This window comes from Enterococcus sp. AMC1623 (assembly GCF_058216495.1).
In genome coordinates this window covers 1,226,101-1,341,443 of the sequence record NZ_CM177096.1, presented here as the reverse complement: position 1 = coordinate 1,341,443, position 115,343 = coordinate 1,226,101, and the positions used below count along the sequence as shown (strand labels likewise).

General features: G+C 36.0%; 114 protein-coding genes, 1 tRNA gene and 2 other annotated features (2 of these 117 only partly in view). Of the genes, 96 read left to right on the top strand and 19 right to left on the bottom strand.

Annotation, left to right across the window (positions count from 1 at the left end; all coding sequences use genetic code 11):
• The 20 genes from secA to AC4BC7_RS06515 form a co-directional block, all read left to right on the top strand.
• A protein-coding gene (secA, locus tag AC4BC7_RS06610; RefSeq protein WP_207941083.1) for a preprotein translocase subunit SecA crosses the window boundary here: on the top strand, window positions 1-1,859 show its 3' portion. 658 nt of this gene lie to the left of the window's left edge; only the last 1,859 of its 2,517 coding nucleotides appear in the window; the start codon falls outside the window, past its left edge; its stop codon occupies window positions 1,857-1,859.
• 106 nt (window positions 1,860-1,965) lie between these two features.
• A protein-coding gene (prfB, locus tag AC4BC7_RS06605; RefSeq protein ID WP_490504192.1) for a peptide chain release factor 2 occupies window positions 1,966-3,076 on the top strand; the annotation gives its coding sequence in 2 pieces (ribosomal slippage) (window positions 1,966-2,037 and window positions 2,039-3,076; 1,110 coding nt in all).
• Between the two features lie 102 nt (window positions 3,077-3,178).
• Window positions 3,179-3,865, top strand: a complete 687-nt coding sequence (ftsE, locus tag AC4BC7_RS06600; protein ID WP_207941081.1) for a cell division ATP-binding protein FtsE — start codon at window positions 3,179-3,181, stop codon at window positions 3,863-3,865.
• Entirely contained in the window at window positions 3,858-4,742 is an 885-nt protein-coding gene (ftsX, locus tag AC4BC7_RS06595; RefSeq protein ID WP_207941080.1) for a permease-like cell division protein FtsX, read from the top strand. Before ftsE ends, ftsX begins: the two co-directional genes overlap by 8 nt.
• A 165-nt stretch (window positions 4,743-4,907) precedes the next feature.
• Window positions 4,908-5,762, top strand: coding sequence for a phosphate ABC transporter substrate-binding protein PstS (locus AC4BC7_RS06590; RefSeq protein WP_207941079.1), 855 nt, complete (start codon window positions 4,908-4,910; stop codon window positions 5,760-5,762).
• Between the two features lie 166 nt (window positions 5,763-5,928).
• Complete coding sequence (gene pstC, locus AC4BC7_RS06585) at window positions 5,929-6,801, top strand: phosphate ABC transporter permease subunit PstC (protein ID WP_243430578.1); 873 nt, start codon at window positions 5,929-5,931, stop codon at window positions 6,799-6,801.
• Window positions 6,801-7,685, top strand: a complete 885-nt coding sequence (pstA, locus tag AC4BC7_RS06580; RefSeq protein WP_207941076.1) for a phosphate ABC transporter permease PstA — start codon at window positions 6,801-6,803, stop codon at window positions 7,683-7,685. The genes pstC and pstA overlap by 1 nt, the downstream gene beginning before the upstream one ends.
• Before the next feature lie 11 nt (window positions 7,686-7,696).
• Window positions 7,697-8,500, top strand: coding sequence for a phosphate ABC transporter ATP-binding protein PstB (pstB, locus tag AC4BC7_RS06575; RefSeq protein ID WP_207941075.1), 804 nt, complete (start codon window positions 7,697-7,699; stop codon window positions 8,498-8,500).
• A 20-nt stretch (window positions 8,501-8,520) separates the two neighbouring features.
• Window positions 8,521-9,279 (top strand): phosphate ABC transporter ATP-binding protein PstB, encoded by a 759-nt coding sequence (gene pstB / locus AC4BC7_RS06570; RefSeq protein ID WP_207941074.1) that lies wholly within the window; start codon window positions 8,521-8,523, stop codon window positions 9,277-9,279.
• A gap of 53 nt (window positions 9,280-9,332) precedes the next feature.
• Window positions 9,333-10,010 (top strand): phosphate signaling complex protein PhoU, encoded by a 678-nt coding sequence (phoU, locus tag AC4BC7_RS06565; protein WP_207941073.1) that lies wholly within the window; start codon window positions 9,333-9,335, stop codon window positions 10,008-10,010.
• A gap of 160 nt (window positions 10,011-10,170) precedes the next feature.
• Window positions 10,171-11,742 (top strand): daptomycin-sensing surface protein LiaX, encoded by a 1,572-nt coding sequence (gene liaX, locus AC4BC7_RS06560; protein WP_490504191.1) that lies wholly within the window; start codon window positions 10,171-10,173, stop codon window positions 11,740-11,742.
• Between the two features lie 76 nt (window positions 11,743-11,818).
• On the top strand, window positions 11,819-12,136 hold the full coding sequence (locus AC4BC7_RS06555; protein ID WP_207941071.1) for a PspC domain-containing protein: 318 nt from the start codon (window positions 11,819-11,821) through the stop codon (window positions 12,134-12,136).
• Window positions 12,136-12,498, top strand: a complete 363-nt coding sequence (locus AC4BC7_RS06550) for a phage holin family protein (protein WP_207941070.1) — start codon at window positions 12,136-12,138, stop codon at window positions 12,496-12,498. Before AC4BC7_RS06555 ends, AC4BC7_RS06550 begins: the two co-directional genes overlap by 1 nt.
• A gap of 155 nt (window positions 12,499-12,653) precedes the next feature.
• Window positions 12,654-13,589 (top strand): HPr(Ser) kinase/phosphatase, encoded by a 936-nt coding sequence (gene hprK, locus AC4BC7_RS06545; RefSeq protein ID WP_207941069.1) that lies wholly within the window; start codon window positions 12,654-12,656, stop codon window positions 13,587-13,589.
• A 16-nt stretch (window positions 13,590-13,605) separates the two neighbouring features.
• Window positions 13,606-14,439, top strand: a complete 834-nt coding sequence (gene lgt, locus AC4BC7_RS06540; protein WP_490504190.1) for a prolipoprotein diacylglyceryl transferase — start codon at window positions 13,606-13,608, stop codon at window positions 14,437-14,439.
• A 78-nt stretch (window positions 14,440-14,517) separates the two neighbouring features.
• Window positions 14,518-15,537 carry an NAD(P)H-dependent glycerol-3-phosphate dehydrogenase gene (locus tag AC4BC7_RS06535; protein ID WP_207941067.1) on the top strand — a complete coding sequence of 340 codons (1,020 nt, stop codon included), beginning with the start codon at window positions 14,518-14,520 and terminating at the stop codon, window positions 15,535-15,537.
• Window positions 15,538-15,559: 22 nt separating this feature from the next.
• A complete protein-coding gene (gene galU, locus AC4BC7_RS06530; RefSeq protein WP_207941066.1) occupies window positions 15,560-16,489 on the top strand; it encodes a UTP--glucose-1-phosphate uridylyltransferase GalU in 930 nt (309 codons plus the stop codon).
• A gap of 149 nt (window positions 16,490-16,638) precedes the next feature.
• Window positions 16,639-17,067: a DUF948 domain-containing protein gene (locus AC4BC7_RS06525; protein ID WP_207941065.1), complete on the top strand. Its 429-nt coding sequence runs from the start codon at window positions 16,639-16,641 to the stop codon at window positions 17,065-17,067.
• 14 nt (window positions 17,068-17,081) lie between these two features.
• Window positions 17,082-17,675: a YtxH domain-containing protein gene (locus AC4BC7_RS06520; protein ID WP_207941064.1), complete on the top strand. Its 594-nt coding sequence runs from the start codon at window positions 17,082-17,084 to the stop codon at window positions 17,673-17,675.
• A 167-nt stretch (window positions 17,676-17,842) separates the two neighbouring features.
• Entirely contained in the window at window positions 17,843-18,166 is a 324-nt protein-coding gene (locus AC4BC7_RS06515) for a hypothetical protein (RefSeq protein ID WP_207941063.1), read from the top strand.
• Window positions 18,167-18,226: 60 nt separating this feature from the next.
• Here AC4BC7_RS06515 and AC4BC7_RS06510 read toward each other — a convergent pair whose 3' ends face one another.
• Window positions 18,227-19,330 (bottom strand): M24 family metallopeptidase, encoded by a 1,104-nt coding sequence (locus AC4BC7_RS06510; RefSeq protein WP_207941062.1) that lies wholly within the window; start codon window positions 19,328-19,330, stop codon window positions 18,227-18,229.
• 185 nt (window positions 19,331-19,515) lie between these two features.
• On the opposite strand from AC4BC7_RS06510, the gene ccpA reads away from it, so the two are divergent.
• Entirely contained in the window at window positions 19,516-20,517 is a 1,002-nt protein-coding gene (gene ccpA / locus AC4BC7_RS06505) for a catabolite control protein A (RefSeq protein WP_207941061.1), read from the top strand.
• A gap of 44 nt (window positions 20,518-20,561) precedes the next feature.
• On the opposite strand, the gene AC4BC7_RS06500 is transcribed toward ccpA, so the two are convergent.
• Window positions 20,562-22,892: a transglycosylase domain-containing protein gene (locus AC4BC7_RS06500; RefSeq protein ID WP_422389693.1), complete on the bottom strand. Its 2,331-nt coding sequence runs from the start codon at window positions 22,890-22,892 to the stop codon at window positions 20,562-20,564.
• 208 nt (window positions 22,893-23,100) lie between these two features.
• On the opposite strand from AC4BC7_RS06500, the gene tyrS reads away from it, so the two are divergent.
• The 8 genes from tyrS to AC4BC7_RS06460 all read left to right on the top strand — a co-directional run bounded on the left by tyrS (window position 23,101) and on the right by AC4BC7_RS06460 (window position 33,312).
• Window positions 23,101-24,363, top strand: coding sequence for a tyrosine--tRNA ligase (gene tyrS, locus AC4BC7_RS06495; RefSeq protein ID WP_207941059.1), 1,263 nt, complete (start codon window positions 23,101-23,103; stop codon window positions 24,361-24,363).
• A 61-nt stretch (window positions 24,364-24,424) separates the two neighbouring features.
• The gene (locus AC4BC7_RS06490; RefSeq protein WP_207941058.1) at window positions 24,425-25,339 is read left to right on the top strand and encodes an AEC family transporter; all 915 of its coding nucleotides are present in this window, start codon (window positions 24,425-24,427) and stop codon (window positions 25,337-25,339) included.
• A 68-nt stretch (window positions 25,340-25,407) separates the two neighbouring features.
• Window positions 25,408-26,304 carry a deoxyribonuclease IV gene (locus tag AC4BC7_RS06485; protein WP_490504189.1) on the top strand — a complete coding sequence of 299 codons (897 nt, stop codon included), beginning with the start codon at window positions 25,408-25,410 and terminating at the stop codon, window positions 26,302-26,304.
• 109 nt (window positions 26,305-26,413) lie between these two features.
• The gene (locus tag AC4BC7_RS06480; protein ID WP_207941470.1) at window positions 26,414-26,632 is read left to right on the top strand and encodes a YneF family protein; all 219 of its coding nucleotides are present in this window, start codon (window positions 26,414-26,416) and stop codon (window positions 26,630-26,632) included.
• 106 nt (window positions 26,633-26,738) lie between these two features.
• Complete coding sequence (locus AC4BC7_RS06475; protein ID WP_490504188.1) at window positions 26,739-28,490, top strand: ABC transporter ATP-binding protein; 1,752 nt, start codon at window positions 26,739-26,741, stop codon at window positions 28,488-28,490.
• Complete coding sequence (locus AC4BC7_RS06470) at window positions 28,490-30,271, top strand: ABC transporter ATP-binding protein (protein WP_207941055.1); 1,782 nt, start codon at window positions 28,490-28,492, stop codon at window positions 30,269-30,271. Before AC4BC7_RS06475 ends, AC4BC7_RS06470 begins: the two co-directional genes overlap by 1 nt.
• 269 nt (window positions 30,272-30,540) lie before the next feature.
• Window positions 30,541-31,377: a BglG family transcription antiterminator LicT gene (gene licT, locus AC4BC7_RS06465; RefSeq protein WP_490504187.1), complete on the top strand. Its 837-nt coding sequence runs from the start codon at window positions 30,541-30,543 to the stop codon at window positions 31,375-31,377.
• 12 nt (window positions 31,378-31,389) lie between these two features.
• Window positions 31,390-33,312 (top strand): beta-glucoside-specific PTS transporter subunit IIABC, encoded by a 1,923-nt coding sequence (locus AC4BC7_RS06460; protein WP_490504186.1) that lies wholly within the window; start codon window positions 31,390-31,392, stop codon window positions 33,310-33,312.
• Between the two features lie 43 nt (window positions 33,313-33,355).
• On the opposite strand, the gene AC4BC7_RS06455 is transcribed toward AC4BC7_RS06460, so the two are convergent.
• Both AC4BC7_RS06455 and AC4BC7_RS06450 read right to left on the bottom strand, forming a co-directional pair.
• Window positions 33,356-34,519, bottom strand: coding sequence for a GGDEF domain-containing protein (locus tag AC4BC7_RS06455; protein WP_490504185.1), 1,164 nt, complete (start codon window positions 34,517-34,519; stop codon window positions 33,356-33,358).
• A 145-nt stretch (window positions 34,520-34,664) separates the two neighbouring features.
• Complete coding sequence (locus AC4BC7_RS06450; protein ID WP_207941051.1) at window positions 34,665-35,585, bottom strand: MurR/RpiR family transcriptional regulator; 921 nt, start codon at window positions 35,583-35,585, stop codon at window positions 34,665-34,667.
• 233 nt (window positions 35,586-35,818) lie between these two features.
• Here AC4BC7_RS06450 and AC4BC7_RS06445 point away from each other — a divergent pair, with 233 nt between their 5' ends.
• Window positions 35,819-37,192 (top strand): 6-phospho-beta-glucosidase, encoded by a 1,374-nt coding sequence (locus tag AC4BC7_RS06445; RefSeq protein ID WP_490504184.1) that lies wholly within the window; start codon window positions 35,819-35,821, stop codon window positions 37,190-37,192.
• A gap of 21 nt (window positions 37,193-37,213) precedes the next feature.
• Window positions 37,214-38,647 (top strand): 6-phospho-beta-glucosidase, encoded by a 1,434-nt coding sequence (locus AC4BC7_RS06440; protein WP_490504183.1) that lies wholly within the window; start codon window positions 37,214-37,216, stop codon window positions 38,645-38,647.
• Between the two features lie 40 nt (window positions 38,648-38,687).
• Here the strand turns inward: AC4BC7_RS06440 and AC4BC7_RS06435 are convergent, their stop codons facing one another.
• Complete coding sequence (locus AC4BC7_RS06435) at window positions 38,688-39,161, bottom strand: glutathione peroxidase (protein WP_490504182.1); 474 nt, start codon at window positions 39,159-39,161, stop codon at window positions 38,688-38,690.
• A gap of 131 nt (window positions 39,162-39,292) precedes the next feature.
• The gene (locus AC4BC7_RS06430; protein ID WP_490504181.1) at window positions 39,293-40,675 is read right to left on the bottom strand and encodes an MATE family efflux transporter; all 1,383 of its coding nucleotides are present in this window, start codon (window positions 40,673-40,675) and stop codon (window positions 39,293-39,295) included.
• Window positions 40,676-40,843: 168 nt separating this feature from the next.
• On the opposite strand from AC4BC7_RS06430, the gene trxB reads away from it, so the two are divergent.
• The 7 genes from trxB (at window position 40,844) to AC4BC7_RS06395 (ending at window position 48,894) form a co-directional block, all read left to right on the top strand.
• A complete protein-coding gene (trxB, locus tag AC4BC7_RS06425) occupies window positions 40,844-41,770 on the top strand; it encodes a thioredoxin-disulfide reductase (protein ID WP_490504180.1) in 927 nt (308 codons plus the stop codon).
• Window positions 41,771-41,945: 175 nt separating this feature from the next.
• The gene (locus AC4BC7_RS06420; protein WP_490504179.1) at window positions 41,946-43,673 is read left to right on the top strand and encodes a phospho-sugar mutase; all 1,728 of its coding nucleotides are present in this window, start codon (window positions 41,946-41,948) and stop codon (window positions 43,671-43,673) included.
• 117 nt (window positions 43,674-43,790) lie between these two features.
• A complete protein-coding gene (locus AC4BC7_RS06415; protein ID WP_207941044.1) occupies window positions 43,791-44,084 on the top strand; it encodes an ArsR/SmtB family transcription factor in 294 nt (97 codons plus the stop codon).
• A 120-nt stretch (window positions 44,085-44,204) separates the two neighbouring features.
• A complete protein-coding gene (locus AC4BC7_RS06410) occupies window positions 44,205-45,479 on the top strand; it encodes a homoserine dehydrogenase (protein WP_490504178.1) in 1,275 nt (424 codons plus the stop codon).
• A 2-nt stretch (window positions 45,480-45,481) separates the two neighbouring features.
• Window positions 45,482-46,357, top strand: coding sequence for a homoserine kinase (thrB, locus tag AC4BC7_RS06405; RefSeq protein WP_490504177.1), 876 nt, complete (start codon window positions 45,482-45,484; stop codon window positions 46,355-46,357).
• A 51-nt stretch (window positions 46,358-46,408) separates the two neighbouring features.
• Window positions 46,409-46,638, top strand: a binding site (T-box leader).
• A 54-nt stretch (window positions 46,639-46,692) separates the two neighbouring features.
• Complete coding sequence (locus AC4BC7_RS06400) at window positions 46,693-47,964, top strand: O-acetylhomoserine aminocarboxypropyltransferase/cysteine synthase family protein (RefSeq protein WP_207941041.1); 1,272 nt, start codon at window positions 46,693-46,695, stop codon at window positions 47,962-47,964.
• A gap of 3 nt (window positions 47,965-47,967) precedes the next feature.
• Window positions 47,968-48,894, top strand: a complete 927-nt coding sequence (locus tag AC4BC7_RS06395; RefSeq protein WP_490504176.1) for a homoserine O-succinyltransferase — start codon at window positions 47,968-47,970, stop codon at window positions 48,892-48,894.
• A 46-nt stretch (window positions 48,895-48,940) separates the two neighbouring features.
• On the opposite strand, the gene AC4BC7_RS06390 is transcribed toward AC4BC7_RS06395, so the two are convergent.
• Window positions 48,941-49,792 carry a pyruvate, water dikinase regulatory protein gene (locus AC4BC7_RS06390; RefSeq protein ID WP_207941039.1) on the bottom strand — a complete coding sequence of 284 codons (852 nt, stop codon included), beginning with the start codon at window positions 49,790-49,792 and terminating at the stop codon, window positions 48,941-48,943.
• Between the two features lie 92 nt (window positions 49,793-49,884).
• Between AC4BC7_RS06390 and AC4BC7_RS06385 the strand changes: the two genes are divergently transcribed.
• From AC4BC7_RS06385 to glyS, 19 genes are all read left to right on the top strand, one after another.
• Window positions 49,885-50,322 (top strand): transcriptional repressor, encoded by a 438-nt coding sequence (locus AC4BC7_RS06385; protein ID WP_207941038.1) that lies wholly within the window; start codon window positions 49,885-49,887, stop codon window positions 50,320-50,322.
• Between the two features lie 208 nt (window positions 50,323-50,530).
• On the top strand, window positions 50,531-50,707 hold the full coding sequence (gene rpsU, locus AC4BC7_RS06380) for a 30S ribosomal protein S21 (protein ID WP_002356740.1): 177 nt from the start codon (window positions 50,531-50,533) through the stop codon (window positions 50,705-50,707).
• Window positions 50,708-50,751: 44 nt separating this feature from the next.
• The gene (locus AC4BC7_RS06375) at window positions 50,752-51,201 is read left to right on the top strand and encodes a GatB/YqeY domain-containing protein (RefSeq protein WP_207941037.1); all 450 of its coding nucleotides are present in this window, start codon (window positions 50,752-50,754) and stop codon (window positions 51,199-51,201) included.
• Window positions 51,202-51,353: 152 nt separating this feature from the next.
• The gene (locus AC4BC7_RS06370; protein WP_207941036.1) at window positions 51,354-52,328 is read left to right on the top strand and encodes a PhoH family protein; all 975 of its coding nucleotides are present in this window, start codon (window positions 51,354-51,356) and stop codon (window positions 52,326-52,328) included.
• A 25-nt stretch (window positions 52,329-52,353) separates the two neighbouring features.
• Window positions 52,354-54,552 (top strand): HD family phosphohydrolase, encoded by a 2,199-nt coding sequence (locus AC4BC7_RS06365; protein ID WP_490504175.1) that lies wholly within the window; start codon window positions 52,354-52,356, stop codon window positions 54,550-54,552.
• A gap of 2 nt (window positions 54,553-54,554) precedes the next feature.
• Window positions 54,555-55,040 (top strand): rRNA maturation RNase YbeY, encoded by a 486-nt coding sequence (gene ybeY / locus AC4BC7_RS06360; protein ID WP_207941469.1) that lies wholly within the window; start codon window positions 54,555-54,557, stop codon window positions 55,038-55,040.
• Window positions 55,018-55,425, top strand: coding sequence for a diacylglycerol kinase family protein (locus AC4BC7_RS06355; RefSeq protein ID WP_207941034.1), 408 nt, complete (start codon window positions 55,018-55,020; stop codon window positions 55,423-55,425). Before ybeY ends, AC4BC7_RS06355 begins: the two co-directional genes overlap by 23 nt.
• An 18-nt stretch (window positions 55,426-55,443) precedes the next feature.
• The gene (gene era, locus AC4BC7_RS06350; protein WP_490504174.1) at window positions 55,444-56,343 is read left to right on the top strand and encodes a GTPase Era; all 900 of its coding nucleotides are present in this window, start codon (window positions 55,444-55,446) and stop codon (window positions 56,341-56,343) included.
• A 68-nt stretch (window positions 56,344-56,411) separates the two neighbouring features.
• Window positions 56,412-57,209 carry a DNA repair protein RecO gene (gene recO / locus AC4BC7_RS06345; protein WP_207941032.1) on the top strand — a complete coding sequence of 266 codons (798 nt, stop codon included), beginning with the start codon at window positions 56,412-56,414 and terminating at the stop codon, window positions 57,207-57,209.
• Between the two features lie 148 nt (window positions 57,210-57,357).
• Entirely contained in the window at window positions 57,358-58,917 is a 1,560-nt protein-coding gene (gene hisG, locus AC4BC7_RS06340) for an ATP phosphoribosyltransferase (RefSeq protein WP_490504173.1), read from the top strand.
• Window positions 58,917-60,197, top strand: a complete 1,281-nt coding sequence (hisD, locus tag AC4BC7_RS06335) for a histidinol dehydrogenase (RefSeq protein WP_490504417.1) — start codon at window positions 58,917-58,919, stop codon at window positions 60,195-60,197. The genes hisG and hisD overlap by 1 nt, the downstream gene beginning before the upstream one ends.
• On the top strand, window positions 60,194-61,243 hold the full coding sequence (gene hisC, locus AC4BC7_RS06330; RefSeq protein WP_207941030.1) for a histidinol-phosphate transaminase: 1,050 nt from the start codon (window positions 60,194-60,196) through the stop codon (window positions 61,241-61,243). Before hisD ends, hisC begins: the two co-directional genes overlap by 4 nt.
• On the top strand, window positions 61,240-61,833 hold the full coding sequence (hisB, locus tag AC4BC7_RS06325; RefSeq protein ID WP_207941029.1) for an imidazoleglycerol-phosphate dehydratase HisB: 594 nt from the start codon (window positions 61,240-61,242) through the stop codon (window positions 61,831-61,833). Before hisC ends, hisB begins: the two co-directional genes overlap by 4 nt.
• Window positions 61,834-61,843: 10 nt before the next feature.
• Window positions 61,844-62,467 (top strand): imidazole glycerol phosphate synthase subunit HisH, encoded by a 624-nt coding sequence (hisH, locus tag AC4BC7_RS06320; RefSeq protein WP_207941028.1) that lies wholly within the window; start codon window positions 61,844-61,846, stop codon window positions 62,465-62,467.
• Window positions 62,464-63,180: a 1-(5-phosphoribosyl)-5-[(5-phosphoribosylamino)methylideneamino]imidazole-4-carboxamide isomerase gene (gene hisA / locus AC4BC7_RS06315; protein WP_207941027.1), complete on the top strand. Its 717-nt coding sequence runs from the start codon at window positions 62,464-62,466 to the stop codon at window positions 63,178-63,180. Before hisH ends, hisA begins: the two co-directional genes overlap by 4 nt.
• 1 nt (window position 63,181) lies before the next feature.
• The gene (gene hisF / locus AC4BC7_RS06310) at window positions 63,182-63,937 is read left to right on the top strand and encodes an imidazole glycerol phosphate synthase subunit HisF (RefSeq protein WP_207941026.1); all 756 of its coding nucleotides are present in this window, start codon (window positions 63,182-63,184) and stop codon (window positions 63,935-63,937) included.
• A 12-nt stretch (window positions 63,938-63,949) separates the two neighbouring features.
• Window positions 63,950-64,594: a bifunctional phosphoribosyl-AMP cyclohydrolase/phosphoribosyl-ATP diphosphatase HisIE gene (gene hisIE, locus AC4BC7_RS06305; RefSeq protein ID WP_490504172.1), complete on the top strand. Its 645-nt coding sequence runs from the start codon at window positions 63,950-63,952 to the stop codon at window positions 64,592-64,594.
• 560 nt (window positions 64,595-65,154) lie between these two features.
• Window positions 65,155-66,069: a glycine--tRNA ligase subunit alpha gene (glyQ, locus tag AC4BC7_RS06300; RefSeq protein ID WP_207941024.1), complete on the top strand. Its 915-nt coding sequence runs from the start codon at window positions 65,155-65,157 to the stop codon at window positions 66,067-66,069.
• 1 nt (window position 66,070) lies between these two features.
• On the top strand, window positions 66,071-68,143 hold the full coding sequence (gene glyS / locus AC4BC7_RS06295) for a glycine--tRNA ligase subunit beta (protein ID WP_490504170.1): 2,073 nt from the start codon (window positions 66,071-66,073) through the stop codon (window positions 68,141-68,143).
• Window positions 68,144-68,180: 37 nt separating this feature from the next.
• Here the strand turns inward: glyS and AC4BC7_RS06290 are convergent, their stop codons facing one another.
• The 4 genes from AC4BC7_RS06290 to AC4BC7_RS06275 form a co-directional block, all read right to left on the bottom strand.
• A complete protein-coding gene (locus tag AC4BC7_RS06290) occupies window positions 68,181-68,522 on the bottom strand; it encodes a YrdB family protein (protein WP_490504169.1) in 342 nt (113 codons plus the stop codon).
• 15 nt (window positions 68,523-68,537) lie between these two features.
• Complete coding sequence (locus AC4BC7_RS06285; RefSeq protein WP_207941021.1) at window positions 68,538-69,485, bottom strand: AEC family transporter; 948 nt, start codon at window positions 69,483-69,485, stop codon at window positions 68,538-68,540.
• A gap of 62 nt (window positions 69,486-69,547) precedes the next feature.
• Window positions 69,548-70,483, bottom strand: a complete 936-nt coding sequence (gene yidC, locus AC4BC7_RS06280) for a membrane protein insertase YidC (RefSeq protein ID WP_207941020.1) — start codon at window positions 70,481-70,483, stop codon at window positions 69,548-69,550.
• Between the two features lie 109 nt (window positions 70,484-70,592).
• Window positions 70,593-70,865: an acylphosphatase gene (locus AC4BC7_RS06275; RefSeq protein WP_490504168.1), complete on the bottom strand. Its 273-nt coding sequence runs from the start codon at window positions 70,863-70,865 to the stop codon at window positions 70,593-70,595.
• 96 nt (window positions 70,866-70,961) lie between these two features.
• Here AC4BC7_RS06275 and AC4BC7_RS06270 point away from each other — a divergent pair, with 96 nt between their 5' ends.
• Together AC4BC7_RS06270 and AC4BC7_RS06265 are read left to right on the top strand one after the other, a co-directional pair.
• A complete protein-coding gene (locus tag AC4BC7_RS06270; protein WP_207941018.1) occupies window positions 70,962-71,720 on the top strand; it encodes a TrmH family RNA methyltransferase in 759 nt (252 codons plus the stop codon).
• 142 nt (window positions 71,721-71,862) lie between these two features.
• Complete coding sequence (locus AC4BC7_RS06265; protein WP_490504167.1) at window positions 71,863-72,366, top strand: HD domain-containing protein; 504 nt, start codon at window positions 71,863-71,865, stop codon at window positions 72,364-72,366.
• Window positions 72,367-72,402: 36 nt separating this feature from the next.
• On the opposite strand, the gene AC4BC7_RS06260 is transcribed toward AC4BC7_RS06265, so the two are convergent.
• Window positions 72,403-73,617: a YdcF family protein gene (locus AC4BC7_RS06260; protein ID WP_490504166.1), complete on the bottom strand. Its 1,215-nt coding sequence runs from the start codon at window positions 73,615-73,617 to the stop codon at window positions 72,403-72,405.
• 119 nt (window positions 73,618-73,736) lie between these two features.
• On the opposite strand from AC4BC7_RS06260, the gene AC4BC7_RS06255 reads away from it, so the two are divergent.
• The gene (locus AC4BC7_RS06255) at window positions 73,737-74,222 is read left to right on the top strand and encodes a GyrI-like domain-containing protein (RefSeq protein ID WP_207941015.1); all 486 of its coding nucleotides are present in this window, start codon (window positions 73,737-73,739) and stop codon (window positions 74,220-74,222) included.
• Between the two features lie 43 nt (window positions 74,223-74,265).
• Here AC4BC7_RS06255 and AC4BC7_RS06250 read toward each other — a convergent pair whose 3' ends face one another.
• The 3 genes from AC4BC7_RS06250 to AC4BC7_RS06240 form a co-directional block, all read right to left on the bottom strand.
• A complete protein-coding gene (locus AC4BC7_RS06250; protein WP_490504165.1) occupies window positions 74,266-75,576 on the bottom strand; it encodes a serine hydrolase in 1,311 nt (436 codons plus the stop codon).
• A gap of 75 nt (window positions 75,577-75,651) precedes the next feature.
• Complete coding sequence (locus tag AC4BC7_RS06245) at window positions 75,652-75,807, bottom strand: hypothetical protein (RefSeq protein ID WP_490504164.1); 156 nt, start codon at window positions 75,805-75,807, stop codon at window positions 75,652-75,654.
• Between the two features lie 116 nt (window positions 75,808-75,923).
• Window positions 75,924-76,268 (bottom strand): DUF4828 domain-containing protein, encoded by a 345-nt coding sequence (locus AC4BC7_RS06240; RefSeq protein ID WP_490504163.1) that lies wholly within the window; start codon window positions 76,266-76,268, stop codon window positions 75,924-75,926.
• Window positions 76,269-76,439: 171 nt separating this feature from the next.
• Between AC4BC7_RS06240 and AC4BC7_RS06235 the strand changes: the two genes are divergently transcribed.
• From AC4BC7_RS06235 to AC4BC7_RS06165, 15 genes are all read left to right on the top strand, one after another.
• Window positions 76,440-77,441: a Gfo/Idh/MocA family protein gene (locus AC4BC7_RS06235; RefSeq protein ID WP_490504161.1), complete on the top strand. Its 1,002-nt coding sequence runs from the start codon at window positions 76,440-76,442 to the stop codon at window positions 77,439-77,441.
• A gap of 13 nt (window positions 77,442-77,454) precedes the next feature.
• Complete coding sequence (locus AC4BC7_RS06230; protein WP_490504160.1) at window positions 77,455-78,726, top strand: DEAD/DEAH box helicase; 1,272 nt, start codon at window positions 77,455-77,457, stop codon at window positions 78,724-78,726.
• Window positions 78,727-78,738: 12 nt separating this feature from the next.
• Window positions 78,739-81,459, top strand: coding sequence for a sigma-54-dependent transcriptional regulator (locus AC4BC7_RS06225; protein ID WP_490504159.1), 2,721 nt, complete (start codon window positions 78,739-78,741; stop codon window positions 81,457-81,459).
• A gap of 134 nt (window positions 81,460-81,593) precedes the next feature.
• Window positions 81,594-81,911, top strand: coding sequence for a PTS sugar transporter subunit IIB (locus AC4BC7_RS06220; RefSeq protein ID WP_207941008.1), 318 nt, complete (start codon window positions 81,594-81,596; stop codon window positions 81,909-81,911).
• 321 nt (window positions 81,912-82,232) lie between these two features.
• Window positions 82,233-83,642, top strand: coding sequence for a PTS sugar transporter subunit IIC (locus AC4BC7_RS06215; RefSeq protein ID WP_207941007.1), 1,410 nt, complete (start codon window positions 82,233-82,235; stop codon window positions 83,640-83,642).
• A 64-nt stretch (window positions 83,643-83,706) separates the two neighbouring features.
• Window positions 83,707-83,919, top strand: coding sequence for a hypothetical protein (locus tag AC4BC7_RS06210; protein WP_207941006.1), 213 nt, complete (start codon window positions 83,707-83,709; stop codon window positions 83,917-83,919).
• Window positions 83,920-83,942: 23 nt separating this feature from the next.
• The gene (locus AC4BC7_RS06205) at window positions 83,943-84,140 is read left to right on the top strand and encodes a DUF3188 domain-containing protein (RefSeq protein ID WP_490504158.1); all 198 of its coding nucleotides are present in this window, start codon (window positions 83,943-83,945) and stop codon (window positions 84,138-84,140) included.
• Complete coding sequence (locus AC4BC7_RS06200) at window positions 84,127-84,540, top strand: DUF3284 domain-containing protein (RefSeq protein WP_207941005.1); 414 nt, start codon at window positions 84,127-84,129, stop codon at window positions 84,538-84,540. The genes AC4BC7_RS06205 and AC4BC7_RS06200 overlap by 14 nt, the downstream gene beginning before the upstream one ends.
• A gap of 221 nt (window positions 84,541-84,761) precedes the next feature.
• Window positions 84,762-85,079, top strand: a complete 318-nt coding sequence (locus AC4BC7_RS06195) for a PTS sugar transporter subunit IIB (RefSeq protein WP_207941004.1) — start codon at window positions 84,762-84,764, stop codon at window positions 85,077-85,079.
• Window positions 85,080-85,103: 24 nt separating this feature from the next.
• Entirely contained in the window at window positions 85,104-85,421 is a 318-nt protein-coding gene (locus AC4BC7_RS06190; protein ID WP_207941003.1) for a PTS lactose/cellobiose transporter subunit IIA, read from the top strand.
• Window positions 85,422-85,445: 24 nt separating this feature from the next.
• Window positions 85,446-86,699 (top strand): PTS sugar transporter subunit IIC, encoded by a 1,254-nt coding sequence (locus AC4BC7_RS06185; protein ID WP_207941002.1) that lies wholly within the window; start codon window positions 85,446-85,448, stop codon window positions 86,697-86,699.
• Between the two features lie 64 nt (window positions 86,700-86,763).
• Window positions 86,764-87,915 carry a GNAT family N-acetyltransferase gene (locus AC4BC7_RS06180; RefSeq protein WP_207941001.1) on the top strand — a complete coding sequence of 384 codons (1,152 nt, stop codon included), beginning with the start codon at window positions 86,764-86,766 and terminating at the stop codon, window positions 87,913-87,915.
• A gap of 72 nt (window positions 87,916-87,987) precedes the next feature.
• Window positions 87,988-88,059: transfer RNA gene (locus tag AC4BC7_RS06175), tRNA-Arg, on the top strand.
• A 364-nt stretch (window positions 88,060-88,423) separates the two neighbouring features.
• Window positions 88,424-88,469 (top strand) — a sequence feature (sodium ion sensor (DUF1646 type); this cis-regulatory element may regulate processes involved in with the transportation of sodium ions).
• A 56-nt stretch (window positions 88,470-88,525) separates the two neighbouring features.
• Window positions 88,526-91,282, top strand: coding sequence for a cation-translocating P-type ATPase (locus AC4BC7_RS06170; RefSeq protein ID WP_490504156.1), 2,757 nt, complete (start codon window positions 88,526-88,528; stop codon window positions 91,280-91,282).
• Between the two features lie 48 nt (window positions 91,283-91,330).
• Window positions 91,331-91,699 (top strand): metal-dependent transcriptional regulator, encoded by a 369-nt coding sequence (locus AC4BC7_RS06165; protein ID WP_490504155.1) that lies wholly within the window; start codon window positions 91,331-91,333, stop codon window positions 91,697-91,699.
• 147 nt (window positions 91,700-91,846) lie between these two features.
• On the opposite strand, the gene AC4BC7_RS06160 is transcribed toward AC4BC7_RS06165, so the two are convergent.
• Window positions 91,847-92,335 carry a gamma carbonic anhydrase family protein gene (locus tag AC4BC7_RS06160; protein WP_490504154.1) on the bottom strand — a complete coding sequence of 163 codons (489 nt, stop codon included), beginning with the start codon at window positions 92,333-92,335 and terminating at the stop codon, window positions 91,847-91,849.
• A gap of 175 nt (window positions 92,336-92,510) precedes the next feature.
• On the opposite strand from AC4BC7_RS06160, the gene AC4BC7_RS06155 reads away from it, so the two are divergent.
• Window positions 92,511-93,350: an HAD family hydrolase gene (locus AC4BC7_RS06155; protein WP_207940998.1), complete on the top strand. Its 840-nt coding sequence runs from the start codon at window positions 92,511-92,513 to the stop codon at window positions 93,348-93,350.
• 56 nt (window positions 93,351-93,406) lie between these two features.
• On the opposite strand, the gene AC4BC7_RS06150 is transcribed toward AC4BC7_RS06155, so the two are convergent.
• Window positions 93,407-93,805: a MerR family transcriptional regulator gene (locus tag AC4BC7_RS06150; protein WP_207940997.1), complete on the bottom strand. Its 399-nt coding sequence runs from the start codon at window positions 93,803-93,805 to the stop codon at window positions 93,407-93,409.
• Between the two features lie 104 nt (window positions 93,806-93,909).
• Between AC4BC7_RS06150 and AC4BC7_RS06145 the strand changes: the two genes are divergently transcribed.
• From AC4BC7_RS06145 to AC4BC7_RS06105, 9 genes are all read left to right on the top strand, one after another.
• Window positions 93,910-94,914, top strand: a complete 1,005-nt coding sequence (locus AC4BC7_RS06145; RefSeq protein ID WP_207940996.1) for an aldo/keto reductase — start codon at window positions 93,910-93,912, stop codon at window positions 94,912-94,914.
• Window positions 94,915-95,036: 122 nt separating this feature from the next.
• Window positions 95,037-95,918 carry a LysR family transcriptional regulator gene (locus AC4BC7_RS06140; protein ID WP_207940995.1) on the top strand — a complete coding sequence of 294 codons (882 nt, stop codon included), beginning with the start codon at window positions 95,037-95,039 and terminating at the stop codon, window positions 95,916-95,918.
• A 98-nt stretch (window positions 95,919-96,016) separates the two neighbouring features.
• Window positions 96,017-96,541: a flavodoxin gene (locus tag AC4BC7_RS06135; protein ID WP_207940994.1), complete on the top strand. Its 525-nt coding sequence runs from the start codon at window positions 96,017-96,019 to the stop codon at window positions 96,539-96,541.
• A complete protein-coding gene (locus AC4BC7_RS06130) occupies window positions 96,542-96,955 on the top strand; it encodes a cupin domain-containing protein (protein ID WP_490504153.1) in 414 nt (137 codons plus the stop codon). It begins immediately after the preceding gene.
• Between the two features lie 16 nt (window positions 96,956-96,971).
• Window positions 96,972-97,289 (top strand): carboxymuconolactone decarboxylase family protein, encoded by a 318-nt coding sequence (locus AC4BC7_RS06125; RefSeq protein ID WP_490504152.1) that lies wholly within the window; start codon window positions 96,972-96,974, stop codon window positions 97,287-97,289.
• Window positions 97,279-98,478 carry an MFS transporter gene (locus AC4BC7_RS06120; protein WP_490504151.1) on the top strand — a complete coding sequence of 400 codons (1,200 nt, stop codon included), beginning with the start codon at window positions 97,279-97,281 and terminating at the stop codon, window positions 98,476-98,478. The genes AC4BC7_RS06125 and AC4BC7_RS06120 overlap by 11 nt, the downstream gene beginning before the upstream one ends.
• A 17-nt stretch (window positions 98,479-98,495) precedes the next feature.
• The gene (locus tag AC4BC7_RS06115) at window positions 98,496-99,476 is read left to right on the top strand and encodes an aldo/keto reductase (protein ID WP_490504150.1); all 981 of its coding nucleotides are present in this window, start codon (window positions 98,496-98,498) and stop codon (window positions 99,474-99,476) included.
• A 76-nt stretch (window positions 99,477-99,552) separates the two neighbouring features.
• A complete protein-coding gene (locus tag AC4BC7_RS06110) occupies window positions 99,553-99,951 on the top strand; it encodes a MerR family transcriptional regulator (protein WP_490504149.1) in 399 nt (132 codons plus the stop codon).
• A 1-nt stretch (window position 99,952) separates the two neighbouring features.
• Window positions 99,953-100,843, top strand: coding sequence for a MurR/RpiR family transcriptional regulator (locus AC4BC7_RS06105; protein ID WP_207940988.1), 891 nt, complete (start codon window positions 99,953-99,955; stop codon window positions 100,841-100,843).
• Between the two features lie 81 nt (window positions 100,844-100,924).
• Here AC4BC7_RS06105 and AC4BC7_RS06100 read toward each other — a convergent pair whose 3' ends face one another.
• The gene (locus AC4BC7_RS06100; protein ID WP_490504148.1) at window positions 100,925-101,728 is read right to left on the bottom strand and encodes an MBL fold metallo-hydrolase; all 804 of its coding nucleotides are present in this window, start codon (window positions 101,726-101,728) and stop codon (window positions 100,925-100,927) included.
• A gap of 259 nt (window positions 101,729-101,987) precedes the next feature.
• On the opposite strand from AC4BC7_RS06100, the gene AC4BC7_RS06095 reads away from it, so the two are divergent.
• From AC4BC7_RS06095 to AC4BC7_RS06045, 11 genes are all read left to right on the top strand, one after another.
• Window positions 101,988-103,844 (top strand): beta-glucoside-specific PTS transporter subunit IIABC, encoded by a 1,857-nt coding sequence (locus AC4BC7_RS06095; protein WP_207940986.1) that lies wholly within the window; start codon window positions 101,988-101,990, stop codon window positions 103,842-103,844.
• Window positions 103,845-103,856: 12 nt separating this feature from the next.
• A complete protein-coding gene (locus AC4BC7_RS06090; RefSeq protein ID WP_490504147.1) occupies window positions 103,857-105,281 on the top strand; it encodes a 6-phospho-beta-glucosidase in 1,425 nt (474 codons plus the stop codon).
• Window positions 105,282-105,391: 110 nt separating this feature from the next.
• A complete protein-coding gene (locus tag AC4BC7_RS06085) occupies window positions 105,392-106,375 on the top strand; it encodes an aldo/keto reductase (protein ID WP_490504146.1) in 984 nt (327 codons plus the stop codon).
• A gap of 27 nt (window positions 106,376-106,402) precedes the next feature.
• A complete protein-coding gene (locus AC4BC7_RS06080; RefSeq protein ID WP_490504145.1) occupies window positions 106,403-107,137 on the top strand; it encodes an SDR family oxidoreductase in 735 nt (244 codons plus the stop codon).
• A gap of 292 nt (window positions 107,138-107,429) precedes the next feature.
• A complete protein-coding gene (locus tag AC4BC7_RS06075; protein ID WP_490504144.1) occupies window positions 107,430-109,487 on the top strand; it encodes a metallophosphoesterase family protein in 2,058 nt (685 codons plus the stop codon).
• 165 nt (window positions 109,488-109,652) lie between these two features.
• Window positions 109,653-110,087 (top strand): MarR family winged helix-turn-helix transcriptional regulator, encoded by a 435-nt coding sequence (locus AC4BC7_RS06070; RefSeq protein ID WP_490504142.1) that lies wholly within the window; start codon window positions 109,653-109,655, stop codon window positions 110,085-110,087.
• A 2-nt stretch (window positions 110,088-110,089) separates the two neighbouring features.
• Window positions 110,090-111,055 carry a ring-cleaving dioxygenase gene (locus tag AC4BC7_RS06065; protein ID WP_490504141.1) on the top strand — a complete coding sequence of 322 codons (966 nt, stop codon included), beginning with the start codon at window positions 110,090-110,092 and terminating at the stop codon, window positions 111,053-111,055.
• A gap of 25 nt (window positions 111,056-111,080) precedes the next feature.
• On the top strand, window positions 111,081-111,974 hold the full coding sequence (locus tag AC4BC7_RS06060) for a VOC family protein (protein ID WP_490504140.1): 894 nt from the start codon (window positions 111,081-111,083) through the stop codon (window positions 111,972-111,974).
• Window positions 111,975-111,989: 15 nt separating this feature from the next.
• The gene (locus tag AC4BC7_RS06055; protein WP_490504139.1) at window positions 111,990-112,598 is read left to right on the top strand and encodes a flavin reductase family protein; all 609 of its coding nucleotides are present in this window, start codon (window positions 111,990-111,992) and stop codon (window positions 112,596-112,598) included.
• Window positions 112,599-112,612: 14 nt separating this feature from the next.
• On the top strand, window positions 112,613-113,200 hold the full coding sequence (locus AC4BC7_RS06050) for an alpha/beta hydrolase (protein ID WP_490504138.1): 588 nt from the start codon (window positions 112,613-112,615) through the stop codon (window positions 113,198-113,200).
• 166 nt (window positions 113,201-113,366) lie between these two features.
• Window positions 113,367-114,743: a CapA family protein gene (locus tag AC4BC7_RS06045; RefSeq protein WP_207940976.1), complete on the top strand. Its 1,377-nt coding sequence runs from the start codon at window positions 113,367-113,369 to the stop codon at window positions 114,741-114,743.
• Window positions 114,744-114,799: 56 nt separating this feature from the next.
• Here the strand turns inward: AC4BC7_RS06045 and AC4BC7_RS06040 are convergent, their stop codons facing one another.
• Window positions 114,800-115,343, bottom strand: the final stretch of a protein-coding gene (locus tag AC4BC7_RS06040) for a 6-phospho-beta-glucosidase (protein ID WP_207940975.1). Its footprint extends 893 nt past the window's final position; the window shows 544 of its 1,437 coding nt (coding positions 894-1,437); its start codon lies beyond the right edge, outside the window; it ends in the stop codon at window positions 114,800-114,802.

Here is a 115,343-nt window from a genome sequence, read left to right as displayed (position 1 = left end):
CGTTAATCATTTCTGGACAAGCAGAAAAATCAACAGCATTATATGTACGTGCAGATAATTTTATCAAACGCTTGAAAGAAGAAGAAGACTATAAAATTGATGTTCAATCAAAAACAATTAGTCTGACTGAAACAGGAATTGAAAAAGCAGAAGAAACATTTGGTTTAGATAATTTATATGATATTGAAAATACTGCATTGACACATCATTTAGACCAATCATTACGTGCCAACTATATCATGCTTCGTGACATTGATTATGTTGTACAAGAGAATAAAGTAATGATTGTTGACCAATTTACGGGTCGAATTATGGATGGTCGTCGTTATTCTGACGGGTTACATCAAGCAATCGAAGCCAAAGAAGGCGTAGAGATTGAAGATGAAACAAAAACAATGGCATCGATTACTTTCCAAAACTTTTTCCGTATGTATAAAAAACTAGCTGGGATGACTGGGACTGCTAAGACAGAAGAAGAGGAATTTCGTGAGATATATAATATCCAAGTATTCCAAATTCCAACAAATAAACCAGTTATTCGTGATGACCGTGCTGATTTATTATATCCAACCTTAAATAGTAAATTTAAAGCTGTAGTTCAAGATATTAAAGAACGCTATCGCAAAGGACAACCAGTATTGGTGGGTACAGTTGCTGTAGAGACTTCAGAATTATTATCAACTATGTTAGATAGAGAACGTATCCCACATGAAGTCTTAAATGCGAAAAACCATTTTAAAGAAGCTGAAATTATTCTAAATGCAGGTCAAAAAGGTGCTGTTACAATCGCAACTAACATGGCAGGTCGTGGTACCGATATTAAATTAGGTCTAGGCGTTGCTGAAGTTGGTGGTCTAGCAGTTATTGGTACAGAACGTCATGAATCTCGTCGTATCGATAATCAGTTACGTGGACGTGCCGGACGTCAAGGCGATCCTGGGGTTTCTCAATTTTATTTATCTTTAGAAGATGATTTAATGAGACGTTTTGGCTCAGAACGAATTAAAGCATTTTTAGACCGATTGAATATTGATGAAGAAGACTCTGTAATTCAAAGCAGAATGTTCTCAAAACAAGTTGAATCGGCACAAAAACGTGTGGAAGGAAATAACTATGATACACGTAAAAATGTCTTGCAATACGATGATGTAATGCGTGAACAACGTGAAGTCATTTATCGTCAACGTCAACAAGTAATTATGGAAGAAAGTTCATTGTCTGACGTATTGATGAATATGGTGAAACGCACAATTGAACGTGTGGTTGATGGACACACAGATGTAGAAGCACATCAATTAAACCGCATTGGCATTGTTGATTTCGCCGGTAGTGTATTAGTTCATGAAGATTCAATTTCTGTAGCGGATCTTGAAGGAAAAGACCCTGAACAAGTCAAAGAATACTTAATGCAACGTGCACAAGAAAAATTTGATGAAAAAGTGACCCAATTAAATAGTCCAGAACAATTACTAGAATTCCAAAAAGTAGTTATTTTACGAGTAGTTGATTCAAAATGGACCGATCATATTGATGCTATGGATCAATTACGTCAATCAATTGGTTTACGTGCATATGGTCAAAATAATCCACTTGTTGAATATCAAACAGAAGGATATACCATGTTTGAAAACATGGTTGGCGCAATTGAATATGATGTAACACGCTTGTTTATGAAAGCTGAAATTCGCCAAAATGTCCAACGTGAGCAAGTTGCTCAAACAGAAGTACAACCAACCGAGCAAGCTGATACGAACACGGCTGAAAAACGTCCAGTGAAAGTAACTAAAGTTGGTCGTAATGATCCATGTCCTTGTGGAAGTGGCAAAAAATATAAAAACTGCCATGGTAAAGGCAAGTAGAAAACATATGAAATAAAGAGACAATTTATTTGTACTCTTCGGGAGGGCTGGTCATATAAATTGTCCAGCCCTTTGATTATCTAAATTTATGAAAGAAGGAAATAAAATGGAAATTGCTGAAATTCGCAATCAATTAGAAGAAATGAATGAAAAAATTACAAGCTTTAGGGGGTCTCTTTGACCTCGAACAATTAGAAGAGGATATCGCAGAGGCAGAACATCGCATGGCTGAACCAGGTTTTTGGGACAATTCTGAGTCAGCACAGCAAGTCATTAATGAGAATAATGCCAACAAGGAAACTTATGACCAATTTAATCATTTAGCCAATGGTGTGGAAGAATTGGAAGTAATGGTCGAAATGTTACAAGAAGAGCCTGACCCAGAAATCGAAGCAGAATTAGTTGCTGGTATTAAAAGTTTACGTGAAGAAATGAATACCTATGAGTTGTCGATGTTATTAGATGGACCGTATGATCGTAATAACGCTATTTTAGAATTGCATCCTGGAGCTGGCGGTACGGAATCTCAAGACTGGGGGAGTATGTTGCTACGGATGTATACACGCTGGGCGGAACAACATGGTTATCAAGTAGAAGTTTTAGATTATCAAGCTGGGGATGAAGCTGGTATTAAGAGCGTTACGTTGTTGATTAAGGGTCATAACGTATATGGTTACTTGAAATCTGAAAAGGGTGTTCATCGTTTGGTTCGTATTTCACCGTTTGACTCAGCCAAACGACGCCATACGTCATTTTGTTCAGTAGACGTTATGCCTGAATTAGATGCTACGATTGAAGTCGATATCAATTCAGATGATTTGAAAATTGATACGTACCGTGCAAGTGGTGCCGGTGGACAACACATTAATAAAACAGAATCAGCAGTTCGCATTACGCATATCCCTACTGGAACAGTGGTTGCGAGTCAAGCGCAACGTTCACAATTGAAAAACCGTGAACAAGCGATGAGTATGTTACAAGCGAAATTGTATCAATTAGAAGTAGAAAAACAAGAACAAGAAGCCGCTGCTTTGCGTGGCGAACAATTAGAAATTGGTTGGGGGTCACAAATTCGCTCGTATGTTTTCCATCCGTACTCAATGGTAAAAGATCATCGTACAAATTTTGAAACAGGGAACGTACAAGCAGTTATGGATGGTGACTTAGACGGTTTCATTGACGCATATTTAAAGCTTAAATTAAATCAAAATAACTAAAAGTCATTCAAATGAAATAAAAATGTAACTTACTGAAAGCTCGTTGCAATATAGGCATGCTATAATGAGCCAGTATGAATAATAGTGATTGGAGAGATAGCCATGATTGAAATGCAAGATGTAATGAAAAAGTACTCTAATGGTACAACAGCTATCCGTAATCTTTCGGTTTCGATTAATCAAGGTGAATTTGTTTATGTCGTTGGACCATCCGGCGCAGGGAAATCTACCTTTATCAAATTAATGTATCGAGAAGAAAAACCTACAAAAGGTATGTTGAGTGTTGCAGGCTATGAGTTAACAAAAATAAAACGTCGTGATGTACCACTTCTACGTCGTGAAATTGGTGTAGTCTTTCAAGATTATAAGTTGCTACCAAAGAAAACAGTATATGAAAATGTTGCCTATGCGATGCAAGTAATTGGTCGTAAACCTCGCGAAATAAAAAAACGTGTGATGGAAGTATTAGACCTTGTTGGGTTGAAACATAAAGTCCGTGTTTTCCCAAGTGAACTTTCAGGTGGAGAACAACAACGTGTGTCAATTGCTCGTGCAATTGTAAATACGCCTAAAGTATTGATTGCAGACGAACCAACTGGGAACCTTGATCCTGAGAATTCATGGGAAATCATGAAATTGTTAGAACGAATTAATGGTCAAGGGACGACAATTGTTATGGCGACACATAATAGTACAATTGTAAATACGATTCGTCATCGTGTAATTGCCATTGAAAATGGACGTATTATTCGAGACCAAGTGGAAGGAGAGTACGGCTACGATGATTAGAACTTTTTTTCGACATATTCTAGAAAGTTTAAAGAGTTTACGTCGTAACGGATGGATGACTATTTCTTCCATTAGTGCAGTAACAATTACGCTAACTTTATTAGGTGTGTTCTTAGTTGTTATCATGAATACAGTGAAATTAGCGCAAGATATGGAAGAAAACGTAGATGTGTCTGTCTTTGTTACTTATGGAACAGATGACAAAGGAAAAGAGGAATTAGAGAAACAATTAAACGAAATTCCTCATGTAAAATCAGTAACCTATTCAAGCCAAGATGAAGAACTAGACCGTATTAAAGAATCTTATGGCGATGTTTGGGGATTGTTTGATCAAGATAATCCATTGTTAGACATCTTTGTGGTGAGCGCAACGGAACCTCGTTATGTTAAAGGTATTACAGAAGAAGCTGAAAAAATTACGAAGTATGTGCATAAAGCAAGTTACGGAGAAGATTTGTCTGACCGTATCTTTGGAATTGCCCAAGGAGTTCGTACGTGGGGCTTAATCGGTTCAGCGTTATTATTATTAGTGGCGATGTTCTTAATTTCAAATACGATTCGTATTACGATTTTATCACGTCAACGTGAAATTCAAATTATGCGTTTAGTAGGTGCAAAAAATGGCTATATTCGTTGGCCATTCTTCTTAGAAGGTGGTTGGATTGGACTACTTGGAGCAGCTGTTCCAGTGGCATTGATGTATTTTGGGTATCCCCGATTCTTCAATATTATTAACCCAGTGCTACTACGTTCCAACTATAGTTTATTAGCACCAGGAACATTTACGATTCAAATTTGTGTTTTATTAGCAATCATTGGTATGGTAATTGGTTCACTAGGATCAGTTATCTCAATGAGACGTTTCTTAAAAATTTAATTTTACAAAACTTCAAGTATGACCATTATGGGAAATACTTGAAGTTTTTTTTTGTGAAAAAAAGAATTACCTCATTTTTATCAATAAGTATTTTCCAAGCTTTTCAGATGATGGTAAAATAGAAATGATTGTAATGTATTTTTATGAAAAAATGAGGGATTACAGATGAAAAAAAGAACATTATTGCTCCCGCTTATCGGGCTATCACTTTTAATGACAGGTTGTGCCAAATGGATTGATCGTGGCGAATCTGTGACAGCAGTAGGATCTTCTGCGTTGCAACCATTAGTTGAAACCGTAGCAGAAGCCTACCAAACAGAGAATCCAGGAAAATTTATCAATGTCCAGGGTGGCGGAAGTGGAACTGGTTTAAGTCAGGTTCAATCTGGTGCAGTTGATATTGGTAATTCAGATTTATTTGCTGAAGAGAAAAAAGGGATTGATGCAGAGGCGCTAGTCGATCATAAAGTTGCTGCTGTAGGAATTACGCCAATTGTTAATAAAGGAATAGGCGTTTCAGATATTTCTTTAGAAAATTTGAAAAAAATCTTTTTAGGTGAAATCACTAACTGGAAAGAAGTTGGCGGCAAAGATCAAGAAATTGTTCTTTTAAACCGTGCAGCAGGAAGTGGCACACGTGGTACTTTCGAAAAATGGGTATTAGATGGTGAGACGGCAAAACGTGCACAAGAACAAGATTCAAGTGGAATGGTACGTCAAATTATTGCCGATACGCCGGGAGCTATCAGTTATGTCGCTTTTTCGTATGTTACAGATGATGTGGCAACTTTATCAATTGATGGGATTGAACCGACCGACGAAAATGTTACCACGAATAATTGGATTATTTGGTCTTATGAGCACATGTATACCAAAGGGGAACCAACAGCACTAACGAAAGAATTCCTAGACTACGTTCTTTCAGAAGAAGTACAAATGAATGTAGTAGGAGAATTAGGATATATTCCAGTTTCTAAAATGGAAGTGGAACGTGATTGGGAAGGAAACATTGTTAAGTAGCTTTACACAAAATTTACAAAGTTCTCTTAATCTTTACAAAACGTTAAACTAAAATTGACGTTGGAACGTTACACTGAGTGAGAGCGAAAATCTTAGTTTTTGAGGAGGAACCCTCGTGGAAGAAAATGTAAAAGAATTGTTAACAAAAAAATCAAAACGCGCCAAGATGGAGCAAAGAGGAAAATTTATTAGCTTCTTATGTATCGCTTTAATTGTTTTGGTCGTGGCATCTATCTTTTATTTTGTAGCAAGTAAAGGATTAGCCACTTTCTTTACTGACAAAATAAATGTGTTTGATTTCTTATTTGGAACAAATTGGAATCCGAGCCAAATTGGACCAGATGGCAAGCCAATGGTAGGCGCATTACCAATGATTGTGGGTTCATTTGTCGTAACCTTTTTATCAGCAATTGTTGCCACCCCATTTGCGATTGGTGCAGCCGTGTTTATGGTAGAAATTTCACCTAAACAAGGACAAAAGATCTTACAACCAGTTATCGAGTTATTAGTTGGAATTCCATCAGTTGTGTATGGGTTTATTGGCTTATCTGTCATTGTACCTTTTGTACGTTCTATTTTTGGTGGTACCGGATTTGGTATTTTAGCCGGAACGTTTGTTTTATTCATTATGATTTTGCCAACTGTGACTACTATGACAGTAGATGCATTGAAAGCTGTTCCTCGTCATTATCGTGAAGCTTCTTTAGCCTTAGGAGCGACTCGTTGGCAAACAATTTATAAAGTTGTTTTACGTGCTGCAGTGCCAGGTATTTTAACAGCAGTCGTATTTGGGATGGCACGTGCTTTTGGTGAAGCATTAGCGATTCAAATGGTTATCGGTAATGCGGCTTTGTTACCAACTAGTTTAGTGACACCTGCTTCAACATTGACATCTATTTTAACAATGGGTATCGGAAATACAATTATGGGTACAGTTGAAAATAACGTGTTGTGGTCATTAGCACTCATCTTATTATTAATGTCATTACTATTTAATATCGTGATTCGTATTATTGGGAAGAAAGGGGCGTTGAAATAATGAACGCAAAACGTGCAGATAAAATCGCTACTGGAATTTTATATGGAATTTCGGGAATTATCGTTTTAATTCTAGCGTCATTATTAGCTTATATCCTTATTCGTGGAGTGCCACATATTTCGTGGGAATTTTTAACACAACCTTCTAAAGCTTACCAAGTTGGGGGCGGAATCGGGATCCAATTATTTAACTCCTTTTACTTGTTATTCATTACAATGCTTATCAGCTTCCCAATTTCTCTAGGTGCAGGTATCTATTTATCTGAATACGCGAAAAAGAACTGGGTAACAGATGTGATTCGTACATCGATTGAAATTCTAAGTTCATTACCATCTGTTGTTGTTGGTTTGTTTGGTTTCTTGATTTTTGTTATTCAATTCGAATATGGATTTTCAATCATTTCAGGAGCTTTGGCATTAACTTTCTTTAACTTACCGTTGCTAACGAGAAATGTTGAAGAGTCATTACGAGCAATTCATTATACACAGCGTGAAGCGGGCCTTGCTTTAGGATTGTCTCGTTGGGAAACCGTCTTACGCGTGGTTGTACCAGAAGCAACACCAGGAATTTTAACTGGGGTTATCTTGAGTTCTGGACGTATTTTTGGAGAGGCGGCGGCTTTAATTTATACAGCTGGACAAAGCGCACCAGCCTTAGATTTCAGCAATTGGAATCCATTAAGTGTTTCAAGTCCGATTAGTATTTTCCGTCAAGCGGAAACATTAGCGGTTCATATCTGGAAAATCAATACGGAAGGAACAATGCCAGACGGTGTGGCTGTATCTGCAGGAGCATCTGCCGTATTAATTATCGCTGTTTTAGCTTTCAACTTCGGCGCACGTGCAGTTGGAAAGAGATTGCATAAGAAAATGACGTCAGCATAAGGAGAATTACCATGAAAGAATATAATTTGGACGAACGTAATATTATTACGATGGAAGGCAAAGAAGTTATTGTGCATACAAATGATTTACATGTATTTTATGGCAATAACGAAGCAATTAAAGGTGTTGATTTAGAATTTGAAAAAAATAAAATCACTGCTTTAATTGGCCCTTCAGGATGCGGAAAATCAACGTATTTACGTTCTTTAAACCGTATGAATGATGGCATTGCAAATACTAGAGTAACAGGCGAAATCATGTATAAAGGCGTAAACGTAAATTCTTCAGAAGTAGATGTCTATGAAATGAGAAAACGTATTGGAATGGTATTCCAACGCCCAAATCCATTTAGCAAATCAATTTATGAAAACATCACGTTTGCGTTAAAACGTCATGGTGAAAAAGATAAAAATAAATTAGATGAAATTGTAGAAACTAGCTTGAAACAAGCAGCTTTATGGGACCAGGTAAAAGATTCGTTGCATAAAAGTGCGCATGCGTTATCAGGTGGACAACAACAACGCCTATGTATCGCTCGAGCAATTGCAATGAAACCTGATATTTTGTTATTAGATGAACCAGCAAGTGCGCTAGATCCAATTTCAACAGGTAAAGTAGAAGAAACATTAATCAATTTAAAAGAGGAATATTCAATTGTTATCGTAACCCACAATATGCAACAAGCGGCGCGTATCAGTGACTATACAGCCTTCTTCTATTTAGGGAATGTTATTGAATATGATGTGACATCAAAAATCTTTACACGTCCGAAAATTCAAGCAACAGAAGATTACGTGTCAGGACACTTTGGTTAGTGGGGAACGGAGGTAAAACAATGGGACAAGAAATTATTTCATCCAAAGATTTACATTTATATTATGGTGAAAAAGAGGCATTAAAAGGGATTGATATGACGATTAATCAAGGCGAGATTACAGCAATGATTGGTCCTTCTGGTTGTGGTAAATCAACCTATTTACGTTGTTTAAACCGTATGAATGATTTAATTCCAAGTGTAACAATCACAGGAAGTGTCGTTTACAAAGGAAAAGATATTTATAGCCCAAAAACGGACACAGTAAACTTACGTAAAGAAATTGGGATGGTATTTCAACAACCTAATCCATTTCCATTTTCAATTTATGAAAATATTATTTATGGTTTGAAATTAAAAGGTGAAACAGATAAGCAAGTATTTGATCAAGTGGTCGAGGAAAGCTTGAAAGCTGCTTCTGTTTGGGATGATGTGAAAGACAAATTACATACAAGTGCGTTAGCTTTGTCAGGTGGACAACAACAACGGGTATGTATTGCACGCGTCTTGGCAGTTAATCCAGAAATTATTTTATTGGATGAACCAACAAGTGCATTGGATCCAATTTCTTCAGGGAAAATTGAAAACACATTATTGGAGTTAAAAGAGAAGTATACAATGATTATGGTGACTCATAATATGTCACAAGCTTCTCGTATCTCTGACAAAACAGCCTTTTTCTTGAACGGCGATTTGATTGAATTTAATGATACAAAGAAAATTTTCTTGAATCCAAGTAAAAAAGAGACAGAAGATTATATTTCTGGTAGATTTGGCTAATAAAATTTGTTTTAATGAAATAAATCATGAAAACGTAAAGGAGAGAAAACCAAATGTTGCGTACACAATTTGAAGAAGACTTATTAAATCTGCATAATCAATTTTATGAGATGGGGATGATGGTAAGTAAAGCGATTCATAAATCGGTTAGCTCGTATGTGAAACACGATAAGGCCTTAGCTAAAGAAGTCATTGAATATGATGAACATATTAATAATCTTGAAATTCTATTAGAGAAAAAAAGTTTTGAGATGATTGCATTACAACAGCCTGTAACAACCGACTTACGTAAAATTATTACTGTAATGAAAGCTAGTTCAGACTTAGAACGTATGGGGGATCATGCAGTATCAATTGCGAAATCAACCATCCGTGTTAAAGGACAAGAACGTATTGCGGAAGTAGAAAAAGATATTTCAGAAATGTCTGATTACGTAAAAAAAATGGTGGATAATATTTTGGTTGCGTATGTAAAAACAGACCAAGCAGATGCAAAAATGATTGCTAAAATGGATCAACGTGTGAATGAATATTATGAAAAAATCTACTATGAAACAATTGCAGCAATGAAAGCTAACCCAGAAACAGTTGTAAGTGGAACCGATTATATCAATGTTGCTCAATATTTAGAACGAATTGGTGACTATGTAACCAATATTTGTGAATGGATTGTTTACTTGGCAACAGGAAAAATCAGCGAATTAAGTTCAAATCGTGATGAATCATTATAACGTGTAAAAAAACAAGGTGAATTTACCTTGTTTTTTTTATTGTTCTTAAGATTGAGTAAAAGTTGGTACTTAAGACCTATGCATTTTATTTCAAAAGAAGGCATAATATGTGTGTAAGGAAAACTTGCATACAATAAATTTGCTTAAGGAGGCAATTTCCATGAACGAAAGAGAACGAATTTTGGATTTAGTAAAAAAAGGTGTACTTTCTACGGAAGAAGCCTTGGATTTGCTAGAAGGAATTGCAAAGGCGAAAGACGAATCACAAATTCAACGAGCTGCCGATGAAGTCACAGCAGAAAAACAAGAAGACAGAAGTCAATTGATTGATGATATAGAAGATTTTGATTTAGAAAAAGATTTATCTAATGGTGAAGACGAGTTGCGTCAAAAAGAAATTGAAGACAAAGCACGTTTAGAACAAATTTTAGATGAATTAGCAACTGAAGCAAATGAAGCATCTGTTGAATTAGATGAAGTCAATGCTGAAATCCAAGGTGTAAACGCAGAATTAAAAGAAGCACGTGAACGCTTGATGGAATTAAATACGAAAGAAGAACTAGGCGAGTTAGGTGAAGACGACTTAACAACACGTCAAGAGCTTGAAGCAGAAGTGAAATCTTTAGAAGAATCACTAGAAACATTAAGAGATGAACGTGCAGGTTTGGAAGAACAATTAAAAAATATTCGTCGTAACCAATGGAATCATAAAAAAGAAAAAATTAGCCAAAAAATGGATATCCCAGAAGACTGGAAAGAACAAGCAACAGATACATTAAACCAAGTAGGTGGCAAAGTAGCTGAAGCAAGTACACATTTAGGTCATTTCTTGAAGAAAACATTCCAAGCTGTTTCTGAAACAGTCGGTGATAATGTGGAATGGAAAGATGTTAATCTACGTGTTCCAGGTGTAGCAACACAAAAATTTGAAAAAACGTTTGAGTTTCCAGAAACACAAGCAAGTATTTTAGATATTAAAGTAGCGAACGGAAATGTTCAATTTGAAGCATGGGATGAACCAGGTGTAAAAGTTGAAGCGAAGGTTAAACTTTACGGAAAAATGGATGCTGTCTCACCAGAAGCAGCATTTGAAGAACGTAGCCAAATTAATGTGGATGATGAGCATATGTCTTTCCAAATTCCAAACAAACGTGTACGTGCCGATTTAGTTTTCTATTTACCAAAACGTACGTACGATCATGTTTCAATTAAATTATTGAATGGCAATATCTTAATTAATGAATTGGATGTAAAAGATATTTACGCTAAATCTACTAATGGAAATATCGAGATTGAAAAAATCAATGCTTCAATGTTAGAAATTGAAGGAGTCAACGGTAATATCCAAGTAAATGGTGGCGAAATTTTAGATTCAATCATTGAAACAGTCAATGGTAGTGTCACAATGAGTGCGACACCACAAAATATCGGAATTTCTTTAGTCAATGGCGATGTTCGCTTAACACTAAAAGAAGAGACATTACGTCGCCTAAATGCGAATTCAGTCAACGGAAATGTTAAAGTAGCTTTCCCTGAAACATTAGGTTTAGAAGGAACTGCGAAAACAAGTTTAGGTTCAATCAACAGTCGTTTATCAGAATACGAAATTGTTCGTCAAAAGAAAGAACGCATGAATCAACTCTTACAATTCCGTCGTGTAACTGAAAATGTCGCACAAATTGATCTTTCAACAACAACGGGTAATGTTTATTTGAAAGATACCGACAAATAAGAGTAAAATAAAGAGAGGCAGAAGATGTCTGAACGCATCTTCTGCACCTAGTGAGAAATAAAGGATGGTGAAAATCATGAGAAAAAAATTAACAAAATCAAGAGATAATGTTGTATTAACGGGTACATTAGCAGGTCTTGCAGAATATTTGAATATTGATCCAACAATTGTTCGTATTGTGTATGTGTTCTTAGCATTAATGGGCTTTGGCGCACCAGTTTTACTTTATATTGGGATGGCAATTTTAATTCCAGCAGATAATTCTGATCGTCCAAAACGTTATGGCAATGACAATAAATACTATAAAAATAATAACTATCGCAGTAAAGGAACAACTAGCCGTCCTCGCAAAGAAGCTGAAAAAGTAGATGAAGAGGACTGGAGTGATTTCTAGTGACTTATTTCCAACGCTTAATCATTAATATGTTGACGTTTATTTCATTGTCGGTTTTACTACCACAAATGGTACATGTTCAAAGTATTATGATGGCATTATTGGCAAGTTTTGTGCTTTCAATCTTGAACGCTCTGATTAAACCAATTCTCACAATTATTTCTTTTCCCTTAACGTTGTTGACACTTGGTTTTTTCAGTTTTGTAATTAATGCATTGATGCTCCAATTTACTTCTAGTTTTGTTGGTACGCATAATTTTGGTTTTTCCTCATTTGGGGCGGCATTACTAGTAGCAATCATTATGTCCGTGGTGAATATGATTGTAACCGAACACCAGATGGAAAAGTACCAAGCCTCGTAATCCCTTAGATTTTGACGAATCTAAGGGATGTTTTTTTATTTTGAAACATGCACAAAAATATTGGTTTTTTTTGAGAAAATTTTTACTTTGGTAGTAACTTTGTCTATACAATGATAAAATAAAACGGAACCAAGGTTTAGGAAAGAGGGAAAAGTATGACAGAAACCGTAAAGATAAAAGAATTAGCTACGGCTTTAAATTTAGAAATTGTTACTGGTGAAGAAAAAGCGCTTAATCGCGATATCAGAACAGCCGACGTTTCTCGTCCAGGTTTAGAATTAACAGGTTATTTTAATTACTATTCACACGATCGTTTGCAACTATTTGGCAGTAAAGAAGTGACGTTTGCACGTCGAATGATGCCAGAAGAACGTTTGATGGTCATTCGTCGTCTATGTGCGGAAGATACACCAGCTTTGGTTATTTCAAGAGGGCTAGATGTATCTGAAGAAATGGTTCAAGCGTGCAATGAGAAAGACATTCCGATTTTACGTTCCAATATTTCAACTTCACGTTTGTTAGGACAAATGACGAGTTATTTAGATGGTCGTTTAGCAACCAGAACAAATGTCCATGGGGTATTAGTAGATGTCTATGGTTTAGGTGTTTTGATTCAAGGGGATAGTGGTATTGGCAAGAGTGAAACAGCCTTAGAATTAATCAAACGTGGTCATCGTTTGATTGCGGATGACCGTGTAGACATTTATAAACAAGATGATTTGACCTTGATTGGTGAACCACCAAAAATTTTAGAACATTTAATCGAAATCCGCGGTATTGGGATTATCGATGTAATGAATCTATTTGGTGCAAGTGCAGTACGTGGTTCTATGCAAGTCCAATTAGCCGTTTATTTAGAAGCGTGGGCGAAAGATAAAAAATACGATCGCTTAGGTTCTTCCGATGAAGTGGTACATTTGGGCGAAGTGGATATTCCACAAATCAAAATCCCTGTTAAAACTGGACGTAACGTAGCAATTATTATTGAAGTTGCTGCGATGAACTTCCGTGCAAAAACGATGGGATATGATGCAACACAAGCCTTTGAAGATCGTTTAAGTCAATTAATTGAAGAAAATTCAGCTCTGTAGGAAGTGAGGCGTTAATATGGTAGGCACAGTCAATCGTGTCGCTTTTGAATTGTTTGGTATCGCTATTTATTGGTATGCGATTATCATTATTTCAGGTGTGGTCATCGCTATGTGGCTAAGTTCACGTGAAGCGGTTAGAGTAGGGTTGCGTTCAGATGATGTTTCAGATTTTATGCTGGCTGCGTTACCATTATCTTTTATTGGAGCTAGATTGTATTATGTGTTATTTAATTTAGAACCATATATTCAAGAACCTATGCAAATTTTCAATATTCGCTCAGGTGGGTTAGCCATTTACGGTGGTTTGATTGCTGGAGGAATCTGGTTGTATTTTTATTGTCAGCGAAATTTTATTTCCACGTGGAGCTTTTTAGACATTGCAGCACCAAGTGTTATTTTGGCACAAGGGATTGGTCGCTGGGGAAACTTTATGAACCATGAAGCTTTCGGTGGTGAAACCACACGTGGATTTTTAGAAAGCTTACATTTACCGACATTTATCATTGATAATATGTATATCGATGGTGCATATCGTCAACCAACGTTTTTATATGAATCAACTTGGAACGTCGTCGGTTTTATTGTATTGATTTTCTTACGTAAAAAAACCGGCTTATTAAAACAAGGTGAAGTCTTTTTAAGTTATATTATTTGGTATAGTTTTGGAAGAATGTTTATTGAAGGAATGCGTACGGATAGTCTGTATCTATTTGGCCCAATTCGTGTGTCACAATTGTTGTCATTTATTTTATTTGTTGGCGGTATCGCTGTTTTTATCTGGCGTCGTAAAAAAGTAAGTAACTTAAAGGATTACAACCGTTCTCGTGGCGAAAATGAGTACTTAATCTAAAGGACAAAATTATTGAAATATGATAGACTTTAGAAAGTACAAAAGAAAATTTTGTTATAAATAGAGGAGGTTTCCATTGTGAAACAGAAAATTGCAGTCTTAGGACCCGGATCTTGGGGAACTGCTCTTGCTCAAGTATTGGCTGAAAACGGTCATGATGTATCCATGTGGGGGCATAACCCAGCTCAAATTGATGAAATTAACACCTATCATACGAATAGACATTACTTACCAAACATTAAAATTCCAGAAAGCATTGTCGGATATAAAGACTTAAGAGAAGCGATTACAGGTGTGGATGCAATTCTATTTGTTGTACCCACTAAAGCTGTTCGTAGCGTTGCCCAAGAAGTAACGGAATATATCGAAGGTAACCCTTATATTATCCATGCGTCAAAGGGTTTGGAACAAGGTTCTCACAAACGGATTTCTGAAATTCTAACAGAAGAAATTCCAGCAGAAAAACGCAAAGAAATTATTGTATTATCTGGACCAAGCCATGCAGAAGAAGTGGCAGTTCACGATATTACGACTATCACAGCCGCCAGTGAAGTAGAAGCAGCTGCGAAATATGTGCAGGATCTATTTATGAATGATTATTTCCGTATTTATACTAATCATGATGTAATCGGCGTGGAAACAGGTGCCGCGTTAAAAAATATTATTGCAATTGGTGCGGGAGCTATTGCCGGATTAGGCTTTGGGGATGATGCAAAAGCGGCGATTATGACACGTGGTTTAGCTGAAATTAGCCGTTTAGGGGTAGCGATGGGTGCTGACCCATTGACGTTCATTGGGTTAAGTGGTGTGGGTGACTTAATCGTTACTTGTACAAGCGTACATTCACGTAACTGGCGTGCTGGTAACCTATTAGGTAAAGGTAAAAATTTAGATGAAATCCTAGATAATATGGGGATGATTGTTGAAGGTGTTGCAACGACCAAAGCTGCAATGGAATTAGCTGAAAGTCTAAATGTTGATATGCCAATTACCGCAACGATTTATAGTGTATTGTATGAAGGAAAAGATATTCAGCAAGCAGCTAGAGACATTATGTTACGAGACGGAAAAGTAGAAAATGAATTCTCACAAAAATAGTTGCATGGAGGAGAACAACGTGATGAGAGTAAAAAAAGCAGTAATTCCTGCAGCAGGTTTAGGAACTCGTTTCTTACCTGCAACTAAAGCGATGGCAAAAGAAATGTTACCAATTGTTGACAAACCAACGATTCAATTTATTGTTGAAGAAGCATTAAAATCAGGCATCGAAGATATTTTGATTGTTACTGGAAAAGCGAAACGTCCAATTGAAGACCATTTTGATGCGAATTTAGAATTAGAAATGAATCTAAAAGAAAAAGGCAAAGATGAATTATTGAAATTAGTCGAAGAAACAACGGATGTTAATTTACATTTTATTCGTCAATCTCATCCAAGAGGTCTTGGGCATGCAGTCTTACAAGCGAAAGCTTTTGTGGGAAATGAACCGTTTGTTGTGATGTTAGGGGATGATTTAATGGAAGATACTGTGCCATTAAGCAGACAGCTAATTAACGATTATGAGCGTACGCATGCGTCAACAATTGCTGTAATGGATGTTCCACATGAAGAAACATTCAAATACGGGATTATTGATCCAGGTGATCAAGTGGAAGATGGTCTTTATAATGTGAAAAATTTTGTTGAAAAACCATCACCAGAAGAAGCACCAAGTGACTTAGCGATTATCGGTCGTTATCTGTTAACACCGGAGATTTTTGATATTTTAGAAAATCAAAAACCTGGTGCAGGAGACGAGATTCAATTAACCGATGCAATTGATACGTTAAATCAAACGCAACGTGTTTTTGCCAGAGAGTTTAAAGGAAAACGATACGATGTTGGCGATAAATTTGGTTTCTTAAAAACGAGTATTGAATATGGCTTAGTTCATCCAGAAGTTAAAGATAACTTAGAAGAGTTTTTAATTGAAATTGGTCAAGAACTAGCTGCAAAAAGACAACCAGTTATAAAAGAAGTTCCTGAAGAAATAATTGAAACCGAAGAATAAGATGAAAAGAGCCTTTTAGCTATTCAGTGAAAAAGGTTCTTTTTCTTTAAAAAAAATTACCCAAGTGGTATCGCTTTTATTTGTATAATAAATTTTGAAATGATATGCTTATTAGTGTAAGAACTAGAAAGTTTGAAGGGAGTTTTGTTATGACTGCTGGGGGAATCGCAGGATTGATTGCAGCTATTGCTTTTGCAGTGCTTGTTTTATTCCTTGTTCGTGTATTAATTAAAGTGGATAAAACGGTCTCATCTGTGCAAACAACTATTTCAGAAGCCAATAACACAATCAAAGTAGTGACTAGAGATGTGGACATTCTTTCAAGAGAAGTGGAAGGATTACTGGTCAAAAGTAATGAATTGCTACAAGACGTGAATCAAAAAGTAGCAACTATCGATCCATTATTTACAGCGGTGGCGGACTTAAGTACTAGCGTATCAGAATTAAATTATTCTGGACGAAATTTAGTTTCTCGTTTAGGAACTTTAGGTCGTACAACAGCTCAAGCAACAATTGCTGGTAAAGTTGGACAAACAGCAATGAAATTTTTTAACAAAAATAAAGAAACGGAAGAATAATCGGAGGGAACCAGATGAGTAAAAAAGGCGGATTTTTATTAGGTGCCGTTATTGGTGGTACAGCTGCAGCAGTAACAGCATTATTATTAGCTCCTGAATCAGGAAAAGTATTACGTGATAAATTAGGGAAACAAATTGATGATTTATTAGATGCTGCTTCTGATTATACAGATATCGCGAAAGAAAAAGGCGAAGATTTAACAGATTTAGCGAAAGAAAAAGCGAGTGAATTTGGACAACAAGCAGAGGATTTAGCACAATCTTTAAAAGGAAAAGTAGTAGATTCTTATGAGGAGTTTGAAGATGAGTCTTCAGATTTTGTTGATGATGTTCAAGATCAAGCAAGTGAATTTGCCAATCGTTTCAAGAAAACAGCAAACGAGGTAGCTGAAGAAGCTTCTGAGGTTGCCGATGATATTATTATCGACGTACAAGATACTGCAGAAGAGGTGCAAGAGACAGCAGCTGAGGGCGTTGATGAAGCAAAAGAAATCGTTTCAGATGCTAAAGAAGAAGCAGAAGAAACGACAGCCATTGCAAAAGACGATTTTGAAGAATCTGTTGAAGAATTAAAAGAAAAAATTGAAGAAAACAATCCAGAAGCATAAAAAGAAGCTTTGACATAAGCCTCTTTATCGTAAAATATTCGAACTGTATAGAGAGTGTTCCTGCATTTTAGTAGGTCCTCAGCGCCAATTTGTTAGAATTAGCGTCTCTCATTTATATAGTTCGGATATTTTTTATGTCATGGTCCTTGTTTGAAGGGAAAATAAAGATGAAAATTAAACGAAGTCAAACATGTCATAACTCGCCTAAAAATCAATTTATTGAAGAGTTTTCGTTAGCTTTATTGCAACAAAATACTCAAGCACTTGCTGTTACTAAAGATTGGCAATTAATCATTGTTGGTGGTAAGCAAATTCCGCCACAAATCGAAGCTATCACGATTATTGCAAGTATTAGTCATGGAAGATACGGTTCTTGTATGGGTGAAGTAACAGTTGATGATGAATTGTATCATTTTGCAATTCATTATGAATTTCTTTCTACAACGAAACAAATAATTCATCAAGCAAAACTATTGTTTGTAAAGGAATAAAAATATGATTTAAAAAACTATCCGTAGCATCTATATATGATGTTTCGGATAGTTTTGTTTTTAATTTATAATAAGTAGTTCTTTGGGTGTTTTGGTAAATGGTTGACAACCATCTTTCGTAACGTATACACAATCTTCAATCCGTACACCTACTTGATTTGGTAAGTAGATCCCTGGTTCAATTGAGAAACACATACCTTCTTCAATGATTAAATCATTTCCTGCTACAATAGAAGGATATTCATGGATGGATGTCCCAATGCCGTGACCTAATCGGTGATTAAATGCTTCTCCGTATCCATAATCCGTAATGATGTCGCGGGCAATTTTGTCTAATTGGCTCGCAGTCATACCAGGTTTAACAGCAGCTTGTGCGGCTAGTTGAGCTTCTAAAACAATTGCATGAATTTTTTCTTGAAAAGCAGTCGGTTCTTTATACGCAACTGTACGTGTTGCGTCGCTGCAATAACCTTTCCAAACAACTCCTAAATCAAATAAGACTAATTCATTGGCTTTTACAGGTGTTTGATTAGGCGCGCCATGCGGATTGGCTGCGTGCGGACCAACTAAAACGGTTGTGTCAAAGGACATATGAGAGACTCCTTTACGTTTTAATTGGTATTCAATTTCTGCAGCAATTTCTTCTTCTGTTACACCATCTTTAATTGCTGAAAAACCAATTTCAAACGCAACATCTGCCCAATTACCTGCTTCAAGTAAAGTTTCAATTTCTGAAGGAGTTTTGCGCAATTGCATTTGTTGAATGACGGCAGTTAAATCCTTTGAAAAGTCGGTTGTTGGAAAATAACTTGCAAGCTGTTCAAAGCGATCCAAAGTAAACGCTGATTTTTCAATAGCTAGTTGTTGCGGTTTACCATAACGTGTGGTTAATTCTTCCGCAATGATTTGCCAAGGATTTTGGGTATCTAAATAACCGACAACATCGTAAGGCCAGCTGCTTTGACGAGCAGTGTCGGCTTCTAAAGCTGGTGTAAATAAAAAGGGATCATGAGTTGGCGAGAAGAAAAGCGCCAAAACTCTTTCATGTGGGTCACTAGTAAAACCAGATAAATACGAAATAGAATTAGGATTCGTGATATAAGCAACATCCACATTTTCTTTTGCCATCCAGCGGGATAATTCGTTCACTTTTTCTTGATTCATAATGTACCTTCTTTCTTTAACAATTCTTTACTTATTGTACCACTATTCTGTCAAAATGATGTCAGTAAAATTATTTTCATGAAAATGAAACTAAAACGGTTGCAAATGTGAAAGAAATTTGCTATTCTATCTAAGAAATGTAAACAAGGTTTTCAGAAAATGAAAGTTGATAGGAGAAAAACAATATGGAGAAACAAACGATTACTATTTATGATGTTGCTCGTGAAGCCAATGTATCCATGGCTACCGTCTCTCGTGTCGTTAACGGAAATCCCAATGTCAAACCAGCCACTCGTAAAAAGGTACTTGAAGTCATTGATCGTCTTGATTACCGTCCAAACGCAGTTGCTCGTGGATTAGCTAGCAAAAAAACAACAACAGTAGGAGTGATTATTCCTGATGTAAGTAATATGTTTTTTGCTTCTTTAGCACGTGGGATTGACGATGTTGCAACAATGTACAAATATAACATCATTTTGGCAAATTCAGATGGCGATAGCTTGAAGGAAGTCAATGTATTAAATAATTTATTAGCGAAGCAAGTAGATGGTGTCATCTTTATGGGACATCGTATTACTGATGAAGTTCGTGGTGAATTTTCACGCTCAAAAACACCAGTTGTTTTAGCTGGTTCAATCGATCCAGATGAACAAGTAGGTAGTGTAAACATTGATTATACTGCAGCAACTAAAGATGCCGTTAGCCTACTAGCTAAAAACGGCAATGAAAAAATTGCTTTTGTAAGTGGCGCATTAATTGATCCGATTAACGGACAAAATCGCTTAAACGGCTACAAAGAAGCATTAAAAGAAAGTAATTTGGAATACAATGAAGGCTTGATTTTTGAAGCACCGTATTCTTTTAAAGATGGTCTAGCAATTGTGGATCGTTTATTAAACAGTGGCGCAACTGCGGCATATGTAACTGACGATGAATTAGCGATTGGTATTTTAGATGGATTATATGACCGTGGAGTAAAAGTACCAGAAGATTTCGAAATTTTAACAAGCAACAACTCACTATTAACAGATGTTGCTCGTCCTCGTTTATCTAGCGTGAGCCAACCACTTTATGATATCGGTGCAGTTGCCATGCGTTTATTAACAAAAATGATGAACAAAGAAGAGATTGAACAAAAAACAATTGTTTTACCTTATAACATTTTAGAAAAAGGTTCAACTAAATAATCAAAAAAAGCTCGTCAACCTAAATTGGTTGACGAGCTTTTTGCTTAACGTCTGCGGGTGTTTGTTTGTGTTCTTGGAATAGCTGTTTTCCAATAATCGACATAGTTGGCATCAGTTCCACCAATTCCAAAACGTAAGCTAACTTTAGATGGACCACCTTTAGCCCAATAAGAAGTAACTGTATTACTTGGAATATTAAATGTCGTATTATTAACAGTCATCCGTCCACCAGGTTTTGCACCAGTGAAATCAGAAACTTTGTATTCTTTCACACTCTTGTCTAATTTAAACTCTTTATTGACACCAATCACATCAGGATTAGCTTGATAAATAGAATTAGCTAGATAAGCCATGTATTGAGCTGTTCGTTGCCCAGCATTTGAATCGGTTGGTTGACTATCGTCACGACCAGCCCAACTACTTAAAGTAATGTTAGGGGTCGAAACAACTAACCAAGAATCGACATATTCATCGGTCGTTCCTGTTTTACCAACCCAATCTGCATTTCCTAAATTCCAATTGATGTTATTGACGTTTGATAAGAAATTCGTCGTCACACCTTCTTCAACCACGCTACGCATCATGTCATTCATAATAGATGCTGTTGCTTTGGAATAAACTTGTACAGGATTTGCTTCATGTTTATAATACTCTTTACCTTGTGAATCTGTAATTGATTCAATCAGATAGCCTTCTTGATAGACGCCACCATTAGCTAAGGTTTGGAAACCATTTGTTTGTTCTAACGTTGTGACTTCAGGTACCCCTAGAGGTGCTGATTCATATTCCCAAGTATCGGTAGCTGGATAGTTCATTTTATTCAAATACGTATCGTATACAGCTTTGGTTGAGCCCATATCTTCTAATGTTTTTTGATAAATATGATAGGCTGGAATATTGTTCGAATGAATCAGTGATTCACGGATTGTTTGGAATGTACTTGAACCAGAATTGGTTGCATTCACAATTTTTTTGCCTTTATCCTCACCAGCTTTCCAAGTGGTTGGATAGTCAGAAACGCGTGACTCACTACCTATAATACCTTGATCAATTGCTGGGGCATAAACTAAGACAGGTTTGATTGCTGAACCAGCTTGCCGTGTAGAACTAAAGGCATGGTTATATTGTGAAGTTTCATAATCACGACCCCCAACAAATCCAAGAATTTTTCCAGTAGAATTTTCCATTAATACATTTCCGACTTCAACTGAGGACTCATTGTCTAACATGTATCCATAATTGGTAACAGCATCTTGCATGGCTTGATAGATATTTTTATCAACAGTGGAGTGGATTGTATAACCACCATTTGCAATTTTTGTTTGTGCTCGATACAAGTAGTTTTGGTAAACATCTTCTTTTGCAAACTCTTCGTTGCTTACTTCATCTTCTGTTGCAAGTTTTTTGGCAACAATTTTATACGCATCATTCATTACGGCATCGTATAAGAATTCATGACTTTCTTGATTTGCAGTTTCTTTCGGTTTGAAGTCAGCCACCAAATCATACGCAATGGCATCTTCATATTCTTTTTTCGAGATGTCATGATTGCGATACATACTGAACAATACGAAATCTTTTCGTTGTAAACCAGCGTCAAAGTTTTCTTTTAATTCACCAGTATTTGTGTATGGACTATAAACAATAGGACTCTGTGGTAAACCAGCGATAAACGCAGCTTGTGGCAAACTAAGCTCACTTGCATTTACACCAAAGATTCCTTTAGCTGCTTCTTGCACACCAGCAATATTTTGCCCTAAGTTGTTACGCCCAAATGGCGAGACATTTAAATAAAGTGCGACAATTTCATCTTTTGAATAATTTTTCTCAACTTCCATGGCTAACAACATTTCGTTTGCTTTACGTTTAAAAGTTGTTTCGTCAGTTAAAATTTGCTGTTTAACTAATTGTTGCGTTAACGTTGAACCACCGCTGCTCCCGATACCTGTTACTTCTGAAATTAAGGCACGTAAGACTGCTTTTGGCACAATCCCTTTATGTTCGTAGAAGTATTCATCTTCCGTTGCTACAACGGCTGTTTTTACCAAATCAGATATTTGATCTGCTGGTACGGTTGTACGCATCAAATCGGCACGAATTGTCGCAATCGTACTATTGTCCGCATACACCACCTTGGATGTCTCTGTAATATCGCCTAAATCTTGTTGCAGTTCAGTTTTTGTAGGAGCTTTTGTATCCCCAACGAGATAGGCAAAATAGCCCATTCCGATACCTAATCCTAATGAACCACCCAGAACAAGTAAGGAAATCCCTACTAGGAGTAATGATTGTATGACCCTTAAGGAAATATTAAAATAGAACCATCCAGAGGAACGTTTAGAACGTGTAATAAATTTTTTTGCTTTTTTTTCCAGTTCGGACAAAATAGCCACCTCAATTTTTAATTTGATTCTGCTTGATTATAGCAAAAAAAGCTTCGATTGAATAGATTACCGATTCTTTAAGTGAAAAAACTAAGAAAAAAATAAAAGAAGTACCATTTATTTTTAGCTTACTTCTTTTCTTTGGCATGATTTTCAGTTAATATGAACAATGAGTATTTCATTGAGGAGGAACAATAATATGAGTTCAGACTTTTTTCAAGAACTAAAAAATCGTGGTTTAGTTCACCAAGCAACAGACGAAGCAGCCTTAGAAAAACAATTAAATGAAGAGTCTGTTAAATTATATGTCGGGTTTGACCCAACAGCCGATAGTTTACATATCGGTCACTTATTGCCAATTTTAATGTTACGTCGTTTCCAACAAAATGGACATGTGCCGATTGCATTAGTTGGTGGGGGAACAGGAATGATTGGTGATCCATCATTTAAAGATCAAGAACGTCAACTAAATACTTTAGATACAGTTCAAAATTGGTCACAAAGTATTAAAAATCAATTGTCACGTTTTATTGATTTTGAAAATGCAGAGAATCCTGCAATTATTGCGAATAATTACGACTGGTTAGGCAAGATTTCGTTAATCGATTTTTTACGTGATGTTGGTAAAAACTTTACGATTAATTACATGATGAGTAAAGAGAGTGTAAAACGCCGAATTGAAACAGGGATTTCATATACAGAATTTGCTTACCAATTATTGCAAGCATACGATTTCTTGAAATTATACGAAAACCATGGTTGTTTATTACAATTGGGTGGTAGCGACCAATGGGGCAATATCACTTCTGGTATCGAGTTATTACGTCGTGAAAAAGAAGTCCAAGGTTTTGGTTTAACAATGCCATTAATTACCAAAGCAGATGGTACAAAATTTGGTAAAACCGAAGGAAATGCGGTTTGGTTAGATGCTGAAAAAACTACGCCTTATGAATTCTACCAATTTTGGATTAACACGGATGACCGTGATGCCATTAAATTCTTGAAATATTTCACATTCTTATCATTGGATGAAATTGCTACTATTGAAGAAGAATTTAAACAAGCTCCTGAAACACGTGTGGCACAAAAAGCGTTAGCGAAAGAAGTAACTACTTTGGTTCATGGCGAAACAGCTTATGAACAAGCAGTTCGTATCTCTCAAGCGTTATTTAGTGGAGACATTAAAGGTTTGTCAGGAGAAGAAATTAAACAAGGTTTCAAAGGTGTCCCAACTTATGAAGTACAAGCAGATGATAATTTGAATTTAATTGAATTGTTAATTACTGCCAAAATTGAACCTTCAAAACGTCAAGCACGTGAAGATGTCCAAAATGGTGCTATTTACATTAATGGTGATCGTGTGCAAGATTTAGCATATGAAATTAGTGATGCTGATAAAATGGATGGACACTTTACCGTTGTTCGCCGTGGGAAGAAAAAATACTTCTTACTAAAATTCTAACTTAAATAAAAAATCAAAAGAGATTGTTTTTAACAGTCTCTTTTTTGTGGGAGGAGACAAAATGGTCGCAATTATTATTCAGGCATTAGGTTTGTTTTTGATGATTTTTTTAGGATTTTTATTAAAACGAATTGGGTTATTGTCAAAAGCAGATGGTACCACGTTATCTGTGATTATTGTGAATATCACCTTACCAGCAGTGGTCATCGTTAATCTAGCTCGTCTATCATTAAAACTTGATTTAGTCGTATTTATTTTGATTGGCTTTATTTGGTCAATCTTTCAAATTGCTTTAGCATGGTTATTCACGCGTAAAGAATCAGCTACAAAACAGCAACTATTTATGTATTGTGCTTCAGGATTTAATATTGGGAATTTTACATTACCTTTTGTCCAAGGTTTTTTACCGCTCGGAGTGCCTTTTATTTCGATGTTTGACATGGGGAATAGTATTATGTTATGTGGTGGAACAAATATTGTTGTGAATCGTCTAGTAGGAAATCAAACGACTTTTGAACCGAAAAAAATTGCTTTACAGCTATTACGTTCGATTCCGTTTACTTGTTATATGTTGATGTTAATTTTACGGATTTTTAAAATCAATTTGCCCGATGCACTGTTAACAATGTTACATCCGGTTGCCGCAGCAAATGTCTTTTTATCAATGTTTATGATTGGATTGTATCTAGAATTTCGTTTGCCAAAAGGAGCAATGAAAGATGTCATAAAATTATTGACGCTTCGTTATGGTCTGGGCTTCGTGGTAATTGCGGTTGTTTACTTTTTACCGATTTCGCATTTGCACAAAGTTATTTTGTCTTTATTAGCTCTTACACCCATTCCATTGTTCGGTGTGATTAATTCGGTTTTAGCTGGTGTGAAAGAGGAAGTTGTCGGATTTGCTTCATCGATTAGCTTTTTATTGAGTTTACCGTTAATGACGCTTGTGGTTCTCTTATTAGGAATTAATGTTTAAGCGCGATTCTTGCAATCCAGAGGCGAGTCCGCAATACTAGAGAAGAAGAGAATTAAGGAGGACGTTTCATGTTAATTGGCTCACACGTTTCCATGAGTGGAAAAAAAATGTTATTAGGGTCAGCAGAAGAAGCTGCTAGTTATAATGCAACAACGTTTATGATCTATACAGGTGCACCACAAAATACCCGTCGTAAACCTTTAGAAGAGATGAATATCGAAGCTGGTAAGGCTTTTATGGTGGAACATGGTTTATCAGACATGGTGGTACATGCACCTTATATTATTAATTTAGGAAATACAATTAAACCAGAAAATTTTGGTTTTGCGATTGAATTTTTACGTGAAGAAATTCGTCGGGCACAAGCATTAGGCGCAACGCAGATTACGATGCATCCGGGTGCCCATGTTGGCGCTGGTGTCGATGTAGGACTTGCCCAAATTATTAAGGGACTAAATGAAGTCTTGGACAAAGACCAAATTCCTCAAATTGCTTTAGAGACAATGGCAGGTAAAGGAACAGAATTAGGTCGTACGTTTGAAGAGTTAGCGACAATTATAGATGGCGTAACATTGAATGAAAAATTATCTGTTACATTGGATACTTGTCATACGAATGATGCGGGGTACAATGTCAAAGAAGATTTTGATGGTGTGTTAGAAGAATTCGACAAGATTATTGGGCTAGATCGTTTGAAAGTAGTGCATGTTAACGATTCAAAAAATCCTCAAGGTTCACATAAGGATCGCCATGCTAATATTGGTTTTGGTACGATTGGGTTTGATGCCTTAAATTACATCGTTCATCATGAAAAATTAGTTAGCTTACCAAAGATTTTGGAAACGCCATATGTGATGGTTGGCGAAGATAAAAAGAACAAAAAACCGCCATACCGTTTTGAAATTGAAATGCTAAAAGCAGGTGTGTTTGACCCGCAATTGTTAGAAAAAATTGTAGCACAATAGAAAATAGCTGGCAAAAGAAAAGGAATTCGACGTAAATTGTAAAACTTTCTTTTCTTTTTTCTGTTTTTCTAGTACAATAATTCATTGAGAATAGGGAAAGGAGAAGATAATTATGAGTACAGGAATTGTTGTTTTAATTGCGATTATCGCTTTACTTGTAGGCGCTGTAGGCGGCTTCTTTTTAGCACGTAAATATATGCAAGATTACTTGAAGAAAAATCCTCCCGTTAATGAGGATATGTTGCGCATGATGATGATGTCAATGGGTCAAAAACCTTCTGAGAAAAAAATTCGTCAAATGATGCAACAAATGAAAAACCAAAAGTAAAAACTGGTTTTTTAAACGGGCTGATTGATTCAGCTCGTTTTTTTGTTTGCTTTAAACGGCTTCACAAGCAGTTTAGGCTAATCTATAAAACAGTAGGAGGTTAGGTATGTCAATATTCAAGAAATTAAGTTGGTTTTTTAAACAAGAACGCAAAAATTATATGATTGGGGTTACAGCACTAATTTTAGTGGCAATTATGCAGCTCGTTCCTCCTAAAGTGATTGGAATTATCATTGATGAAATTGCTGAAAAAAACATTCAGATAACCTCAATTTTATTTTGGATTGCTGTATTATGTGCAGCTGCGTTGGGTCAATATATTTTTCGCTACATCTGGCGAACGCATATTTGGGGAAGTGCCGCTCGCTTAGAAAAAAGTTTACGGCGTCAATTATTTGACCACTTTACTAAAATGGACAACATCTTTTATCAAAAATATCGTACCGGCGATTTGATGGCACATGCGACCAATGATTTGAATGCGATTCAAAACGTAGCTGGTGCAGGTATTTTAACCTTTGCAGATTCGTTTATTTCAGGAGGAATGACAATTTTAGCAATGATTCTCTTTATCGATTGGCGTTTAACGCTGATTGCTTTGATTCCTCTACCGTTGTTAGCATTCACTTCACGTATTTTAGGATCTAAACTCCACGATGCATTTCGCGATTCTCAAGAAGCCTTTTCCAATATCAATGACAAAGCCCAAGAAAGTATTACTGGTATGAAAGTAATTAAAACATTTGGGCAAGAAAAAGAAGACTTAGCTGATTTCTCTGAAAAAATAGACCAAGCTATTTCAAAAAATCGTCGTGTAAATTTCTTAGATGCTTTATTTGACCCGTTTATTACGCTAATCATTGGTTTATCGTATGTATTAACTATTATTGTCGGTGGAAATTTTATTATGAATGGCACAATTACAATTGGGCAGTTAGTCTCGTTCATTAGTTACATTGGTATGTTAATTTGGCCAATGTTTGCGATTGGTCGTTTGTTTAATGTATTGGAGCGTGGAAATGCCAGTTATGATCGGGTATCTGAACTGTTGAAAGAACACACACATATTATTGAAGCCCCCAATGCTATCACAACTCCCGCCAAAGGCACGCTAGCTGTTCAAATCGATGAATTTCGTTATCCAGAAGACGAAACGGTAGCTTTAAATCAACTGCAATTCGCTTTAAATGAAGGAGAGGTACTGGGTGTTGTGGGAAAAACAGGTTCAGGAAAAACGACGCTCTTAAAACTATTAATGCGTGAATATGATAATTATCAGGGAAGCATTCAATTTGGTTCATATAATATCAAAGAATATTCCTTAGACGCATTGTTGCAATCCATTGGTTATGTTCCACAAGATCATTTTTTGTTTTCAATGACGATTCGCGACAATATTCGTTTTGCTAATCCGCATTTTTCACAAGAAAAAATTGAAGAAGCAGCAAGATTAGCGTTTATTGATGAAGATATCAAAGCGTTCCCAGAAGGATATGATACGATGGTTGGCGAACGTGGAGTGTCGTTATCAGGTGGTCAAAAACAACGAATTTCAATTGCTCGTGCGTTGATTGTTGAACCAGAATTATTGATTTTAGACGATGCACTTTCAGCAGTAGATGCTAAAACCGAAGAAGCCATTTTGCATAATCTGAAGGAATTCCGTCAAGATAAGACGACAATTATTGCGGCACATCGTCTCAGCAGTGTGATGCATGCAAAAGAAATTTTAGTCATTGATGAAGGAAAAATTGTTGAACGTGGCACACATGAAGAATTATTAGCTTTGAATGGTTGGTATAGTCGTATGTGGGACAAACAACAATTAGAAGCCAAAATTGAAGGGAGCGAGGCCTAATGGAAAAATCGCAATCGGAATGGGCGAAATCCATTCCATTAAAAGAACAAGCAACTATCATTCGTCGTTTATTAACTTACGCAAAACCATTTAGACGAACCTTTATTGTGGCGATTTTATTTGCTTTTTTACTTTCAGTCGTTAATATTTTATTACCAAGGGTCTTGCAAACCTTGATTGATAATCACTTGATGAAGCAAACGGCTACAATGCAAGTCATTTTGTATTTTGCGGCTCTTTATTTGTTTGGCACGGTAATGAAGGCGATTATTTGGTTTTTTCAATGGTTTTTATATTCAATGGCATCGCTTCAAACGTACCAATATATACGAGTAAAATTGTTTGAAAAGCTGCATACATTGGGAATGCGTTATTTTGATCGTACACCAGCAGGTTCTATCGTTTCTCGTGTAACGAACGATACCGAAACATTGTTTGAATTTTGGTATGTCTTTTTATCTGTATTAACAGGTATTTTTGCTGTGATTTCTTCCTTTGCAGCAATGTTTCAAATTAATGCTAAAATTGCGTTGATTAATTTGATCTTTTTGCCAATCTTAGGAATTGTTATTTGGTATTATCAACAATTTAGTTCTCGTATTTATCGTCAAATGCGTGAAAAACTTAGCCAATTAAATACTAAACTTAACGAATCCATTTCTGGCATGCAAATTGTGCAACAATTTCGCCAAGAGCAACGATTGAATCGTGAATTTGAAGAAACAAATGATGAATATTTGGAAACGCGTTATGCGATGATTCGTACAAATTCGTTGTTATTAGCGCCGATTATTAACTTATTGTATGCTATTGCAGTAGCGATGTCGTTAACTATTTTTGGTTTTGATGCGTTACATTCGCCGATTGAAGTTGGATTGATTTATGCCTTTACTACCTATGTCCAAGGATTTTTTAATCCCATGACGCAGATGATGGATTTTTTAAGTACGTTTACAGATGGTGTGGTGGCAGGAAGTCGTATTTTAAAAATCATGGATGATGACGAATATACACCACAACAACATCCACATGCAAATGAGACTATTACTGCTGGAAAAATTGAGTTTCGTAAGGTGACGTTTTCTTATGATGGCGAGCATAATGTCTTACAAAATATTTCCTTTGTAGCGTATCCCGGAGAAACCGTAGCACTTGTGGGACATACAGGGAGTGGAAAAAGTTCCATTATTAATGTATTGATGCGTTTTTATGAGTTTGGTGAAGGACAAATTTTAATTGATGATAAGGATATTCGTGACTTTTCATTAGAAGAGTTACGCCAAAAAATGGGGCTCGTTTTACAAGACGCCTTTATGTTTTATGGTGATATTGCTGATAATATTCGTTTATTAAATAAAAATATTACCGAGGAAGAGATTATTACTGCAGCAAAATTTGTGCAAGCGGATAAATTTATTGAACAATTGCCAGGCGATTATCATGCCAAAGTGATTGAACGCGGAGCAAGCTATTCAAGCGGTCAGCGTCAATTGATTTCCTTTGCCCGTACAATGGTTACTCAACCTAAAATTCTAGTGCTAGATGAAGCAACAGCCAATATTGATACTGAAACAGAAGGTTATATTCAAGAAGGTTTGGCAAATATGCGGCAAGGTCGAACAACAATTGCGATTGCGCATCGATTGTCTACAATTCGCGATGCAGATTTAATCTTAGTTTTGGATAAAGGAAAAATTGTTGAACGAGGCAATCATGATGAATTAATCCAACAAAACGGGTTATATTCAGATATGTACAAATTACAAAGTATGAGCCTGTAAGAAAACACGCGATAATTTTGGATTGTCGCGTGTTTTTTTATTAAAAAATTATTGACAGCGTTTTCTTAATTTGGTAATCTAAACGAGCGGAAAAGAAATCTGGATAGTGATTGTTTCATTACAAGCTAAACCTAATTTTTTTCAACACGTTTTTTTGTGTTGGAGATTATTAGGTTTTTTTTGTACCAATTACGAAGTATAAAAAAGGAGGAGAAGGTTGATAATGTTGGTTATTAAAAGCAGTACAGTCACTCTACGGAGGAATTGGGATGTATATTAATAAGATATTGAACAATAATGTCGTTGTGACCGCTGATAAATCAAATGAACTCATTGTGATGGGAAAAGGGATTGCTTTTAATAAAAAAGTCGGTGATATGCTAGATGAAACAAAAATTGATAAAATTTATCGTCTAGCTAATGGGGAAGTTTCACAGAAATTTCAAGAGCTATTAAAAGATGTACCAATAGAATACCTGAAAATTTCAAATGAATTAATTGATTACGCGAAAAAAAAATTAACTAGTCCATTAAATGAGAGTATTTATGTTTCGCTAACGGATCATCTTTACACGGCTATTGAACGGATTAAACAAGGAATACATGTCCGCAATATTTTATTATGGGATATTAAACGTTTGTATCCTAACGAATATGCGATCGGTAAACGCGTAGTCGAGAAAATTTTAGAATTATATCAAATTGATTTAGGAGAGGACGAAGCAGGTTTTATTGCCTTGCATTTAGTAAATGCACAAACGGAAAGTGGTAGTGAAGATGTATTTGAGTTAACAGAAATCATTCAGGAAATTATTCAATTAACAAAATACTATTTTAAATTAAGCTTTGACGAAGAATCTGTTTATTTTTATCGTTTTACTACACATCTTAGTTTTTTTGCTAGACGGATTATCTATGGCAAGCAACATCAAGGAGAAAGTGATGAAGAATTATTATTGTTGGTACAAAAAAAATATCACAATGCCTATCAATGTGTTTTAATCATTGAAACTTTTTTGACAAATAATTATTCATATTCTATGTCGAATGATGAAAAATTATATTTAACTATTCATATTGCACGTTTGGTCCAAAAAACAGAATAAAGGAGAATTTATATGGGGAAATATCGTGAATTAGCAGAGAGAATCGTAGAAAATGTTGGCGGAAAAGAAAATATCAATAGTCTGACACATTGTATTACACGTCTACGTTTTAAATTAAAAAATGAAGCAATTGCTCAAGATGAAGTATTAAAAAATATGGATGGCGTTGTAACGGTTATGAAAAGTGGTGGACAATATCAAGTTGTTATCGGTAATCACTTACCAGATGTTTTTGAAGAAGTTATGCAAGTAGCTGGTTTAGGTGCAGGTGGATCAGATGAAGCAGATGCACCAACAGGAAATATATTTGATCGATTAATTGATATTATCAGTGGTTGTTTCCAACCATTCTTAGGGGCATTAGCTGCTGCCGGTATGGTTAAAGGATTTAATGCATTGTTGGTGTTTTTGGGATCACAAATTGATGGCTTTAATTATACAGCAACAAGTGGCACATATGTCATGTTAAATGGTATTGGAGATGCAATTTTCCTATTTATGCCGGTGATTCTAGGATTTACTTCTGCACAAAAATTTAAGTTAAATCCGATGGTGGGGATTGTTGTTGGAGCTGCTCTATGTTATCCGTCAGTACAAGGAGGCGCTTTACAAGCAGCATTTGTTGCAACAGCTGGCGAAGGAGTAGCTGCACCATATAGTATTTTTGGTTTGCCTGCTTATGCCACTTTTTTAGGAATTCCATGGGTTGGTGCAACGTATACAAGTAGCGTTATTCCAGTCATCTTTATTATCGCTTTTGCTGCACAAGTTCAAAAACTAGCGAAGAAAATTATCCCCTCAGTGGTACAAACATTTGTTGTACCATTTATGGTATTATTAATCGCTTTACCTGTAGGATTCTTAGTCATTGGCCCAATTATCAGTATGTTAACGGATTTATTGAGTAGTGGTTTCCAAGCAGTGATGGACTTTTCACCAATTGTATATGGAATTGTTTTAGGTTTCTTCTGGCAAGTATTAGTTATCTTCGGTTTACACTGGAGTGTTGTACCATTAGGAATTATGCAAATTACTCAAGATGGTTTTAGTCAAGTGTTAACAGCAATGTACGGTGCCAGTTTTGCACAAACAGCAGCAGTTGCTGCAATGTTCTTTAAGTTGAAAGATAAAAATTTGAAATCACTCTGTCCGCCAGCGATTATCTCAGGGATTTTTGGTGTAACAGAACCAGCAATTTATGGGATTACCTTACCTAAACGTTGGCCATTTATTTACTCAATGATAGGTGGCTCAGTAGCTGGAGCTTACCTAATGTTCAATGGTGTGGGTTCATTTACAATGGGTGGATTAGGAATTTTTGGTTTAATGAATTACATTAATGGAGATGATGCATCATTTGTTTTACATGCAGTGATTTCGATTGGTATTGCTTCAGTCATTGGTTTTGGTTTAACTTACTTTTTCTGGAAAGATAATACAGTAATTGAAGAAACGATTGTAGTAAAAACACCAATGGCACGCACAGAGACGATTACTGCACCTGTACAAGGAACTGTTGCTCCATTAAATACAGCACAAGATGATGCTTTCGCTCAAGGCTTATTAGGAAAAGGTGTTGTCATTCATCCAACGAAAGGTGAAGTTGTTGCACCATTCGATGGAACAGTAATGACTCTATTTCCATCAAAACATGCAATTGGACTAGTGTCAGATAATGGATTAGAAGTTTTAATTCATGTCGGGTTAGATACTGTTCAATTGGACGGAAAATATTTTGAAGCATTTGTTAAACAAGGTGATAAAGTAAAACAGGGACAAAAATTAGTAACATTTGATATTGAAAAAATTATTGAAGCAGGCTATTTAGTGGAAACACCTGTTTTAATTACGAATGCTGGTGATTATTTAGATATCATTGAGGCAGAGAAAAAAGATGTTGTCATCACGGATGAATTGTTGACAACAGTTATCTAATAAAAAAATTCAGCCAGACATAAGATGTCTGGCTGAATTTTTATTAGTTTTGGGAGAATACAGTAACCATATTTCGTTTTTCTTTAGCTTCATATAAGGCAGAATCAGCTCGTAAAAACAACTCTGTCACACTAATTGTCGGTGAAAATTCTGCTAAACCAAAGCTGGCGTGCATAGTAAGTGTCGTAGATTCATCAAGTTGAATATCTGTCAGTTTACTTTGGACAATCTGGCAAATGACAATCGCATCATTCGTACTAATATCTTGAAAAAGCAAACAAAATTCGTCACCACCAAAACGAAAAGCTAAAGAATTAGGACTGACATCTTTTAAAGCCTCTGCAAACGCCTTTAAACATAAATCTCCTAAATGATGTCCAAATTGATCATTGATTTTTTTGAAATGATCCAAATCGGCCATCGCCATAATGAAGTAATTATCGTTATGTTTTTCAGAGATGGTATTTAATGTCGCATTAAGGGTCATCCGATTGTAAATTCCTGTTAATTCATCGAAGCGTAGACGATGTTCCAGTTCATAACGCTCAATTTCCAAATTGATACTCACTGTATTTTTCTTTCTTAGAAAATCCATACTAATAATGCAGGTAACAGAGAAGAGTAACAACGTGATAAAAATTAAAATAATACTAACTAAACGCAAGGGACTATCAAAAATAGATTGCTTGATAGGGTCCCAGACGATGACAAATTCTGAAAGTAAAAATAAAACAATACTTAAACAACTCATATTTCTAGTTAAGTTATGATTAGAATAAATAGAAGTCAAAACAATTGAAATTAAATAAATCATATAGATCGGACTATAAATATTATGAATCGATGTAATAACAAAGGCCACAAATGTCGCTATAATCGAAATACCATAAATTTTTTGAAGCGAAGTATAACGTTGTGTTTTTATTAAATTATAACCGATGATTAATAAACCACTATTTAAAATGGTTGGCACAATGACATATTTTAAAAAATACAAAGATACAGGTGTGGTTCGTAGTTGAGTTTGAATGACATAGAAACTTAGTAGAATTTCAACTAATAAGGTTGTAAATGCCATATAAAACGTAATTTTAAAATGAACGATCAACCAATCATTATCAATCTTTGCATATTCGTTTTTAATCTCCGTAACACGAGCATTCGCAAAAGTGCGTGCATCTAGCAGTTGCTTCATCTGTTTAATCATGTTTTTTCTTCCTTTCAAAATAAACATTATAAAAACAAATTTCATGAATAGTAGGGATAAAAAATTTTTCATAGATGAGTTCTTAAAGTTTATATTTTAACACGATTTAAAACATTTCATAACAAAAAAATAGAAAGAGTTATTTTTAATTTGGTAAAAACGAATCTTTAATCTGTAACCGATTTTCAATAGGGGGTTCTTGCATGACCGGCGAAGTACTCGTTCGCGTATCAAATTCTTCCCCCATTTGAATCAAATGATTCAAATTCTGTTGATAATTTTTTGAAAAAACAGTGGTGTAAAGGACATCTAATAAATAAGAAATAGACATACTTGTAGTGAAATCTCCCACTTTTGAATACAGCCGTTCACGAGTAGTCATTTGAAGATTACAATCAGATTCTTTACTAATCGTACTTTCACCAATACTGGTAATACTTAAAATACTGGTCCGTTGTCGTTTTAGAATAGGTAAAATTTGTTTGATTAAATGATTTTCACCAGTATAAGAAATTAAGATAGCACAAGATGAATCATCTAAACTGTAGGCTTCGTAGGCTTGTTCGCCAATAATTTCAGCAATAGTGGTTCTTTTTTTCAAACGACGCATTTTTAAAGCAAAATCTTGTGAAGCAAAAATATTTGCATTAGAAGTAAATATTTTGATTTCCTTTGCATGATAGAGTAAATTGGTGGCTTGTTTTAAAGTATCGTGATGCAACAAGGATAAGGTATCTTCAATCGTTGTTTGTTCTAGAGCTGCCATTTTTTGAGCGATGGTTAACAAACCATCTGTTTTAGAAAAGGGAAGATTGGCATCAATTTCTTCAAAATGACTGTGTAGGTAACGCTGTTCTTCTAAAAATGCCATTTTTAAATCTGACCAACCACTGAAACCTAATTTTTTTGCAATACGAATCAATGTGGATGGATGAACGAATGTCGCTTCAGCAATTTCTTTAATCGTATAATCTTCAATCGCAGTTTTTTGTTCAAGAATATACTCAACTAAGGATTGCTCTGCTGGAGAAAAATTAGTTTCTTGAATTTTTTCGACTAATAACATAGAGACTCCCTTCTTTTATTTACATTTTATCTAACTGGATTGTAAATAAAAGATAGCGTTTACGCAAGAGATAGTAGTTTTTTTCTCTTCATGTAAATAATATTTACAAAAAAATCGTTTTTTTATGGTTTCTTTTGTAAAACTAATTGAAAACGTTCGCAAATACCTTGAATGTTTTATTTACATGATAGATAATCATCTTGTAAATAAAATTTAAGGGAGCGATTTGACAGATGACTGGAGTTAAAATTGCAACAATTGGTGGCGGAAGTAGCTATACACCTGAACTGATGGAAGGTTTTATCAAACGTTATGAAGAATTACCAATCAGAGAAATTTGGTTAGTAGATATTGAAGCGGGAAAAGAAAAATTAGAAATCGTGGGTGAAATGGCACAACGTATGTGGGATGCTTCACCGTATGATGTTAAAGTCCATTTAACATTAGATCGTGAAGAAGCCCTAAAAGATGCTGATTTTGTTACAACACAATTTCGTGTCGGACTATTAAACGCTCGCGTTAAAGATGAACGTATTCCAGCTTATTACGGCATGCTAGGACAAGAAACGAATGGTGCAGGCGGAATGTTCAAAGCTTTTCGTACAATTCCAATTATTTTGGAAATTGTTGAAGATATGAAACGTCTTTGTCCAGATGCTTGGCTTATTAACTTTACCAATCCAGCAGGTATGGTAACAGAAGCCATTATCCGCTATGGTAAATGGGACCGTGTCATCGGTTTATGTAATGTACCAGTGGGGGCAATCATGGTTGAACCCGGTTTGTTAGGTAAAAAAGAAAATGAACTAATTTACAAATTTGCTGGTGTGAACCATTTCCATTGGCATAAAGTTGCTGATTTAGAAGGCAATGATGTTACCTTGGATATTATCGATCAATTGTTTAAAGAAGATAATGGGTTACCAAAAAATATTCATGATATTCCATTCTATAAGGAACAATTACATCAAATGAAAATGATTCCTTGTGGTTATCATCGTTATTACTATCGCCAAGAAGAAATGCTGGCTCATGCGTTGGAAGAATACCAAACAATTGGTACACGTGCGCAGCAAGTGAAACAAACAGAGGCAGAATTATTTGAATTATATAAAGATCCTGATTTAGCACATAAACCAGAACAATTAGAACAACGTGGTGGTGCGCATTATTCAGATGCAGCGTGTGAAACAATTGCTTCAATTTACTCAAATAAAAATACTCAAATTGTGGTTTCAACTAAAAATAATGGTGCGGTTCCAGATCTACCAGCTGATTGTGTGGTTGAAGTCATGGCGTATTTGGGAGCAGACGGTGCTCGTTCAGTTGCCTTTGGTGAATTACCAACAGCGGAAAAAGGCTGGTTACAAGTAATGAAAGCAATGGAATTATTAACTATCGAAGCGGCAGTTACAGGAGATTATGGTACTGCTTTACAAGCATTTACAATTAATCCACTAGTACCATCAGGCGATACTGCTCGTAAAGTCATGCATGAATTATTTATTGCACACAAAGCACATTTGCCACAATTTAAAGAAACGATTGAACGTCTTGAAAAAGAAGGCGTTACAGTTCAAGATGAAGTAGCTAAAGAGTTAATCTAATAAAAGAAAGAAGGATAAATAATGGGATTTCGCAAAGACTTTTTATGGGGTGGCGCAACAGCTGCCAATCAATGTGAAGGCGGCTATAATGAAGGTGGACGTGGTTTAGCAAACGTAGACGTAGTACCAATTGGTGAAGCACGTTTAGATGTGATTACTGGTAAAACGAAAATGTTTGATTTTGAAGAAGGTTACCATTATCCAGCAAAAGTTGGGATTGATATGTATCACCGCTATAAAGAAGATATTGCTTTATTTGGCGAAATGGGCTTTAAAACTTATCGTTTATCAATTGCCTGGACTAGAATTTTCCCAAATGGTGACGAAACAGAACCAAATGAAGATGGGCTAAAATTCTATGAAGATTTATTTAAAGAATGTCATAAATATGGTATTGAACCATTAGTAACTATTACGCATTTTGATTGCCCAATGCATTTAATTAAAGAATATGGTGGTTGGCGTAACCGTAAATTGGTAGAATTTTATGAAAGATTATGTACAGTTATCTTTAACCGTTACAAAGGGTTAGTTAAATACTGGTTGACTTTCAATGAAATCAATATGATTTTACATGCACCATTCATGGGCGCAGGTCTTTACTTTGAAGAAGGCGAAAATGAAGAACAAGTGAAATATCAATCAGCACATCATGAATTATTATCAAGTGCGATTGCAACACGTATTGCACATGAAGTAGATCCTGACAACCAAGTAGGATGTATGTTAGCAGCAGGTGGTTACTATCCATATAGCTGTCGCCCTGAAGATGTCTGGGAATCTCGTCAAAAAGACCGTGAAAGTTACTTCTTTATTGATGTTCAATCTCGTGGGGAATATCCTGCATACTTCTTGAAAGATTTAGAACGCCAAGGCATTGAAATCGCGATGGAAGAAGGCGATGCAGAAATCCTAAAAGCCAATACAGTTGACTTTATTTCATTCTCATACTATTCATCACGTGTCGCAACAACTGACCCAGAATTATTAGAGCAAACAGCAGGTAATATTTTTGCATCAGTAAAAAATCCTTACCTAGATGCAAGCGAGTGGGGCTGGCAAATTGATCCATTAGGACTACGTATTACAATGAACGATATTTATGATCGTTATCAAAAACCATTGTTTATCGTAGAAAATGGGTTAGGTGCTGTTGATGTGCCAGACGAAAATGGTTATGTAGAAGATGATTATCGTATTGATTATCTAGCAAAACATATTCAAGCAATGAAAGATGCTGTTGAAATTGATGGTGTTGATTTATTAGGCTACACAACTTGGGGCTGTATTGACTTAGTGTCTGCCGGAACAGGTGAAATGAAGAAACGTTATGGCTTCGTCTATGTTGATTTAGACAACGAAGGCAATGGAACATTAAACCGTTCGAAGAAAAAATCATTTGATTGGTACAAACAAGTAATCGCTTCAAACGGCGAAGATTTATCAAATAACTAATAAAAAAGCGATGATGGTTTGTCTATCATCGCTTTTTGGATTATTTAAGTAATTCTTCAATCGCTGGAATCATTTTTTCAGGCGTTGTTTTGGGAGCATAGCGCGCGATGACTTGACCGTTTTGGTCGATTAAAAATTTAGTGAAATTCCATTTAATACTCTTACCTAACGTTCCAGGTGCTTCTTGTGTAAGGTAGTGAAAGATAGGAGCTGCTTGTGAGCCATTAACTGTGACTAGCTGATGCATGGGGAAAGTAACGCCGTAATCTAACCGACAAGTTGCCTGAGCGTCTGTAGCGCTGTCTAATTCTTGTTTAAACTGATTGGAAGGAAATCCTAAGACAACAAGTCCTTGTGCTTTATAGCGCTGATAGAGAGCTTCTAATTCTGTAAATTGAGGAGCAAAACCACATTTTGTGGCAGTGTTGACAATAATCAGGATCTTTCCTCGATATTTTTCCAATGAATAAGTGGTGCCGTCTGCAGTGGTAACTTCAAAATCGTAAATAGTCATGTGTATTCTCTCCTTTGACTAAGCGTAATCTATTTGTAGATTGAAAGCAAAAAAAACATCCTAATCAGATAGGATGTTTTTTTTTGCTTTTTTGTCAAACTTTTGAGGCACATACATGAATAGGGGATTTTTTAGACAGTTTGTTCTACCGGTTCTTCTTGATGGATAACTGCTTTTGTTTGCCAAACACCAGAACGCCAACGCCGAATCATTAAGATACTGCGCAACGCCTCGTCAATTGCATAGGCAATCCAAACGCCAACTAAGCCCCAATGTGCAACAATCGCTAGAGCATAAGAGAAAGGTAAGCTAATTGCCCATAAGACAATTAAGCTACAAATAAGTGGGAATTTCACATCACCACTGGCATTCAACGCACCAACTAAAATCATATTGACCGCACGAGCAGTTTCTAGAATAATCTCTACTAAGAAAACTTCGCGAGCAATCGTAATAATTTCCTCATTGGTTGTAAAAATATGCATGATTGGTTCGATAAAAACAAACGTTAATAAACAAATAGCGAGTGAAACAATCATTCCGATAATCACTGTTCGCATGCCACGTTTTGACGCGCGATCAAATTGACCAGCGCCCACATTTCGACCAATCATAATTTGATTTCCTTGGCTAAGAGAAGCAGCTACCAGATAAACAAACTGAGAAATAGCTGTAATATAAGATTTAGCAATCAAGACACTAGAACCTAAAGAAGCAACAATCATCGTTACGACAATTTGCGCTCCTTGATAAGAAAGTGTTTCACCTGAAGATGGTAAACCATAAGCCAAAATTGATTTAAGAATAGGGAAGGAAATCTTTTTTGGACGAATGGAACGAATGGAAAAACCAATATATTTTTTCAGTAGAATAAAAGCAATGATTAAACCAATTGTGTTACCAAAAACACTTGCAAAACCTAAACCAGTTACACCAAAATTGGGTAATCCAAATGGTTGATACAGAGCAAAATAGTTACCGATAACAGCTAAGATACTCGCCGTCATAGGAACCAATAGAGCGGGTTTGGTAAAACTGTGTGTACGTAGTACGGCGATGATAACAGCCGTGATTGCCGAAATAAACAGGCTGCCACCGTAGACTTGTAAGTAGCCTTTTCCGATTTCGATTAGTTCCATATCCAAGTTCATGAAACTTAGTAAGGCTGGTGAAAATAAAATAAAAACCAAACTGATAAGTAATCCAATACCTAATGAACCAAATAATGCCGTATTGATTACTTCTTGTATTTCTTTGCGTTTTTTTGCACCGATTAATTGAGCGATAATAATTTGTGTACCAACTGTAATAAATCCGTAGACAAAAACTGCTAAATATAATAGCTGATTTGCGGCTCCAACCGATGCAACAGCAGGTTCAGAATAATGAGAAATCATCCAGACGTTGATATTACCAATTACAACTCGTAAAAATAATTCAATAAAAATTGGCCAACTTAAAAAGAATAATTCACTATCTGAAGCGTTAAAAAATCTTTTTCTTGTCAAAAACATGCGCCTCTCTTATAGTTAATATTTGTGATGTCTTGGAAATTTTACAAGATACGATTTAAAAGTCAATATGTAATTCTTATTTTTTGTTAGAAAGCAAAACGTTAGACAGAAAAAAGAGAAGGCAGTAAAGTATGACTTACTTAGTTGAAAAGTGGAGGGAAAAATTAAATGTATGATGTAATCGTTATTGGAGCAGGTCCTGCAGGGATGACTGCTGCATTATATGCTTCTCGTTCAAATTTATCAGTAGTGATGATTGAACGTGGCGCACCTGGTGGACAAATGAATAATACAGCAGAAGTTGAAAACTATCCAGGATATGAAATGATTTTAGGTCCAGAATTAGCAGAAAAAATGTATGATGGTGCCACAAAATTTGGTGCTGAAAATGCTTATGGTATCATACAAGAAATTAAAGATTGCGGAGATTACAAAGAGGTCGTGGCGGGTGATAAGACTTACCAAGCAAAAACAGTAATTATCGCCACAGGTTGTGAGCATCGTAAATTAGGTGTTGCTGGCGAAGATGAATTTGCTGGTCGCGGTGTTTCTTATTGTGCGGTTTGTGATGGTGCATTCTTCCGTAATCGTAAATTATTAGTCGTTGGTGGTGGTGACTCTGCAGTTGAAGAAGCGATTTATTTAACACAATTTGCTTCAGAAGTTGTGATTGTTCATCGTCGTGACGAATTACGTGCTCAAAAAATTATCCAAGACCGTGCGTTTGCTAACGAAAAAATTTCATTCTTATGGGATTCTGTTGTAGAAGAGATTGTTGGAAATGACATGGTTGTGACAGGTGCTCAAATTAAAAATGTGAAAACGGGCGAAGTACATGAAGAAGCTGCGAACGGTATTTTTATCTATGTTGGGTTGGATCCATTGACAGAACCCTTCAAATCAAGCGGTATTACGAATGAAGAAGGTTGGATTCCAACAGATGAAGACATGCGTACATCAATTCCTGGTATTTTTGCAGTTGGAGATGTTCGTGAAAAAAACTTACGTCAAATTACGACCGCTGTAGGTGACGGTAGTGTTGCTGGACAAGAAGTATTTAACTACCTTGAAGCACAAAAAGATGTGAAAAAATAGGAAAAAATTGAAAGAATTTGGAAAGAATACAGGATGTTATCTGAAAAAACAATGAAAAAATTGTTTTTCAAATAACATCCTACTTTTTTTAGATGAATTGCGCTACAAGGCTTTTAGTCACCTATCAATAATGATATAATCGTTATGAAAAATTAATTTGGAAGAGGTGCTTTGTATGTCTTGGGAAGTAACTTACGAACAATGGAAAAATCAAGAGAATCTTGATAAGAACTTAAAGAAACAGTTACAAGATTTAGAAGGTAAAACACAGGAATTGGAAGATGCGTTTTACGCACCTTTAGAATTTGGAACAGCAGGTATGCGTGGCGTACTTGGACCTGGTATTAACCGAATGAACCTTTATACAATTCGTCAAGCAACAGAAGGATTAGCGCGCTTCATGAATAAACAAGATCCCGATACCCGACGTCGTGGTGTAGCAATTGCTTATGATTCAAGACATTTCTCACCAGAATTTGCGATGGAAGCAGCAAAAACGTTAGCCAAACATGATATTCCGTCTTATGTATTTGAAAGCTTACGCCCAACTCCAGAATTATCTTTTGCGGTTCGATACTTAAAAACCTTCACAGGAATTATGATTACAGCATCACATAATCCATCAAATTATAATGGATATAAAGTGTATGGTGAAGATGGAGGACAAATGCCACCTGCTGATGCGGATGCGTTAACTTCTTTTGTACGTGAAATTGCCAATCCATTAGAAGTTCCTGTGTTATCCGAAGAAGAAGCTAAACATAGTGGTTTAATTAATATTATTGGCGAAGAAGTCGATAATGCGTATCTAAAAGAAGTAAAAAGCGTCACGATTAATCATGAATTAATTGAAGAAATGGGCGATAACTTAAAATTAGTTTATACACCACTACATGGTACTGGAAAAATGTTAGGAGAAAAGGCTTTGAAACAAGCTGGTTTCCATCAATTTGTTTTAGAACCAGAACAAGCCGTTGCTGATCCAAACTTTAGTACAGTTAAATCACCAAATCCAGAAGAACATTCTGCATTTGAATATGCTATTCGCTTAGGCGAAAAAGAAGGCGCGGATTTATTGATTGCGACTGACCCAGACGCAGACCGTTTAGGTGCAGCTGTTCGTTTGCCAAATGGCGAATATCAAGTATTAACTGGTAATCAAATTGGGGCTATTTTAATTCGTTATATTTTAGAAGCGCACAAGCAAGCTGGTACGTTGCCAGAAAATGCAGCTGTCTTGAAATCAATCGTATCTAGTGAATTACCAACAGCGATTGCGAAAAGCTACAATACAACGATGTTTAACGTATTAACAGGCTTTAAATTTATTGCTGAAAAAATTCAACAATTTGAAGAAGACCATTCGCATACCTTTATGTTTGGTTTTGAAGAAAGCTATGGTTATCTTGTAAAACCATTTGTACGCGATAAAGATGCCATTCAAGCATTAGTCTTATTTGCAGAAGTTGCTGCTTACTACAAAAAAGAAGGCAAAACGGTTTATGATGCCTTACAAGAAATTTTTGCAGAATATGGTTACTTTGCAGAGAAAACAATTTCTGTGACTATGAGTGGTCAAGAAGGTGCTGCAAAAATTACGGCTTTAATGAAAACCTTCCGTGAAAAAGCACCTACCGAGTTTGCTGGTGTGAAAGTTGTCCAAACCGAAGACTTCAAACTATTGACACGTCAAAAAGTAGATGGCACAACAGAAGAAATGACAACACCGCCTTCAGATGTATTAAAATATGTGTTAGAAGATGAGAGCTGGATTGCCGTGCGTCCATCTGGAACTGAACCAAAAATTAAATTCTATATTGGCGTAAAAGCAGATAGTGATGCTAATGCAACACAAAAAATCGCCGACTTAGAAGCAGCAATCAATGAAATTACTGGCGCTTAGTAGTATAATAAGCAAAACTAATTTTTGAATTGTTGCATACACCATGAATCATAAAGAAACTCTGGGACAACAATCATTTGATTATTGTCCCAGAGTTTTTGAAAAGAGGAGGATTATATGGAAAAACCTGCTATTTCTGAAATTGAACGTGTCAGTCGGATTTTTAAAGTTCTAAGTGATGTTACTCGTTTAAAAATTGTTTTATCTTTAGAAGCTGGCGAACGGAATGTTACCTCAATTGCTGAAACAGTTGAGATGGAACAATCAGCTGTATCCCATCAACTAAAACTGCTGCGAGAAAATAACGTAGTTAAATCTAGACGTGAAGGCAAAACAATTTTATATAGTTTAGACGATCATCACGTTTTAGATATTTTAGAACAGACTTTTCGCCATATTCGACATTTATAAAACTAAGGAACTTTCGATAACAGAAAGTTCTTTTTTTTTTATGTGATATTTGGTATGCTAGTAATTAATTATGAGAAAAAAATGAAAGTGTTTTAATGACGCTTTCAGTTAGGAGTTTTTATGAAGGATCATTTACGTATAGGTATTCTAGGATTAGGCGTTGTCGGAAGCGGAACAGTACAAGTGTTAGCTGCCCAACGAGCGAAAATAAAAGAACAAACCGGGATGAATGTGTCTATCGTCAAAGCTTTGATACGACCAGCAGAAGATAAGAAACAATTTGCAGATGAACATGGTATCGAATTAACTTCAGAATTAGCAGATATTGTGGAAGATGCTACTTTAGATGTCGTGATTGAGTTGATTGGGAAAGTTCATCCAGCGAAAGAATTCATTGCACAAGCCTTAAAAAATGGCAAACATGTTGTGACTGCCAATAAAGATTTAATTGCGCAGCACGGTGTGGAATTAGTTGAAATAGCCAAAGAGAATAATGTCTCATTATTTTACGAAGCAAGCGTAGCTGGAGGTATTCCAATTTTACGTACGTTAACAACGAACTACTTAGCTGATGAAATTACCAATATTCGTGGGATTGTTAATGGAACAACGAACTATATGTTAACAAAAATGTTAGAAAATGGAACATCTTATGAGGAAGCTTTAGCCCAAGCCCAAGCATTAGGGTTTGCGGAATCAGATCCTACCAATGACGTGGATGGGATTGATGCAGCATACAAAATGGTCATTCTGACCCAATTTGCTTACGGAATGGACGTGGCATTATCTGATTTAGAAATTCAAGGAATTCGTGGTCTATCAGATAAAGATGTCTTGCAAGCACAAAAATTTGGTTATGAAATCAAATTAATTGGTGAATCAGTAAAAGCCAACGAAACGATTTCTGTTTCAGTTGGTCCAGCATTAGTTCCCAAAACACATCCATTAGCATCCATTAAAAATGAATTTAATGGAGTGTTTATCAACAGCACGGGAATTGACCAATCCATGTTTTATGGACCAGGTGCTGGTTCATTACCAACTGCAACAAGCGTTATTTCAGATGTTACAGCCATTGCAAAAAACATCAGTTTAGGGATTGATGCGCCACAATTCAATGAATATCGTCGACCATTACAATTAACTGCGCCAGAAGCTAATTATGCAAAATATTATTTTGCGGTAACAACTTCAGCAGACTTTACAGCGGATGCATTAACAGCCTTGTTGGCAAACGAAAAGGTACAAATCAATGAGTTAGCACAAGAAATAGGAGAGATGAACCGTTTCATGGTAATTACTGAAAGTATCAATCGTTTACAACTAGCTGCAGTTGAAGCAGCAATAGCAAAACAAGGAACATTAGAACGAAGAATGAGGGTAATGGAGGCATAAAAATGAAAATTCGAGTTCCAGCAACCAGTGCCAACTTAGGTCCTGGATTTGATTCATGCGGAATCGCACTGTCCATGTACTTATCTGTTGAAGTACTTGGTGATAGTGATCAATGGGAAATCACTCATACATTAGGAGACGCTATCCCTTCTGATGAGAAAAATTTATTGATTCAAACTGCTTTGAAGCTTGCGCCTTCATTAGCACCAAAAAAATTAAAAATGACTTCAACTATCCCATTAACTCGTGGTTTAGGAAGTAGTTCTTCTGTGATTGTAGCAGGAATCGAATTAGCTAATCGTTTGGGGAATTTGCAGTTATCAGAAAATAGAAAAGTAGAACTTGCGACCCAAATTGAAGGGCATCCAGACAATGTAGCGCCAGCAATTTGTGGAGATTTTGTTGTCGCTTGTCATTTTTCAGAACGCCAAGAAAAAAGCGTGAATTATGTTAAACACTATTTCCCTGAAACAGATATTATCGCATTTATTCCTAATACAGAATTATTAACCAGTAAAAGTCGGGGTGTATTGCCAGAGACATTACCGTATAAAGAGGCAGTAAAAGCCAGTGCTATCGCCAATGTGATGATTGCAGCTGTTTTAAATGGGAATTTACCTTTGGCTGGTAAAATGATGCAAGAAGACCTTTGGCATGAGGTATATCGAGGGAAATTGGTACCACATTTATCAGATATCCGCCAAATTTGTAAAGAAGAAGAAGCCTATGGTTGTTTCTTAAGCGGTGCGGGTCCGACGATTTTAATTTTGACCCCAGCTGAAAAGACAGAACGTATCATGAAATTATTGAATGCTTTAGATTCACGCGCACAAGTCGAACATTTATCCATTGATCGTGAAGGTGTTCAGGTTTTCTAGAAAAGAATTGACAAAACATAATTACTCGCTATACTTAAAGTAATTTAAATAAAAAACGCTTTGAAAAGAAGAGTACAAATTGATGAATTTTAAGAGAGCTTCGTTAGGTGAGAAGAAGTAAGGAATTAATTTGGAAGATGGTCTTTGAGCAAATAATTGTGAGAAGCAATTATCGGGTGAGCCCGTTATAGCTCCTCAGTATGTTGGTACTGGTAGAGGCTATTTGCTGCAAAGTGATAGCGAAAAAAGGTGGTAACACGCAATTAAAACGCGTCCTTTCTGTAACGGAAAGGGTGCGTTTTTTATTATATAAAAAAGGAAAAGGGGAATTGGATATGGAATTTGAAACAAAGTGTTTACATGCTGGTTATGAACCAAAAAATGGAGAACCTCGTGTGGTGCCAATCGTGCAAAGCACAACGTATAAATATGATTCAGCAGAAGAAATCGGGCAATTATTTGATTTAAAAGCATCAGGTTATTTTTATACACGTTTAGCAAATCCAACGACGAATGCTGCAGAAGAAAAAATTGCAGCACTTGAAGGTGGTGTAGGTGCCTTGTGTACGTCTTCGGGACAAGCAGCAACCTTTTTTGCTGTCTTAAATATTTTAGAAGCAGGCGATCATTTAGTTTCAACAACTTCAATTTATGGTGGTACCTATAATCTATTTGCGCATACATTGAAAAAAATGGGCATCGAAGTAACTTTCATCGATCAATGGTCTTCACTAGAAGAGTTACAGCAAGCGGTTCAGCCAAATACGAAAGCTATTTTTGCAGAAACAATCGCTAATCCAGCGTTACATGTCTTAGATATTGAAAAATTCGCAACGTTAGCGCATGAAAATCAACTTCCGTTATTGGTTGATAATACTTTTGCCACGCCTTATTTCTGTCGACCGATTGAATATGGCGCAGACATCGTAATTCATAGTACAACAAAATATTTAGATGGACATGCTGTACAAACGGGTGGGGTCATTGTTGATAGCGGTAAATTTGATTGGAACAATGGGAAATTCCCGCAGCTATCAACACCAGATGTGACGTATCACGGATTAGTTTATACAGAAGCTTTTGGTCCAGCAGCCTATTTAGCGAAAGCGCGTGTACAGTTAATGCGTGATTTAGGTGCGACACCTTCGCCACAAAATTCCTTTTTATTAAACTTAGGGATGGAAACATTGGCTGTTCGGATGGATCGTCATTTTGAAAATGCTAAGAAGGTGGCTGAATTTTTACAAGAACGCCCAGAAGTGAGTACGGTAAGTTATCCAACCTTGGCAACTGACCCTAGCTATGAATTAGCACAAAAGTATTTGCCTAATGGCTTGTGTGGCGTAGTTTCTTTTGAGATTGCTGCAGGTAAAGAACAAGCAGCTAAATTCTTAAATGCGTTAACGTTGGTTTCTTTACAAGTACATGTGGCGGATATTCGTACTTGTGCGCTTCATCCAGCTACTTCAACACATCGTCAGCTATCTGAAGAAGAATTAAAAGAAGTGGGTATTTCAGCAGGATTGGTTCGCATTTCTTGTGGAATTGAAAATATTAATGACATTCTTGTTGATTTACAACAAGCACTGGAACAATTGGAGGGTTAGTCGATGCCAATTAAACTTCCCAATGATTTTCCTGCTAAATCAGTTTTAGAAAAAGAAGACATTTTTGCGATTGAAGAAAAACGTGCTACGCAACAAGATATCCGTCCGCTACGTTTACTATTATTAAACTTAATGCCCAATAAAATTGATACGGAAATTCAATTGCTTCGTTTAATTAGTCAAAGCCCTTTGCAAATTGATGTAGATTTTTTAAAATTAGTCTCACATACACACAAAAATACCAGTCCGAACCATCTGTCAAAATTCTATTTATCGTTTGAAGAAATTAAAAATGCCTGTTATGACGGGTTAATTATTACCGGAGCACCTGTTGAAACATTGCCGTTTGAAGAAGTGGATTATTGGCAAGAACTTGTTAAAGTTATGGATTGGAGTCAAACAAATACAACTTCTGTGATTCATATTTGTTGGGGAGCTCAAGCAGGATTATATCATCATTACAAAGTAGAAAAAATTCAATATGAACAAAAATTATTTGGCATTTACCCACAACGTTTAAATATAAGTCATCGTTTATTCCGCGGATTTGATGATATTTTTATGGGACCACAATCACGCTATACAGGGATTGATGAAAGTCAAATTCAAGAAGAACAGTTGCGAATCGTGGCAGCAAACGATGAAATTGGCGCAACGATTTTGATTTCAACCGATGACCATAATATTTTCTTATTGGGGCATTTTGAATATGACACCGATAGTTTACAAAGAGAATACTTACGTGACCAACAGCGTGGATTAGCGACTAAACTGCCTGTCAATTATTTTGAGGACGAAGGATTGACTAAAGTAACGAATTGCTGGCGAGGCAACGCACATTTGCTGTATCATAATTGGCTGAATGATGTTTATCAAATGACGCCCTATAATTTGGAAGACATTCCCAAGTTACGTGCCAAAAAAGCATAATAAAAAAATTCCGTGAACCATGGTTTACGGAATTTTTAGCATGTTGTTAATCATCATCAGTTGCATAGTAACTATGATCTTCTAGATTTAATTTATTTAAGATAATCGAAGCCGTTTCTTCAATAGATAAAGTTGCGACATTAATCACTTCACAGCCTAATTTTTTATATAAGTCATGAGCAAAAGCTAATTCTTCTTTGATACGGTCAATATCAGAGTACGCTGTATCGGGATTTAAACCATACGCAATCATCCGTTTTTTACGAATGCCATTCAACACATCAGGATCATTTGTTAAACCAACAATTTTTTTAGGGTCAATTTCCCATAATTGTTTTGGAATATGCGCTTGAGGAACTAATGGCAAGTTTGCAACCTTTAAGTTTTTGTTGGCTAAGAATAAACTTAGCGGCGTTTTAGAAGTACGTGAAACGCCTAATAAAACTACATCAGCTTCCAAGAAACCACGTGGATCTTTCCCGTCATCATATTTGACCGCAAACTCCATGGCTTTAATTCGTTTGAAATAGTTTTTATTTAGATGATGCAAAGCACCTGGTTCACGTGTAGGAGCAACACCGGTCCGTCGTTCAACTTCAGCAACAGGTGGTGTTAATACGTCAAAGTGATACAAGCCACTTTCTTCACAAAAATCATGCGTCAATTCAACTAAATCTTCATTAATTAATGTGTGTAAAATAACGGCATTATGTTTTTTTGCATCTGCTAAAGTTTTAAGCAGCGTGCTTTTAGTTGTGATAAAAGTTCGGCGAAACATTTCAAATTTTACCGATGGATATTGAGCCATCGTTGCTTGCGCTAATTTAGAAGCTGTTTCACCAGCAGAGTCTGAAATAACGAAAAAGGTTAAGAGCGACTCTTTTTTTTCTTCTGTCATAAAACGATCCCTCACTTGCATTTTAATTAATCTTATTATACCATACACTCATTAAAAATAATCGGAATGATTTTGGTTTGGAGGGATGGAAAGTGAAAAATCAAACATCCATTGAGCAGGCGTTGCAGACATTAAAAGACAACGGTTTGAAATATACAAAAAAAAGAGAAGCGATGATTGCTTATCTTGCAAAAGCAAATCGTTATGTTCCTGCTAAAGAATTACATGAGTATATGTCCATAGAATATCCAGGCTTAAGCTACGACACTATTTATCGCAATTTACATGACTTCTCAGAAATTGGCATTTTAGAAGAAACTGAATTAAACGGTGAAATGAAATTCCGATTTCATTGTTGTTCACATGGTATCGAACATCATCATCATCATTTTATTTGTACCATTTGTGGCAAAACAAAAGAATTATCGATTTGTCCCATGGATTTTTTTCAAGACCAATTACCTGGTTGTACAATTGAAAGTCACCGTTTTGAAATTTTTGGTCGCTGTGAAGAGTGTCAACCTGTGTAAATGAACTTTTTTTCAGAATTTTTCAGAAATAATGAGAGAATTCAGAAAAATTTTTGAAAAATCTCATTATTTATCAGAAGTTTTTAGAAGAACGACTTGACACGCTTTCTTCACTTAGCTATAATTTTTAAAGGACAGTATTGTTATAAGATATTTTATTTCTATGACAAAAACGGTTACTATTTGAGCTCGGAGGGAGGGAATTTACATGTCAAAAACAGTCGTTCGTAAAAACGAATCTCTTGATGATGCTCTTCGTCGCTTCAAACGTTCCGTTTCAAAAGCAGGTACGTTACAAGAATCACGTAAACGTGAGTTTTATGAAAAACCAAGCGTGAAACGTAAGAAAAAATCTGAAGCAGCTAGAAAACGCAAGAAATTCTAATTTTAATTTTTAAGTTTTCTGTTGTGAGAAGTGGAGCTGGTAGTGTGTCACTACTTAGTAAACTGAACGATGATATGAAGACGGCGATGAAGGCAAAGGAGAAAGAGACCTTGCAAGTCATTCGCATGCTGAAAGCATCGTTACAAAATGAACAGATCAAGGTCGGTCGTGACTTAACAGAAGATGAAGAGTTGACGGTTTTATCTCGTGAGATGAAACAACGACGTGATTCTTTGACCGAATTTGAAAAAGCAGGTCGTGAAGACCTCACAGAAAAAGTCAAAGGTGAAATTACAATTGTTGAACAATATCTACCTGCACAATTAACCGACGAAGAAATTCGTCAAATTGTTGTAGATGCGATTGAAAAAACTGGTGCTACTTCACCAAAAGAATTTGGTAAAGTAATGGGTCTAGTGATGCCTCAAGTAAAAGGTAAAGCAGATGGTAACCAAGTAAATGCAGTCGTCAAAGAATTATTAACTGAAAAGTAATGAATCCGTCGCAGGCAAGCAATTGTCTGCGGCTTTTTTGTTTCGTAATAAAAACCTTAAAAGACTCTCATACAAAAAGCAGAAGCGATTTTTCTTTTATCTATTGTATGGTATTATTAGAGTGAATGTAGATAAAAAGGAGAGAGAATTTTTTGACAGAAGAGCAAGTATCTTTAGAAATTAAATTAACTGAAGCTGACGATGCCAGCATGTTATTTGGAACACACGATAAACATATTAAAGTGATTGAAGAAACAACACAAACGATTATTCGCACACGCGGAGAAATCATTCAAATCAAAGGGAACCAAGAGAAGATTGAGCAAGCAGCAGCGGTTATCGGTGCCTTGCAAGAATTGATTAAGCGTGGCATTCAAGTGCATACACCTGATGTTGTAACAGCACTAAAAATGGTATCAAAAGGCAATACAACGACATTTATTGATATGTACGAAGAAGAAATCATCAAAGATCGTAATGGTAAGCCGATTCGTGTAAAAAATGTCGGTCAAAAAAAATACATTGATGCGGTACGTACGCACGATGTCACATTTGGAATCGGTCCGGCTGGGACAGGGAAAACGTTCTTAGCTGTTGTTTTAGCAATTGCAGCGTTAAAAAAAGGGCAAGTTCAAAAAATCATTTTAACTCGCCCAGCTGTTGAAGCTGGCGAAAATCTTGGTTTTTTACCTGGAGACTTAAAAGAAAAGGTAGATCCTTATTTACGTCCGGTTTATGATGCCTTGTATCAAATTTTTGGCATGGAACACACGAATCGACTTATGGAACGTGGGGTCATTGAAATTGCACCTTTAGCTTACATGCGTGGACGAACATTAGAAGACGCTTTTGTAATTTTAGACGAAGCTCAAAATACAACAATTGCTCAAATGAAAATGTTCTTAACACGTTTAGGCTATAACTCAAAGATGATTGTCAATGGAGATACTAGCCAAATTGACTTGCCTAGAGGCGTTACGAGTGGGTTAGTCCACGCAGAACGTACGTTGCACAAAATTAATAAAATCGCTTTTGCTACATTTACAGCAAGTGATGTTGTACGTCACCCAGTTGTAGCAGAGATTATTCAAGCATATGATGAGGCGGAAATACGAGAAGTGAAATAGTTTTGTTATCTAGGAGGGGAAATAGATGATTATTCAACCTTTAAGAAAAATACGTGAAAAACTAGGGAGATTTTTCGTACCGCTAGTACTCCTAATTTTTTTCATTTTTATGATTGGTTTAGTATTTTCTAGTGTGAAACAACGTGCCGTCGATTATAAAGAAGGGCAAGTAGCTGAAACAAGTATTCGTGCCAATAAAACCATTGAGAATACCTCCGCTACGGAACAAAAACGAAAAATTGCTGCTGAAGCGGTTATCCCAGAATATACGTACCAAGAAGATATTGCACAAAAGCAACATGAATTGATTCAACATCTTTTTCAATTAGTTGGAAAAGTAAAAGAAGATAGCGAAGCAGAAAATAAAAAACGAGAAGCGGATGCTAAAGAGAATCAAACAGTGCAAAAGGTGACCGTGGATGAGCAAATTGCTGCGTTGAAAAAGGAATTTGAACAGATTGATTCAGATGATTTAAGTTTCTATCAACGAGTAAGTAATAGCTTTTTCCAAATTGTTTTTTCTTTAAGTTCCGAAGCATTAGAAACGGTCCAAAATGAAACCCTTACTTTACTTGATGAACAAATGAGTAAACAAGTTCGTCAATCAAACCTTGCAGAAGCCCGTAAAGATGCGGAAGAAAAAGTTGGATTTTTGGATGTGACCAGCAATCAGGCGCAAGCCATTCGTTTGATGCTTAATCAGGGAATTGTGGTCAACACGTTCTTAAATGAACGAAAAACGCAAGACTTACAAGAAGCAGCCAAAGAAGCCGTTCAGCCAGTAATGATTTACCAAGGTGAAATTATTGTTCGTGAAGGTTCACAAATTGATGCCAATGCAATTGAAAAATTAAACTTGTTAGGGATGACTAGTTCCAATGCCTCATTGTTTCCACTGGTAGCATTAGTAATGACTATTTTGCTACAAATCATGGTCTTACTTTATTTTGTAAAACAATGGTCTGATCGAGAAAGACGCGAAAATTATTTGACGTTTTATGCAGTAACCATGGTTTTGAGTATCTTGGTCATGAAATTTTTCCAAGTATTCCAAACAGAGGCAGTTCCTTTTATTCCACTATTTTATCCAGCTGCATTTGCTCCATTAGTGTTAAGTTTATTCTTAAATAGACGTTTGGGGATTTTAGCAGCAGCGTTTCAAGTAGTGACAGCGACGTTTATTTTCTATCAATCAATTGATACCAATCTTTTAACTATCATTTTAGTTTCTTATATGTTTTCAGGAATTATGGGCACTGTTTTGGCAAGAAAACGAATTGTCGATCAAGGAACTAAAGCGCTAGTATGGGTGGTTATTTTCCCATTCTTAATTAATTTGATTTTGGTGATTTTTCAAGGGATGAGTTTTGCTAATGGACGAACCTGGATTGCATTGGCATGTGGCTTAGCGGGTAGTATTTTCTCATTATTATTAACGATTGGGTTACATCAATACATTGAGTTATTGATTACAGACGATAGCGTGATTATTTTGAATGAATTAAGTAATCCAAATCATCCGTTATTAAAGCAATTGTTAGAAGAAGCACCAGGAACATATCATCACAGCATGATGGTTGCTAACCTAAGTGCAAATGCAGTAGCAGAAATTGGGGGGCATTCGTTATTAACTCGTGTGGCATGTTATTATCATGATATTGGAAAACTAAAACATGCCAACTTCTTTGTGGAAAATCTACCTGCTGGGGCAGAAAATCCACATAACTTCTTGTTGCCAGCTGATAGTAAGCAAATCATTTTTGGACATGTAATTGATGGGGCGGCATTACTTGAAGAGAAAAATATGCCACAAATGGTTATTGACATTTGTCGTCAGCATCATGGAACCACATTGATGAAATTTTTCTATGTTAAAGCGAAAGAACGTAATGCAGAAGTAACAGAAGAAGAATATCGTTATCCTGGTCCAATCCCGCAAACACGTGAAGCAGCAGTGGTTAGTATTGCCGATAGTTGTGAAGCAGCAGTACGAGCGATGGAAAATCCAACCAATGAAAAGATTCGTCAGTTCGTTTCTAACTTAATTACTGATCGGATTTTAGATGGCCAATTAGATGATTCTGGTTTGACTCTCAAAGAAATTAGAATTATTGAAAATTCATTAGTGAATGGTCTATGTAGTACATTCCATTCAAGAATTAAATATCCAAAAATGAAATCAGAAGCAGAGAAAATGAAAGAAGAACAAGAAAGAAGAGAATAATGATGGAGATTACCTTTATTGATGAAACAAATGCTGTTTCAAACGACAAAGTGGCAGATATTGAATCGTTGCTTCAGTTTGCGGCCGATTATTTAAAACTGCCCGAAGAAACTGAGATGTCCGTCACATTTATGGATAATGCCGCAATTCAAGTCATTAATCGCACGTATCGTGACAAAGATGCACCGACTGATGTCATTAGTTTTGCAATGGAAGAAGAGGGCGAAGATGAATTGCCGATTATTTTTGATGAAGAGGATGACTTTGAATTAGATATGCCACGTACGTTGGGGGATATTATGATTTCAACAGAGCGAGCACAAGAACAAGCACAAGAATATGGCCACAGTTATGATCGTGAATTAGGTTTTCTAGCATTGCATGGTTTTTTGCATATCAATGGTTACGATCATATGACACCTGAAGATGAGAAGGTAATGTTTGGACTACAAAAGGAAATCTTGGATGCCTATGGACTTGAAAGATAAAAAACAAAACATTGAAAAAAACAAGCATTTTATTAATTCAGTGGAATTTGCTTTAACAGGGATTAAAACTGTTTATAAAGATGAGCGTAATATGCGTAGTCATACCGTCGTTGCTATTTGTGTCATCTTGTTGGGATTTATTTTTCGATTAAGTCAACAAGAATGGTTGTGGGTACTTTTAAGTATTTTTTTGGTGATAATTATGGAAATCATCAACACAGCCTTTGAAAATGTAGTAGATATGGTAACAAATAAACATTTTCATCCATTAGGAAAAAAAATTAAAGATATGGCTGCTGGTGCAGTATTAATTACGTCCTTATTTGCTTTGCTAATTGGCGCAATTATTTTTCTGCCAAAACTTATTCAGCTAGTTTTTCATTAGAAAAGAGGAAAAAATTATATGACAGAACATAAATCAGGGTTTGTTGCCATTGTTGGTCGCCCGAATGTTGGAAAATCAACACTTTTAAATCGTATTGTTGGGCAAAAAATTGCGATTATGAGTGACAAAGCTCAAACAACTAGAAATAAAATTCAAGGTGTTTATACAACACCAGATACGCAAATTGTCTTTATCGATACACCTGGAATTCATAAACCAAAACATCGCTTAGGTGATTTTATGGTAGAAACAGCTTATAGTGCCTTACGTGAAGTAGATGTCACTTTATTTATGATTAGTGCCGATCAAAAGCGCGGAAAAGGCGATGACTTTATTATTGAACGTTTGAAAAAAAGTGACGTGCCGGTCTTTTTAATCGTCAATAAAATTGATAAGGTTCATCCTGATGCGTTATTAGAAACGATTCAAGACTACACAAGTCAAATGGAATTTGCTGAAGTTGTTCCAATTTCAGCAACAGAAGGAAACAATTTTGAGACACTCATGGATGTTTTAGTAGAACAAATGCCAGAGGGACCACAATATTTCCCTGACGACCAAATTACGGATCATCCAGAATACTTTATTGTTTCTGAATTAATTCGTGAAAAAGTGTTATTATTAACACGTGATGAAGTACCGCATTCTGTTGCTGTAGTTGTTGATTCAATGAAGCGTAATGAAAATGATAAAGTTCAAGTGCAAGCAACAATTATTGTTGAACGTGATAGCCAAAAAGGCATTATTATTGGAAAAGGCGGAAAAATGCTGAAAGTTATCGGTACCAAAGCACGTCAAGATATTGAACATCTATTAGGCGATAAGGTCTATCTAGAACTATGGGTTAAAGTTCAAAAAGATTGGCGTGACAAACAAACGTATTTGAAAGATTACGGTTACCGCGAAGACAATTATTAATCGGTTATGGCGAGATAGATCTCTATGGAGAATTTGTCTCGCTTTTCTTTCCAAAGGAGGGGAATTTGATGGGGATTGCCGAATCAAAAGGGATTTTGCTTTTTAGTAAAAATCATAAAGAAAAAGATAAATTAGTCAAAATTTTTACTGAATCTGCAGGCAAGCAAATGTTTTACGTTAAAGGGGCACATCGTAAAAATAATCCGCTAGCACCAGCATTACTCCCTTATACAGAAGCTGTTTATATTGGTAAATTCAATAGCGAAGGGTTGTCTTTTTTGAATGCGGCAAAAAATATCCATGCTTATCGTAATATTCAAGCAGATATTTTTTTAGCGGGATATGCAACGTATATGATGAATTTAGTGGACGCAGCGATTGAAGACCATGTGTATGATCCCAATTTATTTCATTTTTTGGAACAAGCCTTAATGATGTTAGATCAGGGAAATGATGGCGAAATTTTAACCAATATTTTTGAAATTCAATTATTGCAACGTTTTGGAATTACCATTAATTGGCAAAAATGCGCGGTCTGTGGAGAAACGCAGGGTAAATTTGATTATTCTTCAACATATAGCGGTGTTTTATGTGAACGCCATTGGGACAAGGATCCCCATCGTTATCATGCAGATCCAATCGCCATTCATTTTATCCGCATGTTTTCTCAAATTTCTTATGAACATATTCAATCCATTGAACTAAAATCAGAAACCAAAGCATTAATTCGACAAACGATTGATGCTTTGTATGAAGAATATGTCGGCGTGAACTTAAAAAGTAAAACGTTTATCGATCAAATGGGTAAATGGGAAACAGTCTTTCAAACGCCCGATAAAACGACGAACGTTTCACACAATGAGTGATTGTGTGAAACGTTTTTTTGTTTGTAATAACCGAATAAATTTACAGAAAATTACAAAATTTAAGGAGTAAATATTGACCTTTGCTTAATTTATCTTTATGATACTCTTAATACATTTTTATTGAATTTTAATTGTTAGGAGTGGGATTTTGGAAAATCTGTTTTCAGTATTAAGACCCGAAGAACAAATAGCATTACAACTTAGAGGATTGTATCAATGGCATGGTTTTCAACTTTACCATCTTAGCAGCTTTGAAGAATATGAATTATATAGCCAAAATAAAAAGTTTTTGAATGAAGCTGAAGTAATTACGTTCACTGGTGGCGATGGTCGCATTATGGCATTGAAACCCGACATCACGTTGTCAATTGTAAAAAATACACCTCCTGGAGAAACGAGAAAAATTTATTATTATGAGGATGTGTATCGTCACGATCGTCAAAATGGCGAATATTTACGTATCCATCAAACTGGTCTGGAATTTATTGGTGAGATTGGTCAGCAAGAAGAATTAGAAGTATTGCATTTAGCTTTAGAAAGCCTTTCAGTTGCAGGTGGTGGTGTGTTAGATGTCTCTCATATCGGTGTACTTAAAGCGATTTGTGGCTTATTTCCTGTTGAAAAACATGATGAAGTGATTAAAGCACTGCAACAAAAAAGTCCCCATGTTATTCGTAGTTTAGGAGAAAAAACAGGAGTTCCTGAAGAGAAACTGATTCTTTTGGAAGAACTTATCACATTATGTGGTGATTTTAAGCAAACGTATGCTAAAGCATCAGCTATTTTTACCAATCCAGTGGCTATTTCTGCAATTGAAGAACTAAAACAATTATATGACTTGTTAGAAAAAGAAGGCCGTCTTCCGAAAAATGTGAAAATTCGTTTAGACTTCTCAATTGTAAATGATGCCGATTATTATAGTGGGTTACTGTTTCAAGGGTTTGTAAAAAAAGTCAATCAAGCCGTATTATTTGGTGGTCGCTATGATTATTTATTACAAAAACAAGATAAAGCACAAGGCGGTATCGGTTTTGGAATGTATTTAAACAATCTAGGACGCTCTGTGGAAGTTCCTGAAGAGACAGACGACTATTTATGCTTTGCGTTGCCAAAAGGGCGTATGGCGAATTCTGTGTACCAATTATTAGTCAATGCTAATTTAGCAAGCGCCAATATTTTTGAAGATAACCGCAAATTGATTTTTGTCGATGAAAAGAAGAAGTTGAAGTTTTTCCTAGTTAAACCAAGTGATGTTGCCATTTATGTGGAACATGGCGTGGCAGACATCGGTGTTATTGGTAAAGATGTCTTAGACGAAACAGAACCGAATGTTTTAGAGCTATTAGATTTAGGTATGGGGAAATGTAAAATGGCAGTTGCTGCACATAAAGATTTCAAACAAGATAACACACGTACGTTGCGTGTAGCGACTAAATATGCCAATACTACCCGTAAATATTTCAGTCGTTTGGGACAATCCGTCGAATTAATTCAATTACATGGTTCGATTGAACTAGCACCATTGTTGAATTTATCAGATGTAATTGTTGATATTGTCGAAACGGGCACTACTTTACGTGAAAATGATTTAACGGTGATTCAAGATATCGCCCCCTCTTCTGCGCGATTGGTTGTTAATCATTCAACTTGGCGTTTTAAAGAAGAAACGATTCAGACTTTGTTAGAGAAGGTGAAAGAACAACTATGATAAACATTCGTACAACAAAAGAAGAAACCATCGAACAATTAATTCAACGAAAAGCTGGCGAAAGTCAAGATGTTTCTAAAGTCGTAGCCCAAGTCTTAAACGACATAAAAGAGCGTGGCGACGTAGCATTAAAAGAATATACAAAAAAATTCGATCAAGTTGAATTAACTGAATTTAAAGTTAGCGACAGCGAATTTACAGAAGGATTAGCAGAAATCACTTCTGAATTTCTAACTATTTTAGAACAAGCCAAGCAAAACATTACAAATTTCCATGAAAAACAAGTGCAACGCGGTTTCATTTCAACGAATGAGCAAGGAATTGTGATGGGGCAACGTGTTTTACCTTTAGATACAGTAGGGGTCTACGTACCAGGAGGAACAGCTGCTTACCCAAGTACTGTCTTAATGGATGTTTTACCAGCTAAAATTGCTGGTGTCGGAAAGATTGTTATGATTACGCCACCAAATAAAGCAGGAAAAATTCCGCCAGCTATTTTAGCAGCGGCTAAAGTTGCCGGGGTGGATGCTATTTATAAAGTTGGTGGTGCACAAGGTGTGGCTGCATTAGCTTATGGTACAGAAACAATTCCCAGTGTAGATAAAATTGTTGGTCCAGGAAATATTTATGTGGCGACTGCCAAACGTATGGTTTATGGTTTAGTCGATATTGATATGATTGCTGGACCGAGTGATATTTTAATTGTTGCTGATGAAACGGCGAACCCAAAATGGTTAGCAGCAGATTTATTGGCACAAGCGGAACATGATACTTTGGCACAAGCTGTTTTAGTAACAACTAGTGAGGAAATTGCAAAAGCAGTTCAAGAAGAATTACGCCAGCAATTAGCTGTTTTACCACGTAAAGAGATTGCGCAAGCTTCCATTGAAAACAACGGCAAAATTATTGTTGCACAGTCTTTAGATGAAGCACTGATCTTAGCGAATCGGATTGCACCAGAGCATTTAGAGTTGTGTGTCGCTGAACCATTTGCTTTATTAGGAAAAGTCAAACACGCAGGCAGTGTCTTTTTAGGCCATCATACACCAGAAGTATTAGGAGATTATTTTGCTGGACCTAATCATACTTTACCAACAGAAGGCACAGCACGTTTTTATTCGCCGCTTTCTGTCGATGATTTTATCAAGAAAAGTAGTTATTTATATTATTCAAAAGAAGCGTTACAAGCCTCTGCTGAGCAAGTCATTGCTTTTGCCGAAATGGAAGGGTTAGACGGGCATGCCCGTTCAATGGCAGTGCGAAAGGAGAGCAATCAATGAGTTTTTTAGATAGTCAATTTCAACATCTGGTACCGTATGTACCCGGTGAACAGACACGGACAAAAGTTATTAAATTAAATACCAATGAAAACCCCTATGATCCGCCACAAAATGTGATTGAAGCGGCCAAAGAAGCAGCTAAAACATTAAGCCGCTATTCCGATCCGACATGTCTACAAGTGATTCAACCATTGGCGAAACACTTTAACGTGGCACCAGAAAACATCTTTTTGGGGAATGGTAGTGATGAAGTATTGTTCTTTCTTTTTCAGGGATTTATGGAAAAAGGCGTGCAATTCCCAGATATTACGTATGGTTTTTATGAAGTCTATAGTGATTTATTCCATTTAAAGACGGAAATCATTTCATTAAAAGAGGATTTATCCATTGATTTAGCAGAATACACGGGAGAAGCAACAGTCATTATTGCCAATCCTAATGCGCCGACTGGCCTAATGATAGCCCCAGAAGTTATTTGTACATTTGCTAAAAATAATCCCCAACGTTTAATTATTGTTGATGAAGCCTATAGTGATTTTAGTGAAGCATCATTAGTTCCTTATCTTGAAGCGCATCCAAATATTTTAGTCGTAGGTACTTTTTCGAAATCACGCCATCTAGCAGGCGCTCGCTTAGGGTACGCGGTGGGTTCGAAGCAATTGATTGAAGACTTAAATAAATTAAAATTTAGTCATAATCCCTACAGTGTGAATGCAATGACGTTAGCTTGTGGCGAAGCTTCTTTACAAGCACAGGACTATGTAGATGAATGTACCCAAAAAATTATTGCTACACGTAATTGGACGCAACAAGAATTACAAAAATTAGGTTTTGAAACCACGAATAGTCAGACTAATTTTGTTTTTTGTCAACATCCAACCGTTGCTGGTGAGACAATTTTTAAACAATTAAAAGAAAAAAATATTTTGGTTCGTTGGTTTAATAATCCACGGATTGCCAATTATTTACGAATTTCAATTGGAACGCCAGAAGAAATGGCAACCTTGATTCAAGCAATCAAAGAAATCGAAGGAGTGGACATATGAGAACAGCTTCAGTTACTAGAAATACCACAGAAACAAAAATTGAACTTACTTTAACCATCGATGGTACTGGACAACAAAAATTTCAAACAGGCGTAGGTTTTCTAGACCATATGTTAGAACTATTTTGTCGTCATGGACGTTTTGATATTGAACTTGTTTGTGATGGTGACGTTCATGTTGATGCACATCACACCACTGAAGATGTTGCGATTGCATTGGGTCGTGCTTTTTCAGATGCTTTAGGGGAGCGTCGCGGAATTAAGCGTTATGGAAGTTTCTTGTTACCGATGGATGAAAGTTTGGTGATGACAGCCATTGATATTAGTGGTCGTGGAATCGCAGTTGTTAATTTAGATATTCCAAGTGAAAAAATCGGCACGCAATTTGATACGGAATTAGTGGAAGAATTTTTCATTGCCTTTGCTCGTGAATTAGGTGCAGCTATTCATTTCCATCAATTTGCTGGTAAGAACAGTCATCACATTGTTGAAGCCTGTTTCAAAGGTTTTGGTCGTGCTTTGGGCCAAGCAACAAGTATTGATGAAGTGGCTCCAGATGAAATTCCATCAACGAAAGGCACAATTATTTAGGAGGCAGGATATGATTGCAATTATTGATTATGGTGTAGGCAATTTGTTTAGCTTGTCGCGTTCATTAGAATATTTAGGTATTGAAAGTACCATTACCAATGATCTTGAACAATTAAAAGCTGCTGACCAAATTATTTTACCAGGCGTAGGGGCCTTTGGTGATGCCATTCAAAAATTACGTGAGCATCAATTAGAAGAACCCATTAAACAACTAGTGAAAGACGGCAAACCGTTAATGGGAATTTGTTTAGGGATGCAACTTTTATTTGAAAAAAGTACGGAATTTGGTGAGCATCGAGGATTAGGACTGCTTTCAGGCGAAATTGTTTCTTTAAAAGAAATGTTACAAGATAAAAATCTGACCTTAAAAGTACCTCACATTGGCTGGAATGAATTGCTTGTTAAAAAAGAGAGTGTGTTACTTAAAAACTTTAGTGTCGGTGAACAAGTCTATTATGTTCACAGTTTTTATGCAACAAATTGTGACGATAGTCTAGTTGCGACGAGTGAATATGGTATCGAAGTTCCGGGATTGGTACAAAAAGGCAATGTCTATGGCGCACAATTTCATCCAGAAAAAAGTGGAACAGTTGGATTACAAATGCTTAAAGCATTTTCGGAGGTGAAAGAATGAAAATTTTTCCAGCGATTGATTTATTAAACGAAAAAGTCGTGCGTTTGTATCAAGGGGATTATGACCAACAAGAAGTTTTTGGCGAGGATCCGGTTGCTTTTGCCAAGTCTTTTGAAGAAAAAGGAGCGAAATATTTGCACCTAGTCGATTTAGATGGAGCAAAAGACGGCGCTTTGCGTTATTTTAAAACAGCAGAAAATATTGTGAAAAATACCAATTTATTTGTGGAAGTCGGTGGTGGTATTCGTGATGAAGCAACGATTGAACGTTGTTTAGCAGCGGGTGTTCATCGTGTAATTATTGGCACTTTACCACAAAAAAATCCAACATTAGCTAAAGAACTCATTCAAAAATATGGCGATAAGATTGCTGTTGGCGTAGATGCTCGCGATGGCAAAGTTGCTGTTGAAGGTTGGTTAGAGACTACAGAAACAGATGCGTTTGATTTTTGTAAAGAATTGGCATCATGGGGAACAAAAACGATTATCTTCACTGAAATCTCACGGGATGGAACTGGACAAGGCATTAATATTCCGTTATATCAACAGTTATTACAAATTGAAGGTGTTGAATTTGTCGCTTCTGGTGGTGTCGCAACCTTAAATGACATTACATCTTTAAAAGAGCTTGGTATTCCAAGTGCGATTGTAGGTAAAGCCTTATATAAGGGAGATTTAAAATTAGAAGACGTCTTGAAAGAAGCGGAGGAATAATATGATTTCAAAACGAATTATTCCTTGCTTAGATGTACGTGATGGACGTGTAGTAAAAGGAGTTAATTTTGCTGGTTTAAAAGATGTTAATGATCCAGTGACGTTAGCCAAATTTTACAACGAACAAGGAGCAGACGAATTAGTCTTTTATGATATTACTGCTTCAGCAGAAGGGCGAGGCTTATTTACAGATATACTTCAAGCTGTTGCATCAGAAGTATTTATTCCTTTAACTGTTGGTGGGGGGATTAATGAATTAAAAGATTTTGAGCGCGTTTTAAATTGTGGAGCTGACAAAGTAAGTGTAAACTCTGGGGCTATTCGTAATCCGCAATTGATTGCAGAAGGTGCCAAGCGTTATGGTAGCCAATGTGTCGTTTTATCTGTTGACATTCGACGTGTAGGAGATGCATGGCATGTGTTTGCAAAAGGCGGTCGTGAAGACACAGGAATCGATGCGTTAGAATGGATTCGTCAAGGTGAAGCATTAGGTGCTGGCGAATTAGTCATCAATAGTATGGATACAGATGGGGTAAAAGAAGGTTTTGATTTGCCTCTATTACAAGCGATTACCGAATTTTCTTCCGTACCGATTGTCGCTTCTGGTGGCGCCGGTAAAGCAGAAGACTTTATTGAATTATTCCAACTACCCAATATTGAAGCCGGACTAGCCGCTTCCATCTTTCATTATGGGGAAGTTAAAATCCCTGATTTGAAAGCAAAGTTAGCTCAAGAACACATTGCAGTACGATTATAGGAGATGAAGAAAATGGATATCCAAACATTAAAATTTGGCGCAGATAATTTGATTCCTGTTGTTGTACAAGATGCAGAAACAAAGGAAGTTTTAACCGTTGCGTACATGAATCAAGAAAGCATTGAATTAACATTAAAAGATAAACTAATGATCTTTTATTCACGCAGTCGTCAAGAATTATGGCGCAAAGGAGAAACGAGCGGGAATTACCAACACTTAGTTTCGTTAAAAGCAGATTGTGATAAAGATGCATTGGTTGCACGAGTGAAAAAAGATGGTCCAGCTTGTCATACTGGTGCCGAAAGCTGTTTTTTTGAAACAATTTATGAAGAAAACCATCCTGAAAAATTTTCATTAGAACAACTATATGCGTTAATTCAAGAAAGAAAAGACACGCCTAAAGAAGGTAGCTACACTAGTTACTTATTCGAAAAAGGTAAAGAAAAAATCTTAAAAAAAATTGGTGAAGAATCAACAGAAGTTGTGATTGGTGCGATGAAAGAAGACCGTGAAGAAACAGTTTATGAAGTCGCTGATTTAGCCTATCATGTGTTGGTATTGATGAATGAAATGAATATTTCGGTTAAAGAAGTTGCCGACGAATTAGCAAAACGTCATGTAGTTGACCATAAAGTGAAACAAGAAACCATGAAGTAATTTGCGAAAATTTTCATCTTTCGTTTGACAAACACTAGAATAACGAATTATTATAGTTATATTCAAATAGTGCGATGAGCATAAAAAGGAAAAAGTAAATCTTTTTAAGCGAGTTTGGAAGAGTGAAAGCCAAACAAAGAACTTTTTACCGTAGGCAATGTGAGCACAGAGACAACGAAGCTGCCGAGCAATCGGAAGTAGGGTGGAACCGCGAACTTATTCGTCCCTATATCTGTACATGAGTATAGATATAGGGACTTTTTGCTGTGAAACACAGCGACTCGCTGAGCAAAGCGAAGCAGAGAGCGGATGTTGAACAGTACTAGGCGACCAGTGGGAGCGTAGTTTCCTCAGCGCCGAAACACAGCGATTCGCTGAGCAAAGCGAAGCAGAGAGCGGATGTTGAACAGTACTAGGCGACCAGTGGGAGCGTAGTTTCCCAGCGCCGAAACACAGCGACTCGCTGAGCAAAGCGAAGCAGAGAGCTGATGTTGAACAGATGGAACCTAGTCCTACAGCGGCTTCCAAAATAAATATCGAAAAAGAAAAGGAGCAAAATCATGAGTCAAAAATTAACTGTTCAAGAAATGATTTTAACATTACAAAAATTTTGGTCTGACAATGGTTGTATGTTAATGCAAGCATATGATACGGAAAAGGGTGCCGGAACGATGAGTCCATACACTTTCTTGCGCGCGATTGGTCCAGAACCTTGGAACGCAGCCTATGTAGAGCCTTCACGTCGTCCAGCTGATGGGCGTTATGGAGAAAACCCAAACCGTTTATACCAACATCATCAATTTCAAGTGGTAATGAAACCTTCACCAGAAAATATTCAAGAGTTATATTTAGAAAGTTTGGAAAAATTAGGAATTAATCCATTAGAGCACGACATTCGCTTCGTTGAAGATAACTGGGAAAATCCATCAATGGGATGTGCTGGTTTAGGTTGGGAAGTTTGGTTAAACGGAATGGAAATTACCCAATTTACTTATTTCCAACAAGTTGGTGGACTTGCCTGTCATCCAGTAACTGCCGAATTGACATATGGTTTGGAGCGTTTAGCTTCTTATATTCAAGAAGTGGAAAGTGTTTATGATTTAGAATGGTCACCAGGAGTTAAATATGGTGAAATCTTCAAACAACCTGAATACGAGCATTCCAAATATTCATTTGAAATTAGTAATCAAGAGATGTTGTTAGATAATTTTACAAAATTTGAAGCAGAAGCAAAACGCTGTATTGCAGAAAACTTAGTGCATCCAGCATATGATTATATTTTAAAATGTAGCCATAATTTCAACTTATTAGATGCGCGAGGTGCGGTTTCAGTAACAGAACGTGCAGGATATTTGGCACGTATCCGTAATATGGCACGTGAAGTAGCTAAAATCTTTGTAGATGAGCGTAAAAAATTAGGTTATCCATTATTAGATCGCGCAGAAGCAGAGAAATTATTACAGGAGGAGAAATAAGATGGCAAAAAATTTATTATTTGAAATTGGTTTAGAAGAAGTACCGGCACATGTTGTCGTGCCAAGCATGAAACAATTAGAAACTAAAACTCGCCAATTTTTAATTGATAATCGTTTGAATTTTGAATCAATCCAAGCTTTTTCGACTCCACGTCGATTGGCAATCCATGTAACTAATCTTGATGAGAAACAAGAAGAGATGGAAGAAGAAGTGAAAGGTCCAGCTAAAAAAATTGCGTTAGATGCAGAAGGTAATTGGTCAAAAGCGGCGCAAGGCTTTGTTCGTGGCCAAGGATTGACAACAGAAGACATTACTTTTAAAGAATTAAAAGGTGTAGAATACGTATATGTCACAAAACATACCCCAGGAAAAGCGGCAATTGATGTTTTAATAGGATTAAAAGAAGTGATTACTAGCTTAACTTTCCCTGTAACGATGCATTGGAGTAGCTATGATTTTGAATACATTCGCCCAATTCATTGGATCGTAGCATTATTGGATGATGAAGTGATTCCTTTTGAAATTTTAGATGTAAAAACAGGACGTTCTTCTCGTGGTCATCGTTTCTTAGGGCAAGATGTGACGTTTGACGATGCGGATGAATATTTAGAAAAACTAAAAGAGCAGTTTGTAATAGCTGACTCTGCGGAACGCGAAGCCTTGATTGCGACACAAATTCAAAAAATTGCTGACAAAAACAATTGGACGATTGAATTAGATGCAGATTTATTAGAAGAAGTGAACAATTTAGTCGAATATCCAACTGCTTTTGTTGGAAACTTTGATAAAAAATATTTAGCAGTACCCGAAGAAGTGTTAGTAACATCTATGAAAGAACATCAACGCTATTTTGATGTTCGTGATGCGGAAGGTCAATTATTACCACACTTCATTTCTGTACGTAATGGAGATAGTGTGAAAATTGAGAATGTCATCAAGGGAAATGAAAAAGTCTTGATTGCCCGTTTAGAAGACGCAGAATTCTTTTATCAAGAAGATCAAAAATTAACTATCGATCAATGCGTGAACAAATTAAAAAACGTTACTTTCCATGAAAAAATTGGTTCTATCTATGAAAAAATGAAACGTGTCGGTGTGGAAGCACAAATTCTTGGTAAAAATGTTGGACTAACGGCAGAAGAATTGGCTGACTTACAACGTGCAACTGAAATCTATAAATTTGATTTAGTGACGAATATGGTTGGTGAATTCCCAGAGTTACAAGGAATTATGGGTGAAAAATATGCTTTATTACAAGGTGAAAAGCCATCTGTTGCTCAAGCAATTCGTGAACATTATATGCCGATTTCAAGTGAAGGAGAACTCCCACAATCCAACGTAGGTGCTGTTTTAGCGATTGCAGATAAATTGGATAGTGTATTGTCCTTCTTTGCAGTAGGAATGCGTCCAAGTGGTTCAAACGATCCTTATGCACTACGTCGTCAAACATATGGAATTGTTCGAATCATTGCAGATAAACAATGGCGCTTCCCCTTTAGTGTTATGCAAAAAATGATTGAAGAAAAAATTAATGCGAATCAAGAATTATATGGAATTCAATTATCTGATGATGACAAAGAGGTATTAGGTTTCTTACAAGCCCGTTTACGTCAATTCTTCTTAGGTAAAAATATTCGTCATGATGTAATCGATGCAGTCATTCATGCCGAACAAGAAGATTTTTCTCGTTTGTTTGAAACAGCAGATATGCTAAAAGATCATTTAGAAGATGAGGATTTCAAACCGTCAATGGAAGCTTTGACACGAGTCATTAATTTAGCGAAAAAAGTGGAAGATGAAGCCGCTAAAATTAATCCAGAACTATTTGAAAATGATGCAGAAAAAGCGCTGTATGAAGCAACTACTCGTTTAGAAAATGATTTTGTAGAACAAACTGTTGAAGAAAACTACAAAGCGCTGGTTAGCTTACGTCCATTGATTGAAGCTTATTTCGAGCAAACAATGGTTATGGTAGAAGATGAAGCAGTTCGTAATAACCGTCTGTTACAATTACGTAAAATTTCTAAAATGTCATTAGCTTTAGCAAGTTTAGACACATTAATTACAAAATAAGAAAAACTAGGTTGTCGCTTAACGACAGCCTAGTTTTTTATAATGTTTTAAAATAACTACTGATTCCTAAATGAAGAATGACAAAAAAAGCAAAAACAAAAGCATATGCGAAGAAATGCAACTGGATTAAACACCAAACAACACCGATAAAAATCGAACTTTTTAGTAGAGACAAATGAATACCAACGAGACGGTAGGGAGATTTTGGCGCACACCATCTACCCCAGACTAGTATAAGGACGATTGGCACAGCAATCCCTAATAAAATATTTATACTTGGATTCAGGGGTAAACTAAATCCCCAATAACTTAAAATAACAAGAGCAAGAAGTTCCAATACAAAAGCCAGTATGAGATTGCTTATTTTGATAGCATTCATAGGTTCCTCCTTTTTTTACATTGCATAAATTAGCTTCAACAAAATAGGAATGTAGAGCATATAAATTAAAACAGAATAGCCCATGCTGGATGCGGCAAATTCCTCGTCTGCATGGTAGGTTCGAGCAAGAATAGGTACGGAATTTTGGACGGGCATGGCTGATTGAATAATAAACACTTGTAACATCAATGATGGCACGTGAATCCATTGCCCAAGTAACCAAACAATCATTGGCGATAAAATAAAGCGACCAATCAACACGCCAATAATATCTTTATTCATTTTCAGATTTTTTACCCCATTAAAATAAACCATAATACCAATCGCAAACATCGATAAAGGCGTTGTTAAATCTGCTAGATAGGTGCCAAAACCTTTCACTAAAATAGGTACTTTGAGTGCTAAAATCATCCAAATTAATCCAATAATAAATCCTAGTAGAGCAGGAGAAAAGATTTTTTTCAAAGCAACTAAAGGGTGGAAGGTTACACGTGTTTCTTTAATTTGTGGGCTATCGGTAGCAATTAAATAGATACCAATCGTCCAAAAAATCGTGGTGTTGATAATGTAATAAAGCAATACATAAGGGATAGAAGGTTCGCCAAAAATAGCTAAATTAATGGGTAAACCAATAAAAATAGTGTTGGAACAAGTCACCATTGTAGAGAAAGTTCCTTGCCGCGTTTTAGTAATTCGAAAGAGTTTTCGATAGATGAAACTAACGCCTAAAGTGATTAACATCGACAATAAGGGGATAATCATTCCTGAAAACAATGATAAAAATTCATTACGTGAAAAATTTGCTGTAATGTTTAAAAACATACTGAAAGGTAAGGATAAATTCAAAACAATCTTAGAAAAGACATCCGCAGTACGATTGGTGAACCATTGTTTATAAGATAACCAATAACCAACAAACATTAATAAAAAAATAACAAATATATTGAGATAAGCTTGTAACAACCGATTTCCTCCTTTTTATAAAAAAATTGTTCTTTTTCTAGAGAAGAAAAAGAACAATTTGATTATTTTCGTTGTTGTTTGCCTGCGTTACGACCATTTCCTTGTTTGGTGTTTTTCTTTGGAGTTGGCGTTTTTTCTTTTGCAGGTTCAACTGATTCTGTCACATCTTTCATTGGTGTTACGACAGTTTTTGGTGGGTTTTTTCTCATTTCTTCCGCAATTTGTGCTTTAATTCTTGGTTTCATAATCACGTTAGTAATAAAGGTTTGTAAACAACTGAAAATACCACCAACTACCCAATATAAGGTAACTCCAGCTGGAGCAGCGAATGAAACCATCACAATCATTAATGGAGAAACAATTAACATACTACGCATTGTTTTCTTTTGTTCTTCAGGAACACCAATTAATGATAGGTACCCTTGTAAGACATAAGAAAGACCAGCAATAATAACCAAAACGATACTAGGCTCACCCAGTGAAATACCTAAGAAGGTAGCTTTATCAATTCCTGGTGTAAATTGAGCAGTAAAGTATAAAGCGGTAAAGATTGGCATTTGGATTAACATTGGCAAACAACCAATTCCACCAAGCATACTCACATTGTTTTCTTTGTAAATACTTTGCATTTCTGCTTGAATTTGCATTTGTTCTTCACGTGATGCAGCTGCTTTTAATTTCTTTTGAACGACATCAATTTGTGGTTTTAGAAATTGCATTTTTTCACTTTGCACCATCGCTTTTTTCGATTGACCAATCCCTAATGGTAAAATAATCAAACGAACAATGATGGTTACAATGATAATTGCTAAACCAAAACCTAAGCCCATATCTGTAGCAACATATGAAAGAAACTTCCCTAAAGGCTGCACTAACGTACGATAAATTAGACCATTTGGATCAGGTGTCCCATCTTCCAGACGACTTACACAACCAGATAATGTGATTAAAAGCGCGAAAAGACCGGAGCCAACCAGCCAATTTTTCATTTTTCTCATGTACTTCTTCCTCTACTTAATTAAATTTAGACAATGATAACTATACTAAAAAACAACCATCTTTTCAATGAACAAAGCCAAAATTAAATGTGAAAGAAGTATGAAGGTCTTAATTTGTGACAAATCGATCACGTTCGGTAATTGTTGCATTTTCTTCAATTGTGTAGAAAGTAACACGTCCGTAGGGAGCAGGAGAAGCTTTCACTTTCTCAATGAAGGTATCGATAACAGCCTCGTCACCCATGGCTTCGATGGTTACAGAGCCGTTGTCTTCATTCATTGCACTACCGAAAATTCCTAATTCATCAGCAAGCATTTTAGTTGAAAATCGAAAACCAACACCTTGGACCCGACCTTGGACATTCATGCGAATTTTTTTCATGTTCGTCACTCCTTTTTCTTTAATGATAGCGCTTTTTATTGATTTGAACAAGCCTTGAAAATTCTTTCATGCTATAATGAGACTTGAGGTGAAAGCATGAAAGAAATTCAATCGACAAAGAACGGACTAATTAAAGAACGTAAAAAATTACATAAACGCAAATACCGTGAACAAGAAGGAAAATATCTACTGGAAGGATTTCATTTAGTTGAAGAAGCTATAAAATATGGCGCTAAAATTGAAGAAATCTTTATCGATGAACGTGGGAAAAAAGAGTGGGGAACTTGGATAGCTGAACAAATGAGCACCACTTATTTTGTTTCAGATGAAGTAATGAAGCAGTTATCTGATTTGCCAACACCTCAGGGCATGATTGCAGTTGTTCAAAAAGAAGCATTCGCTGAATTAACGTATCAAGGGAAATGGTTATTGTTAGACAACGTTCAAGATCCAGGGAATGTTGGTACCATGATTCGTACCGCTGATGCAGCAGGGTTTAATGGTGTCTTGCTAGGCAAGGGAACTGCAGATGTCTACAGCACGAAGGTCTTACGTAGTATGCAGGGAAGTCAATTTCATATACCTGTAATTGCGTGTGATTTACTTGAAGTGGTACCTGAATTCCAAAAAAATCAAGTTCCGGTTTATGGAACAGAGCTAAATGTGGATGCTGTACAATTTAATCAAGTGGAAAAAACAGCGAATGTTGCATTGGTGTTAGGAAATGAAGGACAAGGGGTCGCTGCTGAATTGTTACAAATGACAGATAAAAATTTATATATTCCGATTCATGGAAAAGCAGAATCCTTAAATGTCGGCGTTGCGGCTGGAATTTTAATGTATGCCTTTGTGTAATTATTGTGTGAAAAAAGTACAAATTTTAAGGAACTATTAAAATTCTTTGACAATATGATGATATTATAGAATTTTAAAATCAGCGTGCTATACTTTTATTAGATACAAAAAATGCAAAGTAAAAGGTGGCCAAAAGATTCATATGACAGCAGAATGGCAAAAAGATACAGAATATCTATCTTATGTAGAAGATTTACTTGCAACGGATGAAGTTCAAAAATTATCAGAATTTGTTCAACATATGCATTCAACTCGATTAGATCATTCAATTAGTGTTTCTTACAATAGTTATAAACTAGCAAAACGTTGGAAAGGCGATGCACGTGCAACTGCTCGCGCAGGTCTATTACATGATTTATTCTATTATGACTGGCGTACAACGAAATTCGATGAAGGATCTCATGCGTATATGCATCCACGCATTGCAGTACAGAATGCAGAAAAGTTAACAGAACTTTCTGATTTAGAACGTGACATTATTGTCAAACATATGTGGGGAGCAACAATCGCGCCACCACGTTACAAAGAAAGCTACATTGTAACAATGGTCGATAAGTATTGTGCGATTCAAGAGGCCACTAGCCCCTTAATGAAACGCTTCAAAACACGGATTCAACGTGTCGTTGTAAGAAATGATTCTATATAAGAAAAAGTAGGTGATAGTTCGCTATCACCTACTTTTTTATGTTGCCCAATAAGTACCAATTAAAACGATGACTGTCAATACTAAAATCATCGCTGCTAAGAGCCCCACAATTAAAAAATGACGTTTTTTATTCATGGCTACAATGGCGATGAATTCTCTTAAAAAGGCATTTGGTAAATAATACAAGGCTGTTTTTGAGCCAATTCCATCTGCTTTTAACCCCGCCCAACGCGCAAAGATTCCTGCTCTAAAAATATGATAGTTATTAGAAGAAAAAATCACGTTGGCATTTTCACCAAAGTTTTGACGAATAATTTCTTTTGAAAATTGCATATTCTCCAAAGTCGTGGTGGAGTTGGTTTCTACTAAAATATTACTTTCCGGAATATTTTGTGTTAATGCATATTGTTTCATCGCAACAGCTTCTGAGACTTTCTCATCGGCACCTTGCCCACCAGACATAATCAACTTGGGTGTTTTACCTGTTGCTTTTTTCTGTTGATGATAAAAAGAAATAGCTTTATCAATTCTTCGGGCTAATAGTGGCGAAACACGTTCGCCATCAATCAATCCTGCACCTAACACAACAATACAGTCTTGTTTATAACGAGGATGATTGAATTGATACAAAACTGAAACTGTTAAGAAATTTAAGAAAACAAAAGCGAAATAAAAAAGTGTCATCGGTAAAATAGATAACAAAAGACTTGCCCAGTCTGGTAAAATACTCGCGATAAAATGATCATAAATCAGCCACAATGTCATTAAAATGGCTAAAATCAACGTTAATAAATTTGCTAAAGAACGTGATTCTTTTCGAATAACAATAACGGCATTCCAGTACAATAAAAGCATTAGACCTGTAAAACCAAAAGCTAAAATCAGTAAACCACACACACCAATAACGGCTAATAATAAAAACACAATAATATTTGGTGTTTGAATGAAATTAATCACTAAATAACTACCAAAAATAACAATAAATAAATTAAATAAAAAGCCATTTATTAATCTGGTTTTTTCTAAACGATAAGAAAAGAAAAATAGACCAAAAAATAATAGCGGAATTATTAAATAATAAGTACCATTTTTAGCTTCGAGTATCCCTAAGTATATTGAGAGCGCAAGTAACGTCCAGCTAACTAAAAAGAAAAATTTATCAGGCTGTGGCTTTTTTTTACGCCACCAATAAATTCCACCAGCTCCTATTAAATAAGGAATTCCAAAAATAAATAATTGCATTAACCCCATACGATCACTCCATTCATTAATAGATTAAGTATAACGAATTTTCTACAAAAAATCTTGTTTTATTTATTTACAAAAATCCGTTACAATGAAAAGAAGAGATGAGTAGGAGGATGATAGGATTGGAACTAGGTGAAGTAATACGTAAAAGACTACCTGAGTTTGCAGTGATTGGGAAAGAAGGGCGCGGTCTAGCAACTGAAGCTGCTTCCTGGGTTCCTGAATTGTGGGAACTAGCAAATCGTGATTTTGAAGAATTGGCAGAGGCAGCCAACGAATGGGAAGTCGATTCGGTAAACTTATGGGGATTGATGAGTGATACTAAGCGCTGGTTAGATCCGTGGCAAGAAGAGGGTCGTTATTTAGCTGGAATGCAGTTACCACATGAAGTCAAGCAACCGCATGACTGGCAACGCTGGTTGATTCCAGCAATGGAATATCTTGTTGTAAAAACCAATGAAGCGAATTTAGAAATGATGACAGAAAAGATGTTTGAAGAAATCCTGCCACAAGAAAATGCTGAATTAGTTGCAGCAATCCAAGAACACTATTTACCAAGTTTTGAACCTGGAGAAGTAGAATTATATTTTCCGATTAAAATGTTATAAAAAAATGTGCGTCGCTTTCCATAAGAAAGTGACGCACGTTCTTTTAATTAAATAATCCTTTGACTGCTCGCCAAGCTTGAACAAAGATATTGGCTTTTTTAACTTCTTGACTAGCAAGTAAGGCAGTTTTCGTAGTATCGGTATCACTTTCTTCGATAAAACCTAATTTGTCGGGTGAAACTGCTTGGACAGTTCCGACGTTTGCTCCTTTTTCAATAGGAGCTTGTAATTCGTTATCGTCAGTGATACGTTTTGAATTTAAAGAAGTTTTGAAGGTTACATCGTCTTTTGTCATTGAAGAATGTAACCAGACTGTTAGTGCTTCTTCTGTTTGGACAGGAACAGTTAATTCTTTTCCTTGATGAACAGGAACGGTTTTCAATTCAGGGACCGTTGCATCTTTAGCTAGAACTTCTTCTTTTTTCCAATTATCAAAAGAATAATCCATTAAGCGACCCGTCTCTACAAAACGTGCGCCGGGATCGGTCTCATGATTTGTAGCGTTTAATACCACCGTAATAATTCGTTGGCCATCTTTTGTCATCGTTCCTACAAAACAAGCTCCAGCTAGATCAGTTGTTCCAGTTTTTAATCCATCCACACCTGCTTTTTCGTAAAGCATGCCTGGCAACATCCAGTTCCAGTTGACCATCTCGATTGGTGAGAAAGTATGTGACCCGAATTCTTGTTTTGGTGTCGCAGTTACTTCTAGTACGTCTGGGTAATCATTAATTAAATGACGAGCAACAATCGCTACACCTTTTGCAGATAAAATATTTTCATCATCTGTTTTAGAACCAGGATAGATATGTTCACCTAGATAAACATTGTTTAAACCAGTTGAGTTTACGATTTTGGCATCTTTAATGCCCCAGTCTTCCAATTGTTTTTTCATTAAATCAACAAAATCTGCTTCAGAACCAGCAATTTTTTCAGCTAATGCCATGGTAGAAGCATTTGATGATTGAATGAATGCTGAATCGAATAAGTCTTTTACAGTATATTTACTGGTTGTTTCTAAAGGAACATTTGAAAGTTCAGGATGGACACTTAGTTGTGCGACAAAATCGGAAATTTCAATTTCATCGTCCCAAGCAAGCTTCCCTTCTGCAACTTCTTTTTCCACTAAATAAAGACTGATAATCTTAGTAATAGAGGCAATACCTAATGCGTCGTCACTGTTTTGGTCATATAACACTTTACCTGTATCTGCGTCAATCGAAAGGGCGGCTTTAGCTTCCACTTTGAAGTCTCCAGATAATTCATCTGCTTGCACACTAAAAATAGGCACAACTGATGAAAGGAAAAACAAAATTCCCGCTAATAAGGGGAGAAAGCGATGTTTTTTCTTCATAAATACTCTCCTTTAAATAGTCTCAACTTAAGAGTGTATCAAATTCAAAGCAAAAATAAAAGAGTTTAGTTGCAACTAAACTCTACGATGAGGCTTTGAAGAAGATTCTACTCGAACGGGAACACTCGCGTTCGTTTCTGTTTGACTAATTTGATAGGCTAAGAAAGAAAACACAGCCAACAATCCCATTAATCCAAAAATAGATACTAATGAAACAAATGTGGTTAACATAGACAGCACACCCTTCATAATTGATACGTGGAAGATGGGAATCGAACCCACACCTTAAAATATAAATAAGTACGACTTATTTAACGGAACAAACCTTGTTCATCCACAAAAAAATATTAACACTCGATTAATTGAAAAGAAGTACCTTCTGTTTCGTCATAAAAAGCGATGTGTTTGTCTTTTTGTTCAAAAACAATATGATACCCCATCGAATCGATTAATGTAAGACGCTCAGCAGTACAATCTATGACTGTTGTTGGTTGCAGTTTATTCTGGATATAGAGTTGTAAATCATCGGTTACTGTCACATAGACTTGTCCTGTTTGATTTTGTCGATAATATACCCAATTACCAACAAAAGAATCTAGCTTGTTATTCGGTTTCTTTCTGCGACGGATAAGCGTAGAACCTACGATACTTGTCACTAAAGAAGTTCCGAGAAGAAGCATTCTGGCGTCCACTTAATCACTCCTGTTCTCTTATCAAGTTACATTTATTATATCATGGTAGTTAAGAAAATAAGTGGGACTAAGGTTGGATTTTTCAAGAAGTTTTTGTGATTATATGTTAAAATTTCCCTAAGTAGCTCAGAATTTTAAATTCAGTTAAATTATAGAAAAGAGGGAATGAATATGGTCCATTTAGGAATTATTGGTACAAATTGGATTACGCATCAATTTGTACAAGGTGCATTAGAAACGGGTCGGTACACGTTAACGGCTGTTTATTCAAGGAGACTAGAAACAGCGCAAGAATTTGCTAGTAAATATGAAGGAAATATTGCTTGTGAAACGGAGTTAGCGACTTTCTTTGCTACACCATTATTGGATACGGTGTATATTGCTTCACCAAATAGTTTGCATTTTAGTCAAGCTAAAGCAGCTATTTTAGCTGGCAAGCATGTTATTGTGGAGAAACCAGCGTTTTCAAATCCACAAGAAATGGCTGAAATTATTGAGTTGGCAAAAAAACAAGACGTCTTTTTCTTTGAAGCAGCGCGTAATATCCATGAAAAAAGTTTTCAAACGGTTGCAGAATTTTTACCATCATCTGAGCATATTATCGGAGCAAACTTTACTTATATGAAGTATTCTTCACGTTATGATCAAGTGTTAGCTGGAGAAGAACCAAATATCTTTTCGCCACGTTTTTCAGGAGGATCGTTGTCTGATTTAGGCGTGTATGCGATTTATGCAGCGTTAGGCTGGTTTGGTGTACCAAATGAAGTGCATCATTTTGCACGTAAAATTGCAACGGGTGTCGATGGGATTGGCATAGCTATTTTAAGATACGATACGTTTGATGTAACAATTCAACATGGTAAAATTGGTAATGCAGAATTGCCTTCAGAAATTTATTTTGATAACGGGACGTTAGCATTAAATGGAATTAATGCCATTGAAAAAGCGGAGTTACACAACCGTGAAACTGGGACGCAAGTTTTAGATGTGGTTGCCAAAGAAAATCCAATGATTGAAGAAGCGCTTGATTTTGCAGAAATCATTGAGAATCCAACTGATGCAACAAACATCGAACGTTATGAAACATGGGTTGAATTAGCACGTGACGTGAATAATGTATTGTATCAATTGAGAAAACAAGCCGACATCAAATTTGATGCGGATCAGGAATAGAGGAACGAATGTGATGTCAGAATTTAAACTGCCTGAAAAATGGCAACAACGCTGGGATGAAGAAGGATTTACTACGCCCTCACTTATCCAAGAATCAGTGTATCGTCCATTAATCGAAGGAGAAAGTCTTGTAGGTATTTCACCGACGGGTTCAGGAAAAACGTTGTCTTATCTTTTACCAATAATGCAAAATGTTCAGTTGAATGAAGGCAATCAATTGTTGATTTTGACTTCCTCACAGGAATTGGGCATTCAAGTAGCTGAAGTTGCCCGTCAATGGGGAAAAGACTTAGGCTTAAATGTTCAACCATTTATCGGTGGAGCGAATGTTAAACGTCAAATTGAAAAGTTAAAAACAAAACCAGAAGTACTGATAGGGACACCTGGACGAATTGTTGAATTAATTAAACAAAAGAAAATTAAATCACATCAATTAAAAACAATTATTTTTGATGAAGCCGATCAATTGTTTTTACCTGGTGCCAGTCATTTAGTTGAAGAAATTATCAAAAGCTTGCAACAAGAGGTACAATTAGGTTTCTTTTCTGCGACAGCGGATCAAGCATTAGCCGCAATTCAAGCAATTAAACCAGAGATTCAAGTAATTGATGTAACAAAAGAAGACCAAAGCAAAGGCGTGGTAAAGCACACATACCTTGTTTATCCAAGTCGCCGCTTGGTTGATGGGTTACGTCGTTTGGCAAATATTGAAGGATTCCAGGGTCTGGTTTTCTTCAATCAATTGCAAGACTTAGGGAGTGCGGAAGAAAAATTATTATTCCATCATTTACGTGTCGCATCACTGGCATCGGATCAATCCAAGGATTTGCGTAAGATGTCGCTAGAATTATTTAGACAAGGAAAAATTGTGGAGTTACTCACAACAGATGTGGCTTCTCGTGGTTTAGATATTGCCGAATTGCCGTATGTTGTCAATGCAGAGGTACCTTTGACAAAAGAGAGCTACTTACATCGTGCAGGTCGTGTCGGACGAATGGGCGCTTCTGGCCAAGTAGTGACCATTGTCCAAGAAAACACATTGCCACGTTTGAAAAAACTAGCCAGAGAGTTAGACTTAACAATAGAAGAAGTCTTTTTACATGGAGGTGCGTTACTTGATGAACAACCTGAAAAGGAAATCCATCAATCCAAAGAACGCAAACCATTGAAACAAACTGAACCGAAAGTTAAACACGAAGCGGTTAAATCAAACACAAAACCTAAAGTAAAAAATCGCAAAAAAGCACAAAAAAATAAAGGCGCACGAAAACGCAAAGAAAAGTAAAGGAAGAGAGACATGTACTCTAGAAAAGAAGAAATCTTGCAAACGATTGAACTGCATAAAAAAGGATTAACTGCCGCAGAAGTAGCCGATATTTTGCAGATTGATCGCAGTAATGCTAGTCGTTATTTGAGTGAACTTTATAAAGAAGAAAAAATTCAAAAACGTTCAGGACGACCAGTGATATACGAAGCGATTTCTGATGACCAAGTGCATGTGGATACTTCTACCGACATCACGTTTGAAACCTTGGTCGGAGAAAATGCTTCCCTTAAAGTTAGTATTCAACAAGCCAAAGCAGCTATTTTATATCCGCCAAGAGGTTTACATACAATTATTTTTGGCGAAACGGGAACTGGTAAGTCGATGTTTGCGGAATGTATGTATCATTTTGCTGTACAATCACATATGTTGGAAAAAGCGGCTCCTTTTGTTTCGTTTAACTGTGCGGATTATGCTCAAAATCCACAGCTGTTATTTGGTCATATCTTTGGAATTCGTAAAGGTGCCTATACTGGAGCGACGGAAGATAGCCCGGGATTGATTGCTAAAGCAGATGGCGGTATTTTATTTTTAGATGAAATTCACCGTTTACCACCGGAAGGACAAGAAATGCTGTTTACCTTTATTGATAAAGGGGTGTATCGTCCTTTAGGGGAAAGTGCTCAAGTCTATGAAGCTTCTGTCCAAATCATTGGCGCAACAACTGAATCTTCAGACTCTTTTTTGACAACGTTCAATCGTCGAATTCCGATGGCGATTACCTTACCAAGCTTAGCTGCGCGTTCGTTAGATGAACGTTACGAAATTATTTCGTTGTTTATTAAGCAAGAAGCAAATCGTTTGAGTCAGAGAATTCAAGTAGAAAAGGAAGCCATTTTAGCCTTCATGCTGTATGATGCAGAAGCAAACATTGGCCAAATTAAACGTGATTTGAAATTAGTTTGTGCCAAAGCTTTCCTACACTATCGTACGCATCGACAGGATATCTTAGTCATTCGAAAAAAAGACTGTTCTTTACAAGTTCAAAAAGGCTTATTAAAAGTGAAGGAAATGGCGGATCGCTTGGATCGCTTTTTAGAGGGAAAAGGGGAATTTTTAAGCTTCGAACCTAAAGAAGCCGATGCTGTTTGGTCTCATGATCCAGAACGGAATATGCAAGTCTACAATGACATTGAGGAAAAAGTATCTACGCTAAGTGAAACTGGTGTGGCAAGTGTTGATTTGGAAAAATTGATTTCTCGAGATGTTGACGCATATTTTGAAACGTATGTGGAAGAGTTGGCACAAGCGCCTGTTCAAAAAGAATTAATTCCGCAAGAATTATGGCAGTTAACTAATCGTTTGTATGATATTGCCGAAGAAGAACTTGATCGTAAGTACAACGAAAAAGCTCGTTTTGCGTTTGCAATGCACTTACAAAGTACACTTGATCGTGTAGCAGAAGGGCATATGATTGTACATCCTGATTTGAACACGGTTCGTAAGAAATTGAAGTCAGAATTTCAAGTGGCCTTAGACTTATCAAGTATCATTGAAGAAGAATATGATGTGGAAATCCCCTTTGATGAAATTGGCTTTATTAGCATGTTCTTATCGATTCAAGTGGGTGAAACCGAATCATTGCCTTTAAATAAAGTGGACATTGTAGTGTTGATGCACGGACGCGCAACTGCCAGCAGCATGCTTGAAACAGCGCAAGAACTGTTAAGTACCACAATTGGTACTGCGATGAACATGTCTTTGGAAACAGAAGTTCAAGAGATGTATGCTGATTTATTAGCTTACGTAAATGGAAACCGTGATGAATTATCTAATGGTTTATTGTTGTTAACCGATATGGGATCATTGAATTCATTTGCGAATTTAATTTATGAAGAAACCGGTATTCGTACGAAAGCAATCTCCATGACTAGTACCATGATTGTGATTGAAGCCTTGCGAATGGCAGATGCTGGACGAAGTTTGGAAGACATCTATCAAAATATTCAAATCTCCTTTGAAAGTATCGTACGGGAACAATTTCGTTCACTTCATGAAACGAAACGTACGAAAAAAGCCATTGTGGTTACTTGCTTTACAGGGGAAGGTGTGGCTGCGAAGTTATATCAACGAATTGCGCCAATTGTCGACCAATCCAAAGTTGAAATTATACAGATGCAGTTTATCGAACGCGAAACATTCAAAAAACACATTGATGGCTTATTGGAAGAGTACGAAATTCGGGCTATTGCTGGGACCGTAGAGATCGAATATCAGAATATCCCCTTCTTTTCTGCGTATGATGTCTTTAATCATGAACGCTTGAATGTTTTAAAACGAATTGTCAGTGATGGGGTACCGTTAGAAACAATTGTCAATTCATTGAAAGGGACAATTACCCATGTTTCTTCATTAAAATCATTGATTATTGATTTACAAAAAGCCGTTCAACAAATTCAAACGCAAATGCATTTAATTGTTGAACCAAGTGCTGAAGCAGGCATTGTTATTCATTTAGCCTTCTTGATTGAAAGCTTATTGAAAGAAGAACCAACCCGTCATTTCCCAGACTTAGCAAGTTTTCAAAAACGGTATCGTTTAGAAGCCGATCAATTAAAAACAAGTTTGATGTTAATTGAAAAGAATTACAATGTACGTATCCCAGAAGATGAAATTGCTTTTCTAACACAAATGTTTATTGAAAATAAAGTAGATACACACTTTAATTCTTACACACTAGATGAAAGTGTGTAAAGTTTATATCAACACTGTGTAGTTTTCTGTATAGACCAAAAGCTGAATGTATCAGTTTTTGGTCTATTTTTATTTTTGGCATGCTTTTTGCTTTATAGTTAAGTGTAAATAAAAAATAAAAGAGGTGAATAAACATGGCAAAAAAAACAATTATGTTAGTATGTTCGGCTGGGATGAGTACTAGTTTATTAGTAACAAAAATGCAAAAAGCAGCAGAAGATAAAGGTTTGGAAGCAGACATCTTTGCAGTCTCAGCTTCAGATGCGGACAACCATTTGGAATCGAAATCAGTGGATGTATTATTGTTAGGTCCGCAAGTTCGTTTTATGAAAGCCCAATTCGAACAAAAATTAGCGCCTAAAGGGATTCCATTGGATATTATCAATATGGCTGACTATGGCATGATGAACGGCGAAAAAGTATTAGCACAAGCAGAAGCACTAATTAAGTAGCAATCAGAGGAATTTATTGAAAGAAAAAACAGTTAAAAGTCATCATGGGATGGATTGTGCATGAAGGGATTGCCAAAAATAATATAATGGAAGCGGTTACTTAAAGGTGTGACTTTTAGTTAGTAGATGAGAAGTCTTGTTAGTTAAAGTGCATCATTCACAAGATGGTCTGATGGCATCAATTGTTTTTATTGATGTAACAAAAGAACGGATAGATTCAAAATACACAGAATGTTTTTCAAATACTACTTTGAACGGATAGTTATTTGATTATTTTTTAGAAAAAATATTCTAAGAATTGAACTTATAGGAGGAAACGAAATGGAAGCTTTATCAGGATGGTTAGAAAGATATGTGTTGCCAATTGCAGCAAAAATTGGCTCAGAAAAACACTTAGTAGCATTGCGTGACGCATTTATTGGTATGTTGCCGGTGACAATGGCAGGAGCGATTGCCGTATTATTGAACGCCTTTGTACGTGACTTTCCAAGTACGTATATTACTTCTGGTTCATGGTATAACGAAGCAGAAGGAATCAATGTGATTACTAAATTCTTTCAACCATTAATTTCAGTTAATGGACTCGTTTGGACAGGAACGTTAGCTATTATGGCTGTAGTATTTTCAGCATCTTTAGGCTATAACATTGCAAAAGCATATAATGTGGATCCTTTATCAGGAGCAATTGTTTCCTTATCGGCATTTATTATGGGGATTCCACAATCAGCAAATCTTTCATTGACTTTGGGAGAAGCTTTACCTAAAGAAGCAGCTGATATTATTACAACAGCTGGCTGGACTGTAGATGGAACAACAATTTCTGCAGGCGGTTGGGGATACTTCCCATTTGGTGCCTATATGGGAGGAACTGGTTTATTTACAGCAATGATTTTTGGTTTTATCTCGGTTATCATTTTTGCTAAATTAATGAATAAAAATATTATTATCAAAATGCCAGACTCTGTACCACCAGCTGTATCTAAAGCATTCGCAGCAATTATTCCAGGAATTGCCGGATTATTTGTTTCAGGTACAATTTATTTCTTATTTGAAAAATTTGTAGGTATGCCATTAATTGACTGGATTGCTGAATCTATTCAAAAACCTTTACTTGGATTATCACAAGGCTATTTTGCCGTATTTATTATTGTTTTACTTGTACATTTTTTATGGTTCTTTGGGTTACATGGGACAAACATTATGGGGCCAGTTTTACAATCGATTTATGGAGTTGCCATGGTTGAAAATACTAATGCTTACCAATTAGGTGATGCAATTCCGTACAAATGGGTAGCAGGTTCTTTTGAAGCCTTCGTATGGCCTGGCGGTGCAGGAGTAACATTAATGCTATTAGTTGGTATTTTGTTATTCTCTAAACGGGCAGATCACAAGACGATTGGTAAATTAGCATTAGGACCTGGAATATTCAATATCAATGAGCCAATTATGTTTGGATTGCCAATCGTGTTGAATCCATTGTTTATGATTCCATTTATCATTGCACCCCTTGTAACTGCAACGATTGCTTTCTTTGCGACAGCTGCTGGATTAGTTTCGCCAGTGGTAGTGAATGTTATTTGGGTAATGCCTACGATTCTTAGTGGTTTCTTAGCAACAGGAGGAGACTGGAGAGCGATTGTGTTAACCATTGTCAACTTAGTAGTAGCCTTATTAATTTGGGCACCATTTATTCTAGCAGCCAACAAAATTGATCCATCCGATCAAGCGTAAAAAAATCTAGCTGAGTAAGAAATTACTCAGCTAGAAATTTTATAAATAATGGAGAGTGTATACTATGATTACAGTTAGTTCTGCAATGCAACAAGAAAATATCAAAAAATTATTAGAATCAATTGAAAATGAAGCAATTACTTATAAGTTTAAAGAAAAAAAGGGCATCCAATTAATTTTTAAGATAACAGGAGACAAAGATGCCGCAATCCGATTAGCCAAAGATGCAATCAAAGCTGAAGAATGGGGCAAAGTTTTATATTTTAATGTGGCATAATCAGATGAAATGGGGTGAATCATATGTTGAAGAACGGCTTGTTTCTAATTAGTATAGGGATGATATGCTTTATATATAGTGTAAATGCACAGACCGGCACGTATAATTGGCCCAATTTAATCGTGTCCATTTTTTTTATAATCCTAGGAATCAGTCTATTTATTAAAGGCAATAAAAAAGAAAAAAAGAGAGTGGAGGAGGAAAATCGTGGAAATCGTTAAACAAATGAATGTTCCTGCTGAATTTTTCTACAAGAAAATTATTGATTCAGTGATGTATGATGTTCAAGAAGCTACTGGTCAAACGTTAAAAGAAAAACAACTGATAGGTTTTGAATATATCAAGAAATTCAATGAGAAGACCAGTGCTAAAATAAAAATTGAAGAATTAATCACCGATCAATTATATATTTACCGAACATCTACCACGCGTAATGATTTTACTGCAACTTATCAAATTCGTTCGATTGATGAAAAGAGTTGTGAAATCCAATATGTAGAAAAAATGGACTCACATGGAATGATTCAATCATTAAATGATATGGTTACAGGGGTACTTCTTAGCTTCTTTAAAAAACGTCAATTTAAACAGATGTTAGCAATGATTGAACAATCGTATTAGAGAGCTACGGCAACGGGCTCTTTTTTTACGCACTAAATTACATACAAAGAGGTATTTTTACACTTAACTTGTAGTGTGTAGGTGAAATGTAATCAGTGTGTAGTTGAATAGTGTAACTAAAACGTTGATTTCAAAGGGTTTTAGCTTGTTTGATAGTTGGCACACTTCTTGCTTTATAAATAAGTGTAAAGACAACATAAATTTGAGAGGTGGCAACAATCATGGCAAAAAAAACAATTATGCTCGTATGTTCAGCAGGAATGAGCACAAGTTTATTAGTAACAAAAATGCAAAAAGCAGCACAAGATAAAGGGGTAGACGCAGATATCTTTGCAGTATCAGCATCAGAAGCTGATATTCATTTAGAAACAAAACCAGTGGATGTTTTATTATTAGGTCCACAAGTTCGTTTTATGAAAGCTCAATTTGAACAAAAATTAACACCAAAAGGAATTCCATTAGATGTAATTAATATGTCTGATTATGGCATGATGAATGGTGAAAAAGTGTTAGCTCAAGCAGAAAGTTTAATGAAATAATTTTAATTACGAGGAGATATACGCATGGATGAAAAAAACTTAGAAGCAATTATGGGATTAATTATGTATGGTGGGAATGCAAAAAGCGATGCAATGGAAGCTATTGCTGCTGCCAAACAAGGTGACTTTGAATTAGCAGATCAAAAAATCAAAGATGCTGAAGCGTCATTAGTGGAAGCACATCATTCTCAAACAGGACTATTAACTCAAGAAGCACAAGGAGATCACATGACAGTTACTTTATTAACCGTTCATTCTCAAGATCATTTGATGACTTCAATCGCATTTACCGATTTAGCAAAAGAGATTATTGACGTTTATCGTCATATCGAAGCAAAATAATTTGATTATTTGGAGGAAGAAACAATGGATTCATTTGTAGCTTTTATGGAAGATAAATTTGTGCCAATTGCATCTAAAATTGGCGCACAACGTCACTTAGTAGCGATTCGTGACTCATTTATGGTAACAATGCCCTTAATGATTTTAGGGGCTTTGGTGGTTATGATTAATAACTTACCAATACCGGTTTATCAAAATTTTATGAACGGTATTTTTGGTGAAGGTGTTTGGCAAACGTTTGGCGGCTCTGTTTGGAACGGAACATTCGCTATTTTGTCTGTTATTATTTCATTTTTAATTGCGTATAATTTAGCTCACGGTTATGGCAAAGATGGTATTGCAGCAGGAACAGTATCACTAGCTTCATTCTTCGCTCTAGGCGGCGCAACAGGAATGTCTAGTACAGGTTTATTTATTGCAATTATTGTAGGGATTGTTTCAACAGAACTATTTGTTCGCTTATCTGGTAGTAGTAAATTAGTAATTAAAATGCCTGATGGTGTACCACCAGCTGTGGCACGTTCATTTGCAGCATTGTTACCAGCGATGATTGTAGTTAGTTTATTCGGTTTAGTCGCTGCGATTTTTGCAGCATTCGGTGTGCCAGATATTATTAATTCATTCTACACAGCGGTACAACAACCATTCATGGGAATGGCAAGTACGTATCCATCAGCGTTGTTAATTGCGTTTATTACACCTTTCTTATGGTTCTTTGGTTTACACGGTGCAAATATGATTGACCCATTTTTACAAACAATTAATGCACCTGCCATCGAAGCGAATGCATTAGCTGTATCAGCTGGTAAGGTAGCACCATATATCGTGAATAAGCCATTTATTGATAGTTTTGTCAACTTAGGCGGAACAGGTGCAACATTTGGTTTGATAATTGCGATCTATTTAGTTGGTCGTAAAAATAAAGCGTACAATGTAGTAAATAATTTAAGTGCTGCACCAGGATTATTCAACATCAATGAACCATTATTGTTTGGTTTACCAATTGTTTTAAATCCAATTATGTTTATTCCATTTATCATCACGCCAATGGTCTTAATTACAACTGCATTTTGGGCAACCAAATTAGGTTTCGTCCCTGCAGCAACATTTATGCCACCATGGGTAACACCTCCAGTAATTGGCGGATTTTTAGCAACACAAAGTTGGACAGGCGGTTTATTAGCAGCCATCAACCTAGTCATTTCTACATTGATTTACATTCCGTTTGTTCGTATCGGAGTTTTACAAGAATTAAAACGCGAACAAGCAGCACAATAAAATATCTACTTAAAGAAGGGTCATTTTTATGGTCCTTCTTTATAAATTCATAGGAGGAAAATAAATGCAAGAGACTACAAAAGCAGATGCGATCTATCAACTTGCTCATTATGCGTTTCAATTTAATCAAAGCGACGCATACAAAAATCGCTTGAATTATATTGTAGAACATTCAAAACATTATGGTTCCTACGATGGAGAACAACTAGCAAGTCAAATTATTGCGACGCCTTTAAAAGTTCAATTTTTTAATCAAGTGTTTGATATGGCAGGTGTAGGATTTGTTTCCTCTGATCCAAGTTATCGTGGTGAAGGCCGAATCGATCAATTGATGGCGAATATTTTAAATGACTGCAAAGAAAATAAGGTTCTTTTCTCTTATCTCGCACCATTCTCATATCCTTTTTATCGTCGTTACGGTTACGAATTGATTTTTGAACGAATTGCGTATGATGTACCTAGTCATGAGTGGCCGGATAGTAGACGTGTACCAGGAAAAATTCGTCGACAGACATGGGAACAATCAAAAGATGTCATTAAAGAAGTATATGAAGCATCTAATCGAAATAAGCATGGAGGATTACAACGTGAAGACTGGTGGTATGAATATAAGTTCCATATTCAACGCCCATATTATTTTGCCGTGTATTATAATGAATCCGACGAAGCGGAAGGCTATTTAATTTATCAAATTTTAAATGGTAAGTTTCATTGTGCAGAGTGGGAAGTATTAAGCGGCAATGCATATCATGCGTTGAATCGCTACATTGCTACACACAGAGATTCGGTCAGTGAAATTCGCTATGAACAAGGATACAATAAAAATAGTTCATTCTTCCTACAAGAAAAACCACTTGCAAATGCAACAATCCGACCAGAAATGATGGTTCGAATTGTTGATATTGAGGCATTTTTAACGGTTTATCCATTTGATAATCTACAAGCAGCATTTGCGATTCAGATTCTAGAAGATACCTATGCGCCATGGAATGAAGGGATTTTTGAAATTCATTCAAAAGGAACTGTCAGTAAAGTAGCGAAAACCAAGCTACCTACGCTAACAATTTCTGTTCAACGTTTTACACAACTCTTTTTAGGCTATCAAAAATTACGAGAATTGATGTTTTTCAATTGTGTAACGGTTGATAAAGAAATAGTGTCTATTGTAGAAGCGATTTTACCAACAGATATTCCTGTTTTAGAGGATTATTTTTAATAAGTAATTTTATCGCTGACCTTGCGTTTTTTTTAGGTTAGCGATAAAATGATAACAGACTTTTTGTCAATCGTCCTCTTAGTTAAATGGATATAACAAGGTCCTCCTAAGACTTAGTTGCTGGTTCGATTCCAGCAGAGGACGTAGCTGAAACTCTTTGTATAAGGGTTTCAGTTTTTTTATTTGAATGATGTATTTAGAGATTTTGCAGATTGAAAATTATAATTTTTAATAAAAGTGGCTGAATTTCTTGCTAACATTTTTCCTTTTACCTTGGCAGTTGTCGAGGTGGAAGCATTACAAAAGGGAATATTAAGTGCAATGGATTAAAATATTCATGCTGATACTGAGATGCGAACGTCACTTTCTTCAAACACAGAAAAAAGTGGGGAAGAATAGTTTTCAGTTTGCGATAACGATTGAGTAGTAAAAAATTATATTTTTTAGGCATCAAGATAGACAAAGTAGAAAATTTTTGTTAAATTAATACTAATTTCATAAATGACCAGGTTGGGCGCAAGCTTTCAAGACATATTCTCCAAGGGTGAGGAGAGTCTTGTTTGCTTGCGCTCTTTTTGCGTTGTTTAGAAAAAAAGAAAGGAAGTTAGCGATGCATTTTTATCAAGAAACAAAAGAAAAATTAATCAAGAGATTTGAGGTTGATCCAACGAACGGGTTAACAAATGAGCGTGTTCGTAGTCTCAGAGAGCAATATGGAGTGAATAAGCTACCTGATGAAAAAGAAGATCCATACTGGAAAGTCTTCTTGAAGAATTTTAAAGAACCCATTGTCATCGTATTGATGGGGGCTATTGTATTATCTTTATTGAGTTCCTTTTATTCTATTCAGATACAAGGAGATATGCAGCATGGTAAAGAATCTCTATATGAAGCAGCAGCTATTTTTATTTTAATTATCATCAATGCTTGTTTAGGTTTTTGGCAAGAAATTAGTGCGCGTAAGAGTTTAAATGCCTTAAAAGAGATGAACAATCGTCAAACAACGGTCTTAAGAAATGGGAGCTGGGAAAAAATTGCTGCTACAGATGTTGTGGTGGGAGATTTAATCAAAGCAGAAGTAGGCGATTTCGTTGAAGCAGATGTACGTTGGATTCAAACGAATGAATTGCAAGTGATTGAAGCACATTTAACTGGCGAAGCAGATGCGATTCATAAAAATACCGAAGCAATTGATGAAATTGTCGAAATTGGCGATAGAAAAAATATGGGCTTTTCAGGCTCCACTGTTTCAAATGGGCAAGGAATTGGTTTAGTCGTTGCTACAGGTTTAGACACTGAATTAGGAAACATTGCACAATTAATTCAAGCTGTAGAAGATACACCGTCTCCCTTACAGAATACGGTTAATAAATTGACAAAGACTTTAATGCTGATTTCAGCTGGTGTCATTCTATTTACCTTTGTGATTGGTATGATTCAGGCAGGGGAAATCAGTTTTACATCGATTGGTTCGGTACTTTCCACATCCATCGCTCTAGCAGTAGCTTCTATTCCTGATGCGTTGCCTGCAGTATTGTCGATTGTATTGACAATTGGCGCTTCTAAAATGGCACAAAACAGAGGTCTTATTAAATCTCTCTCCAGTGTAGAAACTTTAGGAGCAACCTCTTATATTTGTTCGGATAAAACCGGAACCTTAACGAAAAACGAAATGACAGTGGTTAAGTATTATAGTAACGGCCATTATTACACTGTATCTGGACTGGGTTATGCGCCAATAGGTGATATTAATTCACTAGAAGAAAGCGCCAAGATGTCTGATACACTAGCTTTTTTAGAAGGAGCTGTTTTATGTAATGAAGCGACTGTCAAAGAAATGGCTGGTGAATATAAACCATTTGGGAATCCAACAGAAGTCGCATTAACAGTTTTAGGCTTAAAAGCAGATCTAAGGAAAGAAAAACTAGAGCAAGAAAAAGAAATTGTCCGTACATTGCCCTTTACGAGTAGTCGTAAAATGATGAGTGTCATTGTTAAAGAAGGCGAGCGTTATCTGGTATATACCAAAGGCGCGCCAGATGTATTGGTCAATAAAAGTACAGGCATTTTAATCAATCATAAAGTTGATTCTTCAGAGGAAGCAAAACAATCATTCGTAGATACCGTCGAAGAGTATGCAGAAGCAGCCTTACGTACATTAGCTGTTGGTTATAGAGAAATTACGGAACAAGAAGCAATGAATGGATCTGTCGAAGAGTTAGAAAAGCAGTTAATTATTACCGGTGTTGCCGGGATTATTGATCCTGCTCGTGAAGAAGTCAAAGAATCTGTAAGTATATTGAAAAAAGCGAATGTCGAAGTTGTTATGATTACAGGGGACCATGAAAAAACGGCCAAAGCAATTGCCTTAGAATTAGGTATTGTTGATACGGTAGATGCGCCAGTGATTAAAGGTATTGAAATCGAGAAGATGTCTGATGAAGAATTATATAGTCGTGTGAAACATACGAATATCTATGCTCGTGTGTCACCTGAACATAAACAACGCATTGTTAAACAATTACAAAAGCACGGACAAATTGTCGCAATGACCGGTGATGGTGTCAATGATGCACCTGCATTACGTGCTGCGGATATTGGTATCGCTATGGGGATTGCTGGAACCGAAGTGACGAAAGATTCAGCCGACTTAATTCTGATGGACGACAAATTCACAACGATTGAACAATCTGTTAAAAGTGGTCGAACCATTTATGCCAATATTAAAAATTTTATGCGTCATGAATTAACAACCAATGTAGCAGAAGTTCTTTCATTATTGATTGGTTTAATCTTCTTTACACAATCAATCGGCAACGTTCCTGGTGCGACACCAACATTAACTGCTTTGATGATTTTATGGGTCAATATGGTAAGCGATGCAGTGCCTTCTTTTTCACTAGGATATGATGTCGCTGAGTCTGATATTATGGAGGAACAGCCGAGAGATCCAAACGAATCGGTTCTAGCAAATTATACCTGGTCTCGTGTCTTGATTCGCGGAATTTTTATGGGAGTATTGGTTTATGTTGCATTCTTATGGGCAGCTCACCAAGGGTTATCAAGTAATCAAGCCCAAACCGTAGCTTTCTTAACACTGGTTTATGGCCAATTATGGCATGTCTTTGATGCGCGAAGCACGAAAACATTATTTAGAAGAAACCCATTTGAAAACAAACACTTAATCGCAGCCGTTCTCTTTGCAGGTATTTCTTCTTATCTGGTAACGATTATTCCATTCTTTAATATAGTTATGGGAACAGCACCATTGACCTTGCCAATCTATTTACTGGTACTGTTTGTTCCAGCATTGCCTACCTTGATTTTATCAGGTGTGAAAGAGTTGTTTGGTATTAAGATTTGGTAGTGAAGCATTCATTCCTACTATCAATTAGAAGTGAAAGAAGGTGAGTAGGTGAAAATTTTTTCAGCAGAAAAAGAAGAATACTTAAAATTGATAAATTATTATCAAAATCAAGATGGTATTGCTCGAACGGGACTTTTAGCAAAAAAATTAGCCCTTACAAAGTCGTCTGTAACGGAAATGCTTCAAAAATTATCTCAAGAAAATCTTGTGAGATATACGCCATATATGGGTGTATATCTCACTGAAAAAGGATCTAGATATGTTGCCTATTTAAGAAAAAAGCAAGATTTACTAAGTTGTTTTTTAGAAACCTGTTTAGAATGCTCAGAAGAAGAAATAGAGGAGATTCTGGATGAATTAGAACATATCAATAATCAATTATTTTTTGATAAGTTAGAACAGTATTTGAAAGAATAGTCTATCATAAGTTCACTGACTAACAATTGTTGTTCATTCTAAAAAAATTAAGGCAGTCCAGATTTGCCTGTTAATCGGACTGCCTGTTTATTTGAGAAGTTAAGTTACTTATGAAATAGTCGATATACTTAAACGCTAGGTACGTGTCTATTCCTGTATTTCTAAATATTTTCCTTCTAAATATTCTTGTCCCAATTGACAATAGTGGTCAGTATTTTTTTGATTGGCTTGGATTTCTTCAGGGGTTAATGGCCGAATAACTTTTGCTGGACGACCAAAAGCTAAAACATTTGGAGGAATAATGGTACCTTGAGTAACTAAAGAACCTGCACCAATCATACTGTTTTCTCCAATAACGGCATGATTCAGCACAATGGAACTCATCCCGATTAATGCGCCAGATGCTATTTTACAGCCGTGAAGCATACATTGATGTCCGACTGTCACATTGTCGCCAATTTCTACTGGCGCGTTATGATCAATATGAATAATTGTTCCATCTTGAATGTTGGTACGGTTGCCAATTGTAATGGAATTGCCATCTCCTCGAATCACACTGTTAAACCAAACCGTTACTTCTGTCCCTAAAGTGACATCGCCAATTACCGTTGCATTTTTTGCAATAAAATTTGTCATTTTTGCGACTCCTTTCCATTCTGTAGCGCTATTGTTAGTATAGCATAAAGCTAATTATGTCAGTCATTATCAACTAGCGAATAGTTTACTAGATGTATCTGACTATGAATGTTCAATTCGTTGAAAAAAACTGATAAGATAGAGGTGACTTTATTTTAGAAAAGAGGAATGCTGATTGGGAAAAATCATTTTTTTAGATGTTGATGGAACACTGTGTAACGACTTAGGAAAAGTGCCTGAAAGTGCGAAAGAAGCAATTATAAAGACACATGAAAATGGACATGATTTCTTTTTGTGCACAGGACGTTCGAAAGCCGAAATCCCAGAAGAAGTGGTGCAATTACCGATTCGCGGTATGATTGGTGCGGGTGGTGGTTATTGTGAAGTGGATGGCGAAGTTATTTTACATGAAGTTTTTGATGTAATTGAATTAAGAAAATTGATAACTTTTCTTGAAGAAAATGAAGTGGAATATTATTTAGAATCAAATCAAGGATTGTTTGCGAGTAAAAACCTTAGAGATAGACTGAGTAGTTTGATTTTAAAAGGAACACCGAAAGACTCGATTGAGGGTCAAGAAAAATTACAAGATATTGCCTGGTTTTTAGACTTGTTAATTGAAGATCAAACAAAGATTGATTATGGGGATGTTAATAAAGTTTCTTTTATCAATCAAACGATTCCTTATGAAGTCATCCATGAAAAATATGAGGGCGATTTTTATATGTTACGTAGTACAGTTCCAATCTTTGGTCCAGACAGTGGCGAGATAGGCATTAAAAATATCACTAAAAAAACGGCAATCGAAACAGTCATTCAGCATCTTGAAAAAGATAAGAGCGAGACGATTGCATTTGGTGATGGTCATAATGACTTGTCAATGTTTGAAGCAGTTGAATTGAGTATTGCTATGGGAAATGCGCAAGATGTTTTAAAAGATGTAGCAGATATTGTTACTTTGACACATGATGAAGGCGGTATAGCAAAATCTTTAGAAGAACTTCATTTATATTAAGTATCAGAAATATCTTAAAAGAGCTTCACCTAAAAACTAGGGAAGCTCTTTTTTCTTTATCTTTTCCATTGAGAAGGATTGGTTTTATCAGGAATCCCATTATACATTATTTCTTCATAATGCCTCAGTTTGTTTTCAAGAAAGGTTACCCTAGCTTGAGCTTCTGCTAATTGTAATTCTGCTAATTTCTTAGAACGTAAAAAAATTTGATGGCGTTCTTTAATGGTGGAATCACCTAGTTGACTTAATTGAACAAATTCTTTAATTTCTTTAATTGATAACCCGCAAGCTTTTAAATTTTTTATACCTAACAACCAATTCATAGAGTCTTGATTAAAGAGACGTTGATTATTTTTAGTGCGAATTAAAGTAGGAATTAATTCGCAATCTGTATAATAACGGATGGTATGTTCACTCATATTGAGAATTTTTGAAGCCTCTTTGACTGTATACATTTTTTTCTCCTTGAAATTCCTTGACTTAGAGTAACTCTAAGGTGTTACAGTAATTATATCATGAACAAAATAGTTAGTTAATAAGTAAGGAGAGGAAGTTTATAATGAGTAAAAGAAAAATAGGAAATTTATCAGTTTCAACGATTGGTATGGGATGTATGGGTTTTTCTCATGGGTATGGACAAGTTCCAGAAGAAGCTTACAGTATTGAAGCGATTCGTAAAGCGTATGAATTTGGTTGTACATTTTTTGATACAGCAGAAGCTTATGGGAAAGAAATGTTTTATCCAGGACATAACGAGCAATTAGTTGGGAAAGCGGTTGCTCCTTTTAGAGAACAGGTTATTCTAGCAACTAAATTTCATATTGATGAAAATGAAATTACAGAAGAAATAGATTTGTATACAGCTATTCGCAAACATTTGAATGCTTCATTGAAAAACTTGCAGACAACATATGTTGATTTATATTATTTACATCGAATTAATGAACAGATTTCAATTGAGGATATTGCTCAGGTGATGGGGCAGTTCATTCGCGAAGGATTGATTAAAGAATGGGGCTTATCTCAAGTTTCAGTTGAGACGCTTGCTAAAGCACATCAGGTAACACCTGTAGCAGCCGTACAAAATCTTTATTCTATGATGGAACGTGACTGTGAGCAGGAAATATTTCCATATTGTTTAAAACATGGGATTAGTGTGGTGCCTTTTTCACCAATAGCGAGTGGTTTTTTGTCAGGTAAAATCACAACTGAAACAAAATTTGAAGGAGACGATGTAAGGAAATTTGTTCCTCAATTATCGAAAGAAAATATTGTTGCCAATCAACCGATAATAGCTCTTTTAAAGACATTTGCAAAAGAGAAACAAGCTACAAATGCGCAAATTTCGCTCGCTTGGATGCTTCATAAGTATAGTAACGTTATTCCAATTCCCGGATCTAAAAATCAAGAAAGGATTTTAGAGAATTTAGGTTCATGGGATGTTCATTTAAATAATCAAGAGTTTGAAGCAATTGAATTCGCTCTCAATGACGTAGTGATTCATGGCCATAGAGGACATGTCGAATCGCAACAAAAATCATTTGGTAAACAATGGGAAAAATAAGAAAGAACTGCACTTTTCGATAGGAAGTGCAGTTTTTTATTAAAAAAAGAGACCGGCTTGTCTTAAAGCAGGCTTTAACATGTATAATAACATTAAGAGAAAAAATAAGGAGGAAGGTATCTTTGGAAATTAGAATGTTAAAATACTTCCTAACCGTTGCAGAAGAACAAAATATTACTCAAGCAGCAAAAAAACTGCATATCACACAACCAACTTTAAGTAGACAAATTCGAGAATTCGAAGAGAGTTTACAGCTTGATTTATTTGTACGCCAAAATAAAAAACTATATTTAACTGAACCGGGTATGTTTTTGAAGAAACGAGCAGAAGAAATTTTAGAGTTGAATGAAAAAACCGAACAAGAATTTGCGAATTATCAACAGGCTATTTTAAGTGGTCAAATTTCAATTGGTTGTGTAGAAGCGGAAAGTTCTCATTTTTTATCAGAAATGTTAGAAGAAATGATTGCTGATTATCCTCAAGTAACATTCAATATTTTTAGTGGAACGAGTAATGATATTACTGAAAAATTAGATAAAGGTCTGTTAGATGTTGCGTTATTAATTGAACCAACGCCTATGGATAAATACAATAAATTGATTTTACCAGACAAAGAAATCTGGGGAGTATTAGTTTCGACAGAACATTTTTTAAGTAACCAACAGAGCATTTCTGCAACAGATCTTCGAGGGATTCCGCTTATTTGTTCTAGTCGTAAAGAAGTCAGAGAGATGTTTTGTTCTTGGGGACAATTCACAGAAGGCGACTTAAATATTGTTGGGAAATACAATTTAATTTTTAATGTCATTTCTTTAGTAGAAAATAAAGTGGGAGCTGCCTTAGCGATTAAAGGAGCCATTGATAATCGAAAAAATAAGACAATCTTCCTACCTTGCGCCCCCGCACTTGAAACTAATTGTGTACTTGTCTGGAAAAAAGATGCCATCCTTAGTTCAACAGTTCTTACATTTATCAAAAAAATCAAACATGCTTTAGAGGCATGAAACTAAGCCTAATAGGTATTGGACGCTAAGTAAATAACGCTGTACTATGAACTTGTAAGCTATTTGAATTCATGGTACAGCTTTTTTGAGGTGAGAAAATGACAATTATAATCTACTTTTCTAGAAAAGATGAAAATTTCGTTAATGGTCAAATTAAAACACTAGTGAAGGGAAATACAAAAATTTTAGCAGAAAAAATTGGAGAAAAGTTACAACTCTCGGTAGTTGAAATTTGTCCGAAAGTTCCGTATCCCTTTGACTATTACGAGGCAATGGCCATTGTTGAAAAGGAAAAAGTAACGAAGGACAAGCCTATTTTTCATGAACTAGCGATTGACTGGAATCGAGTAGAAACGATTTTTTTAGGATTTCCAAACTGGTTTGGTTCGCTTCCGCAGATAGTTGTTCACTTTTTAGAAACAGTTGATTTGTCAGCTAAAACAATTTATCCATTTTGTACACATGAAGGAAGTGCTTTTGGTTGCAGTTTAATTGAGCTAAAAAAAATCTGTCCAAACGCAAATGTAAAGGTAGGTTTACCAGTTAGAGGTTCAAGAGTTGAGAAAGCTGATAATGCTATTGCAAACTGGCTTACACAGTATTCGATAACGGAGGAGATATAAATGGCAAAATTTGAAGAAGTCAAAGATGGTGTGATTTTTCCAAGTGGTGATAAAAATGATGCGTTTGCTCAATATTTTGTTGGGCAAAGTTATTTGAAAACCCTTGTCGCGGATCCGTCAGTTAATGTCGGTGTAGGAAATGTGACATTTGAACCAGGATGTCGAAACAATTGGCATATTCATCACGATGGTTTCCAAATTCTTTTAGTTACAGGCGGTGAAGGCTGGTATCAAGAGGTAGGAAAAGAAGCTCAATTCTTAAAGCCAGGCGATGTTGTCGTTACACATGATGGGGTAAAGCATTGGCATGGTGCAGCAAAAGATAGTTGGTTTGAACATATTGCAATTACTGCTGGCACTCCAGAATGGCTAGAACCAGTTTCTGATGAGATTTATTTAAATTTAAAAAAATAAGAAAGAAGGAAAAATAATGCCAAAACAAACAGCTGGAAGAGATAACTTAGGAGAATTTGCCCCACAATTTGCAGCATTAAATGATGATGTCTTATTTGGTGAAGTATGGGATCGGGAAGCACAACTTTCTCCACGTGATCGTAGTTTAATCACTGTTGCAAGTCTGTTAACCCAAGGTGTTCCTCAATTAGAAGCACATCTAAATATTGCTAAGCAAAATGGCGTAACAAAAGAAGAAATTGTCGAATTAATTACACATCTTGCTTTTTATGCTGGATGGCCGAAAGCATGGTCAGCATTTAATTTAGCCAAAGAAATTTTTGATGATAAATAAAGCTATCGCTAAAGAAGGAAACCTGAACTTTTTTTCAATGAAATTAATTGCCTTGCTATCAGTTGCGCTGGTGGTTAATTCTGCGCCAGCTATTTCAGCAAATATTCCAGCGATTACGCAACATTTTTCCGAAATAAATCCGGTGTATGTTGGACTGCTGACCACGATTCCGTCCTTATTTTTAGTGATGGGTGTATTTTTAACTAGTCGTATTGAAAAACAAATTGGTAAAAAGTATACCATTATGACAGGACTACTAATTGTAGGAATTTTTGGTACTCTTCCTGCATGGTATCAAGGGAATTTTGCTGTTTTGTTTCTTTCAAGATGTTTGCTGGGATTAGGAATTGGTTTGTTTAATCGACTGCTAATTCAAATGATTAGTCAGCTATTCCAAAAAGATAATCTCAAAAAGGCAAAAGCGTTAGGTTTAGAAAGTGCCTGTGAAGGTTTAGGCGGTATTTTTATGACAATCGCAGTCGGTCAATTAATTAAAATAAATTGGGAAAGCTCTTTTTTGGTCTATGGTTTTGCGGTAATTAGTTTATTCGTTGTATTTTTATTTATTCCGAATGGAAACTTAACACAGGATACAGAAGAAGCTGGTATAGAATCTTCTATCTCCAACGAGCGTAAAATAAAATCTATTTTATTAGGAATGGTGTTATTCTGCATTGTTCTGCTGTTTATCAATTATAACTTACAGATTACCCCATTGTTGATTGAGCAAGGAATTGGTGACGCGACTAATGGAAGTAATATGATTGCTGCAATTGCGACAGGTGCTTTTATTGCAGGTAACTTATTTGGGTTAACTTACCGTTATTTACAGCGTTGGTTATTGCCTCTTGCAGCTTTTGTAGCTGGAGGCAGTATCTTTTTGACTAGTTGGTCAACTTCTGTGAACTTTACGCTTCTTTGTTCATTGCTGTTAGGTTTTGCCTTCCGTAATATTATGCCTTATTTTATGCATACGTTTACTACTGGTGGCGAAGTAGTAGCGAAATTTGGTACGACAGTTGTATTAGTAGCGTATAATTTGGGAGCGACACTTGCACCTTACGCTTCGCAAGCTATGTCTTTAGTGAGTGGCAATGCCAGCGCAAGAAATCAAATGATTATTACAGGCCTAGCATTAGGCAGCATTGGCTTGATTATCTTGATTTTTAATAAATACATGACCGTTTAAAAAAGGAGGTAGTGGAAATGGACTACGTGAAATTAGGAAATACCGGAATGGACGTCTCTCGGATTTGTCTGGGAGCGATGAGTTTTGGGGATCCCCATAATTGGATTCACCAATGGGTTTTAGAAGAAGATGAGAGTCGTCCGATTATTAAACGTGCATTAGACTTAGGTATCAATTTTTTTGACACGGCAAATGTCTATTCTTTAGGGCGTAGTGAAGAAATCTTAGGTAAAGCTCTGAAAGATTATGCCAATCGTGATGAAATTGTTCTAGCTACAAAGGTGCATCAAAAAATGTTTGACGGTCCGAATGGGCAAGGATTATCTAGAAAAGCAATCATGTCACAAATTGATCAAAGCTTGCAACGACTACAAACAGATTATGTGGACTTGTATATTATTCATCGATGGGATTACCATACACCGATTGAAGAAACGATGGAAGCATTACATGATGTAGTGAAAGCAGGAAAGGCACGGTATATTGGAGCTTCAGCGATGTATGCCTATCAATTTCAGAAAGCCAATCATGTTGCTGAAAAAAATGGTTGGACAAAATTTGTGTCTATGCAAAATCATTTGAATTTAATGTATCGTGAAGAAGAACGTGAAATGATTCCCTATTGTATCGATCAAGGGATTGCTTTGACGCCATACAGTCCGTTAGCTTCAGGGAGACTTGTCAAACCATTTTCTGAAAGTTCTTTAAGACGAGAAACAGATCCAGCACAAAGAGCGAAATACGATGAATCTGCAGAAAAAGATCGAATTATTATCGAGCGCGTAGCAAAAATCGCGGACAAGCATCATGTCAGTCGTGTAGAAGTAGCATTAGCTTGGCTTTTACAAAAAGAGAATTTAGCGGCGCCAATTATCGGCGCTACCAAACTTAGTCACGTCGAAACAGCAGTCAAAGCCATTGACTTTAAATTAACTGAAGAAGAAGTGACCTATTTGGAAGAAGAGTACATTCCACATAAAATTGTCGGATTTTCATAAATGCTAAGACTAGTAGGAATTTTTCCACTAGTCTTAATGTACATAGCCCAAAGATACTGATTAGGAGGACATACAGATGAATATTTCAGAAGTAGCTGCTAGGTATCAATTGACACCAGCAACTTTACGATATTATGAACAACAGGGGTTGATTCCACCTATTGCACGCACCAAGGCGGGGAATCGAACCTACTCCAACGAAGATGTAAATTGGATTGAATTTATTAAATGCATGCGCGATTCTGGATTATCAATTGAATCATTAGCTGAATATACGAAATTATATCAAAAAGGAGATGAAACCTTAGAAGCACGGCAGGCGATTTTGATTGTGGAATATAAAAAACTACTAGAAAAACAACAGCAAATAAATGAAACAGTATTTAAACTAGGAAATAAAATAAAAAACTATGAAGCAAAAATAAAAACAGGCGAAAGTCAAACCGCTAGTTATGCTAATGGGAGTGTTGAATAGTATGTATCTCTTTCAGAAAATTGAAGAAACTGTCTTTAAACAATATGATGCCCGTCGAACAATCGGAGAATTTCTTTTAGCCAATCGTGAAAAACTATCAGAATATACCATGGAAGACATCGCTAAATTGACGCACACTTCAAAAGCAACATTGGTTCGATTTGCGAAATATTTTAATTATTCTGGGTGGAAGGAATTCATGTACGCTTTTACACATGAAGTGGCTCATTTTAATGACAATCATTTTGATGTCGACACCAATGTTCCTTTTGATAATGCCGCAGATACTTTGGAAATTATTGAAAATATTGCGAATCTTCGAATGCAAACGATTAAAGAAACATCTTCATTAATGTCGGTGACTGATATTAATCATGCAGCTAATATTTTGAACCAAGCAGAGACGATTATTATTTATGGAAGAAGTCCGAATTCTTATTTTGGAGAGTTATTTAAAAGAAACCTAAATACAATTCATAAGAAAGCTTTTGTAGCTGATACAGATGAAGCGGGATTGATTTCAAATACCTTGACTAGTAAAGATTGTGCCATCATTATTTCTTATTCTGGCAATAATTCTGACTCTTATCCAATGAAAAATGTAAAAATTCTTCTAAACAATCGTGTGCCAATCATTAGTATAACCAGTGGCGGAGAAAACTATTTGCGCGACTATTCTACCATTGTTTTAAATGTATCAAGCAGAGAAAAACTATATTCAAAAATAGCTAATTTTTCTACCGAAGAGTCCATTCAATTTATCTTAACTATTTTATATGCCAAAGTATTTTCTTTGAATTATGATGAAAATATGAAGACCAAAATAGCTAATTCACGTAGGTTAGAAGTGAAAAGACAAACAACATTTAAAGATATTTCAGAAGATTTTTAAAGGTAAATATCAACGACAATAAAATATCCGAACAACGTAGATAAACAGTGTGCAATCTATGTTGTTCGGATATTTTTATTACTATTTCTTTGTTAATTTAAAAGCTTCGCCAGCAGCAACTAATTGAATACGTTTGGGATTGATAATTCTGTCATATAAATCTTCAGGATTCCCGTTAAAGGCATCAATGTGTGGCGCATCAACAGTTCCCCAGTGTGAGAGAATTAAATCCGCATGGGGATATGTATTTGCTAATTTAATTGCATTTTCAAAACCAATATGCCAAGCATTGTCATTAAAATCAAAAAGAATGGCATCGGGTTGTGGCATTTCTAACTGTTCTGGAAGTAATCGAGAATCTCCAGGAATCCACAGTGTTCCATCAGGAGTATCAATCCAAAATCCACAATAATCTTCTATTTTAAAAATACGATCAAATTTATCTGTTTCATTTTGCCACAAATGATTGGCTTTTGTTAAAGTCACCTTTAAATTATCAACCATAAATTCATCATAAAGAGCATGTCCTGTAGCTGCGACTGCTAATTGCTTTGCCATTAATTCCGCAACGTAGTTTGGTCCATGAAAAGAAGACGTTTTCGGAGCTAATTTTTTTATAGTTGGCAAACTGTAATGATCGTTATCAGAATGTGTAATTAAAATAGCCTCTAAGTAAGGAACATCTGCGGTTTTAATTGGCAATTCAATTAATAAAGGTAAGTCAAATTCTTCTAAAACAGGATCCACCATCAGGCAAGTTCCTCTGCTATTCAATAAAATTCCTGAATTTCCCAACCAGCGAATCATCGTCTCTTCATTTTTTTGAAAGGCTTCTTGCGCAAAAAAAATCGTTTGTGGAGGAAGTGCTTGTTTCTTATCTGTCATTTTATTTCAGCTCCTTTAAATGGATTAACATACTATTGATTATATCAGTTTAAGCTCACTTTAAGTCAATTATTTTTGGTGAAGATGAAATAAATTTCATGGAAAAGAGCAGATTTTAAAATAAAATGAAATCCATTTCAACTTTAAAGAAAAGTATTGGAAACGCTATCTGTAAGTGTTAAATTGCTTGCAGGAGAAACATTATGTCTTACCGGTGACAGCATAAATTTTCTTTAAAATTTATTTAGGAGAGGTTTGTATGAGCAAAAAATATGAACAGTTGGCTAAAGAGATAGTTCAACAATTAGGCGGCAAAGAAAATATTACTGACGCCTATCATTGTCAAACAAGATTACGTTTTAAAGTAGCGGATGAATCGAAGTTAAACAAAGACAAATTAGAAGAGTTAGATGGTGTGACGAAATATATTCATAATGCAGGTGTGCATCAAGTTGTCATTGGTACTCATGTGAAGGATGTGTTTGAAGAAGTTGAAAAAAATATTGATGTTCAAACTTCAAACGATAACGGTTCAACTGAGAAAAAAGGGCTAGTAGCTACAGTGATCGATTTTGTTTCAGGAACCTTCCAACCAGTTATTCCAGCATTATCTGGAGCTGGGATGGTAAAGGCAGTTTTAGCTCTTTTGATTGTATTTAAGGTGATTACCCCTGATTCTCAAACGTATTATATGTTGAATCTATTTGCTGATGGCGTATTTTTCTTTCTACCCATGATTTTGGCGTTTACAGTTGCTCAAAAGTTGCGCTGTAATCCTATTCTAGCTGTTTCTGTAGCAGCAATGATGTTGCATCCAAATTGGGGAGCTTTAGTAACAGCAGGAGAACCAGTTAATTTCTTCGGATTCATTCCCTTTACTTTAGCTACGTATACTGGTTCAGTTATTCCTATTTTAATTGTTATTTTCTTCCAATCTTACGTAGAAAAATTCTTAAATAAAGTGATTCCAAAATCAGTCGAATTAGTGTTTGTTCCGATGTTAACTTTTCTAATCATGGGAACATTGGCGTTCTCTTTATTTGGACCAATTGGTAGTATTTTGGGCGGTTATTTAGCAACTTTCTTTACTTTCTTAAGCGTAAATGCCAGCTGGGTACCAGCTGTTTTAATTGGTGGTTTGCTTCCAGTAATGGTTATGTTTGGCTTACACAACGGAGTGGCACCCCTTGGCGTTATGCAAATGGCTGAATTAGGTTATGATAGTATTTTTGGTCCAGGCGCATTGGTTTCAAATATTGCACAGGCGACTGCTGCAGCGGTAGTTGCTTTCCGTACAAAAAATAAAAAAATAAAACAAGTAGCCGTTTCAGGATCAATTACTGCTTATATGGGAATTACAGAACCTGTATTATATGGAGTGAATTTACCTAAAAAATATCCATTGATTGCAGCCATGATTGGTGGAGCTTCAGGTGGATTATATGCCGGTTTAACAAATACACATCGCTTTGCAACAGGCTCATCTGGATTACCAGCTGTGCTCCTTTATATTGGTGATGATACAATGAAATTTTTCTGGAATATTATCATTGCATTAATTATTTCTGCAGCTGTGACAGCAGTATTAACCTACGTTTTAAGCTTCAAATATGAAAAAGATGAGATAACAGATGTACCAGAAATCAAACCGATTATTTTAGAAGACACTCGTTTGATTAGCCCTATTCCCGGGACAGTTATTCCTTTAAGTCAAGTTCAGGATGAAGCATTTGCATCTGAAGCGTTAGGAAAAGGTTTCGCAATTAATCCATCTGAAGGAGAAGTTTTTGCACCATTTAATGGGAAAGTTGTTGCAGTTTTTCCTACTAAACATGCCATTGGTCTTATGTCGGACTCAGGTGTGGAAATTTTAATTCATGTTGGTTTGAATACAGTCGAGCTAAATGGTCAATATTTTGACGCATTAGTAGAACCGGATCAGCCAGTTACCAAAGGACAGTTACTGTTGACTTTTGATGTGAAGAAAATTGAAGCAGCGGGGTATCCAACGCAAGTACCCGTTGTAGTAACAAATACACCACAATATTCCTCAATTGAAATGATTAAACAAGGGGACGTGAATAAAGACGAAGAAGTATTAGTCGTCAAAGTTTAGGAGTGATTAAATATGACTTTAAGTAAAGATTTTTTATGGGGTGGCGCAACAGCTGCCAATCAAGCAGAAGGTGGTGTTTTGGAAGGTGGAAGAGGCCTGTCAAATGTAGACCTTCTTCCGACAGGTCCTGATCGCAAAAAAGTTGCAGCTGGTAACTTAGAAATGTTGGAGTGGCAAGAAGGCTATTATTATCCAGCAAAAGAAGCGATTGATATGTATCATCACTATATGGAAGATATCCAACTATTTGCAGAGATGGGTTTTAAAGTCTATCGGATGTCTCTTTCTTGGTCTCGAATTTTTCCTAATGGAAATGACAAAGAACCCAATGAAGAAGGATTAGCTTTCTATGAAACTATTTTTAAAGAATTGCGAAAACATAACATTGAACCATTAGTGACAATTGCTCATTTTGACGTTCCTGTTCATTTGATTAAAGAGTATGGTGGCTGGAAAAACCGTCAATTGATTGATTTCTATGCTAATTATGCAGAAACGGTAATCAAACGATACAAAGGTTTAGTCAAATACTGGTTAACAATCAATGAAATCAATATTTTGTTACACCAACCTTTTGTAGGTGGTGGTATCGTCTTTAAAGAAGGTGATAATCAACAAGAGATTAAATATCAAGCAGCGCACCATCAATTGGTAGCTAGCGCATTAGCGACTAAAATTGCACATGAAGTAGATAGTGAGAACATGGTAGGTTGTATGTTAGCTGGAGGAAGTCACTATCCGTATACTTGCCGACCAGAAGATTATCAAGAAGCAATTAATCGTGACAGAGAAGGTTATTTCTTTATTGATGTCCAAGCGCGTGGAAAATACCCCAATTATGCGTTGAAGAAATTTGAACGTGAAGGGTTAAATATTGAAATGGAAGAAAAGGATGAAGCGATTCTTGCGGCATCACCTGTAGATTTTGTGACTTTTTCTTATTATTGTTCGCGAACAGTCAGTGCGCATCCAGAAGATTATGCACAAGCTACAGGAAACTTGTTCCCGTCTATTAAAAATGAACATCTTCCTTCAACGGAATGGGGATGGCAAATTGATCCACTTGGTTTAAGAAATTCTTTAAATCAAATGTATGATCGTTACCAAAAACCTTTATTTATCGTAGAAAATGGTTTGGGTGCTATTGATAAGCCAGATGAACACGGCTATATAGAAGATGATTATCGCATCGACTATTTAAAGAAACATGTGCAAGCTTTTAAAGATGCTGTGGAGATTGATGGCGTAGAACTTCTTGGTTACACCACTTGGGGCTGTATCGATTTAGTTGCTGCAAGTACAGGGCAAATGAGTAAACGTTACGGATTTATTTACGTTGATCGTGATGATGAAGGGCATGGAACTCTTAAGCGTACGAAGAAAAAGTCATTTGAATGGTATAAACAAGTAATTGCATCAAATGGAGAGATTCTATAAATTATCTTCGTGATAAAGTTAACTTCATCAAATAAAATAAGAAATGAAAATAAAAGAATGGTGCCTTGTTCCATTCTTTTATTTTTTAGAAAGATGAGAGGGGAACAGTTATGAATCAACGAATTTTAGGAGAGACAGGATTAGTTACCTCAGAATTAGGATTTGGCTGTATGGGTTTGAATCATCACAGAGGCCCTGTGAAAGACAGGAACGATATGATAAAAGTCGTTCAGCATGCGTATGAAGCTGGGATAAGAATGTTTGATACTGCGGAAGTTTATGGACCATACACCAATGAGGAATTAGTTGGTGAGGCTATTCAACCGTTTCGTAAAGATATTCAATTAGCAACAAAAGGCGGTTTTAGAATTACTGGTGATTCTGACACACCGGATAGTAGCAAAAAAACATTGAGAAATTCATTGGAAGGTTCTTTGAAACGCTTGAAGACAGAATATATTGATTTGTATTATATTCATCGTATAGATTCACATATACCAATTGAAGAAGTTGCGCAAACGATGCAAGAATTTAAAAAAGAAGGTAAAATTTTGCACTGGGGCTTATCAGAAGCCAATTCTGAAACAATTCGACGTGCACATCAAGTAGAACCTTTAGCCGCTGTACAAAGTGAATATTCTATTTGGTGGCGAGAATTAGAAAAAGAAGTCATTCCTACATTGGAAGAATTAAAAATAGGCCTAGTGGCTTACAGTCCACTAGGAAGAGGCTTTCTTACAGGAAAGTTAACTAGAAGTGATATTGCTAATGAGAATGATAACCGTGCGGAACTTCCACGTTTTACTAAAGAAGCATTTCAAGCAAATCAAGTTGTCCTAGACTTATTACAAAAAATTGCCAATGAAAAAGAGGCAACAATTGCTCAAGTGTCGCTAGCATGGTTATTAGCTCAAAAGGATTGGATTATCCCAATTCCTGGAACAACAAAATGGAATCGTGTGGACGAAAATATTGGTGCAACGACAATCCAATTTAGCCAACAAGAGTTGATAGACATTAATTATGCGGTAGACCAATTAGTAATTGTTGGCGATCGTTACAATCAAGAACAAAAGAAACGTACTGGGAAGTAAAATTTTATAAATAAAGTAGGAGAAGCAATGAACTTAACTGAGAAAGTAGTTATTATCATGGGAGCTTCAAGTGGTATCGGTGAAGCAACAACCAAAATATTAGCAGAACATGGGTTTAAACTAGTTATTGCAGCACGTAGAATTGACAAACTTAAAAAAATAAAAAATGAGTTACCAAAAGCAGCAATCGATTATCTAAAAGCGGATGTTACCAATTTTGAAGAAGTACAAGAAGTAATAAATTTTACTAAGAAGAAATATGGTCGTGTAGATGTGCTATTTAATAATGCTGGAATAATGCCGACAGCACCTCTAAGTAAAGGTAAAAGAGAAGAATGGCAACAAATGCTTGATATTAATGTTATGGGTGTTTTGAATGGTATTGCTGCTGTCCTACCTACGATGATTCAACAAAAATCGGGTCATATTATTACGACAGATTCAGTGGCAGGTCATGTTGTTTATCCTAATTCAGCGGTATATTGTGGAACAAAGTTTGCAGTGAAAGCGATTATGGAGGGGTTAAGACAAGAACAGAGAGAAAATAATATTAAATCTACTTTGATTACTCCTGGAATGGTCGAAACTGATTTATATAAAACAATTAATGATAAAAAAGTTAGTGCAGAGCTTAAAGAAAATTCTCAAAAAATAGGTTTAAAAGCAAAGGAAATTGGTGAGGCTATACTGTATATCATCGATACGCCGGATCATCTGTCTATTAATGAAATGATTATCAGACCAACCCTCCAAGAAAGATAATAAAAAGAGAGTATTGTTGTTAAATACTCTTTTTTTATAAATAAATACGAAATAAATTTTGCCTGATAAGCTAATTTTTAAAATAATACGGAATGTATTTCGTCTTTGACTGAATTTATTGGAAGCGCTATCTATAAATGATAATGTATATATTAAGAGAAATCAGTGTTTTTACCGGTATAACATAAATTTTCTTTAACTTTAAAAATAAGGGAGGAGAGTATAAGTTATATTATCTAACTTATACATAAAAAATATGAAAAATAAGCAGGTTCAAGGGATTCTATTCGTTTTGCTATTAGTAATGGTATTTGTCATGGGTGCTTGTGAAAAGAAAGAAACAGAAGAAACAGTTACTACAGAGAATAGCACATCTAAAGTAACGATGAGTCAACGTCCGCTAGTTTCAATTTTAGACAATGAAGATACAGATTTAGCATCTGTAGAATTAGTTAATGAAAAAATGGAATGGCGTTATTATGATGGTGATGAAGATCCCAATGCTGGTACTTGGTATGAAGGTTGGAACAAGAGAAATGGTTGGGCATATCCTGAGGGTTGGTTGGATTGGGGTTCAACACCGATGGACTTTACTGAAGAGGAGTGGCCAACGTATGAAGGAACTGTATTTAACACAGATTCTAAAACAAAAGGTCAAGTGCTACAAAAAAATGAAGAGGGTAGAGCAAAAAGCACGTATTTTTTACGCCACACATTTACACTCACACAAGAACAAGCAGAAAATATTTATGCGCTTGAAATTACGGCACGATACAATGATGCAATGACAATGTATATTAATGGGAGTCCGGTAGGTGGGTTTCATAATATTCCGACAGCTAATTATTCTGAGAACTTAGAATATGGTGCGCAAGAAAAAGTTGCTGATGGTGAATTTCTTGAAGAAACATTTATTGTGGATGATGTTTCAAGTATCACTAATGGTTTTATTCCAGGTGAGTATACAGGCACTGTCAACGAAAATGGTGATACAAGATATGCATTGAGCGAAGCTGCTACAGATGATGATGGAAATACTTTTGTAGATATCACGATTGCTGTTGAATTACATGCTTATAATCCAGAAGACAACGAAGCAAGTTTTGAGCTGCTTAATTTTGTTGTAAATCCAGATGAAACTGAATTGGCTGCTGACAGCGAAGAAGTAAAAAATATAGCGATGAATCCTGGTGAAAATGAGAGATTGCTAAACTTTACTTGGAATGCACTATCTTCAGAAGCAGGCGAAATCCAACTAGCTGAAGGCAGTAATCCAGAAGAATTTTCTGAAGAAAAAGCACGAATTTTTGAAGCGGATACAACGGAACTCTCTTATACGAAATTTACGTCAATCGATTATTTTGTTAACAAAGGAACGATTGAGATCGAACCTGACAAAGAATATTTGTATCGATTGGGGAATGCTGAGGCTTACTCACCAGTTTATTCATTAAATACACAAGATATTACTGATGGACACGACGCGATTTTCTTAGCGGATCCACAAATTGGCACGGGAACTATTCCTACGGATGTGTTTGGCTGGGAAAGGACATTAAAGCAAGCATTTGAGACTGTCCCAGAAGCAAGCTTTATTTTAAATGCGGGGGATTTTGTAGATACAGCAAACAAAGAAAGTGAATACGATGCCTATTTTACTCCAGAAATTTTAGCGTCTTATCCAACGGTTACTACTGTAGGCAATCATGATGTTGCCGTGAATTATCGCAATCACTTCAATGAACCCAATCAATCGAACCTTGGTGAAGATGAAGCCGGCAGTGATTACTACTTTACGTATGGCAATGTGTTGTATATGGTACTAAATACCAATAACCTAAACAATGAAGAACATGTACAGTTTCTAGAAGAGACGGTTGCAGAAACGGCAGACCAAGCGTTCGATTGGAAAGTGGTTCTCTTTCATCAATCCATTTATGCGGCAGGCAAACAAGCATTGAATGAAGATGCACCCGCACGTCAAGAGGCATTGGTGCCAGCATTTGATAAATTGGCTATTGACGTTGTATTCATGGGTCATGATCACACGTATGGTAGAACCTATCAAATGCATGACTTTGAAGAAGTAACCGATGTTGAATTTGAAGACGAAGAGAATACCATCGCCCTCAATCCCAAAGGAACACTTTATGTTACAAATAGTTCTGCGAGTGGAAGTAAATATTATGATTTTGAAGAAGTAAATGATCCTTATTTGGCTGTCAAAGAACAATTTTACGTGCCAACCTTCTCGCATATTCAATTTACAAAAGATCGTTTTACAATGACTGCATATCGTACAGATACCATGGAAGTATTTGATTCGTATACAATTAAAAAAAATGAATGAGATTCTGTGTGAATAAATAAAATTGATTAAAATAGTATAAAAAATCTTATAACTAAGATTTTTTATACTATTTTTTCTTCAGTAATTGTTTTCAAGCATTTCTCTTGATTACTTATAAAAAGTAAGGTATATTTATCTCGAATTCGAAATAAAAGAGGTGGGAAGATGGATCACCAATCAGAAGCACTAAAAGCTTACATTGGTTTATTGCGGACAAGTAGCCAATTGGAACAAATAGCCAAACAAGATGTTGCCTGTTACAACTTAAACATTACAGAATTTTCAGTTTTGGAATTACTTTTTCATAAAGGTGCTCACACAACACAAGGAATTAAAGAAAAAATTTTAATTGCTAGTAGTAGCACAACATATGTCATTGATCAGTTGGTAAAAAAAGGACTTGTTCAAAGACGAAATAACCCAAGGGATCGTCGCGTTATTTATGTAGAAATTACAAAATCGGGTATTGATTTGATGGAAAAAATATTTCCATTACATGCGAAACGAATTGCTGACAGTTTTGAAGAAGTTTCATTAGATGAGTTGCACCTATTACAAAAAATACTAAAAAAAATATCGAAGCAAAGAAACGAGGAATAATTATGAGAAAAGAAGACCAATTACTAGGAGTTCACCATGTTACAGCGATGACAAGCGATGCAGTTAAAAACTATGAATTTTTTACTAAAATATTAGGGATGCGCCTTGTAAAAAAATCAGTGAATCAAGATGATATTTATACGTACCATACGTATTTTGCTGATGATTTGGGGTCACCTGGAACTACTATGACTTTTTTTGACTTTCCCAATAATCCAAAAGGAAAAAAGGGAACAAATGCAATTACACGTACAAGTTTTCGAGTACCAAATGATGCAGCGTTAGAATATTATGTGCAAAGGTTCCAAGAATTTAATGTGAAATATCAAGAAATTACAACCGAGTTTGAACAAAAAGTTTTACATTTTTGGGATTTTGATGAACAAGCTTATCAGCTAATTTCCGATGAAACAAACAGCGGTGTGAAAGCTGGAATTCCTTGGAAAAAAGGTCCAGTACCAGAAAAATTTGCGATTTATGGTTTAGGTCCAGTAGAAATTTCTATTGCGTATTTCGAACAATTCAAGGAATTATTTGAAGGCGTGTTAGGTTTTCAAACAATCAAACATGAAGGAAATCGTTATTTACTTGAAGTCGGTGAAGGTGGGAATGGTGGACAAGTTATTTTAGTAGATAATCAAACTTTACCACAATCCCAACAAGGTTATGGTGAAGTGCATCATGTCGCTTTTCGTTTAGCCAATCGCAAGTCATTGGAAGTTTGGCAAGAAATTTTTACCAAGTTGGGACTACCAAATTCTGGGTATGTTGATCGTTATTATTTTGAATCACTTTATGTGCGTATGGGACATATTTTAGTAGAATTGGCAACGGATGAACCGGGATTTATGGGAGATGAGCCTTATGAAACGCTTGGAGAAAAATTATCTTTAGCACCATTCTTAGAGAATCGTCGTACGTATATTGAAAGTGTCATTAAGCCTTTTGATACTAAACGTAGTGAATAAGTTTTGCTTTAAAGGAGGAAATAAAATGAAGGCTATTACGAATATTCATCACATTTCAGCAATTGTTGGGGACCCACAGGAAACCGTTGATTTTTATCGTGACGTTTTAAATTTACGTTTCATCAAACAAACCGTGAATTATGATGATGAACATACGTATCATCTTTATTTTAGTAATCAATCAGTTGATAATGGGAGCATTATGACTTTCTTTAATTGGAAAAATGCTCATCACGGGAGAGTGGGGAGCGGACAAGTGGGGACGATAGCTTTTCGCATTCCTAAAGGAAGTACAAGCTATTGGCGAGATCGATTGGCTCAATTTGGTGTTCCTATTAAAGAAACAAGGCTATTTAATCAGCCAACATTGGAATTACTAGATGTTCATGATTTAGCGTTAGCTTTAGTTGAAAGCAACGAATTTTTTGAAACGCCAGAGATTTTAGGTTTTCATGGAGCCATTCTTTTATCTGCAAATCCAAAAGCTACTGCGCATACATTGACGCAAGATTTAGGCTTAGTAATTGCCGGCAGTTCCACAAACTATGATTATTTTTACACGAAAGGGGATGCTCGTCATCAGATTGGGATTCCTAAACACCCTTTATCTAAAGGTCGTTGGGGAATTGGAACGGTTCATCATATTGCATGGGCTGTTTCTGATGAAAAAGAACAGACGCAATGGCACGATTATTTATCGCAACAGCATTATGGAGTAACTGAAATTAAAAATAGAAATTATTTTCAAGCAATTTATTTCCAAGAACCTGGGAGTGTAGTGTTTGAATTAGCGACAGAAGGGCCTGGATTTACCATAGATGAATCTTTTGAGACACTTGGTCAACGATTAATGTTGCCTGCACATTTTGAATCTCGTAGAAAAGAAATTAGTGCATCCTTACCCAAATTAAATATCTAAGAGAGGTGTTGTGTTTTGTTACAATTTGATCCCCAAAAATTAAGTGAACGTGAAAATTATAAATTACTGATTGGATCAGTTATTCCAAGACCTGTAGCGATTGTGACGACTCTTTCTGAAAATGAACAGCTAAATATCGCACCGTTTAGTTATTTTTCAATTATTAGTACACAACCAGCCATCGTATCCATAGCAGTGCAAAGAAAAGAAAATCAAATGAAAGATACTGCACGGAATATTTTAGCTGGAAAAGCAGCTGTAATTCATATTTTAGATAGTGATAACGTAAAAGATGCGAATCAAACTGCGGCATCATTATTGCCGGAAGAGAGCGAATTATCTGTGTCAAACTTTACTACTAGCGTTTCTTCAAAGGTTGCAGTTCCCAGCTTAAACGAGGCTAAAGTGCGTTTTGAAACGATACTTTATCAGCATATACCTATTCAACACTTGGAAAAAGTGACCGCAGATTTATTTTTATTAGAAATTAAGCACTATGCAATTGATGAGGCCATTTATCAAGAAGGCAGGATTGATGCTGGAAAATTAGCTGCAATTAGTCGTTTGGCAGGTAGCTCATATGCAACGATTGGCGATATTTTTGAAATGGAGCGTCCAACTTAGAAAGGAGAAAAACAATGCATCATATTTTTAAACAAGGAACACAAGAACCAGTATTTGTTTTATTACATGGTACTGGCGGCGATGAAAATTCTCTGCTTGAAATTGGAGAAATGTTAAATGAAAAAGCCTCTATTTTAAGTATTCGTGGAAATGTTTTAGAGGGAAATATGCCTCGCTTTTTTCGAAGAGTAACAGAAGGTGTTTATGATGAAGCAGACCTAACTTTGCGTGGGAATGAGTTGCGTGCATTTATTAAAGAAGCTGCGGCAAACTATCATTTTGATTTAAGACAAGTTATCTTAGTGGGTTACTCGAATGGTGCCAATATTGCTATGCAACTATTACTTCATGAACCAGAACTTTTTCAAAAAGCTATTTTATTTCATCCAATGTTTCCAGTTGAAAATTTACCTATTTATTCGTTAGAAAAGACCCAAATTTTTACAACTTTAGGCGAACAAGATCCTATTGTTTCGATATCAGATAGTTTGCATGTGATTAAAGTATTAGAAGAACGTCATGCCGTGGTTACGAAATTATGGACAGCCAATCATCAACTAACTTATCAAGAAATTCTAGCAGCTAAACAGTGGTTGGCATAATCCATTTTTAAATGAAGAAGAAGTGTTCAATAGCTTATTGGACGCTTTTTTTGTATGGAAATTTATTTAGATCAGAAAATAGCTCAACCAACAGAAAACGTTTTCTGTTACAATGTATTATAGTAGAAAAAGTAAAAGAAAGTTAAATGAAAAAAGGGGTGCACGAATGAACAAATTGTCACGAAGAAAGTTAAAGATTAATATAGTTGTGGGATTGTTGGTAGCTCTAGTCATATCCTGTCTAGTTACTACGATTATGATTATACGCCATACAAAGCAAGTAGAGGCAGAAAATGTTGCCCAAAAAGCAGAAGCGGCTAAAAAGAAAAAAGCAGAAATGAAACCTTTGACTGAACCATTACTTGGTTTGCAGGAAAAAGAGAAAACTAATGCTAAGCCAGACAAAGAAGGGGAATTTGTCTTACGTTCTGTGGGGGACTTATTAATTCATGAAACTGTTTCATATATGGCCGATATTAGTAATCCTTTGTATCAATCAGCGATGGAAATATTGTCTGCTGATGGAGTTGATGTGGCAGCTTTAGCTGATGGAAATGAAACAACGGCAAGTACAACAGAGCAAGTGGACTATGATTTTTCACCTATGTTTGCACAAATTGCGCCATTTACTCAATATGCAGATGCGACGATTGCCAACTTAGAAGTGATTACCGCCTATCCAGAATTACCTATCTCTGGTTATCCTCAATTTAATTCGCCGAGTTCGCTGTTAAATAATGTCAAAAATATTGGTGTAGACATTGTTAGTAATGGCACCAATCATACATTGGATTGGTTCAGTGAAGGAGCACTTACCTCAATTGAACATATTCGTGAGGCAGGTTTGATGTATGTAGGAAGTTATCGAAGTGAAAAAGATCAACAAACACCTCGAATCATTGATGAAAATGGGATTAAACTAGGTTTTCTAACCTATTCTTATGGAACTAATGGCATTCCAGTTGATCCAGGTAAAGAATACACAATTAGTCTAGTGGATGTCGAAAAAATGGTGGATGATGTAACAAAACTAAAAGATCAAGTGGATGCTGTTGTAGTCACACTACAATTAGGTCAAGAATACGAAACACTACCTGATGATAATCAACGTTATGTTTTTGAAATGTTAAGTGAAGCAGGCGTGAAGTTAATCTTAGGCGGTCATCCACATGTGTTACAACCGATGGATTGGTACAATGGAAAAGAGACCTTTGCCATTTATTCTCAAGCTAGTTTCTTAACAGGGCAAGTTAATATTGATAATAAACAAGGTGGGATTACTGAAGTCACTTTTAAACGCCAAGATGATGGGGAAGTCGTTGTGACAAATCCCAAATTTATGCCTATATTTATCCTTGGCACCGAGAATGAAAAAATGTATGAAGTTGTTCCTTATGCGGATTACGCGAAATATGAGATTCCACAAGGACAAGAATGGTGGGGCACAATTGAAGAGCGTATGAAAACTTATACAGACGAATTTGATTATGTGACACATCTAGAGACCGCACGAACCAAAGAAGCTCAAGATAAGCATCGTTAATAATGACAATAAAAGACCTCTTGGATTTATTTTATAGATCCAAGAGGTCTTTTAGATTATTCTAAACTAGCACCATTTGAAGCAATGATGTCTTTATACCAGTAATATGATTTTTTAGGATAACGGTTTAAAGTCCCTTGTCCAGTATCATCTTTATCTACATAAACATACCCATAGCGTTTACTCATTTCGCCAGTAGAAGCGCTGATTAAGTCAATACACCCCCAAGAAGTATAACCAATTAAATCTACGCCATCTATTAAAATTGCGTCACGCATTGCTTTCATATGTTTGTTTAGATAGTCAATGCGATAATCATCTTCTACGGTACCATCAATCAACTCATCTTTAGCACCTAAACCGTTTTCCACAATAAATAAAGGCTTCTCATAACGTTCATATAAGACATTTAAGGTTGTTCGTAGTCCCTTTGGATCAATTTGCCATCCCCATTCGCTGGCTTCTAAATGTTCGTTTCGAAGAGAATGAATGACATTGCCTGCAGTTACTTCACCTACTGATGTGTCAGCACTCGTTAGGCGAGAAGAATAGTAACTAAAAGAAATAAAGTCTACAGGATATTTTTGAAGAATTTCTTCA

Coding starts and splice junctions, on each gene's coding strand:
- glyS (WP_490504170.1), top strand. CDS start 66,071: ATGGCAAAAAATTTATTATTTGAAATTGGTTTAGAAGAAGTACCGGCA.
- era (WP_490504174.1), top strand. CDS start 55,444: ATGACAGAACATAAATCAGGGTTTGTTGCCATTGTTGGTCGCCCGAAT.
- yidC (WP_207941020.1), bottom strand. CDS start 70,483: ATGAGAAAAATGAAAAATTGGCTGGTTGGCTCCGGTCTTTTCGCGCTT.
- AC4BC7_RS06225 (WP_490504159.1), top strand. CDS start 78,739: ATGTACTCTAGAAAAGAAGAAATCTTGCAAACGATTGAACTGCATAAA.
- glyQ (WP_207941024.1), top strand. CDS start 65,155: ATGAGTCAAAAATTAACTGTTCAAGAAATGATTTTAACATTACAAAAA.
- AC4BC7_RS06090 (WP_490504147.1), top strand. CDS start 103,857: ATGACTTTAAGTAAAGATTTTTTATGGGGTGGCGCAACAGCTGCCAAT.
- AC4BC7_RS06210 (WP_207941006.1), top strand. CDS start 83,707: ATGATTACAGTTAGTTCTGCAATGCAACAAGAAAATATCAAAAAATTA.
- AC4BC7_RS06515 (WP_207941063.1), top strand. CDS start 17,843: ATGAAAATTAAACGAAGTCAAACATGTCATAACTCGCCTAAAAATCAA.
- AC4BC7_RS06445 (WP_490504184.1), top strand. CDS start 35,819: ATGACTGGAGTTAAAATTGCAACAATTGGTGGCGGAAGTAGCTATACA.
- hisIE (WP_490504172.1), top strand. CDS start 63,950: ATGGATATCCAAACATTAAAATTTGGCGCAGATAATTTGATTCCTGTT.
- AC4BC7_RS06420 (WP_490504179.1), top strand. CDS start 41,946: ATGTCTTGGGAAGTAACTTACGAACAATGGAAAAATCAAGAGAATCTT.
- rpsU (WP_002356740.1), top strand. CDS start 50,531: ATGTCAAAAACAGTCGTTCGTAAAAACGAATCTCTTGATGATGCTCTT.
- AC4BC7_RS06205 (WP_490504158.1), top strand. CDS start 83,943: ATGTTGAAGAACGGCTTGTTTCTAATTAGTATAGGGATGATATGCTTT.
- AC4BC7_RS06110 (WP_490504149.1), top strand. CDS start 99,553: ATGAATATTTCAGAAGTAGCTGCTAGGTATCAATTGACACCAGCAACT.
- AC4BC7_RS06250 (WP_490504165.1), bottom strand. CDS start 75,576: ATGAAGAAAAAACATCGCTTTCTCCCCTTATTAGCGGGAATTTTGTTT.
- AC4BC7_RS06170 (WP_490504156.1), top strand. CDS start 88,526: ATGCATTTTTATCAAGAAACAAAAGAAAAATTAATCAAGAGATTTGAG.
- AC4BC7_RS06120 (WP_490504151.1), top strand. CDS start 97,279: ATGATAAATAAAGCTATCGCTAAAGAAGGAAACCTGAACTTTTTTTCA.
- AC4BC7_RS06270 (WP_207941018.1), top strand. CDS start 70,962: ATGAAAGAAATTCAATCGACAAAGAACGGACTAATTAAAGAACGTAAA.
- AC4BC7_RS06460 (WP_490504186.1), top strand. CDS start 31,390: ATGGGGAAATATCGTGAATTAGCAGAGAGAATCGTAGAAAATGTTGGC.
- pstC (WP_243430578.1), top strand. CDS start 5,929: ATGGAGCAAAGAGGAAAATTTATTAGCTTCTTATGTATCGCTTTAATT.
- AC4BC7_RS06150 (WP_207940997.1), bottom strand. CDS start 93,805: ATGTATACAGTCAAAGAGGCTTCAAAAATTCTCAATATGAGTGAACAT.
- liaX (WP_490504191.1), top strand. CDS start 10,171: ATGAACGAAAGAGAACGAATTTTGGATTTAGTAAAAAAAGGTGTACTT.
- AC4BC7_RS06080 (WP_490504145.1), top strand. CDS start 106,403: ATGAACTTAACTGAGAAAGTAGTTATTATCATGGGAGCTTCAAGTGGT.
- AC4BC7_RS06050 (WP_490504138.1), top strand. CDS start 112,613: ATGCATCATATTTTTAAACAAGGAACACAAGAACCAGTATTTGTTTTA.
- trxB (WP_490504180.1), top strand. CDS start 40,844: ATGTATGATGTAATCGTTATTGGAGCAGGTCCTGCAGGGATGACTGCT.
- AC4BC7_RS06520 (WP_207941064.1), top strand. CDS start 17,082: ATGAGTAAAAAAGGCGGATTTTTATTAGGTGCCGTTATTGGTGGTACA.
- AC4BC7_RS06525 (WP_207941065.1), top strand. CDS start 16,639: ATGACTGCTGGGGGAATCGCAGGATTGATTGCAGCTATTGCTTTTGCA.
- AC4BC7_RS06095 (WP_207940986.1), top strand. CDS start 101,988: ATGAGCAAAAAATATGAACAGTTGGCTAAAGAGATAGTTCAACAATTA.
- galU (WP_207941066.1), top strand. CDS start 15,560: ATGAGAGTAAAAAAAGCAGTAATTCCTGCAGCAGGTTTAGGAACTCGT.
- AC4BC7_RS06395 (WP_490504176.1), top strand. CDS start 47,968: ATGCCAATTAAACTTCCCAATGATTTTCCTGCTAAATCAGTTTTAGAA.
- AC4BC7_RS06555 (WP_207941071.1), top strand. CDS start 11,819: ATGAGAAAAAAATTAACAAAATCAAGAGATAATGTTGTATTAACGGGT.
- AC4BC7_RS06060 (WP_490504140.1), top strand. CDS start 111,081: ATGAAGGCTATTACGAATATTCATCACATTTCAGCAATTGTTGGGGAC.
- AC4BC7_RS06125 (WP_490504152.1), top strand. CDS start 96,972: ATGCCAAAACAAACAGCTGGAAGAGATAACTTAGGAGAATTTGCCCCA.
- AC4BC7_RS06085 (WP_490504146.1), top strand. CDS start 105,392: ATGAATCAACGAATTTTAGGAGAGACAGGATTAGTTACCTCAGAATTA.
- ftsE (WP_207941081.1), top strand. CDS start 3,179: ATGATTGAAATGCAAGATGTAATGAAAAAGTACTCTAATGGTACAACA.
- hisA (WP_207941027.1), top strand. CDS start 62,464: ATGAAAATTTTTCCAGCGATTGATTTATTAAACGAAAAAGTCGTGCGT.
- AC4BC7_RS06475 (WP_490504188.1), top strand. CDS start 26,739: ATGTCAATATTCAAGAAATTAAGTTGGTTTTTTAAACAAGAACGCAAA.
- ybeY (WP_207941469.1), top strand. CDS start 54,555: ATGGAGATTACCTTTATTGATGAAACAAATGCTGTTTCAAACGACAAA.
- AC4BC7_RS06275 (WP_490504168.1), bottom strand. CDS start 70,865: ATGAAAAAAATTCGCATGAATGTCCAAGGTCGGGTCCAAGGTGTTGGT.
- AC4BC7_RS06430 (WP_490504181.1), bottom strand. CDS start 40,675: ATGTTTTTGACAAGAAAAAGATTTTTTAACGCTTCAGATAGTGAATTA.
- AC4BC7_RS06440 (WP_490504183.1), top strand. CDS start 37,214: ATGGGATTTCGCAAAGACTTTTTATGGGGTGGCGCAACAGCTGCCAAT.
- hprK (WP_207941069.1), top strand. CDS start 12,654: ATGACAGAAACCGTAAAGATAAAAGAATTAGCTACGGCTTTAAATTTA.
- AC4BC7_RS06100 (WP_490504148.1), bottom strand. CDS start 101,728: ATGACAGATAAGAAACAAGCACTTCCTCCACAAACGATTTTTTTTGCG.
- AC4BC7_RS06435 (WP_490504182.1), bottom strand. CDS start 39,161: ATGACTATTTACGATTTTGAAGTTACCACTGCAGACGGCACCACTTAT.
- AC4BC7_RS06230 (WP_490504160.1), top strand. CDS start 77,455: ATGTCAGAATTTAAACTGCCTGAAAAATGGCAACAACGCTGGGATGAA.
- hisF (WP_207941026.1), top strand. CDS start 63,182: ATGATTTCAAAACGAATTATTCCTTGCTTAGATGTACGTGATGGACGT.
- AC4BC7_RS06220 (WP_207941008.1), top strand. CDS start 81,594: ATGGCAAAAAAAACAATTATGTTAGTATGTTCGGCTGGGATGAGTACT.
- AC4BC7_RS06115 (WP_490504150.1), top strand. CDS start 98,496: ATGGACTACGTGAAATTAGGAAATACCGGAATGGACGTCTCTCGGATT.
- AC4BC7_RS06185 (WP_207941002.1), top strand. CDS start 85,446: ATGGATTCATTTGTAGCTTTTATGGAAGATAAATTTGTGCCAATTGCA.
- licT (WP_490504187.1), top strand. CDS start 30,541: ATGTATATTAATAAGATATTGAACAATAATGTCGTTGTGACCGCTGAT.
- hisH (WP_207941028.1), top strand. CDS start 61,844: ATGATTGCAATTATTGATTATGGTGTAGGCAATTTGTTTAGCTTGTCG.
- AC4BC7_RS06045 (WP_207940976.1), top strand. CDS start 113,367: ATGAACAAATTGTCACGAAGAAAGTTAAAGATTAATATAGTTGTGGGA.
- pstA (WP_207941076.1), top strand. CDS start 6,801: ATGAACGCAAAACGTGCAGATAAAATCGCTACTGGAATTTTATATGGA.
- AC4BC7_RS06260 (WP_490504166.1), bottom strand. CDS start 73,617: ATGGGGTTAATGCAATTATTTATTTTTGGAATTCCTTATTTAATAGGA.
- AC4BC7_RS06390 (WP_207941039.1), bottom strand. CDS start 49,792: ATGACAGAAGAAAAAAAAGAGTCGCTCTTAACCTTTTTCGTTATTTCA.
- AC4BC7_RS06235 (WP_490504161.1), top strand. CDS start 76,440: ATGGTCCATTTAGGAATTATTGGTACAAATTGGATTACGCATCAATTT.
- AC4BC7_RS06400 (WP_207941041.1), top strand. CDS start 46,693: ATGGAATTTGAAACAAAGTGTTTACATGCTGGTTATGAACCAAAAAAT.
- AC4BC7_RS06130 (WP_490504153.1), top strand. CDS start 96,542: ATGGCAAAATTTGAAGAAGTCAAAGATGGTGTGATTTTTCCAAGTGGT.
- AC4BC7_RS06105 (WP_207940988.1), top strand. CDS start 99,953: ATGTATCTCTTTCAGAAAATTGAAGAAACTGTCTTTAAACAATATGAT.
- AC4BC7_RS06490 (WP_207941058.1), top strand. CDS start 24,425: ATGGTCGCAATTATTATTCAGGCATTAGGTTTGTTTTTGATGATTTTT.
- AC4BC7_RS06355 (WP_207941034.1), top strand. CDS start 55,018: ATGCCTATGGACTTGAAAGATAAAAAACAAAACATTGAAAAAAACAAG.
- AC4BC7_RS06145 (WP_207940996.1), top strand. CDS start 93,910: ATGAGTAAAAGAAAAATAGGAAATTTATCAGTTTCAACGATTGGTATG.
- AC4BC7_RS06265 (WP_490504167.1), top strand. CDS start 71,863: ATGACAGCAGAATGGCAAAAAGATACAGAATATCTATCTTATGTAGAA.
- ccpA (WP_207941061.1), top strand. CDS start 19,516: ATGGAGAAACAAACGATTACTATTTATGATGTTGCTCGTGAAGCCAAT.
- AC4BC7_RS06450 (WP_207941051.1), bottom strand. CDS start 35,585: ATGTTATTAGTCGAAAAAATTCAAGAAACTAATTTTTCTCCAGCAGAG.
- AC4BC7_RS06415 (WP_207941044.1), top strand. CDS start 43,791: ATGGAAAAACCTGCTATTTCTGAAATTGAACGTGTCAGTCGGATTTTT.
- AC4BC7_RS06290 (WP_490504169.1), bottom strand. CDS start 68,522: ATGAATGCTATCAAAATAAGCAATCTCATACTGGCTTTTGTATTGGAA.
- hisB (WP_207941029.1), top strand. CDS start 61,240: ATGAGAACAGCTTCAGTTACTAGAAATACCACAGAAACAAAAATTGAA.
- pstB (WP_207941075.1), top strand. CDS start 7,697: ATGAAAGAATATAATTTGGACGAACGTAATATTATTACGATGGAAGGC.
- AC4BC7_RS06455 (WP_490504185.1), bottom strand. CDS start 34,519: ATGATTAAACAGATGAAGCAACTGCTAGATGCACGCACTTTTGCGAAT.
- AC4BC7_RS06215 (WP_207941007.1), top strand. CDS start 82,233: ATGGAAGCTTTATCAGGATGGTTAGAAAGATATGTGTTGCCAATTGCA.
- AC4BC7_RS06510 (WP_207941062.1), bottom strand. CDS start 19,330: ATGAATCAAGAAAAAGTGAACGAATTATCCCGCTGGATGGCAAAAGAA.
- AC4BC7_RS06190 (WP_207941003.1), top strand. CDS start 85,104: ATGGATGAAAAAAACTTAGAAGCAATTATGGGATTAATTATGTATGGT.
- AC4BC7_RS06160 (WP_490504154.1), bottom strand. CDS start 92,335: ATGACAAATTTTATTGCAAAAAATGCAACGGTAATTGGCGATGTCACT.
- phoU (WP_207941073.1), top strand. CDS start 9,333: ATGTTGCGTACACAATTTGAAGAAGACTTATTAAATCTGCATAATCAA.
- pstB (WP_207941074.1), top strand. CDS start 8,521: ATGGGACAAGAAATTATTTCATCCAAAGATTTACATTTATATTATGGT.
- ftsX (WP_207941080.1), top strand. CDS start 3,858: ATGATTAGAACTTTTTTTCGACATATTCTAGAAAGTTTAAAGAGTTTA.
- hisC (WP_207941030.1), top strand. CDS start 60,194: ATGAGTTTTTTAGATAGTCAATTTCAACATCTGGTACCGTATGTACCC.
- AC4BC7_RS06410 (WP_490504178.1), top strand. CDS start 44,205: ATGAAGGATCATTTACGTATAGGTATTCTAGGATTAGGCGTTGTCGGA.
- AC4BC7_RS06485 (WP_490504189.1), top strand. CDS start 25,408: ATGTTAATTGGCTCACACGTTTCCATGAGTGGAAAAAAAATGTTATTA.
- AC4BC7_RS06065 (WP_490504141.1), top strand. CDS start 110,090: ATGAGAAAAGAAGACCAATTACTAGGAGTTCACCATGTTACAGCGATG.
- lgt (WP_490504190.1), top strand. CDS start 13,606: ATGGTAGGCACAGTCAATCGTGTCGCTTTTGAATTGTTTGGTATCGCT.
- AC4BC7_RS06245 (WP_490504164.1), bottom strand. CDS start 75,807: ATGTTAACCACATTTGTTTCATTAGTATCTATTTTTGGATTAATGGGA.
- AC4BC7_RS06590 (WP_207941079.1), top strand. CDS start 4,908: ATGAAAAAAAGAACATTATTGCTCCCGCTTATCGGGCTATCACTTTTA.
- AC4BC7_RS06135 (WP_207940994.1), top strand. CDS start 96,017: ATGACAATTATAATCTACTTTTCTAGAAAAGATGAAAATTTCGTTAAT.
- AC4BC7_RS06365 (WP_490504175.1), top strand. CDS start 52,354: ATGATTATTCAACCTTTAAGAAAAATACGTGAAAAACTAGGGAGATTT.
- AC4BC7_RS06470 (WP_207941055.1), top strand. CDS start 28,490: ATGGAAAAATCGCAATCGGAATGGGCGAAATCCATTCCATTAAAAGAA.
- tyrS (WP_207941059.1), top strand. CDS start 23,101: ATGAGTTCAGACTTTTTTCAAGAACTAAAAAATCGTGGTTTAGTTCAC.
- AC4BC7_RS06195 (WP_207941004.1), top strand. CDS start 84,762: ATGGCAAAAAAAACAATTATGCTCGTATGTTCAGCAGGAATGAGCACA.
- thrB (WP_490504177.1), top strand. CDS start 45,482: ATGAAAATTCGAGTTCCAGCAACCAGTGCCAACTTAGGTCCTGGATTT.
- recO (WP_207941032.1), top strand. CDS start 56,412: ATGGGGATTGCCGAATCAAAAGGGATTTTGCTTTTTAGTAAAAATCAT.
- AC4BC7_RS06070 (WP_490504142.1), top strand. CDS start 109,653: ATGGATCACCAATCAGAAGCACTAAAAGCTTACATTGGTTTATTGCGG.
- AC4BC7_RS06180 (WP_207941001.1), top strand. CDS start 86,764: ATGCAAGAGACTACAAAAGCAGATGCGATCTATCAACTTGCTCATTAT.